88 protein-coding genes and 29 pseudogenes (1 of these 117 running past the window's edge) are annotated in these 114,902 nt (G+C 61.6%); 51 read left to right on the top strand and 66 right to left on the bottom strand.

Going from position 1 to position 114,902, the window contains the following annotated elements:
- From OMK73_RS04660 to OMK73_RS04650, 3 genes are all read right to left on the bottom strand, one after another.
- A protein-coding gene (locus OMK73_RS04660) for an amidohydrolase family protein (protein ID WP_267600981.1) crosses the window boundary here: on the bottom strand, positions 1-136 show its 5' end (the start). The gene continues 1,106 nt to the left of window position 1, outside the view; the window shows 136 of its 1,242 coding nt (coding positions 1-136); its start codon is at positions 134-136; its stop codon lies beyond the left edge, outside the window.
- Positions 137-138: 2 nt separating this feature from the next.
- On the bottom strand, positions 139-1,095 hold the full coding sequence (locus OMK73_RS04655) for a PDR/VanB family oxidoreductase (RefSeq protein WP_267600980.1): 957 nt from the start codon (positions 1,093-1,095) through the stop codon (positions 139-141).
- Positions 1,096-1,356: 261 nt separating this feature from the next.
- Positions 1,357-2,019: a TetR family transcriptional regulator C-terminal domain-containing protein gene (locus tag OMK73_RS04650; protein WP_267600979.1), complete on the bottom strand. Its 663-nt coding sequence runs from the start codon at positions 2,017-2,019 to the stop codon at positions 1,357-1,359.
- A gap of 236 nt (positions 2,020-2,255) precedes the next feature.
- Here OMK73_RS04650 and OMK73_RS04645 point away from each other — a divergent pair, with 236 nt between their 5' ends.
- A complete protein-coding gene (locus OMK73_RS04645; protein WP_420715473.1) occupies positions 2,256-3,209 on the top strand; it encodes a DNA-binding protein in 954 nt (317 codons plus the stop codon).
- Positions 3,206-4,701: pseudogene (locus tag OMK73_RS38785) on the top strand (tyrosine-type recombinase/integrase). The gene OMK73_RS04645 and the pseudogene OMK73_RS38785 overlap by 4 nt, the downstream one beginning before the upstream one ends.
- A 403-nt stretch (positions 4,702-5,104) precedes the next feature.
- Here OMK73_RS38785 and OMK73_RS04635 read toward each other — a convergent pair.
- From OMK73_RS04635 to OMK73_RS04625, 3 genes are all read right to left on the bottom strand, one after another.
- Positions 5,105-5,794: a type 1 glutamine amidotransferase domain-containing protein gene (locus OMK73_RS04635; protein ID WP_267600978.1), complete on the bottom strand. Its 690-nt coding sequence runs from the start codon at positions 5,792-5,794 to the stop codon at positions 5,105-5,107.
- A gap of 204 nt (positions 5,795-5,998) precedes the next feature.
- A complete protein-coding gene (locus OMK73_RS04630; RefSeq protein WP_267600977.1) occupies positions 5,999-6,484 on the bottom strand; it encodes a MerR family transcriptional regulator in 486 nt (161 codons plus the stop codon).
- Positions 6,485-6,599: 115 nt separating this feature from the next.
- Positions 6,600-6,896: a YciI family protein gene (locus OMK73_RS04625; protein ID WP_267600976.1), complete on the bottom strand. Its 297-nt coding sequence runs from the start codon at positions 6,894-6,896 to the stop codon at positions 6,600-6,602.
- Positions 6,897-7,071: 175 nt separating this feature from the next.
- Between OMK73_RS04625 and OMK73_RS04620 the strand changes: the two genes are divergently transcribed.
- Positions 7,072-8,358, top strand: coding sequence for a transposase (locus tag OMK73_RS04620; protein WP_267600424.1), 1,287 nt, complete (start codon positions 7,072-7,074; stop codon positions 8,356-8,358).
- A gap of 364 nt (positions 8,359-8,722) precedes the next feature.
- On the opposite strand, the gene OMK73_RS04615 is transcribed toward OMK73_RS04620, so the two are convergent.
- From OMK73_RS04615 to OMK73_RS04590, 6 genes are all read right to left on the bottom strand, one after another.
- Complete coding sequence (locus OMK73_RS04615; RefSeq protein WP_420715459.1) at positions 8,723-9,796, bottom strand: amidohydrolase family protein; 1,074 nt, start codon at positions 9,794-9,796, stop codon at positions 8,723-8,725.
- 63 nt (positions 9,797-9,859) lie between these two features.
- Positions 9,860-11,167, bottom strand: coding sequence for an MFS transporter (locus OMK73_RS04610; RefSeq protein WP_267600974.1), 1,308 nt, complete (start codon positions 11,165-11,167; stop codon positions 9,860-9,862).
- A gap of 82 nt (positions 11,168-11,249) precedes the next feature.
- Positions 11,250-12,524, bottom strand: a complete 1,275-nt coding sequence (locus OMK73_RS04605; RefSeq protein WP_267600973.1) for a CaiB/BaiF CoA transferase family protein — start codon at positions 12,522-12,524, stop codon at positions 11,250-11,252.
- Positions 12,521-13,498, bottom strand: coding sequence for a hydroxymethylglutaryl-CoA lyase (locus OMK73_RS04600; protein WP_267600972.1), 978 nt, complete (start codon positions 13,496-13,498; stop codon positions 12,521-12,523). The genes OMK73_RS04605 and OMK73_RS04600 overlap by 4 nt, the downstream gene beginning before the upstream one ends.
- A gap of 182 nt (positions 13,499-13,680) precedes the next feature.
- The gene (locus OMK73_RS04595) at positions 13,681-13,980 is read right to left on the bottom strand and encodes a hypothetical protein (protein ID WP_267600971.1); all 300 of its coding nucleotides are present in this window, start codon (positions 13,978-13,980) and stop codon (positions 13,681-13,683) included.
- Between the two features lie 12 nt (positions 13,981-13,992).
- Positions 13,993-15,075, bottom strand: a complete 1,083-nt coding sequence (locus OMK73_RS04590; RefSeq protein WP_267600970.1) for an IS630 family transposase — start codon at positions 15,073-15,075, stop codon at positions 13,993-13,995.
- A 59-nt stretch (positions 15,076-15,134) separates the two neighbouring features.
- Here OMK73_RS04590 and OMK73_RS04585 point away from each other — a divergent pair, with 59 nt between their 5' ends.
- Complete coding sequence (locus tag OMK73_RS04585; protein WP_267600969.1) at positions 15,135-15,950, top strand: IclR family transcriptional regulator; 816 nt, start codon at positions 15,135-15,137, stop codon at positions 15,948-15,950.
- 371 nt (positions 15,951-16,321) lie between these two features.
- Positions 16,322-16,579 carry a hypothetical protein gene (locus tag OMK73_RS04580; protein ID WP_267600968.1) on the top strand — a complete coding sequence of 86 codons (258 nt, stop codon included), beginning with the start codon at positions 16,322-16,324 and terminating at the stop codon, positions 16,577-16,579.
- 214 nt (positions 16,580-16,793) lie between these two features.
- On the opposite strand, the gene OMK73_RS04575 is transcribed toward OMK73_RS04580, so the two are convergent.
- The 4 genes and pseudogenes from OMK73_RS04575 to OMK73_RS04560 form a co-directional block, all read right to left on the bottom strand.
- On the bottom strand, positions 16,794-17,177 hold the full coding sequence (locus tag OMK73_RS04575) for a hypothetical protein (protein WP_267600967.1): 384 nt from the start codon (positions 17,175-17,177) through the stop codon (positions 16,794-16,796).
- Positions 17,147-17,779, bottom strand: a complete 633-nt coding sequence (locus OMK73_RS04570; protein WP_267600966.1) for a hypothetical protein — start codon at positions 17,777-17,779, stop codon at positions 17,147-17,149. Before OMK73_RS04570 ends, OMK73_RS04575 begins: the two co-directional genes overlap by 31 nt.
- Positions 17,780-17,860: 81 nt before the next feature.
- The gene (locus OMK73_RS04565; protein ID WP_267601339.1) at positions 17,861-19,096 is read right to left on the bottom strand and encodes an NADH:flavin oxidoreductase/NADH oxidase family protein; all 1,236 of its coding nucleotides are present in this window, start codon (positions 19,094-19,096) and stop codon (positions 17,861-17,863) included.
- A 317-nt stretch (positions 19,097-19,413) separates the two neighbouring features.
- A pseudogene (locus OMK73_RS04560) lies at positions 19,414-20,242 on the bottom strand (alpha/beta fold hydrolase).
- Positions 20,243-20,459: 217 nt separating this feature from the next.
- Here OMK73_RS04560 and OMK73_RS04555 point away from each other — a divergent pair.
- The 9 genes and pseudogenes from OMK73_RS04555 (at position 20,460) to OMK73_RS04515 (ending at position 28,138) form a co-directional block, all read left to right on the top strand.
- Positions 20,460-20,912, top strand: a complete 453-nt coding sequence (locus OMK73_RS04555; protein WP_267600965.1) for a MerR family transcriptional regulator — start codon at positions 20,460-20,462, stop codon at positions 20,910-20,912.
- Between the two features lie 447 nt (positions 20,913-21,359).
- Positions 21,360-21,494, top strand: a pseudogene (locus OMK73_RS04550) (saccharopine dehydrogenase); the annotation flags it as partial.
- A gap of 83 nt (positions 21,495-21,577) precedes the next feature.
- A pseudogene (locus OMK73_RS04545) lies at positions 21,578-22,644 on the top strand (phosphotransferase family protein).
- A 2-nt stretch (positions 22,645-22,646) separates the two neighbouring features.
- On the top strand, positions 22,647-23,342 hold the full coding sequence (locus OMK73_RS04540) for a histidine phosphatase family protein (RefSeq protein ID WP_267600963.1): 696 nt from the start codon (positions 22,647-22,649) through the stop codon (positions 23,340-23,342).
- A 24-nt stretch (positions 23,343-23,366) separates the two neighbouring features.
- Positions 23,367-24,119 (top strand): SDR family oxidoreductase, encoded by a 753-nt coding sequence (locus tag OMK73_RS04535; RefSeq protein ID WP_267600962.1) that lies wholly within the window; start codon positions 23,367-23,369, stop codon positions 24,117-24,119.
- A gap of 58 nt (positions 24,120-24,177) precedes the next feature.
- Positions 24,178-24,660: a MerR family transcriptional regulator gene (locus OMK73_RS04530; RefSeq protein WP_267601338.1), complete on the top strand. Its 483-nt coding sequence runs from the start codon at positions 24,178-24,180 to the stop codon at positions 24,658-24,660.
- Between the two features lie 92 nt (positions 24,661-24,752).
- A pseudogene (locus OMK73_RS04525) lies at positions 24,753-25,219 on the top strand ((2Fe-2S)-binding protein).
- On the top strand, positions 25,216-27,513 hold the full coding sequence (locus OMK73_RS04520) for a xanthine dehydrogenase family protein molybdopterin-binding subunit (RefSeq protein ID WP_267600961.1): 2,298 nt from the start codon (positions 25,216-25,218) through the stop codon (positions 27,511-27,513). The pseudogene OMK73_RS04525 and the gene OMK73_RS04520 overlap by 4 nt, the downstream one beginning before the upstream one ends.
- Positions 27,514-27,934: 421 nt before the next feature.
- A complete protein-coding gene (locus tag OMK73_RS04515; RefSeq protein ID WP_267600960.1) occupies positions 27,935-28,138 on the top strand; it encodes a hypothetical protein in 204 nt (67 codons plus the stop codon).
- A 41-nt stretch (positions 28,139-28,179) separates the two neighbouring features.
- Here the strand turns inward: OMK73_RS04515 and OMK73_RS04510 are convergent.
- The 9 genes and pseudogenes from OMK73_RS04510 to OMK73_RS04470 all read right to left on the bottom strand — a co-directional run.
- Positions 28,180-29,235 (bottom strand): annotated as a pseudogene (locus OMK73_RS04510) (Tn3 family transposase); the annotation flags it as partial.
- Between the two features lie 5 nt (positions 29,236-29,240).
- Positions 29,241-29,537, bottom strand: a pseudogene (locus OMK73_RS04505) (ATP-binding protein); the annotation flags it as partial.
- A gap of 25 nt (positions 29,538-29,562) precedes the next feature.
- A complete protein-coding gene (locus tag OMK73_RS04500; protein WP_267600959.1) occupies positions 29,563-31,548 on the bottom strand; it encodes a helix-turn-helix domain-containing protein in 1,986 nt (661 codons plus the stop codon).
- Positions 31,529-32,041, bottom strand: a complete 513-nt coding sequence (locus OMK73_RS04495; protein WP_324291655.1) for a hypothetical protein — start codon at positions 32,039-32,041, stop codon at positions 31,529-31,531. Before OMK73_RS04495 ends, OMK73_RS04500 begins: the two co-directional genes overlap by 20 nt.
- 440 nt (positions 32,042-32,481) lie before the next feature.
- Positions 32,482-33,338, bottom strand: a pseudogene (locus tag OMK73_RS04490) (citryl-CoA lyase).
- A pseudogene (locus tag OMK73_RS04485) lies at positions 33,335-34,532 on the bottom strand (CaiB/BaiF CoA transferase family protein). Before OMK73_RS04485 ends, OMK73_RS04490 begins: the two co-directional pseudogenes overlap by 4 nt.
- Positions 34,533-34,592: 60 nt before the next feature.
- Positions 34,593-35,554 (bottom strand): annotated as a pseudogene (locus OMK73_RS04480) (Bug family tripartite tricarboxylate transporter substrate binding protein).
- A 92-nt stretch (positions 35,555-35,646) separates the two neighbouring features.
- Positions 35,647-36,789, bottom strand: coding sequence for an amidohydrolase family protein (locus tag OMK73_RS04475; protein ID WP_267600957.1), 1,143 nt, complete (start codon positions 36,787-36,789; stop codon positions 35,647-35,649).
- Between the two features lies 1 nt (position 36,790).
- Positions 36,791-38,098: an MFS transporter gene (locus OMK73_RS04470; RefSeq protein ID WP_267600956.1), complete on the bottom strand. Its 1,308-nt coding sequence runs from the start codon at positions 38,096-38,098 to the stop codon at positions 36,791-36,793.
- Between the two features lie 254 nt (positions 38,099-38,352).
- Between OMK73_RS04470 and OMK73_RS04465 the strand changes: the two are divergent.
- Positions 38,353-39,149 (top strand): annotated as a pseudogene (locus OMK73_RS04465) (IclR family transcriptional regulator).
- Positions 39,150-39,265: 116 nt separating this feature from the next.
- Here OMK73_RS04465 and OMK73_RS04460 read toward each other — a convergent pair.
- The 4 genes from OMK73_RS04460 to OMK73_RS04445 form a co-directional block, all read right to left on the bottom strand.
- Complete coding sequence (locus OMK73_RS04460) at positions 39,266-40,498, bottom strand: IS110 family transposase (RefSeq protein ID WP_267600955.1); 1,233 nt, start codon at positions 40,496-40,498, stop codon at positions 39,266-39,268.
- A gap of 134 nt (positions 40,499-40,632) precedes the next feature.
- Complete coding sequence (locus OMK73_RS04455; protein ID WP_267600954.1) at positions 40,633-40,797, bottom strand: hypothetical protein; 165 nt, start codon at positions 40,795-40,797, stop codon at positions 40,633-40,635.
- Positions 40,794-41,360, bottom strand: coding sequence for a transposase (locus OMK73_RS04450; RefSeq protein ID WP_267600953.1), 567 nt, complete (start codon positions 41,358-41,360; stop codon positions 40,794-40,796). The genes OMK73_RS04455 and OMK73_RS04450 overlap by 4 nt, the downstream gene beginning before the upstream one ends.
- Positions 41,361-41,859: 499 nt before the next feature.
- On the bottom strand, positions 41,860-42,612 hold the full coding sequence (locus OMK73_RS04445; protein ID WP_267600952.1) for an IclR family transcriptional regulator: 753 nt from the start codon (positions 42,610-42,612) through the stop codon (positions 41,860-41,862).
- Between the two features lie 579 nt (positions 42,613-43,191).
- On the opposite strand from OMK73_RS04445, the gene OMK73_RS04440 reads away from it, so the two are divergent.
- The 4 genes and pseudogenes from OMK73_RS04440 (at position 43,192) to OMK73_RS04425 (ending at position 47,133) form a co-directional block, all read left to right on the top strand.
- On the top strand, positions 43,192-44,313 hold the full coding sequence (locus OMK73_RS04440) for a porin (RefSeq protein ID WP_420715458.1): 1,122 nt from the start codon (positions 43,192-43,194) through the stop codon (positions 44,311-44,313).
- 341 nt (positions 44,314-44,654) lie between these two features.
- Positions 44,655-45,587 carry a transposase gene (locus OMK73_RS04435; protein ID WP_267600951.1) on the top strand — a complete coding sequence of 311 codons (933 nt, stop codon included), beginning with the start codon at positions 44,655-44,657 and terminating at the stop codon, positions 45,585-45,587.
- A gap of 6 nt (positions 45,588-45,593) precedes the next feature.
- Positions 45,594-45,941: a transposase gene (locus OMK73_RS04430; protein ID WP_267600950.1), complete on the top strand. Its 348-nt coding sequence runs from the start codon at positions 45,594-45,596 to the stop codon at positions 45,939-45,941.
- Between the two features lie 141 nt (positions 45,942-46,082).
- A pseudogene (locus OMK73_RS04425) lies at positions 46,083-47,133 on the top strand (IS30 family transposase).
- A 115-nt stretch (positions 47,134-47,248) separates the two neighbouring features.
- Here the strand turns inward: OMK73_RS04425 and OMK73_RS04420 are convergent.
- Both OMK73_RS04420 and OMK73_RS04415 read right to left on the bottom strand, forming a co-directional pair.
- Positions 47,249-48,551: pseudogene (locus OMK73_RS04420) on the bottom strand (2-hydroxycarboxylate transporter family protein); the annotation flags it as partial.
- Positions 48,552-49,438: 887 nt separating this feature from the next.
- A pseudogene (locus OMK73_RS04415) lies at positions 49,439-49,794 on the bottom strand (transposase); the annotation flags it as partial.
- A 295-nt stretch (positions 49,795-50,089) separates the two neighbouring features.
- Between OMK73_RS04415 and OMK73_RS04410 the strand changes: the two are divergent.
- The 4 genes from OMK73_RS04410 (at position 50,090) to OMK73_RS04395 (ending at position 52,683) form a co-directional block, all read left to right on the top strand.
- Complete coding sequence (locus OMK73_RS04410; protein ID WP_267600949.1) at positions 50,090-50,248, top strand: hypothetical protein; 159 nt, start codon at positions 50,090-50,092, stop codon at positions 50,246-50,248.
- Between the two features lie 98 nt (positions 50,249-50,346).
- Positions 50,347-50,490 carry a hypothetical protein gene (locus OMK73_RS04405; protein WP_267600948.1) on the top strand — a complete coding sequence of 48 codons (144 nt, stop codon included), beginning with the start codon at positions 50,347-50,349 and terminating at the stop codon, positions 50,488-50,490.
- A gap of 145 nt (positions 50,491-50,635) precedes the next feature.
- Positions 50,636-51,304, top strand: a complete 669-nt coding sequence (locus tag OMK73_RS04400) for a response regulator (protein ID WP_267600947.1) — start codon at positions 50,636-50,638, stop codon at positions 51,302-51,304.
- Positions 51,301-52,683, top strand: coding sequence for a sensor histidine kinase (locus OMK73_RS04395; RefSeq protein ID WP_267600946.1), 1,383 nt, complete (start codon positions 51,301-51,303; stop codon positions 52,681-52,683). Before OMK73_RS04400 ends, OMK73_RS04395 begins: the two co-directional genes overlap by 4 nt.
- An 87-nt stretch (positions 52,684-52,770) precedes the next feature.
- Here OMK73_RS04395 and OMK73_RS04390 read toward each other — a convergent pair whose 3' ends face one another.
- The 4 genes and pseudogenes from OMK73_RS04390 to OMK73_RS04370 form a co-directional block, all read right to left on the bottom strand.
- Positions 52,771-53,202 (bottom strand): hypothetical protein, encoded by a 432-nt coding sequence (locus tag OMK73_RS04390; protein WP_267600945.1) that lies wholly within the window; start codon positions 53,200-53,202, stop codon positions 52,771-52,773.
- A gap of 1,412 nt (positions 53,203-54,614) precedes the next feature.
- Positions 54,615-55,626 (bottom strand): IS5 family transposase gene (locus OMK73_RS04380; protein ID WP_420715457.1). Its coding sequence is split into 2 segments (ribosomal slippage): positions 54,615-54,911 and positions 54,913-55,626, totalling 1,011 coding nucleotides; the frame shifts between segments, so codons are not numbered across the junction.
- A 198-nt stretch (positions 55,627-55,824) separates the two neighbouring features.
- Positions 55,825-57,124: pseudogene (locus tag OMK73_RS04375) on the bottom strand (IS701 family transposase).
- 72 nt (positions 57,125-57,196) lie between these two features.
- Positions 57,197-57,520 (bottom strand): H-NS histone family protein, encoded by a 324-nt coding sequence (locus OMK73_RS04370; RefSeq protein ID WP_267600944.1) that lies wholly within the window; start codon positions 57,518-57,520, stop codon positions 57,197-57,199.
- Between the two features lie 557 nt (positions 57,521-58,077).
- Between OMK73_RS04370 and OMK73_RS04365 the strand changes: the two genes are divergently transcribed.
- Positions 58,078-58,452, top strand: a complete 375-nt coding sequence (locus tag OMK73_RS04365) for a PHA-granule associated protein 4 (protein ID WP_267601334.1) — start codon at positions 58,078-58,080, stop codon at positions 58,450-58,452.
- A 168-nt stretch (positions 58,453-58,620) separates the two neighbouring features.
- Complete coding sequence (locus OMK73_RS04360) at positions 58,621-59,514, top strand: hypothetical protein (RefSeq protein ID WP_267600943.1); 894 nt, start codon at positions 58,621-58,623, stop codon at positions 59,512-59,514.
- Between the two features lie 129 nt (positions 59,515-59,643).
- Here the strand turns inward: OMK73_RS04360 and phbB are convergent.
- Positions 59,644-60,359 (bottom strand): annotated as a pseudogene (phbB, locus tag OMK73_RS04355) (acetoacetyl-CoA reductase).
- Positions 60,360-60,495: 136 nt separating this feature from the next.
- On the opposite strand from phbB, the pseudogene OMK73_RS04350 reads away from it, so the two are divergent.
- Positions 60,496-60,852, top strand: a pseudogene (locus tag OMK73_RS04350) (IS4 family transposase DNA-binding protein); the annotation flags it as partial.
- 897 nt (positions 60,853-61,749) lie between these two features.
- A pseudogene (locus OMK73_RS04345) lies at positions 61,750-62,745 on the top strand (IS4 family transposase); the annotation flags it as partial.
- A gap of 168 nt (positions 62,746-62,913) precedes the next feature.
- Here OMK73_RS04345 and OMK73_RS04340 read toward each other — a convergent pair.
- The 8 genes and pseudogenes from OMK73_RS04340 to OMK73_RS04300 form a co-directional block, all read right to left on the bottom strand.
- A complete protein-coding gene (locus tag OMK73_RS04340) occupies positions 62,914-63,480 on the bottom strand; it encodes a phasin family protein (RefSeq protein ID WP_267600942.1) in 567 nt (188 codons plus the stop codon).
- A 720-nt stretch (positions 63,481-64,200) separates the two neighbouring features.
- A pseudogene (locus OMK73_RS04330) lies at positions 64,201-66,190 on the bottom strand (Tn3 family transposase); the annotation flags it as partial.
- Positions 66,191-66,627: 437 nt separating this feature from the next.
- Positions 66,628-67,125, bottom strand: a complete 498-nt coding sequence (locus OMK73_RS04325) for a hypothetical protein (RefSeq protein ID WP_267600941.1) — start codon at positions 67,123-67,125, stop codon at positions 66,628-66,630.
- Between the two features lie 345 nt (positions 67,126-67,470).
- A complete protein-coding gene (locus tag OMK73_RS04320; RefSeq protein WP_267600940.1) occupies positions 67,471-68,277 on the bottom strand; it encodes a DUF5677 domain-containing protein in 807 nt (268 codons plus the stop codon).
- Positions 68,278-68,395: 118 nt separating this feature from the next.
- Positions 68,396-69,217, bottom strand: a complete 822-nt coding sequence (locus OMK73_RS04315; RefSeq protein ID WP_267600939.1) for a hypothetical protein — start codon at positions 69,215-69,217, stop codon at positions 68,396-68,398.
- A gap of 139 nt (positions 69,218-69,356) precedes the next feature.
- A complete protein-coding gene (locus OMK73_RS04310) occupies positions 69,357-70,265 on the bottom strand; it encodes a hypothetical protein (protein WP_267600938.1) in 909 nt (302 codons plus the stop codon).
- Between the two features lie 553 nt (positions 70,266-70,818).
- Positions 70,819-71,064 carry an H-NS family nucleoid-associated regulatory protein gene (locus OMK73_RS04305; protein WP_267600937.1) on the bottom strand — a complete coding sequence of 82 codons (246 nt, stop codon included), beginning with the start codon at positions 71,062-71,064 and terminating at the stop codon, positions 70,819-70,821.
- A gap of 116 nt (positions 71,065-71,180) precedes the next feature.
- The gene (locus OMK73_RS04300; protein ID WP_324291654.1) at positions 71,181-72,347 is read right to left on the bottom strand and encodes a DNA-binding protein; all 1,167 of its coding nucleotides are present in this window, start codon (positions 72,345-72,347) and stop codon (positions 71,181-71,183) included.
- Positions 72,348-72,491: 144 nt separating this feature from the next.
- Here OMK73_RS04300 and OMK73_RS04295 point away from each other — a divergent pair.
- Positions 72,492-73,731 (top strand): annotated as a pseudogene (locus OMK73_RS04295) (tyrosine-type recombinase/integrase).
- Between the two features lie 119 nt (positions 73,732-73,850).
- Entirely contained in the window at positions 73,851-74,333 is a 483-nt protein-coding gene (locus tag OMK73_RS04290) for a ProQ/FinO family protein (protein ID WP_267600936.1), read from the top strand.
- A gap of 476 nt (positions 74,334-74,809) precedes the next feature.
- On the opposite strand, the gene OMK73_RS04285 is transcribed toward OMK73_RS04290, so the two are convergent.
- Positions 74,810-76,174 (bottom strand): MFS transporter, encoded by a 1,365-nt coding sequence (locus tag OMK73_RS04285; RefSeq protein WP_267600935.1) that lies wholly within the window; start codon positions 76,172-76,174, stop codon positions 74,810-74,812.
- 307 nt (positions 76,175-76,481) lie between these two features.
- Between OMK73_RS04285 and OMK73_RS04280 the strand changes: the two genes are divergently transcribed.
- Positions 76,482-77,027: a nuclear transport factor 2 family protein gene (locus OMK73_RS04280; protein ID WP_267600934.1), complete on the top strand. Its 546-nt coding sequence runs from the start codon at positions 76,482-76,484 to the stop codon at positions 77,025-77,027.
- A gap of 106 nt (positions 77,028-77,133) precedes the next feature.
- Here OMK73_RS04280 and OMK73_RS04275 read toward each other — a convergent pair whose 3' ends face one another.
- The 7 genes from OMK73_RS04275 to OMK73_RS04245 all read right to left on the bottom strand — a co-directional run bounded on the left by OMK73_RS04275 (position 77,134) and on the right by OMK73_RS04245 (position 85,446).
- Positions 77,134-78,240 carry a porin gene (locus OMK73_RS04275; protein ID WP_267600933.1) on the bottom strand — a complete coding sequence of 369 codons (1,107 nt, stop codon included), beginning with the start codon at positions 78,238-78,240 and terminating at the stop codon, positions 77,134-77,136.
- A gap of 140 nt (positions 78,241-78,380) precedes the next feature.
- Positions 78,381-79,583 carry an SDR family NAD(P)-dependent oxidoreductase gene (locus OMK73_RS04270; protein WP_267600932.1) on the bottom strand — a complete coding sequence of 401 codons (1,203 nt, stop codon included), beginning with the start codon at positions 79,581-79,583 and terminating at the stop codon, positions 78,381-78,383.
- A 2-nt stretch (positions 79,584-79,585) separates the two neighbouring features.
- Entirely contained in the window at positions 79,586-80,350 is a 765-nt protein-coding gene (locus OMK73_RS04265; protein ID WP_267600931.1) for an SDR family NAD(P)-dependent oxidoreductase, read from the bottom strand.
- A 9-nt stretch (positions 80,351-80,359) separates the two neighbouring features.
- Complete coding sequence (locus OMK73_RS04260; protein WP_267600930.1) at positions 80,360-81,319, bottom strand: acyl-CoA dehydrogenase family protein; 960 nt, start codon at positions 81,317-81,319, stop codon at positions 80,360-80,362.
- 1 nt (position 81,320) lies between these two features.
- Complete coding sequence (locus tag OMK73_RS04255) at positions 81,321-82,523, bottom strand: acyl-CoA dehydrogenase family protein (RefSeq protein ID WP_267600929.1); 1,203 nt, start codon at positions 82,521-82,523, stop codon at positions 81,321-81,323.
- A gap of 8 nt (positions 82,524-82,531) precedes the next feature.
- Positions 82,532-84,673 carry an acetate--CoA ligase family protein gene (locus tag OMK73_RS04250; RefSeq protein WP_267600928.1) on the bottom strand — a complete coding sequence of 714 codons (2,142 nt, stop codon included), beginning with the start codon at positions 84,671-84,673 and terminating at the stop codon, positions 82,532-82,534.
- A 2-nt stretch (positions 84,674-84,675) separates the two neighbouring features.
- A complete protein-coding gene (locus OMK73_RS04245) occupies positions 84,676-85,446 on the bottom strand; it encodes an enoyl-CoA hydratase/isomerase family protein (protein ID WP_267600927.1) in 771 nt (256 codons plus the stop codon).
- A gap of 308 nt (positions 85,447-85,754) precedes the next feature.
- Between OMK73_RS04245 and OMK73_RS04240 the strand changes: the two genes are divergently transcribed.
- On the top strand, positions 85,755-86,633 hold the full coding sequence (locus OMK73_RS04240) for an SMP-30/gluconolactonase/LRE family protein (RefSeq protein ID WP_267600926.1): 879 nt from the start codon (positions 85,755-85,757) through the stop codon (positions 86,631-86,633).
- On the opposite strand, the gene OMK73_RS04235 is transcribed toward OMK73_RS04240, so the two are convergent.
- Positions 86,630-87,658, bottom strand: coding sequence for a LysR family transcriptional regulator (locus tag OMK73_RS04235; RefSeq protein ID WP_267600925.1), 1,029 nt, complete (start codon positions 87,656-87,658; stop codon positions 86,630-86,632). The two genes, OMK73_RS04240 and OMK73_RS04235, sit on opposite strands and share 4 nt — an antisense overlap.
- Positions 87,659-87,950: 292 nt before the next feature.
- On the opposite strand from OMK73_RS04235, the pseudogene OMK73_RS04230 reads away from it, so the two are divergent.
- A pseudogene (locus OMK73_RS04230) lies at positions 87,951-88,172 on the top strand (LLM class flavin-dependent oxidoreductase); the annotation flags it as partial.
- 53 nt (positions 88,173-88,225) lie between these two features.
- A pseudogene (locus OMK73_RS04225) lies at positions 88,226-88,381 on the top strand (CoA transferase); the annotation flags it as partial.
- A gap of 234 nt (positions 88,382-88,615) precedes the next feature.
- Here the strand turns inward: OMK73_RS04225 and OMK73_RS04220 are convergent.
- A complete protein-coding gene (locus tag OMK73_RS04220; RefSeq protein WP_267601330.1) occupies positions 88,616-89,452 on the bottom strand; it encodes an SDR family NAD(P)-dependent oxidoreductase in 837 nt (278 codons plus the stop codon).
- 360 nt (positions 89,453-89,812) lie between these two features.
- Between OMK73_RS04220 and OMK73_RS04215 the strand changes: the two genes are divergently transcribed.
- Entirely contained in the window at positions 89,813-90,658 is an 846-nt protein-coding gene (locus OMK73_RS04215) for a tripartite tricarboxylate transporter substrate binding protein (protein ID WP_267600924.1), read from the top strand.
- Positions 90,659-90,924: 266 nt separating this feature from the next.
- Here OMK73_RS04215 and OMK73_RS04210 read toward each other — a convergent pair whose 3' ends face one another.
- From OMK73_RS04210 to OMK73_RS04200, 3 genes and pseudogenes are all read right to left on the bottom strand, one after another.
- Complete coding sequence (locus tag OMK73_RS04210; RefSeq protein ID WP_267601379.1) at positions 90,925-91,086, bottom strand: hypothetical protein; 162 nt, start codon at positions 91,084-91,086, stop codon at positions 90,925-90,927.
- A 113-nt stretch (positions 91,087-91,199) separates the two neighbouring features.
- A pseudogene (locus OMK73_RS04205) lies at positions 91,200-91,505 on the bottom strand (LysR substrate-binding domain-containing protein); the annotation flags it as partial.
- A complete protein-coding gene (locus tag OMK73_RS04200; protein WP_267600923.1) occupies positions 91,505-91,807 on the bottom strand; it encodes a LysR family transcriptional regulator in 303 nt (100 codons plus the stop codon). The gene OMK73_RS04200 and the pseudogene OMK73_RS04205, both read right to left, overlap by 1 nt.
- A 111-nt stretch (positions 91,808-91,918) precedes the next feature.
- Here OMK73_RS04200 and OMK73_RS04195 point away from each other — a divergent pair.
- A pseudogene (locus OMK73_RS04195) lies at positions 91,919-92,982 on the top strand (LLM class flavin-dependent oxidoreductase).
- Here OMK73_RS04195 and OMK73_RS04190 read toward each other — a convergent pair.
- Positions 92,933-93,277, bottom strand: coding sequence for a hypothetical protein (locus OMK73_RS04190; RefSeq protein WP_267600922.1), 345 nt, complete (start codon positions 93,275-93,277; stop codon positions 92,933-92,935). The pseudogene OMK73_RS04195 and the gene OMK73_RS04190 sit on opposite strands and share 50 nt — an antisense overlap.
- Positions 93,274-93,396: a hypothetical protein gene (locus tag OMK73_RS04185; RefSeq protein WP_267600921.1), complete on the bottom strand. Its 123-nt coding sequence runs from the start codon at positions 93,394-93,396 to the stop codon at positions 93,274-93,276. Before OMK73_RS04185 ends, OMK73_RS04190 begins: the two co-directional genes overlap by 4 nt.
- 39 nt (positions 93,397-93,435) lie before the next feature.
- Between OMK73_RS04185 and OMK73_RS04180 the strand changes: the two genes are divergently transcribed.
- On the top strand, positions 93,436-93,789 hold the full coding sequence (locus tag OMK73_RS04180) for a flavin reductase family protein (protein WP_267600920.1): 354 nt from the start codon (positions 93,436-93,438) through the stop codon (positions 93,787-93,789).
- 164 nt (positions 93,790-93,953) lie between these two features.
- Positions 93,954-94,082, top strand: a pseudogene (locus OMK73_RS04175) (CoA transferase); the annotation flags it as partial.
- A gap of 447 nt (positions 94,083-94,529) precedes the next feature.
- On the opposite strand, the pseudogene OMK73_RS04170 reads toward OMK73_RS04175, so the two are convergent.
- Positions 94,530-95,216: pseudogene (locus OMK73_RS04170) on the bottom strand (transposase); the annotation flags it as partial.
- An 882-nt stretch (positions 95,217-96,098) separates the two neighbouring features.
- Between OMK73_RS04170 and OMK73_RS04165 the strand changes: the two are divergent.
- The 9 genes and pseudogenes from OMK73_RS04165 to OMK73_RS38780 all read left to right on the top strand — a co-directional run.
- A complete protein-coding gene (locus tag OMK73_RS04165; protein ID WP_267600919.1) occupies positions 96,099-96,989 on the top strand; it encodes an MBL fold metallo-hydrolase in 891 nt (296 codons plus the stop codon).
- Between the two features lie 12 nt (positions 96,990-97,001).
- Positions 97,002-97,397 carry a LysR family transcriptional regulator gene (locus OMK73_RS04160; protein WP_267600918.1) on the top strand — a complete coding sequence of 132 codons (396 nt, stop codon included), beginning with the start codon at positions 97,002-97,004 and terminating at the stop codon, positions 97,395-97,397.
- Positions 97,370-97,912: a LysR substrate-binding domain-containing protein gene (locus OMK73_RS04155; protein ID WP_267600917.1), complete on the top strand. Its 543-nt coding sequence runs from the start codon at positions 97,370-97,372 to the stop codon at positions 97,910-97,912. Before OMK73_RS04160 ends, OMK73_RS04155 begins: the two co-directional genes overlap by 28 nt.
- 251 nt (positions 97,913-98,163) lie before the next feature.
- Positions 98,164-98,862: a 3-oxoacid CoA-transferase subunit A gene (locus OMK73_RS04150; protein ID WP_267600916.1), complete on the top strand. Its 699-nt coding sequence runs from the start codon at positions 98,164-98,166 to the stop codon at positions 98,860-98,862.
- 5 nt (positions 98,863-98,867) lie between these two features.
- Positions 98,868-99,530 carry a 3-oxoacid CoA-transferase subunit B gene (locus tag OMK73_RS04145; RefSeq protein WP_267600915.1) on the top strand — a complete coding sequence of 221 codons (663 nt, stop codon included), beginning with the start codon at positions 98,868-98,870 and terminating at the stop codon, positions 99,528-99,530.
- Positions 99,531-99,619: 89 nt separating this feature from the next.
- On the top strand, positions 99,620-100,906 hold the full coding sequence (locus OMK73_RS04140; protein WP_267600914.1) for an MFS transporter: 1,287 nt from the start codon (positions 99,620-99,622) through the stop codon (positions 100,904-100,906).
- Between the two features lie 79 nt (positions 100,907-100,985).
- A complete protein-coding gene (locus tag OMK73_RS04135) occupies positions 100,986-101,318 on the top strand; it encodes a 4-methylmuconolactone methylisomerase (protein ID WP_267600913.1) in 333 nt (110 codons plus the stop codon).
- Between the two features lie 92 nt (positions 101,319-101,410).
- Positions 101,411-101,686, top strand: coding sequence for a muconolactone Delta-isomerase (catC, locus tag OMK73_RS04130; RefSeq protein ID WP_267600912.1), 276 nt, complete (start codon positions 101,411-101,413; stop codon positions 101,684-101,686).
- A gap of 97 nt (positions 101,687-101,783) precedes the next feature.
- Positions 101,784-101,882 (top strand): annotated as a pseudogene (locus OMK73_RS38780) (IS6 family transposase); the annotation flags it as partial.
- A 349-nt stretch (positions 101,883-102,231) separates the two neighbouring features.
- On the opposite strand, the gene OMK73_RS04120 reads toward OMK73_RS38780, so the two are convergent.
- A complete protein-coding gene (locus OMK73_RS04120) occupies positions 102,232-103,704 on the bottom strand; it encodes a diguanylate cyclase domain-containing protein (RefSeq protein WP_267600910.1) in 1,473 nt (490 codons plus the stop codon).
- A 771-nt stretch (positions 103,705-104,475) separates the two neighbouring features.
- On the opposite strand from OMK73_RS04120, the pseudogene OMK73_RS04115 reads away from it, so the two are divergent.
- A pseudogene (locus tag OMK73_RS04115) lies at positions 104,476-105,432 on the top strand (IS5 family transposase); the annotation flags it as partial.
- A 142-nt stretch (positions 105,433-105,574) separates the two neighbouring features.
- Here the strand turns inward: OMK73_RS04115 and OMK73_RS04110 are convergent.
- Genes OMK73_RS04110 through OMK73_RS04100 form a run of 3 tightly spaced genes read right to left on the bottom strand, consistent with a single transcriptional unit; the run spans position 105,575 to position 110,386 of the window.
- A complete protein-coding gene (locus tag OMK73_RS04110) occupies positions 105,575-106,672 on the bottom strand; it encodes a response regulator (protein ID WP_267600909.1) in 1,098 nt (365 codons plus the stop codon).
- Entirely contained in the window at positions 106,669-107,067 is a 399-nt protein-coding gene (locus OMK73_RS04105) for a response regulator (protein WP_267600908.1), read from the bottom strand. The genes OMK73_RS04110 and OMK73_RS04105 overlap by 4 nt, the downstream gene beginning before the upstream one ends.
- Position 107,068: 1 nt before the next feature.
- On the bottom strand, positions 107,069-110,386 hold the full coding sequence (locus tag OMK73_RS04100) for a response regulator (RefSeq protein WP_267601328.1): 3,318 nt from the start codon (positions 110,384-110,386) through the stop codon (positions 107,069-107,071).
- On the opposite strand from OMK73_RS04100, the gene OMK73_RS04095 reads away from it, so the two are divergent.
- A complete protein-coding gene (locus tag OMK73_RS04095) occupies positions 110,385-110,573 on the top strand; it encodes a hypothetical protein (protein WP_267600907.1) in 189 nt (62 codons plus the stop codon). The genes OMK73_RS04100 and OMK73_RS04095 overlap by 2 nt on opposite strands.
- A gap of 226 nt (positions 110,574-110,799) precedes the next feature.
- On the opposite strand, the pseudogene OMK73_RS04090 reads toward OMK73_RS04095, so the two are convergent.
- Positions 110,800-111,367, bottom strand: a pseudogene (locus OMK73_RS04090) (IS3 family transposase); the annotation flags it as partial.
- 247 nt (positions 111,368-111,614) lie between these two features.
- On the opposite strand from OMK73_RS04090, the gene OMK73_RS04085 reads away from it, so the two are divergent.
- Positions 111,615-112,331: a UPF0149 family protein gene (locus OMK73_RS04085; protein WP_267600906.1), complete on the top strand. Its 717-nt coding sequence runs from the start codon at positions 111,615-111,617 to the stop codon at positions 112,329-112,331.
- A 48-nt stretch (positions 112,332-112,379) separates the two neighbouring features.
- Here the strand turns inward: OMK73_RS04085 and OMK73_RS04080 are convergent, their stop codons facing one another.
- On the bottom strand, positions 112,380-112,703 hold the full coding sequence (locus OMK73_RS04080) for an H-NS histone family protein (RefSeq protein WP_267600905.1): 324 nt from the start codon (positions 112,701-112,703) through the stop codon (positions 112,380-112,382).
- A gap of 551 nt (positions 112,704-113,254) precedes the next feature.
- On the opposite strand from OMK73_RS04080, the gene OMK73_RS04075 reads away from it, so the two are divergent.
- Entirely contained in the window at positions 113,255-113,629 is a 375-nt protein-coding gene (locus OMK73_RS04075) for a PHA-granule associated protein 4 (protein ID WP_267600904.1), read from the top strand.
- Between the two features lie 179 nt (positions 113,630-113,808).
- On the top strand, positions 113,809-114,681 hold the full coding sequence (locus OMK73_RS04070; protein WP_267600903.1) for a hypothetical protein: 873 nt from the start codon (positions 113,809-113,811) through the stop codon (positions 114,679-114,681).
- The last annotated feature ends 221 nt before the right edge of the window (positions 114,682-114,902 follow it).

Raw genomic sequence — 114,902 nt, 5'->3', positions numbered from 1 at the left:
CATGCGGGCGCACGGCGCGGAAGCGGCCGCCGGACACTTCCAGGTCTGCCAACAGCGGACTGGCGTCGGCTTCTGGCCAAGCCTCCGGCAGCAGGCAGCGCGGCAGGCGCACGGCGCGGATCAGTTGGGTGGCCATGTTCAGAGATCCAGCGTCAGTGTGGGCGATGCGCACGTGGCCGAGCACAGCGCTACGTATTCCAGGCGCTCTTCGGTGCTTAGGCAGGTGTCGCCGTGGATAGGCTGGCCGTCGCGGTAGCCAACCACGCAACTGGCGCACGCGCCTTGCTCGCAGGCACTGTCAACGGCGATGCCGGCGTGGCGCAACGCGTCTAACAGCGTGGCGCCGGCCGGCGCGATGATCTGGCGGTCGCTGCGGTTCAGGAACAGGGTGACGGGCCTGGAGGCTTGGGGCTTTGCGTCGACCGCTGGCAAACTTCCGCCAAAGCTCTCCTGATGCCAGGTCGAATCGGGAATCGTCTTACATGCCTCACGCATCTGACGCATGAAGCCATCCGGGCCGCAGCAGTAAACATGCGTGCCGGTGGGCATAGTGGCAAACTTTGCCGCCAGATCAGCACGCGGCGTATCGTTGAAATACGTGGCGACGCGATCCTTCCACGACCCCGCGTTCAGCAACTCCGCAAACGGCAGCAGCGCCCGGCTGCGGCTGAAAGCAAGCAGCGAGAACGCTTCCCTCCGTCGATGCAGCGCATGCGCCATCGCCACCAGCGGCGTAATGCCGATACCTCCGGCAATCAGCAAGTGATGCGGCGCCTGCCCGGCCAGCGCGAACAGGTTGTGCGGCGCGCCGATGGAGAACGTCATGCCGGCGCAGGCGCGTGCGTGCAGCGCTTGTGAGCCGCCACGCCCCGCGCTCTCGCGCTTGACCGCGATCACATACTCGCCGGTGTCCGCAGGATCGCCACACAGCGAGTAAGCCCGGGTGATGCCGGGGGCCACCGTCACCATGACATGCGCACCAGCCTCGAAGGCAGGCAGTGCCTTCCCGTCCGGGCGGCTCAGGAAAACTTGGATGACCTCCGCGGTCAGGGCGACCGTCCTGGTCACCATCACGTCCATAGTAGGCTCATTCATTGAACAAATGGTTTGACCGAATGGTTTAATTATTTGTTCTAGAGCAAAGAGCATGCCATGGACGCCGATGACGCCCGGACGGGTGATCGGAAACCAGGTGGGGCGGGAGTTTTAGCCGGGAATGGGGGCGGCGGCCACGTATACACGGCGGCCAAGGGCGGGGAAGTAGGCGTGCGCCACGCACTCGGGGGGCACGGCGCACCCTAAAAGAGGGATCAGGTCCGGAAATTGGGTCGGAAACGGGGCGGTAAATTCGCTCTATCAGGAAGCGGGCACAGCAACGGCTGCAAGTTCCAGCCCGCAGCCGGCCAACACAAAGGCGATCAGTTCATTCAGTATCTGCTTCTGCGTCTTGCGCGAACGCAGCGAGGCGCCCATCATCTGCTCGGCCTGGATGGCATAGTCGGCGTAGTATTGCGTCATCGCCCACATATGCATGATCAGCAGGCGGGCATTCAGCGGCCGGATCTGGCCGCTTTCTACCCATCGCTCGATCACTGCCACGCGGCTGTTGGTGCTCTCCACCGCGTCCGGCCACAGGCGCTCCAGCCGGTGCCCGCCGCTGAGCAACTCAGTGGTGAAGATCCGCGACAGTTCGGGGTTCTTCAGCGTGAAGGTGAGCTTCTGGCGTAGATAGTCGGACAGAATTTCGGCAGGCGTGCCGGCCTTCTTGTCGAACTCGAACAGCTTGGCCCAACTGCTCATCAACTCGCTGAGGATCAGCGAGTACAGCGCCTCCTTGTCCTCGATGTAGTAGTGCAGCGCCGACTTGGAAATTCCGGCGCCTTCCGCAATGGCCTGGGTCGACGCTCCGGCGAAGCCGTGCTGACTGAATTCGCGGATTGCGGCGCGGCGGATGGCGTCCATGACCTCGAGGCGGCTTTGTTTGGCGGCGCTTAGCTTGGTCGGCATCGTTGCTTTCATGGTCTCGTCAAGTAGGTGGTTGGCCGAGAGGCTACCAGGGGGATGTTTCAAACTCGACATGATAAAGCCCGCGTGGCCATACGCACGCGGACGGCCACAGTCAACATCGACGTTGCACAAAAAGCGAGACAGCGCCTGCTGACCGCGTACCAATCGGCAAAGAAAGGACGGTGCAGCGCGAAGCGAAGGATCACTAAGTCATTGTTCTGTAACGTTTTTTAAGCCTGACCGTATCAATCTGCTGCAAAAGGACGATTACCCCGACCGACCAGATCCGCGCCACCGTGCTCGCCATGCTGACCGAGGCCGGCGACGCGGCGCCGCCAACCGCCGCGCGCTTTCGCCGCGTGGTCTCGGTGCGCAAGCTGCGCGACCGCCTGGGCGGCGGCGACCCGGCCACGCTGTCGCGCACGCTCAATGCGATCGAGGCCGAAGTGGTGCGCGCGGGCCTGGCAGAGGTCGCCATCCCGGACCTCCCGCCCGAGATCGCCGAACAGATGCGCGCGCTGTGGCAGGCCGCGGTCGCGGTGCAGCTCGACGACGTGGTGCGCCTGAAACGCGAGGCGCAGGCCGCGATCGAGGTGGCCGAGGCCGCGCGCGCCGAGGCCGAACTGCGGGTCGAGCTGCTGCGCCAGGAGTTGACTGAGGTGCGCGGACAGCTGGCTGCGCGCGATACCGAACTGGCCGAGGCGCGCGCCGGCCTGGCGGCCGAACGGACCCGCGCCGAGCAACTCGCCGCGCGCACCGGCGAGCTGGAAGCGGCGCTGGGCGCCGCCCAGGACCGCGTGGCGGCCGGTGAGCGCGCCCAGGCCGAGGCCATCGCCACCGCGCAAGCGCGCTACGAGGCGCTGTCGAAACAGTTGCTCCAGGAGACCGCGCACCAGCGCGACGCGCTGCAGGCCGAGCGCGGCCAGTTCACCTCGCAACTGAAGTTCGCCGAGCGGCGCCTGGCCTCGCTCGAGGACGTGCGTGGGCGCCTCGAGGCGGACCTGGCCAGCGAGCGCGCCGCGCGCCAGACCGCTGCCGGCGAGGCGAGCGCGCTCAAGGCGGTGACCGCCAGCCAGCGCGCGCAACTGGACGAGCTACTGCACGCCACGCTCGCGGCCGCGGCGCCCGCTGCCAAGGCCGCCAGGCCCGGATCGGCCAAATCGGCGCCCAAGGCGAGCGCCAAACGAGGGGCCCAGTCATGAACCCGGCCGACTGGATCGACACGGCCACGATCCCGCCGCGCCCCCTGCCGCCGACGGTGGAGGCAGCACTGGCCTACTTGGCCGAGGTGCTGGGGCACCCGGTCTATGCGCACTGGACGCTGGCGCGCGTCAAGCGCCGCTACGGCTCGCTGGCCGAGGCCGAGGCCGCGCAGCCGGCCGTGCTCAAGCTGCTGCTCGCACACGACGCGGCGGTTGAGTACTGGGAGCGCGGGCGCTTGCGCACTCTACCGGCGGCGCAGGCGCCAAGCCCAAAGGCGGTGCTGGCCCGAGTGTTGCACACCCACCGGCGCCGCTTTCAGCGCGCGGCAGCGCCGACTGCGACGACGCTGAAGGCAACGTCCGCGCCGGCGGCACCGGGCCCGTGGCTCGCGGATCAGGACGCGCGCACCTTGGCGTGGCTGGCCCGCGCCGGGCGCTTCGCCCAGCCGCATGCCGCCACCAACACGCTCGGCGCGACCGATGACGCCCAGGCGCTGGCGCTTTCCTGCGCGACCGGGCCGCCCGCTCAGCCCACACGCGGCGCGCCTATCGCGCAGAGCTGCGTCGGCTGATGGCCTGGTGCGAGGCGCGTCAGCTGGGGCCGCTGTCCGACCTGAGCCGCCAGCACCTGCTCGCCTACCGGCACGCGCTGCAGCACGGTGACGACCGTGGCAATACCGTCGCGCCCGGCAACCGGCCGCTGGCGGAGGCGACCCGCAGCCGCGCGTTGGCGGTGGTGGCGAGCTGCTACCGCTTCTGGTACGACACCGGCTACCTGCACGCGAACCCGGCTGCGGGCCTGTCCGCGGGCAGCCGCGCCCGCGCCGGCTTCACGCCGACGCGGTGGCTGCCGCCGGCACTGATGGCCGCCTGCGATGCGTGGTGCGCGATCCCTGTGCCAGACGGCGCTGACGCGTTGGTCGCTCGGCGCCAGCGCGCCATCTGGGCACTGTTCCGCTATGCCGGCGTGCGCCTGGCGGAACTGGCCTGGTCGGCCGAGGCTGGGCTGCCGCGCCTGGAAGCCGAGACCCTGGGACGCTGGACCTTGTACGTGCGCGGCAAGGGCGACAAGCGGCGCGCCATTCCGCTGCCGGCTGCGTGCGTGGCCATCGTGCGCGCCTACCGGCTCGCGCGGGGCCTACCGGCCGAGCCGCCGGCGCATGAGGCGCTGCCGCTGATCCACGGCAACAAGGGCGAGGCCCTGCAGGCGGCCGGCCTGTACCGGGAACTCAAGACCCTGCTGGCGGCGGTCGCGGCCGGCCTGGCGGATAACGATCCGGCGCAGGCGCTGCTGCTACGCAAGGCCTCGCCGCACTGGCTGCGGCACGCCTACGCGCGCACACTGGTGGTCGACCATCAGGTGCCGCTGCCCGCCGCGTAGGCGTTGCTCGGGCACGCCTCGGTGCAGACCACTGCCGCCTATGCGAAAACCGACCTGAGCCGGCTGCGGGATTTTGTCGATGCCACGTTTACCGAGGATGTGCCGCAGTGATCTGTCGGACTGGCGTATCGCTGGTCTGTCATGGCAGCGCAATCCCGAGCGCGGCATAGAACGTCGCAGCTCGCGCTGGCGGGCCGCGGCCGTGCGCGCCGCAGACGCCTTTTCTCAGTCCAGTAAGGAGACTATGTATTGAGATCGTTGGCTTGTCGCCCCGGCCAGCGGCGGATCAATTGTGCAGGTGACGCGGCGCCTTGTCGGCCCGAATCAAATGGCTCAGAACGACCCACTACGGCCGATAAACTCGCCGGAGGGCAACGACCGCTCATGGAGTCCAGCCGTCATTCGCTCGTTACAGTCCGGCTGAAACTTGCCCGCCAATCAGGTCGCCGGCACACCGGCGATTCCCTTGTGATGCCATTCTAGCTGGATGCGACCGACTCGCTCGGAGACGGATTCAGTTACCAAGAAGTGCTGCAACCCGGCTTGCCGTCGCCTTGGCCGACTGCGGATTCTGACCGGTCACCAGGCGGCCGTCGGTGACCACTTTTGAGACGAATGGCAGCAATGCCTTCTCGTACAATGCGCCGCGGCGCACCATTTCCTGCTCAGCGTTGTACGGCACCTTGCTGGCAACCCCCGCAAGTATTTCTTCGACCCAGGAATAGCCGGTAAGCCGCCGTCCGGCGACCAGTAGCGCGCCGCCGGAGAGCTTCGTGTTCAGCAGACCGCAATAGCCGTGACAGACCGACGAAACGATTCCGCCCCGCTCATAGATGCCGCGCGTGATTCGCTGAAGGCTCTCATCATCCGGAAAGTCCCACATGACGGCGTGGCCACCCGTGAAATAGATCGCATCAAAGTCTGCCGGATCGATCTGATCGGGACGGGCGGTTGCCGAAAGCAGCGCCTGCCGGCGCTTGTCGCTCAGCCATTCCTTCACCGAAGCATCGGCGAGCGGCCATTTGAGGGAGCGCGGTTCCAGCGGCGAAACACCGCCTTTCGGACTGACGATCTGCTGCTCGTATCCCATTTTGCCGAAAACGTGCCAGGCGTGGGTTAGCTCCGATAGCCACAAACCAGTAGGCTCGGTCTGATCGGCATAATTGCCGACGTTAGTGACGACCTGCAGTATGCGTTTTGTCATGTTCAAACGTCCTTTCACTATTCCTGGGCGCACATTGCGGACGCATTGCGGCGTTGCTGCAGTCAGATACACCGGCGCCCACGATACGCTCGACTGGCTCAACGATAACCTTGAAGTAAAGTTCAAGGTCAAGGCCTTTAGGTGCCTAAGTATCGATTAGCGACCGGAAGAAGGATCACGAAGGTAGGTCGGAATGGCCCTGCTCTAGCGGGATGTTTCCGGTCGTGGGCGGCGGGGCTTGCGCAGTGCTTTGACATCGCCGGAGGCCAGCGCAGGGCTTGTCATTTCGCCCCGGCGCATTCGCGACAGCAGTCGCTGGGCATTAGTGGTGCAATCGATCTCTGCTGGCTTGGTTTCGATCTCCGCAATCAGCGAGACGAGATGGGTTTTGCTCTGCGCCAGCCGTGCCTCCAACGCTTCGATGTCCTGCACCTTGAGGCGGAGTGTTTCGAGCACCTTCCCGTGTCGCCACTGCGTCGGATCAAGCGGCAGCAGGGTGCCAATTTCATCGAGGCTGAAGCCGGCCTTTTGCGCAGTCGACACCAGATCCAGCACCAGCAGGGCCTCGGGTGGATAGGTCCGATACCCATTGGGCTGACGATGGACGGTCTTCAGCAACCCAATGCGCTCGTAAAAGCGGATGCGTGAGGGAGTTAGTCCGGTACGCTGCGAGAGTTCCCCGATCTTCATAGGCTCGTTCCGCGGGAGAATGCGTTGAACAAACGATAGCATGTTGGTCTGACCGAAGTCCGATGCCGTTCACCGTCCATAACGTGCACAATTCCACAACTTCTGTCTGGCGGTATTAGCCACGCGCCTTCAAATGAAGCATCGTGTAATGCTCGTAATGGCCGGCACCGTTCTTCACAATGGGATCTTCGGCGGTGAGTGCCGAAATATCCAGGTCATCGGCAATCTCGTAGAGCGAGACACCGTAACCACCCGTTTCGTCCATGACGGGGCCGTGGGCAACGATCAGACCTTTGTCGAGAAGGTCGTTTAAGAAGTCGCCATGCTGCTTCATCCATTTCTGTTCATCAGCCGACATCGTTGCCAGGAAATCCGCGCGCGGCGGGATAAATTTGCACAGGTAGTACTTCATGCTCAACTTTAGACATTCAGGCCCGCTCAACGAGCGGGTTGGAAACGGATTCAAGAAATCGAAAAATGCTTGACATGGGGCAATGATCGTGTGGCCGCCGCGCTGCTTGCGCGGGTTTTAGCGCAAGCAGCGCGGCGGCCAATGAGGATCGTTTTCGGTCCTCTTGCGATTGCCCATGTCTTTGTCCAACCGTGTACGACTGTGTCTGTCCGAATGGATCAACCTTCTGCTTCTGGCCGTGCCAATTCGCTCTCGCGGGAGCTTTGTCGAGCTGCTGTGCGGCTGTATGGTTTCGCCAGAAGGCTGGGTGACGCGCGCTATCAGCGCCATCGCGCGACGCAGGCACTGGACGACCTACTACAAGCTTCTCGGGCGCGGCAGCTTGCGCACCGTGCGTTTGGCCCGCCAATTGTTCTTGCTGGTGCTCACAGTGCTGCCATGCGATGTGCTGACACTGGTCATCGACGATACGCTGGTGCCGCGCTCCTCGGAGCAGGCGCCCGGTTGCGCGTATCGCCACGACCACAGCCGCAAGATCAATCGGCCGCAATTCATACGGGCCCAGTGCTGGGTTACGCTGGGCGTGAGCGCGCTGGGCAACGGCGGGGTCAACCTGGTGCTGCCAATTCTCTCGCGGCTGGTGCCAAACACCGGCAACCGCAACAAGCTGAAAATCGCGCTGGTGCTGGTCCGCTCTCTGGCGGGCGTGGCCAACAAGCCGGTGCGCGTACTGTTCGATTCGTGGTTCATGCGCGCCCGCCTGGTATTGCCTTTGCTGCGCAGACAAATGCACGTGATTGGACAGGCGCGCATCGACACCGCGCTGTTTCTCGTGCCGCCACCGCCAACCACACCCAGACGTGGTCGCAAGCGCATCTATGGCGAGCGCCTGAACGCCGAGGCCATCGAAGCACTGCCCGCGATCGAACTGCGCATGCCGCTCTATGGCAAAGACCAGCAGGTTCGCCTGCGCTCTGCCGAGGCCCGCGCGCGCTTCCTCAAGGGCGCGTTGGTGCGTGCCGTCTGGTGCCAGTTCTTCGATGCGAAGAAACAGGCCTGGACCAAGCCCCGTCTGCTGCTCGCGAGCGAAACGGACTTGAGCGCCCAGGAGATCGTGCAGTTGTACGCGCGCCGCTGGGGCATAGAACCGCTGTTTCACAATCTCAAGCGCTGGTTCGGCGTGAGCAATCTCTGGCAGCAATCGCGCACCGTGCTGGAGTTGTGGATGCAAATTCGCTCGATGGCCTGGACTTTGAACCAACTGCTGAGTCTGGTGCTTGTCGAGACCTTCCCGATGAACGCGGTCGCACCATGGCGCATGAATCAGCCCGTCACGGCCGGTCTGGTCACGCAGTGGCTGCGCATGGAATTTACCGGACTTGCGTTTCGCGACGGCCTGAATCGCAAGTCCCAGAAATTCCAGTGGCCAACGCCACGCAACGACACGCGACCGACCTCGTAGGATTGCCCGCTCGCGCTTCTGACGGCGTCTCATCGCTGTTTCCATTGCCAAATCGCCTCGTTGACGACCACCGTCGCAGCCGGTGAGGCAGCCATTCGCATGTCTAATGTTGAGTACTTCATGGTGAATTCCTAATTATCGAGAGGCTGCTGCTGGAGGGCGCGACGGATGCGATCCGCAGCGGCGAGCAGCCCACGCCCGGAAGAAATGACGAGTCCCGGATGTTCAGCGGAAGCTGACGAATCTCCGTTTCCCCGCTGAAAATCCTCGCCGAGCAAGCTGACCCGCGCTCACCGGCAGATCCAAAAGATTCATGATAGAGCGAGCGTCGGCGTGCCGTCAGATCACGGTTGCCGGAGGTTGCTCACAGCCCCAAGCGGTACACCTTGTTCACTGTGCCTCGAAAGAGGGTCTCTCGTTCAGTCGGACTTGCGTTAGCTGTCAAACGCTTGAAGGCATTCCAGCCGTTGCTATACGGGTAGGAGCCTTTGTCCACAGGGAAGTTGCTTTCGAACATGCAGCGATCTGCACCGAACATTTCAATGCACGATTCCATCCACGGCTTCCACGTTTCGGCGAGTTCGACCGACGACGGCGGTCGAGCTTCCTTTTCAAAGTCAAAGCCATTGATGCGCATGCCTAGTCCGCCGACTTTGACGTAGATATTAGGCAGTTGCGATAGCTCGCGCATCGAGCGAGACCAAGTTTCGAAGACTTCCTTTCGACGATCTTGATAGGAAGCAATACGCAGCACCCCGCCGCAGTGATTGATGATGATCGGCGTGTTGGGGAATGCTTTTGCCAGATCGAGAAGCTCCGGCAGTTGCGGGAAGAACAGCCACGCATCGTAGGACAGGCCTAGCGGCGCCAATTGAGCCACTCCCTCCCGATAGCTCCGGTCGAGTAGCAGCCCGCGAGGAGCCGCAGTCAGTGGATTCGCCAGCGTCGTATCGGCATCCCAAGTCACCAGGTGCCGCACGCCACGAAAGCGTCCGTCTCCAGCTTTGAGCTCAGCTTCGAGGACTTCCCGCACCTCGGCCCCTCGACGAAGATCTACGTATCCGACCATACCACTCGCCACCTTCGGTTTGGCCTTCTGCAGTGATGCGGTAACGGTCGTCACGTAGTCGATTTCGCCTATCGGACGCATGAATTCAGGACCATCCATACGGTACCGTGTGAGCGCCTGCATATACACCGATGCAATGACGTTATGTCCCGACCGGGCGTCTTCGAGGTATTGGTCCAGCATGTATATCCAGCCGGGTCGCTCGTAGAAATGGTGATGCGCGTCGATGATAGGCATGTCGGGCTCGAGTGCCGCCTCGGTGTTGGAGGCAAGCCATTCCGCCCGAACCGGAAGATAGTTGCTGGTTGTACTCATGCTGTGGACTTCCTCTTTTGCAAATACCTTGTGTTGAGCAAGGGCAGGAATCACGATCGATGCTGCGGCCGCACTAAGAAGCTGTCGGCGCCGGGGTGAATGTCTTGATTTCAACTTTTATTTTCCCTTGTTAAAAGCGTAAAGAGACAAAGTCAGCAAGGTTGTGATGGCGAGCACCACCGACAATCCGAGCATTCCGGCCGTGTAGGTACCGAAGCTGTCCTTCAGATAGCCGACGAGGTACGGACCCGCGAAGCCGCCCAACGCACCGATCGAGTTGATGAGCGCGAGGCCACCGGCAGCTGCTTGTCCGGAAAGGAACCGAGCCGGCAATGTGAAAAAGATGGTGCGGCCCGCGATGGTGCCGATCAACGCCAGCGTGATGCCGACCATGGCCGGAACCAATTGGTTGAAGTAGGTCGACACGCCCAGTGCGATCGCACCTATGAACATACATGCGGCCAAGTTCGCAATGTGACCGCCGCGGCGATCAACCCGCTTAGCCCACCAAAGCAGAGCGATGGTGGCGAAGAAGTAAGGTATTGCGGACACCCATCCGGTCTGACTGACGGTCATCCCGTGGCTCTTCAGGATCTGCGGCAGCCAGATTCCGATACCGTAGGAGCCCATCGTGAAGCCGAAGGAAATCATCGCGAGGACGTACACACGCACGTCTTTCAATGCAGCGGCGAAGTCTTTCTTCTTGCCACTCGCTGCACCTTCACGATCAAAGGCGCTTTGCAACGCTTGTCGCTCCTCCGGCGAAAGCCACTTAGCATCGGCAGGCCTGTCAGCAAGAAGCTTCAGTACGAGGACGCCGAGCACGCATGCCGGCAGACCTTCGACGATGAACATCCATTTCCAGCCCGCGAGGCTGAGGAACCCGTCCATCTTGAGCAGCCACGTCGAAAGCGGTCCACCGATAAGCGAGGAGAGCGGCGTCGAAACGGTGAACCATGCGAGCACTCGCGTGCGATAGTTCGCAGGAAACCAGATCGCGAGGAAGAAAATTACGCCGGGAAAGAAGCCGGCTTCGCCTATGCCGAGCAGCAAGCGAATTACATAGAAGCTGGTCGGTCCAACAGCGAGCGCCGTGGCGGCGGCGAAAAAGCCCCAAGTGATCATGATGCGCGCGAGCCAACGCCGTGCGCCGAAGCGATACAGCGCCAGGTTGCTCGGAACTTCGCACAAGCAGTATCCAGCGAACATGATGCCTGCCCCCCAGCCAAACTGAGTCGCAGTCAGTCCAAGGTCGCGGTTCATGGTCAGCGCTGCAAATCCGACGCTGGTCCGATCAAGGTAGTTGAAAAAGTACGCGAGCGCGAGAAGTGGGATGAAGCGCCACGCGGCTTTCCTAACCGCCTGCTGTTCAAGCGTCGAATCGACGGACTTCTCGCCCGCCAGATTGGAGGATATGGATGTCATGGTTTGTCGTCTCCTTCGAATCACTGGCCGAACTGAGCCGTGCAGGCTCGCCCGGCACTGCAATCCGTTAGTGCTCTTGAGGTTAGGCACTCGCCAGTTCGTTGGCCGAGGCGCTTGTCGCGCCCCCTGTCTGTGAGGCTTGGCACCGGACTACGCCTGCCTCGGTCAACTGTCGGAGGTCTTCATGCGAGTAACCGAGCTGCATGAGCAGGGATTGCGTGTCTTGACCCAGTGAAGGCGGTGCGGCGCGCAATCGCAGGCGTTCTCCGCCGAGTGTCAGCGGCAGCAGCGCTGTCTTGGTGGTCACTGGCTGGCCGGCCCCACTCGCGTCGGGCGGCAACGTGACGTCTGCGAGGCCGCCGGTGGAAAGCAGATGCGGGTCGTCGAATAGGTCGTGGGGTTTCGTAATAGGCGCGTACGGAAGCCCGCAGCGCTCGAAAACCGCGCCGATTTCGGCCGCAGTGAAGGCTTCCAAGTGAGCGCGAAGCTGCGGCAGCAACCAGTCCCGTGCCTGCACGCGTTGATTGTTGGTGGCGATGCGCTCGTCGCTCTTCAGTTCCGATAATCCGAAGGCGTCACAGAAGAGTGCCCATTGAGTATCGGAGACAACCGCCAGAAATATCTGCTCGCCATCCTTGACCGAGAATACGTCGTAGACAGCCCACGCCGAGATACGACCCGGCATCGGGGCCGCAGGCTTCCCGGTCACGGCGAACTGCATCATGTGCTGCGCGACGAGGAAAATGTTGTTCTCGAACAAGGCGCTCTGAACCTCCTGCCCGCGTCCAGTGCGTTCACGTTGGGCGAGCGCGGCCATTGCACCAATGGCACCGAACATACCGCCCATAATGTCGTTGACACTCGTCCCGGCTCGCAAGGGGCGGCCTTCAGGGCCGGTCATGTAAGCGAGGCCGCCCATCATCTGCACAACCTCGTCGAGCGCGGTGCGATGATCGTAAGGACCAGGCAAGAAGCCCTTGTGCGAAACGTAGACCAGACGGGGGTTGAACTTCGACAGCGTCGCGTAGCTCAGCCCCAGCTTGTCTACCGTCCCGCTCTTGAAGTTTTCACTGAACACGTCGGCGCCGGCAACCAGCTTGTGCACGATCTCGCAGCCGCGCGGGTCTTTCACATCGACAGCAATGCTCTTTTTGTTGCGATTGAATGTGCTGAAAAAGCCCGCTCCCGAGCCTCGCAGCGATCGTGTGCTGTCACCCGCGATGGGCTCAACTTTGATGACTTCAGCGCCCAGGTCCGCCAACACCATCCCACACGTCGGTCCCATCACCATGTGCGTCATCTCGACGACACGCACGCCGTTGTACGGCAGGCTTTGATTCGCTTGAACTTCGCTCATTGCGCAACTCCCAACAAACAGCCTCCCGGTTGAGGCGCGCTTGGCGCGCGCCCATCTGCATATGTGAAACCCTTAGGCAATCCGGCGTCCTGTACATGCCCGTACAGCGCCTCGCCCGGCAGCGCTTCAGCCAGAATCGCCCGAGCCGCAACGAGCTTGTCGATATCCACGCCCGTGTCGTAGCCCATTGCTTCCAGCAAAAAGGCGAGGTCTTCGGTAACGATGTTGCCCGTCGCTCCAGGTGCGTACGGGCAGCCGCCGAGGCCTGCCTGGCTCGCATCGATTGTTGTCACGCCGGCGTCGAGTGCGGCGACCACGTTCGCCAATCCTTGGCCGCGCGTGTTGTGAAAATGGGCGCCGCCCGCTTTTCGGCCCACTTCGGATTGCAAGCGACGAAACAGCCGACGAACCTGCGCCGGATTGGCGTAGCCGCTCGTATCAGACAGGCCAACCTCGTCCACGCCGCACTCAGCCATCGCCAAGCACATACGCATGGTCTGGTCATCGGTCACCGTGCCGGAGATCGTGCAACCGAACGCGACTGACACTCCTGCTTCGATCTGCACGTTCGGAAAGCGCTCGTTGCGCAGCCCGACCACGTTGCGAACTTCTTCGATCATCTGCGCCGTGGTTTTACGGATGTTGGCGGTGGAATGTTCGTCGGTGACCGAGACCGGCAACGTGACCTTGTGGACGCCCGCTTCGAACGCACCTTGACAGCCACGCAAGTTAGGTGCGAGGACCGCAACGTGAAGGCCGGGGATCGAGAGAGCGTGAGCCACGACCTCGCGTATGTCAGCCATTTGCGGCAGGAGCTTGGGCGGCACGAAGGAGCCGACTTCAATCTCCTTCAAGCCCGCAGCAGCCAGCGCGGAAATCCAAAGCAACTTGGCCTCGGTAGGCATGACGCTCTTGATGCTTTGCAGGCCGTCACGCGGGCCGACCTCGCTAATCAAAATTCTGGGTGTACTCACGATCGCTCCTTCGGTAAGTTCTGTTACACAGATCTTAGCTCTACTAGAAAGAACTATAGAGCCAACCGACGGTCACCGTTAAGAGGGTTAACCCACGATTTTAGAACTTGAGTTCTGTTACGCAGAACTGTACAGTGGAGGCATATCATTTGGAGGACTAGTACAGCATCCCGCAAATAGCTTTAATAATTATCGGGCTGCAAATATGGCTCCAGTAGGGTGACGATCACCTTGGCCATCTCGTCGAGTGTACCGGCGCCTGGCAGAGGTTCCCAACGCCCACTATGGCTACGAAAGGCGGCGCCATAACAATTGCGGCTGAGCTCGGTCAGCCGAGCCACCACCGTCGGCTCCTCGTCGTCCAGACGTTTGATCAGCAGATGACGCCCGTAGGCTTGCGTGACGATCTGCTCGTGGCCGAGCAGGGTGCGTAGTTGCCGCTGCAGTTCGACAGCGTAATGTTTGGCGGGTAAAGCTGACATGTCGATCCTCGATTACGATGCGCCGGTTTGCAGCGGATAGCCCCGGAAAGTCCATTTGAACGGGCGTGCCGTCTGATTGTGCGCGCGGACAAACTGCTCGGTGCGCTCGCGCAGATGCGCGGTGCTGATGTGACTCGCATGGCGCAGCACTCGGCGCGTGTAGCGGGCAAACCAGAGTTCGATCTGATTGACCCAACTCGCGTGCAATGGCGTGAAGTGGAAGTGAAACCGCCCATCGTGCCGCGCGTTGAACGCCTGCCAGACCGCGTGGGCGCGATGCGTGTTCAGGTTGTCCCAGACGACGTGCACCTGTTTGTCTGGGTACGCGCTTGCCACGCGCTCCATGAAGGCCACCAGATCGTCCTGGGTGCGCCGCTCGCGGCATTCTGCCAGCACCTGCCCGGTATGCACGTCTAACGCAGCAATCAACGCCTGGGTGCCGTGACGAATATATTCAAACTCACGACGACGCAGCCGCCCTGGCGCGGGCGCGCGTCCCGGGTACTTGCGCTCGATGGCCTGAATGCCAGTCTTCTCGTCGATACTGAGCACCACCGCGTTTCGAGGCGCCTTACGGTACAGCTTGCAAATTCCGTTGACCTTCTCGCGAAAGGCCGGATCTGGGCTGTGTAGCCATTGCCGGACCCGGTGTGGACGCACGTCGCCGGCCTGCAGAATGCGCTGCACCTGGCTGCGGCTGATCTGCCCGACGACGCCGCGCTCCACGGCGCGCGCCACAATCTCGTCGAGCGTGGGCGTGACCCGTCCCTCAGGTTCCTGCGTTTCACACGCCAGTGCGATGACCTGTAGCCGCTCCTCGTGCGTGATGCGTGGCGGACGGCCACTGCGCTCGCCCTCGCGAATGCCTTGGGCACCTTGCTGGGCAATCCGCTTGCGCCACAGGCAGACCGTTTGCACCGACACACCCAGTTCCCGCGCAATGACCGTATTGGAGTGGCCCTCGTGGGCCCACAACGCGATTCGCGCCCGCATCACATCTCGCTGCGCAGCCGTCTTGCGTTCGATTAGCGATAGCAGTTCCTGTCTTTCTTTCTTCGCCAGCTTCACTGGCGTTGCATGGCGGCCTCGACTCATCCCGCCATGATATCCGAGCCAATTAATTATTCAACCTATTTACGGGATGTTGTACTAGCGTGCCTACCCAAAAAGCCGCAGCGGCCGAGCCGCCTGTTGACGCGCCTGAGTCATCTAGCGGCGTCGCCGTATTGGACCGAGCCTTCTCGATTCTCAACGCCTTCGGACCGACCGACGATCGCCTGACGCTGACCGAGTTGTCGCGGCGGACCGGCTTGTATAAGAGCACGGTACTACGCTTGCTCGGGGCTTTGGAACACGGCGGCTTTATACGTAAGCTAAGCGACGGTCAGTACGCTATCGGTCATCAACCGTTGCGCCTCGCGAGCCTCTATCAGCGATCGTTCCCGGTTGGTCCGGTTGTCGAGCCAATACTGCAGCAACTCAGCCGAGACCTCGGCGAAACTGCGTCCTTCTACGTGAGGCACGGGGATCGACGACTAGTCCTGTTTCGCGTGGAGCCGTCGAGGAGCGTACGCGTATCGATACGAGTCGGCGAGGAGTTCGATATTGGAAAGGGAGCGTCAGGTAAAGTTTTGCTCGCCTTCACCGAACCGCTGGACGAGCGTTGGAGAGAGGTGCGTAACCAACTTTGGGCAGTCTCCTACGGCGAACGCGATCCTGAAACGGCTTCAGCGTCGGTGCCGGTATTCGACGCAGTCGGTGACTTTGTAGGAGCGCTCACTCTGTCCGGACCTAAAGGAAGAATCGATGCTCCGTCCGTGATGGACGTTGCAGTTAAGGCTTTGCTGGATGGAGCCAAACAGGCAACGGCAGGGCTAGGCGGAAGAGGCGCCAGGTACGATGCAAGCATTGCCTCGTTTTCTGAGACGTCCACGGTGAGCCATGATCAGAAAGGTGGGCGTATTAGCTGAGTGAGAGTCGAATGGCCGCTTCGCCATGTCGAACCGCCATGTGTGCACGATCAGGAGCAAGTTCATGAATGACTGCAACTGACCGGGAAGGGACATAGGCTGGTGTTTGCCCGGCGGCTGGCGACCCTTCTCCCCCATTGGATATCGAGTCCGCCGGGATATCGGAGCAATGCGAAAATTGCCCTGGAAATTTCCCGATTCTAGTCAAATCTGGGCTCTGTCCCAGTTGACGAACATCAGAGGGCCGGTGCAGCGCTGCAACCAAGCGAGGCGCCCGGCGGTAGGCGTTCTACAATAGGGAGCGCCGCGTTGCTCAGTCCTTCCGGCAGCGCCTCCACGATTCCGCCTCGAACCCCAACTGGAGCCAATCGATGGCCACTTCGTCATTTGTCTGGCCGAAGGATGTAGCGGTTGAGCGCGAGCTCATGCCAGGAGGCACCTTTGTCTACCATCTGTCGCATGCGGCAATCGGCAAGCTGGGCCGCATCCTCCTGACGCCAGCTCCCGGCGGTGGCGCCCGGCATGACTGCGAGGTCTACAGCGAAAGGCCGGCCAGCATGATTGAGCGTCGTCGCGCGGTGATCGAACCGATGGCACGTGCCGTCTCGGCGAAACTTGGCGGCCGGTAAGGCGTGATAGGCGAGGAAGCCTGGTCCGGGGTTCCAGGCTTGCATTGGCGATGCCTGGCTCGCAGCGGGGAGCCCTGTTGCCGTGAGCGGGGCCACGCTTCACAGCGACCGGCGGGGCCACCGGCACCCACTGCTCGGATGACAAGGATAAAGGCGGTAGCCCCCAGACATGCCTGTGTGGGGCTACCGGCGTCGACGCGACGACAAGAAAGGATCACAGCGGCTTGGGCGAGTAGAGCGCGCTCTGGAATTCGGGCACGTACTCGTACTTGACCATCTTGCCAAGGTTCAGGGACTTGATGAACGTTGATAGACTTCCTTCAGTCAGACTGAGGCTCACCGCCTCCGCACTTGTGCTGGAGGCATGACTGAGCTGACGGGAAGTTGCGTAGCCCGTGGTCAATTGCCCTTGCTGATCGACATTGGTAAAGCTATTGGTCACCATGGAGATCTTGCTCGAAAGGTTGGCCAGCTTCCTGGTTTCCAGGGTGACATCGACTTTGCCCGTCTGGCTGTCAAAGATCTCGACGACAACCGACTTGTCGGTCTCGCGGTAGTTGATGCCCGTCAGCCATTTCGGCAGGTTGTAGCCAACCACACCCGCACCCTGGCGAGCTCGGTATTGACCGGAAGCTTCAGTACGTAGCCCCAGAAGTCGTTCGACATCGCCTGACTCATCAAGGTGAGCGGTCCAAAACTGGAGCTGCCCGGCCGATTCGTGATGACGGAGAGACCAATCTCGTTGTAGCTGTCGTTGTCGCAATAGTCATAGGCGTAGGCGGTGAGCGCGACAAGGCCTCTGCCCGGCCAGACCTGGAGCGGTTGAACCTTCTCCAGGACTTGGGCAGGCATCAATTCCCGAAGCCTGTTCAAGTCGGCGGTGAAGATGACCGTCACCCTGCTGTTCTTGTAGTAGAAGTTCGGCGAATAGGATTCAAAGCCAATATTCACTTTCTCCTTCTTGAGTTCCTTGAACCAACTCAAGTCAACGTCTGGCGCTTCGGACGCAATGACGGAAAGCGGAGGATTGGAGCGATAACGGTCATACAGCCCGCCTTTGACCACAGGGACCTCATGGCCGGCGATGCTGATTGTTGTGCTTTCGGTTTGCCTGGTTTCCGATGTGCCATCGGCCCATGCAGGATTCAAGAGGACGCTCATGATTAACCCTGCTGCAGCAGCAAGATTGCTGATTTTCATTTTGACGATACTTTGGGTGCTTAAGTTGGGCATGGGGTCGGAATGGTCTCGACATCAGCGCTTGCAGCGTTGTCTGGCCGGTCAGGCATGGACGCGCTGAGCCACCCAGCGCCGGTATTGGCGGACGCGGCATGCGTTGGAAACCTGCTGCACGATCAGCGCGCGCAGCGGTGACACCCTGGGATCCGTGGCCTTGCCTCGGCTGAGCTTGCGCAGTTGAAACTTGACTGCCGCCATGTTGGCCAATGAGGCCAGCGGCTTGTTCTTCCAGCTGATCGGCAGCAACGCAGGCGCACTGTCTTTGCCAGCACGCCAGTCGCGCGGCAGATTGGGGTCGATGGCCAGGGCAGTACCGATGCCAACCATGTCCACGCCGCTCCTGACCACTTGCTCGGCCACCGGCCGACGGCGGATGCCGCCTGTGACCATCACTGGCATCTTCGCCACCGCGCGGATGTCGCGGGCGAACTCGACAAAGTAGGCCTCGCGGGCGAGCGTGCTGCCGTCGCGTGCTTCACCCTGCATGGCCGGAGCCTCATAGCTCCCTCCCGACAACTCGACCAGGTCGACGGCAAGCTCGTTGAGCATCTTCACAACCTGGCGGGCGTCATCCGCGCTGAAGCCGCCACGCTGGAAGTCGGCAGAGTTCAGCTTGACGGCAACTGCGAATCCGGGCGAAACCACGGCGCGTACGGCCTTGACGATCTCAAAGAGCAGGCGAGCGCGGTTCTCCAGCGGGCCACCCCACGCATCTGTTCTTTGGTTGCTCAACGGCGAGAGGAATTGGCTCAGCAGGTAGCCGTGCGCCGCGTGAATTTCGACGCCCGTGAAACCTGCCTGTTCCCCCAGTTGCGCCGTACGGGCAAAGCGCTCGATCACGTCCTCGATAACCTCCTGCGTCATCGCCTGCGGCGTGTTGAAGTGCCTGGACATATTGCCCAGGTTCATTGACACAGCGGAGGGAGCCCAGGTGGGCTGCCCCAGATTGGCAGGCATCTGGCGGCCGGGATGGTTGATCTGCAGCCAGAACTGCGCCCCCTTGGATCGGCCGACCCGTGCCCAGCGCCTGAACCGGTCCAGGTGCCTGGCGTCTTCCAGCACGACGCCGCCGGGCCCCGTCATGGCACGGCTGTCCACCATCACATTGCCGGTCATCAGCAGGCCGGCACCCCCTTCTGCCCAGGCCTTGTACAGCCGCATCAGCGCTTCGGAGGGTGCGTGGTCAGCGTCCGCCATGTTCTCTTCCATGGCGGCTTTGGCGATGCGGTTCGGAACGGTTGAACCGTTGCGAAGGATCAACTTGTCGAACATGTTCATGGCGTCACCTCGTTTTGATCGTGGTTCGACTTTAAGGTTAAAGTCAACTTTAATATCAACACCTTTTTTGAGGTGGTGTATGAGCGTCGCGGGGCATGGCTGCGAGGACTGGACGCCGAGCCGCGGACGTGCGGCTACTTCAGGCTGAGGCTCCCGCTTCGCAATGACGGGTACCCACCAAATGAAAAAGCCCGCCACAAAACTCGTGGCGAGCAGAACTGCGTCTTCTCCACTGCAGCACGGTCGAGCGTCCTGAAATGCTTCGCGAAGGGGAGCAGCCAGGTGCCAGAAGGCTATGCTTCTGGCACCCGTCGCTGCTAGCCGCGCACGAACGCGAGCAGATCGGCGTTTATCGTTTCGGCGTTGGAGGTGGGCATTCCATGCGGGAAACCCGGATAGGTTTTCAAGGTACCGTTCTTGAGCAGCTTCGCCGACAGCGGGCCCGAGTCTGCATAAGGGACGATCTGATCGTCGTCGCCATGCATCACCAGAACGGGAATCGTGGCGCTCTTCAGGTCTTCGGTGACGTCGGTCTGCGAGAAGGCAACGATGCCGTCATAGTGGTCCTTGGCGCTCCCCATCATTCCCTGCCGCCACCAATTCCAGATGACGCCTTCCGACGGCTTTGCGTTCGGGCGGTTATAGCCGTAGCAGGGGCCCGCGGGAATGTCATAATAGAATTGCGCACGGTTTGCCGCGAGTTGGGCCTGGAGGTTGTCGAACACCTCCTTGGGCAGGCCGCCTGGGTTCTTCTCGGTCTTCACCATGATCGGCGGAACGGCGCTGATGAGTACTGCCTTGGAGACGCGGTCTTCCCCATGGCGGGCGACGTAGTGGATGACCTCGCCGCCGCCCGTGGAATGGCCGACATGGACAGCCTTCTGCACGCCGAGGTGGTTCACGACCGCCGCCACATCATCCGCATAATGGTCCATGTCATGGCCGTCCCAGACCTGACTGGATCGCCCATGACCGCGGCGATCATGCGCGACGACCCGATAGCCTTGCGCCAGAAAGAAGAGCGTCTGGGCATCCCAGTCGTCAGCGCTGAGCGGCCAACCGTGATGAAAAAATCACCTGTGCGTCACGTGGCCCCCAGTCTTTGTAGAAGATCTCAACGCCATCCTTTGTTGTCACGTATCCCATTTTCGCTTCTGCTGTGTAGTGCATAAGCCTTCAATCGGCGATGTGCGCGCTGATATTTGCTGCGCGGAGGTCGAGTCCTGCTCCTTTCCAGATAGGTAGATGAGGGGGAGGGAATGTGGCCGGGGACACCGCGCTAGCCAGGTCGGCCTTCCTTGCCGGGCCAAGATTCACTGTAGGATTAAAGTGAACCTTAATGTCAATGCTTTCTTAGTGCCGTATGAGAATTGGAGAACTGGCTAAGCTCAGCGGTCTGACGGCCTCCCGCATTCGCTTTTACGAGGCAGCCGGATTAATCCTGGCGGTCGAGCGCCAGGCGAATGGCTATCGCGACTACCCGCCGGAGGCGGTATGGATTCTGGAAATCATCGCCAGCGCGCAGAGTGCGGGGTTCTCGCTCGATCAGATCCGCCATCTGCTACCGCTCGGTTCGGGGAACTGGCAGCACGATGAGTTACTGGATGCCCTCAAGCGGAAAGTCGCCGAAATCGAGGACATGAAAAAACGCCTCAAACAAAACAAGACCCATCTGCTCGCCGCCATCAGGAACATCGAAAACCGGCCTGCGGATATGCCCTGCTCTGACAGGACGAAGTGGGTGCAAGACCGCCTCCGCGAAGAAGGGGCCGTCGTGCCAGCCCGGGGTAAGACCCGTCGCCCCGCAGCGAGCTGATCCCGGAACGTGCCGGAAAGTGCCAGGAACTGCTGGCGCACGTGTCTCTCAATGTGTCGGAACGTCTACTTTGGTTCCGGTCCCTTCAATATCCGCGTTGGGATCCACAAGGTGATCGGAATGAATCCAACCTATCCGCGTCTGGATGCTTGACCTTCAAGTTGAGTTTAACCTTAAAGTGCTGGCTGCCGGCTGTTAATCGGCTTGCCTCGGGCACTGCCTCAGGCACCGCATACAGGGTCAATCATCGAGGAAGCTCAATGAATATGGATAGGCGGTTTGCACAAATCGAATTCGGACCGCTGGAAGGTGAGCTGGAAGGCTTGAATTCCAGCCCCTCCGCTATCAGCGCCGCAAGGAAACGTCCATGACCGCCCCAGGCTATGACGTCGTCGTCTTTGGCGCCACCAGCTTTGTTGGTCAGATCCTGACGCGGTACCTGCCAGTCTGGCACTGGACCACGTCAAGAACGGTAGCAAGATCGGGCGTGGTGGTGGCTTCTGGACACCGGCGACGATATTCGACGAACGCTTTATCGACCGCCTGGCGCGCCATGCTGGTTTGCGCTTCGAGGTGATATGACGAAACACTTAACAGATGCCCGCTCATTCAGCCAGCAAGCCAGGATGGCGCTGGCCTAACGCTGAAATCGGAGAAGCCAAAGCATGACAGCAATAGATCAAGCGGGAGCGGTTCGTCCGGGGAAGAGCTCGACATAGCGGCAGTAGATCGATGGCTCAAAGCGCAGGACCGCAGCCTCTTGGGGCAGCCGACTATCACGCAGTATGCCGGTGGTGCTTCCAATTGGACCTACCGGCTGGAATACCGCAACCGCGATCTCATTCTTCGGCGTCCGCCAGCTGGCACCAAGGCGGCCGGTGCGCACGACATGGCTCGCGAGTACTTCATTCAAAAGCATCTGAAGCCGGCATACCCGATGGTGCCCGACACTGTCGCCCTGTGCCAGGACCCTTCAGTGATCGGGTGCGACTTCTATGTCATGGAGCGTATTGCAGGAATCATCCCCCGCGCGAACCTGTCCCGTGACCTCGATTTCACGGCGCCGCGTGTGCGCGAACTATGCCTGAACGTGCTGGACCAGCTCATCGCTCTGCACCAGACGGATTACCAGGCGTCTGGCCTGGATTCGCTGGGTAAGGGAGCGGGCTACTGCAAGCGTCAGGTCGATGGCTGGGACGCACGCTACGAGAAGAGTCTTACCTGGAACGTGCCACGCTTTCGCAGCGTGCGCGCGTGGCTGCGGACAAACACTCCGGAGGACAGCCGAACCTGCATCATCCATAACGACTGGCGCTTCGACAACGTCGTCCTGTCCGCTCAGGAACCCACGCAGGTGATCGGTGTGCTGGACTGGGAGCTTGCCACGCTGGGCGATCCTCTGATGGACCTTGGCACCATGCTGGCCTATTGGGTGCAAGCCGATGACAACTTCATGATGCGAGCGGCGCGACGTCAACCGACGCACTTGCCGGGCATGCTGAGCCGAAGAGAAGTCGTCGACTACTACTTCGGCAAGACTGGCCTCAAGACCGACAACTGGGTCTTCTACGAGGTCTTTGGACTCTTCCGGCTGGCAGTCATCATTCAGCAGATCTACTACCGCTATCACCACAAGCAAACGAAGAATCCGGCATTCAGGCATTTCTGGCTGATGGTATATGCGCTCCATCGACGCTGTCGGCGTCTGATCCGTCGAAGCGGGAGGGCTTGACCATGACTCGCGTCATTCTCGTACGCCATAGTCAGGCCTCATTCGGAGCGACAGACTATGACTGTCTTTCCGACAAGGGGCACGAGCAGGCGGAGCACCTCGGCAAGGTACTGCGCGAGCGCGGCGAAACTATCGATGCCCTCTGGTCCGGAAGGCTTCAGCGTCACCGGCAAACGGCAAAGGGATTGCTCCAGGGCGCCGACTGGGACCTTGAGCAGCACTGTCTCGCAGGTTTTGACGAATTCGACCACCAACAGGTGATTGTCCGCTATGAGCCTCGCTACAACGACCATGAGGTGATGATGAGCGAGCTCGCCGCCGCGGAGAATCCACGCGATGCATTCTTCGGTATGTTCGGTGCGGCACTGGCGCGCTGGTACGGTGGCACTGCGGATGGGGACTATGACGAGCCCTGGCGCCAGTTCCAGGCGCGCTGCAAGGCTGCACTGGAGCAGGTGCTGAAGCTGGCCGGGCCGGATGAGACGCATCTGGTGGTCACATCGGGTGGGGTGATCGCGGTGATTGTCCAGGCCTTGCTTGGCCTTGGCGATGCAGCCGCGATGCAGGTCAACTGGACACTGGCCAATGCCAGCATGACGTCATTGCAGGTGAGCAGCCAGCGTAAGCGCAGGCTCATGACGTTGAACGAGTACTCACACTTTCACGGCGATCGCAGTTATCTGCTGACCTGGCGCTGAATGATCGGGCAAGACGAGATCGAAATGACAAATCAATCCAGGACCGTCCTGATTACCGGGGCCAGCTCAGGACTAGGCGCTGGAATGGCGCGGCAATTTGCTGCACGCGGCTACAACCTTGCGCTGTGTGCGCGGCGTACCGAACGTCTGCACGAGCTGAAGGGCGAGCTATGCAGAGCATTCGGCGTGCGAGTCGAGGTCAGTGCCCTTGATGTCAATGATCACGAGAAGGTTTTCGCCAAATTTGGCGAGTTTGTGCAGATGTTTGGCCGGCTGGATCGGATCATTGTCAATGCCGGCATTGGCGAAGGACGACGCATTGGTACTGGCCATTTCGCCACCAATCTGCGCACCGCCGAGACCAACTTCATAGCAGCCCTTGCCCAATGCGAAGCGGCTGTGGAGATCTTCCGAAGCCAGAGCGGCGGTCATCTGGTGGTTATCTCGTCCATGAGCGCGAAACGCGGCCTGCCCAGGCACCTGACCGCCTATGCAGCAAGCAAGGCAGCAGTGGCCCATCTGGCTGAAGGCATTCGCGCCGAACTACTGAACACACCGATAAAGGTCAGCACCCTGTTCCCCGGTTATATCCGTACGGAACTCAACGCAGCAGCGAAGAAGTTGCCGTTTGAAATTCCGGAGGAGCTCGGCTGCCAATACATGGTCAGGGCCATCGAGCGCGAGCCAGATGAGGCTTGTGTTCCTGGCTGGCCGTGGGCATTTGTGGGCGTGCTGATGCAAGCCCTGCCGCTAGGTTGGGTAGCGCGTTTTAACTGACGTATAGAGCCAGAGATTCTTGAGGGCAACTTCAAGCTGGTTGAGGAATTTGGCGAGCATGAAGATCGGGGAACTGGCGGAGCGCACTGGCCTTGCCCCGTCGCGCATCCGCTTCTACGAAGGCATTGGCCTGCTGGAGGTCGAGCGTCAGCGGAACGGCTACCGGACCTATCCACCTCAGGCGGTGCTGGTGCTCGACCTGATCGCGACTGCGCAGCAGGCCGGTTTTAGTCTCGACGAAATCCGCAAGCTGCTACCGCCCGACCTGGCGCAGTGGAAGCATGGCTCGTTGATTGAAACGCTCCGCGGCAAGGTGCAGGACATCGAGGCGCTGGAGGCACGGCTTGCGCGGAGCAAGGCGCACCTCGTTGCACTTTTGGCGGAGATCGAGGCGAAACCTGAGGAAATTGACTGCGCCACCAATGCGAGCAGGGTGTTGTCGCGGATACGATCAGGGGAATTGGAAAGCCCAGCCCTGGCGACCGGCGATGTCACTACCCTTCGCAAGGCAAGCCGGCGCCGGTCGGTCCGGACTGGCTAATGGACCGTCGATGGTCTGTGCACAGCGCGGCCAAAGCGCCTGGCATGCGCGACAAGCCGGCATGAATTTCGGTAAGGGCAAGGAGATAACACATGAATCTGGACGTCAACCACCAGCCGGTCAGCGTTGAATGTGACCCAGCCACCCCTTGCTGTGGGTGCTGCGGGACCACCTGAACCTGACCGGCACGAAGTTCGGCTGCGGCGTCGCGGCTTGCGGCGCGTGTACCGTGCATCTGGATGGCGCGGCGGTGCGGTCCTGCGTCCTGCCCGTGGCGGCGGTGGCCGGCAAGCGCATCACCACGATCGAAGGGCTGGCCAACGCGCCGGGCAAGCGCCACGCGCTGCAGCAGGCCTGGATTGACGAACAGGTGCCGCAATGCGGCTACTGCCAGTCGGGCATGCTGATGGCGGCGGCGGACCTGCTGGCCCGGCAGCCAGACCCCAGCGACGCCGACATCGACGCGGCCATCACCAACCTGTGCCGCTGCGGCACCTATCCGCGCGTGCGCACCGCCATCAAGCGTGCAGCGAAGGCGCTGCGGGAGGGCCGCGCATGAACGCCGACGCAATGACTCCGCGCCGCGGACGGCGCCGATTCCTGCTGGGCGCGCTCGGCCTTGGCGGCGCGCTGGTGGTAGGCTGGGGCGTGATGCCCCCGCGCAGCCGGCTTGGCGATCCCGCGGCATTTCCTGAGACGTCCGGCCAGATTGCCCTGAACGGCTGGATCAAGATCACGCCGGAAGGCAACGTCATCCTCGCCATGCCGCGGGTGGAGATGGGGCAGGGCATCCACACCGCGCTGTCGATGCTGGCCGCCGAGGAGCTCGATATTCCGCTGGCAAGGGTGAGCATCGAGTCGTCACCCATCGAACGAATCTATGGCAATGTCGTCACCATGGGCGACAGCTCGCTACCGCTGCATCCGGACGATGCCGACAAGACCTGGGCGCGCGCGCTGCACTGGATCATGGCCAAGAGCGCGCGAGAGATCGGTCTCATCATCACCGGCGCCAGCAGCAGCGTGGCCGACGGCTGGCAGCCAGTGCGCGAGGCCGCCGCTACCGCGCGCGCCACGCTGGTGGAAGCTGCTGCGCGCGAATGGGGCGTGCAGGTGGCACAGGTGACGGTGCGGGAAGGCCAGCTCATTGGCCCGGGCGGCAAGCAGATGCCTTTCTCCGCGGTCGCGCGGAAGGCGCGCGACATTGCGCCGCCCTCGAACGTCACGCTCAAACCGGCTGCGCAATATCAACTGATTGGCAAGCCTGCACCGCGCAACGACATCGCCAGCAAGACGGATGGCAGCGCACGCTTTGCCATCGATGCGCGGCCGCCCGGCATGTTGTATGCGGCGGTCGTCATGTGTCCGGTGTTTGGCGGCAAGCTCAAGACCTTTCAGTCGAAGGCGGCGCTTGGCATGCCCGGCGTGCGCCATGTCGTGCCATTCGAGGGATCGACGGGTGGCGCACCGGGCGTGGCCGTAGTGGCCGACCACTACTGGCAGGCACGCCAGGCCCTGGCGACGCTCGAACCGGTCTGGGACAACGGGCCGCATGCCTCGCTCGATTCCGCGGGCATCCGGCAGCAGCTCGTCGGCGCGCTCGACAGCGACAAGGGCGGTTTCACGTACCGTTCGATGGGCGATGGCCTGCAGGCCTTTGACAAGACGGGTGGCGCAACCCTCGTCGAGGCCGAATACAGTGTGCCGTACCTGGCGCATGCCGCCATGGAGCCGATCAACTGCACGGCGCAGGTGACCAGGGATCGCGTGCAACTCTGGGCGCCGACTCAGGTGGCCACGCTGGCGCAACTGGTCGCCGCGCGCGCGGCAGGTGTGAGCCGGGACCAGGTGTATATCGACATCCCGCTCATTGGCGGCGGATTCGGACGGCGGCTGGAGTCGGATTTCATCGGCCAGGCCGTGTCGATCGCCACCAAGACCGAGGGCCGCCCGGTACAGGTGATCTGGGCGCGCGAAGACGACATCCGCCACGACTTCTATCGCCCGCAGGCCATCGCACGCCTGAAGGCGCGCGTCGAGAATGGCAAGGTGATGGCCATCGCCTCACGCAGTGCCGGGCAGTCGATCCTGGCCGGCGAGCTGGAGCGCCTGTTCGGCGCGCCGTCGCCCGGTATCGACCGCTATGCTGCCGAAGGCCTGTTCGACCTGCCGTATGAGATCGAGCACGAGCATATTGCGCACGTGGTGGTCGATTTGCCGGTGCCGATCGGGTTCTGGCGCAGCGTCGGCCATTCCTACACCGGGTTCTTCCTGGAAGGCTTCCTGAACGACGTGGCGGCCGCTGCCAGGCTCGACCCGCTGGCGATGCGGCGGGACTTGCTCAAGGCGCATCCGCGTGAACTGAAGGTGCTCGACACCGCAGCGCAGGCGGCAGGCTGGACCCGGCCGCTGGCACCCGCCGCGGACGGCGCACCGCGTGCGCGCGGGCTTGCGCTGCACAACTCGTTCGGCTCGGTGGTGGCACAGGTGGCAGAGGTGTCGCTCAAGGATGGCAAGCCGCGTGTGCATCGGGTTGTCTGCGCCGTGGACTGCGGCACGGTGGTCAATCCGGATATCGTTGCGCAGCAGATGGAAAGCGGGATCATCTTCGGGTTGACTGCGGCGCTGTACGGCAAGGTCCAGATCAAGGACGGGCAGGTCGTGCAGGCCAACTTCCCCGACTATCCGATGCTGAAGATGGCGGAGGCACCGGTGATCGAAACCCACCTCGTGCCCAGCACGGCCGAGCCCAGCGGCGTCGGTGAAATTGCCGTGCCGCCGATCGCGCCGGCCGTGGCACATGCCGTCGCCCAGCTTACCGGCAAGCCGGTGCGGCAACTGCCAATGGTGTAAGTCAGCAGGCTCCCGCCAGAGTCGGCTACCGACCTGCTTCGGCCGCCCGACGGCGTAAGGGTGGCTGGCCGAAACTGACCGGGAAGGGACATAGGCTGGTGTTTGCCCGGCGGCTGGCGACCCTTCTCCCCCATTGGATATCGAGTCCGCCGGGATATCGGAGCAATGCGAAAATTTCCCTGGAAATTTCCCGATTCTAGTCAAATCTGGGCTCTGTCCCAGTAGACGAACATCAGAGGGCCGGTGTAGCGCTGCAACCAAGCGAGGCGCCCGGCGGTAGGCGTTCTACAATAGGGAGCGCCGCGTTGCTCAGTCCCTCCGGCAGCGCCTCCACGATTCCGCCTCGAACCCCAACTGGAGCCAATCGATGGCCACTTCGTCATTTGTCTGGCCGTAGGATGTAGCGGTTGAGCGCGAGCTCATGCCAGGAGGCACCTTCGTCTACCATCTGTCGCATGCGGCAATCGGCAAGCTGGGCCGCATCCTCCTGACGCCAGCTCCCGGCGGTGGCGCCCGGCTTGACTGCGAGGTCTACAGCGAAGGGCCGGCCAGCATGATTGAGCGTCGTCGCGCGGTGATCGAACCGCTGGCACGTGCCGTCTCGGCGAAGCTCGACGGCCGGTGAAGCGTGATGGGCCAAGAAGCCTGGTCCCGGTTCCGCTGCCTCTAACTGGCCTGCTGATGCAGGGCTGATTGATCCAGCGCCGTTGCGACGTTCGGCAGGAGGCGATGGGCATAGCGTGCAATCGGAAAGTCGAAGGTGCCGCGCAGGTTGATGCCTTCCAGATGAGTCGGGGCAATTTGGCGCAGGTCTTCGGCGCGCATGGCTTCGCCGCCGATCGCCTCGATGGCATCGAGCGCGCGCTGCATGTGCAGCGTGTTCCAGGCCATCACGGCATTGGAGAGCAAGGTCAGGGCAGATGACACCGCCGCCAGCGACGCATCATGCCGGGTCAGTTCGAGCGGAATCTTTCCGTAGTGGATGGCCCGCTGCACCGTGTGGACCGCCTCGCCTCGGTTCAAGGCATGCTGCATCTCGTGGCGGAACGCAGGAATGGTGAAATAGTCAATCAGGAAGATGGTGCGAAACAGCCGGCCGAGATGCACGCCCGCTTCATAGACAGGCTGGCCCTTCGCCGCCGCGCCAAAGCGCGTGAGCGCCTGGACGGCGGTGCATTGCCCGCTCTGCACCGATGCCGCAATGCGGACCAGTTCGTCCCAGGCGTGCTCGATCAGATCCAGCCGGACATCCGTGTCCGTCACCGAAGCCAATTCGGCCAATATGTCGTGGTCCCTGGGCACATGGAGACGGCGGTCGCGCAGATGCGCAAGCCGTGGACAAAGATCAAAGCCAAGCAGCCGGGAGTGGCTCATGGCGAAATCGGTAAAGCCGTGGGTATCGACAGCCAGTTGCGCCACGTCTTCCGATCCGCTCTGGCGGATGACGCCCTCGATGGCCGCGCCGGCCTGCCGCTCATTGAGCAGGATCGGCTGGTCGTAGAAGATGCCCCAGCGGTCGCGGACATGCGTGTACATGCCTATCGATTTCGTGCGCCGGCGCGGATCGGCCCGTGCCCGCCAGACCGTGCGCGTGGTCTCCAGTGACATCATGTCCGATGATGCCAGATCGGCGCGCCCCCAGTGTTGGGCAATCGGATGCTGGTGCATGAAGACCAGGACAGCATCGGCGGCCTGGCGGAGTTTGCGCTCGTCCGCGATGCGATGCCCGCTTCAAGCAGGTTTGCGAAGAACGGTCCCTCGGCATGCCTCGGTTTGTGTTCGCATCGTGCGTGATAGCTGGTCATGCGTGGATGATTGCGTGCCAACAGCAATCGCACGTACTCGATCGCCCGTGTCTTACCGATGCGCGACGGGCCGTAGATCAGCGCGCCCATCATCCTGTAGCGCAGACATCGAGTGACCAGTTCGTAGAGTTCTTCGATGGCTGGCGTGGCGATGCGATAGTTGCCGGTGACCAGGGGGTGCAGCGATGGATCGATCGGACGCGGTATTTGAATCGACATGATGACTCCCACGCGAATGTCAGGGTTAAAAGACTTGGCCAGTACCGATAGACAGTTTCTTCGGACGTGTTGGTGTTTGCGGCTCGGAGGTCTTGTCTAAGGTCGGCGCTGATGCTGCGTTCGCTGTGGGCTGCGCAGCAGATGCGCCCCGCCCCAGCGCAGTTCGCACCGTCGGCGCAGATGACAGAATTCGCTTTGCCTCCGCCAGTTCGGATGCAGCCTTCCGTGTCTTCTTTGCCTGAGCCAGCTTTCCGTGGACGTATTCCTCGATGGGATTCGCCTCGACTGGCACACGTGACCGCTTCTTGTCTTTCCTCTCCTTATTGATTTGCTGGCGTAGTTTCAGGTTGTGCCGCATCACGCCCCAGCCCCCTTGCGCCTCCAAGAGCCCCAACTCAACGCCGTCAGGTTGGAACGCACGGACACAGCGAAGATCATCGGCATTCAGATAGATAAGCAGGCTCTTTCCGATCAGATCCGTGCTGCAGGCCAGGATGCTGCTTGTGTAGCGCACGCCATACAAGTTGATGTGCGGTCGAACGCCCCGGTCGAGGTATGCGCGCACTGTGCAACGCCTGGCCGATTGCATCAGGCACAGCGTGCGGCGCCGATGTTCGGGCAGCCATGTCACCAACTGTTCCTTGCCCCGAATGAAATACTCCATCGCCTCAAGTGGCGTGACATTGTTCAGGCTTGCATGCGGCGTACCGTTGTAGCTCGCGATCGCGTATTCGACCAACTCCTCCAACTCGTCAAACGACACAAACAAGCGTAGCTCTCCCTTGGGATCGGCCAGCGCGCGCCGCAAATCGCGGGGATGCGAACCCGTATAGCCAGGCAATCTGGAAGACAGTCTGCTCGCAATGGTCCCGAAGAAGCGTTCGATGTAGGGTCGATCATCGGGACTGTACTTCGGCCCTGCGTCTGCACAACAGCCAACGAATTCGCACAAGGCATCCAGTGTCTCCTTGGCGAGGTTCGCCTTCGCATTGTCAAGCTTCATCCACTCCCAGGTTGTGTACGCGAGCTCCGGCAAGCGCTGTGAGGGAAAGCCGTCGTGCGCACCGTAGACCAATCCAGGAATCGTGAAGTCGCGCGGTCGATGCGGTTCCAGGGCCGACTCGATGGTCTTGATGACGTCGTAGCGGCAATACTCGCGACCCAGCGCAAGGTGATAGCCAAGCACCGCACGCGTGCAGACGTCGATGATTGCGAGCAACCAAACGCGTTCGATCTCGAACTCATGTTCAAAGCCCAATGCATCGCGTACTACCACCTTCAGCCGGATATCGAGTCGGTGACCGTCGAACTCCACGACCTGATAGGGGCGCATGGCCGGCCGACTGTCCGACTTGTCGTAGTGCGGAAGCCCCTTCAGGTGCGTGGCGCCTGCTGCCCGTGCCGCCGTGCGGAAATTGCGCAGCAACTCGACTTTAAGCCGCGCGGATAGCGACCGAATGGCACGGCCATCCGTATTGAAGGGGTAGTCCACCGCCGTCAGACCGAGGGACCGGCATTGCCACAGAAACTCCGCGTGCAGTACATGCAGGCCAACCAAGCGTGTCTGTAGTCTTCCATCGGTATGAACCTGTTCGAGCGACACGCGGCGCTGTTTTACTTTTAGGAGCAGCCATCCCGAGAGCGTCGGAAAGAGCTCTAAGAAAAGCGCGAACGCGCCCGCTTTACCACTTCCGTCTACGCTGGGTCGGCCATTGACCGGACTTATGCGGACGTACTCATTGACGCGCACGTGCGCCAACAAGGCGCGGAATCCAAATATGCGTCTGTCAGGATGCGGAGCCAAGCCTCGCTCGAGCCACCGATAGATCTGTCGACGGTTGACGCCGGTTACCTTCTCAATGTCCTTTACACGTTCGCCGCGCGCGTAGCGCTCGACGGCCTCTATTCTTCGCTTCGTGACCTCGCGCGCTGCGACGTCAAGCTCAGTCCACGCGATGCTTGGCCACGCGCTCAAATCGATTGATTGAAACTCAGGCTTGCGGCGAATCATGACCGGCCTCCCCGACTGCAAACTTCGTCATCCACGACAATGGGTCGGTCCGCATTTCCTCAGCATGCACGCGACCGGTATGCAGTAGACTGAAGATGGCGGCGCGCACAAGCACTGGGTCACCTTTCGAGAACTCGCGCTCGATGGCTAGAAGCGGCTTTGGACTGGCGACAAAGCGCTCGACCGCGTCGAGCAGTGACACCGACACGAGACCTCGCGTGGCTACGATACTTGGCAGCATGCGCTGCCAGTTGTCGATCCAGATGCGTGATGCTGCCTGTTCGGCCGCGTCGACCAGCCGGACATTGAGCACATCAGCGCTCAACTCGAGCCCCTCCTTCTTTTCTTCGTCGATAACTGGATTCGGCAGGAGTACCAACTCCTGCCGATCGGAGTGCGAGACCAGGAAGTCTGCAAGGTATCGCCGTCCGCGAAACTGAATGAACCCGGGACGCTCACAAAAGTGGGCGATTGCCGGATCGGATTCGATCAAGACCCATTGGTCGAACGCACAGCGTCGGTAGAAAGTGAGCCGCCGCTTCAGCTTCGGACTGAAGGCTTCGAAGCGGTGCGCGCCGCGCGGGCGGACGAGCGCAACCGGCTCCGCTATGTGCAGAGAATCTTCCATAAGATCAATGCCTTACGAGCGGGATTCGAAGTCTAGGATGCCAATTGACGAAATTAATCCGGACGAATTGACGACTTCGCTTCGCGGGGAGTGCAAGCAATATTGTCAATTCACCGGCCGGACCTCTATATACGGCGCAGCTTCCAGGCAGATTCCGGAGTGACAGAATTGCTTGGTTCTACGGCATACGACCGCAATGACGGCGATGAAACGCATCAACTTCATTGTGTCCTTCATTATGGCTTGGCAATGCGCGTCGCTCTTTTCGAGCGTGGGCGAATCGATCTACGGAGCTATTTGCGCGCTCAGCGGATTGGCGATTCGGGGACATCTCGTTGCGGTGTGCCGTCGTAGGTCCAAAGGAACTGACGGGGGATCGGCCCCTTGTTGCGCCCGCCCTGGCAGGTCTGCTCCCAGGCATGCGCAAGGATGCCTACGGAGCGCGACAAGCAGAACAGACCGCGGGCCAGTGGCGCAGGGAAACCAAGTTCCGCGTATATCACGGCGGTGGCCCCGTCGATATTCATTGGGATCGGCTTGCTGCGCCCGGCAGCGAGCGCGTGTTCGATGGCCCGTGCGATTGTTGCAAAACGCCCGCTGACTACGCCCCTGGCCGCCGCTTGATCCACCAATGCCAGCAGGCGTGGCGCTCGTGGATCAAGCGGATGGAAACGGTGGCCGAACCCGGAGACGAACTTGCCATGATGGTCGCGATAGTGTTGTAACGCTGCTGCGACTGCGTCTTCCATCGTATTCCCGGCATTCATACGTTTGGCGACATCCTCATAGAGCGCCACCGCCTGCTCACCCGCGCCGCCATGCACATCGCCCAGGACGTTGACGGCGGAAGCCATCGCATTATTCAGGCCCACTCCGCAAGGATGGCGATGCTCGGCGCTTGGGGACCGTGGTCGACCGCGGCCATCAGCGCCGCATCCAGGAGCTCGCCCTGGGCGGGTCTGGGCAAATCTCCGCGCAGCATCAGCCAGATCATCTGCGCGAACGACACGCTGCCGATCAATTGTTCGATGGGATAGCCGCGGTACCGGATCTCCCCGGGACGCATGTCGATGATGCTGGTGCGCCACCAGTCCTGCGAGAGGCGCTGGCCGGCGTCCATGCCGGTGTCGCCGGCGTTCTGGGAATGGTCGATGCCACTCATATGGCACGCTCCTCGCAAAGTTGGTTGATATCTGCGTCGCTGTAGCCCAGGCTTTCCAGCACCTCGCGTGTGTGCTGGCCAAGTTCGGGCGGGGGAATCTACTGCGGGCGCCTCGCGGTTGAGCTTGAATCCGGTGCGCACTACCCGGATATTGCGGCCAACGCCCGGCGCATTGGCAAATTCGCCGATCATGCCGCGGTCACGCACCTGGGGATGCGCCAGCGTGTCGGGAACGCTCAGCACCGGACCCGCCGGCACACCGGCGGCATTGAGCATTGGCCACCAGTCGACGGCGGCCTTCTTGGCCAGCTCCACTTCCAGGGCCTCGGTCAGCGCCTTGCGGTTGGCCAGGCGCGCCTGGCGCTGCGCGAAGCGTACGTCGGTGGCCAGTTCGGGCCGGCCCACTACCTGACATACCGCTTCAAACTGTTCCTGCTTGTTTGCGGCAATGTTGAGCAGGCCGTCGCCGGTGCGGAACGTGCCTGACGGGCTGGCCGTCATGTTCTCATTACCCATCGGGGTCGGCCTCCGGCCGGCGATCAGGTGGTTCGACACGACCCACCCCATGGTAGCGAGCGTGGCTTCCAGCATCGACACGTCGATGAAGTAACCCTCGATGCGCTGGTGATCGGCCAGCGATGCCGCCACCGCGAATGCGGCAGTCAGGCCCCCGATGGTGTCGGAGACGGGGTAGCCGACACGGTAAGGCGCCGTCTCGGGATCGCCGGTAATGCTCATCACACCGGACATCCCTTGGATGATCTGGTCGTAGGCAGGCAATTCGGCCAGCGGGCCGTCCTGGCCGAAGCCGGAAATCGCGCAATAGATCAGTCGCGGATGCTCCTGCTTCAGTGTTTCGTAGCCGAGGCCCAGGCGGTCCATGACGCCCGGACGAAAGTTCTCGACCAGGACATCAGCGCTGCGCACCAGCTTGCGGAAGACTTCCTTGCCGCGTGCGTGCTTGAGGTTGATGGTGATGGACTGCTTGCCCGGGTTCTGCGCCAGGAACGAGACGCCCATCAGCGCCTTATTGAGTTCCGGGTCGGCGCCAAGTTGGCGGGCGAGGTCGCCCGTCCCGGGCGATTCCACCTTGATCACTTCCGCGCCCATATGGGCGAGCTGGTGGCAGCAGAACGGCCCGGCCAGCACGTTGGTGAGGTCGAGCACGCGAACATTGCGCAAAGGCTTTTGCATGACTGGCTTCCGATGGCGTGGCGCCACGACGGTGCGGCCGCCGTAGCGCGACTGGATGGTTTATTCGACGCGCGCGCCGGACTGACGCACGATGTCGCCCCAACGGGCGTTCTCGCTCTGGATAAAGGCGTCGAGGCTGTTGGGTGAACCGCCGCGCGGCTCACTGCCTTCTTCTCGCAGCTTGTTGATGGTGTCCGGCTGCGTCAGCGCCTTGTTGACCTCGGCGTTCAGGCGCGCCACGACGTCGGGGGCGTGCCAGCGGGGGCAACTAAGGCTTTCCAGTCCTCCGCCTGAAAGCCAGCATAGCCGGACTCCGCCACCGTAGGGACCGCTGGGAGCAGCGGTAAGCGCTTGGCCGAAGTCACCGCCAGCGCCCGGATCTTGCCAGCCTTGATCATGGGCATGGCAATGGGGGGCGTGGCGAAATAGAAGTCAGTCTGTCCGCCCAGCAAATCCGTCAGTGCAGGCGAGGCACCCTTGTACGGCACATGCAGCGTCTTGATGCCAACGCGTCGGGCAAACATTTCTCCTGTCAGGTGTCCCACCGTGCCGGTGCCAGCGGACGCCATCGACAACTGCTTCAACTTGGCCGCGGCCACCAGGTCGGCAACCGTCTTGTAGGGTGTGTCGGCGCGCACAATGAGCACGACTGGCTGTGCCGCCACCAACGCCACCGGTGTGAAATCCTTCTGCGCGTTGTACGGCATCTTGGGATACAGGGTGGGATTGATCGCTAGGTTGGCGGTTTGTCCCATGCCGAGCGTATAGCCATCCGGCTTCGCCTTAGCCACCGAATCCAGACCGATATTGCCGCCGGCGCCCGCTCGGTTTTCCACGACCACGTTCCAGCGCGTGGCCATGCCGATCTTGTTGAAGACCAGTCTCGACAACACGTCCGTGCCGCCGGCTGGCGGGAACGGGACGATTAGTCGAATCGGCTGGTTTGGATATGCATCGGCTGCCCTGGCTTCGGTGGTGCCAGCGGTGAACAGCGTCCCCAGCAGTAGCAAGCCTGCCACCATACCGGCTTGCGTGAGCGAGGAAATACGGCGAACTTGCGGCGTAGCTGAAAGAACGGGGCGAACTGCGTGGGTCATGTTGTCTCCGTGATGTGTCATCGTTGAGGGTCCAGCCTGTAGACTTTGCTTGCCGTGCCGCGGAACAGGGCGTCTCGCTCACTGGCGCTGGCCTGTGCAGTTAGGCGCTTGAATGCATTCCAGCCGTTGCCAAGCGGGTACGAACCCTTGTCCACAGGGAAATTGCTCTCAAACATGCATCGCTGCGCGCCGAAGGCCTCGATGCAGGTCATCATCCACGGCTTCCATGTGTCGGCGAGTTGGAGCGATGACGAGGCCTGCGGAGCCTTTTCGAAATCGAAGCCGTTGATGCGCATACCCAGGCCGCCGACCTTGACATACACGTTCGGCAGGCGCGCCAGTTCGCGCATCGAGCGGGACCAGCGCTCGAACACCTCCGGCCGCTTGTCGGCATAGCTGGCGATCCGCACCACGCCGCCGCAATGGTTGACGATGATCTTCGTATCGGGATTCGCCTTGGCAAGGTCAAGCAACTGGGGCAGTTGGGGAAAGAAGAGCCATGCGTCGTACGACAGGCCGAGCGGTGCCAGTTGTGCCACACCCGCGCGGTAGGCCGGGGCGAGCAATAGCCCTTGCGGCGCGGCGCTAAGCGGATTTACCAGTGTCGAGTCGGCGTCCCAGGTCGTCAGGTGACGGACGCCGCGAAAGCGTCCGTCACCTGCTGCCAGATGGGCTTCGAGCACCTCGCGCACCTCGGCGCCGCGGCGAAGATCGACGTGACCTATGATGCCTTTAGCAACCTGGGGCTGGCCGGGTGTCGGATGCGCGGTAACAGCGGCAACGTATTCGGTCTCTCCGACCGGGCGCGTGAAAACCGAACCCTTCGTGTGGTAGCGGGTCAGCGCCTGCATGTAGACCGATGCCTCGAAATTGTGACCCGAGGCACGCACGTCGGCCAGATAATCGTCTAGCAGGTAGAGCCAGCCCGGACGCTCGTAGAAGTGATGGTGAGCGTCAATGATCGGCAGATCCGGCTCCAGCGCTGTTTCGGCGCCTGCGGCGAGCCATTCCGGACGGACCGGGAGATAGTTGCTGCTGGTAGTCATATGGGAACCTTCCTTGCCGGCTGTAAGTGGGGCATCGGCAAGCACGGGGCTTGCGAGCGAGGCGGCGGCCGCACCGAGCAGCAGCCGGCGTTTGGGATTGAATGCAGCTTTCATGTCATTCGTCCCGAATGAGGGCGAACAGCGAGAGCGTGAGTAGCGTCGTGATGGCCAGCACGATGGCAAGGCCGAGCATGCCCGCAGTGAAGGTGCCGAAGCTGTCCTTCAAGTAGCCCACCAGATAGGGGCCGGCGAAGCCGCCCAGGGCGCCGATCGAGTTGATCAGCGCGAGTCCGCCTGCCGCAGCCTGGCCTGAAAGGAAGCGCGCCGGCAGCGTGAAGAAAATGGTGCGCGCGGAGATCGTGCCGATCAGTGCCAGGGTAATGCCGACCATGGCAGGCGTCAGTGTCTTGAAGTAGGTCGAGACGCCCAGCGCGATCGCGCCAATCGCCAACGCCACGGCAAGATTGGCGACGCGACGCCCATTGCGGTCAACATGCTTGGCCCACCAGAGCAGTCCGATGGTGGCGAAGAAGTACGGCAGTGCGGCAAGCCAGCCGGTTTCCATCACGCTCATGCCGTGAGCCTTGAGCATCTGCGGCAGCCAGATCCCGATGCCGTAGGAGCCCATGGTGAAGCCAAACGAAATCATGGCAAGGAGATAGACTCGCGGATCTTTGAGGGCGACGCGGAAATCCTTCTTCTTGCCGCTGGCAGCTCCCTCGCGCTCGAACGCCTTCTGCAGCGCACCCCGCTCCTCCGGCAATAGCCATTTGGCGTCGGCTGGCGTGTCGGCGAGCATACGCAGCACCAGGAAGCCGAGCACGCAGGCCGGCAGCCCTTCGATGATGAACATCCACTTCCAGCCCGCCAAGCCCAGTACGCCATCCATCCGCAGCAGCCACGTCGAAAGCGGTCCACCAACAAGGGAGGACAGCGGCGTGGAGACGGTGAACCAGGCCAGGACCCGCGTGCGGTAGCGCGCCGGGAACCAGACGGCTAGGAAGAAGATCACGCCCGGAAAGAAGCCTGCTTCTCCGATCCCGAGAAGGAGCCGGATGATGTAGAAGCTGGTTGGCCCGGTGGCCAACGCGGTGGCGGCCGCCATCAGCCCCCATGTGATCATGATGCGCGCAATCCACCGGCGCGCCCCGAAGCGGTAGAGGGCCAGGTTGCTCGGTACCTCGAAAACGCAATACCCGGCGAACATGATCCCCGCCCCCCAGCCGAATTGCGTGGCGGTCAGGCCCAAGTCCTGGTTCATGGTCAGGGAGGCGAAGCCGACGCTGGTGCGGTCGAGGTAGTTGAAGAAATAGGCAAGCGCCAGCAGCGGAATAAAGCGCCAGGCGGCCTTCTTCACTGCGCGCGCTTCGATATGCGAGTCGATCGCAATCTCGCTGCCGGTCGTTGCGGATGTTGGTGTCATCGATGTCTCCATGCGGTCGGGTCTCGCCTTGTGGGAACTCGCGTTCAGGAGGGAGCCGCCAGAGTGGTTACGAGGCGTTGGCGCCTCTTTGTTGTTTCACTCAAAAGAACGTAGTTCTCTCACAAGGAACTTTAACCATGACAAGAGACCAAAATAATAAGGGTATACCCTCGCCTTCCATCTTTTCTGAACCTGTGTTCTACTAGATGGAACTTTTCGCCGCCAACGAGCGGCTTTCGCAAAAGGAAGAGAACATGCCCGCACCCGACACCGATTCCGCTGAGGGCTCCAGCGGCGTAGCTGTCCTGGATCGCGCGTTTGCGATTCTTGGCGCCTTCGGCCCCACCGATGAGCGGCTGACCCTCACCGAGTTGTCGCGTCGGACCAGTCTGTACAAGAGCACCGTCCTCCGCCTGCTGACGGCGCTCGAGCATGGCGGATTCATTCGCAAGCTGGAGGACGGCCAGTACGCGATCGGCCCGCAGCCATTGCGGCTGGCGGCCATCTACCAGAGAACGTATCGTGTGGGCCCCGTCATGGAGCATCTGCTGGAGCAACTCAGCCGGGAACTCGGGGAGACGTCATCGTTCTATGTCCGCCAGGGCGACCACCGGTTGGTGCTCTATCGTGCCGAGCCGGCGCGCGCTGTGCGGGTGTCGATCGGGGTTGGGGAAGAGTTCCCGATCGATCGGGGCGCATCCGGCAAGGTGCTGCGGGCATTCACCGAAATGCACGACCAGCGATGGGACGATGTGCGCGACCGTTTATGGGCCGTGTCATATGGCGAACGCGATCCGGAGACCGCGTCGGCCTCCGTTCCGGTGTTCGGCGCCGGGGGCGATTTTATCGGGGCAATGACCCTGTCGGGCCCCTGTCGAGGCTGGCCGTAGTGCCGCCCATGTTTGCGGCAGTGGCGACACTGCTCAGTGCGGCCAAGCGAGCGACCGTATCGCTAGGCGGGAATGGTGCGCGATTTGATTCCGCTATCTCAAGGCTCAGCCTGGAACAGATTGCGCCCAGCGGCGCTCAGCCTGTTCTTGAGGCCTCCTGAGAAACAATTGGGGCCGCAGGGTTTTTTAAGCCAGTGGAACGGCTTGGGTGATCTGGAAACCGAGGGCAGTCGCGCGGCGCCGGAGCGCGGCGACGGCGCGTTGGCGCTGCTGCTCTTCATAGTGCTGCTGGCCCTGATCGACGAAGGCTTCGCCGCGGGTCAGCATGAAGTAGACCATCCGCGCCAGCTTGTGGGCGACGGCGGTATTGGCGCGCGGCTTGTCCATGCGCGCGCACAGCCGCCGGTAGAAGGCGCCGAGCGCGGAGTCGTTGCGTGACAGGCTCATCGCCGCCAGCTTCAGCCGCTTGGCGCACCCGGTTGGTGGAGCGCCGGGTGCGCGCGCTGAGCACCTTACCGCCGCTGACCTTGGTGCCGGGACACAGCCCCAGCCACGAGCAGAAGTGCTTGACGTTGGCAAAGCGTCCCAGATCGGGACCGATCTCCGAGAGAATCGTCATCACTGTGGTGACCGCCAGGCCGTTGATGCGGGTCAGGTCGACCCCAGCCCAGCGCGCCAAGGCGGTACGTGCATCAAACTCCGGGGTGTTCTTGCCGCGCCGCTTGCCCGGCCCGCCGAGTTCGACCTCGTGACGGCCCAGCGGCGCCAACAACGCCTCGATCTTCGCCTCGCACTCGAGCACCCGCTGCGCCAGACTGTCGACCATCGCCAAGGCCTGCCCGAGCACGAACAGGTGCTCCTCGCGCCAGTTGCCGCTCAGCGCCCGCTCGATGTCGTGTTCGCTGGCTTTGACGCGCCCATGGCGATGCCGCGCCAGCGTTTTGGCGTCACGCTCGCCCGCACGATGGCCTGCCCAGTCATGCCCATCACGTCGGTGAGCACCTCGCTGAGTTGCAGGTTCATCTGCACCAGCGCCTTCTGCATGCGCTGCACCCAGTTGGCCTGCTCGGTGAGCAACACTTCGCGCTGACGGACCACGGCGCGCAACGCACACCTCGTCGCCCGGACGCCAGGCCGCCCGCAGCAGCCCCAGGCTCATCAGCTTCTGCAACCACTGGCAGTCCTGCACGTCGCTCTTGCGGCCGGGCACATACTTCATCTGCCGCGCATCGACCAGCCAGACCGTCAGGCCGCGCCGCTCCAACACCTCGTACACCGGGATCCAGTACACCCCGGTGGACTCCAGCGCCACCGTGTCCACCCCGCACGCCAGCAGCCAGTCGGCCATGGCGTTGAGGTCGTCGGTCATCGGCCCGAATTCGCGCACCGGCTCGCAGCCGGCCCGCTCGGCCAGATGCCGCGGCACCGCCACCCAGTGGCTGGACCCGCCCACATCGATCCCCGCCGCGTTCGGAAACACCTCGTCGTCGTCTCGCTTGCGCATCGCCATGGCTTGCTCCAAACTGGTTAATGGACGGCAGCGCCATGGGAAGCGTCGAAGTTGACTCGATCTCCTGAACGGGATGCGCATCGCTGCGCTCACCACTGTCGCCGACGAATCCCGGACCATGCTCTCACGCGGGCTCACTCATCGGCGTGCATGCCGTGAGTGCGCACCATTGGTCTGTCGGTCATCGCGGCGCTGCCGTTCACCGGTATAGCCAATTTCTGTTTCTCTGCCAACGCTGAGCCCGCCGCGGAGGGATTGGAAGGCTCTTGAGAAACAGAAGTGAAGGTGGCTGTGTTCATGCGGCCACCTCTACTGGATTGACCTGAAACCCGAGGGCCTTGGCACGGCGTTTGAGGGCGGCAATACTGCGCTGACGCTGCTGCTCTTCATAGTGGTGCTGGCCTTGGTCGACGAAGGCTTCGCCGCGCGTGAGCATGAAGTACACCATCCGCGCGAGTTTATGGGCGACAGCGGTATTGGCGCGCGGTTTGTCCATGCGGGCGCACAGCCGGCGATAGAACGCGCCGAGCGCCGAGTCGCTGTGCGACAGACTCATGGCGGCCATCTTCAATGCCTGGCGTGCCCGGTTTGCCGAGCGCTTGGTGCCCGAGGCCAGCACCTTGCCACCGCTGATCTTGGTGCCGGGGCACAGGCCTAGCCACGAACAGAAGAGCGCCACCGCGTCGACGCCACACGCAATCAGCCAGTCGGCCATGGCGTTGAGGTCGTCAGTCATCGCGCCGAATTCGCGCACCGGGTCGTCAGTCGCATGGCGGGGCACGGCGACCCAGTGGCTCGATGCGCCGACATCGATCCCCGCCGCGTTGGGAAATACCCCGTCTTCTCGCTTGCGCATGGCCATGGCTTGCTCCAAGATCGTCAGTGAACGGCAGCGCCATGGGAAGCGTCGATTTCGACTCGATCTCTCAAACGGGATGCGCATCGCTGCGCTCACCACTGTCGCCGACGATTCCCGGACCAGGCTCGTTAACGGGCTCACCCAGCAGCGAGGCCTATCGCCGCGAGCTCGCACCAATGGCTTGTCGGTCATCGCAGCGCTGCCGTTCCCTTTATAGTCGTTTCTTCGCGAACGCCCGGCACAGGCATGGGCTTGGGAAGCTCGTGAGTAAGCGGCCGATAGGACGACCGCCGCTTTTTAGGCCAACACCACTTCAGGGAGTACTACGCCAAAGTGAGATGATATGAGTTTGGAATCGCCTGCGACGGCAAGCTGCCACGGCCGTACAGAGAAACCAATAGTTTGAGCCATAGCCAGAATGTGTCTTCTGGGGCAGGCCTTGTTTGCGGGACGATGGTTGGCATGCAGGCAACAGTGCCTCCAATGCTGCGTGGCGAGATATCTAGATGAGCCGCTCGAGGCCCCGCGAGAATAGTGCCGGATTGCCGCCAAGCGCAGCGCTGGCGCGCGAAGCGGCGGCAAGCAATATTCGACACGCAACTCTCACACGTTCGGGCGTGAAACGCTCGCGGGGACCAGAGAGGGTAAGAGCGCCCTTTAATTCCTGACAATTGCCGAAGGCGGGAGCCGACGCGGACGCGGTAGCGGCATCGCGCTCACCGAAGGAAACGGAGTACAAGTTCTCGCGTACCTCTTCCAGGCCCTCATTTTGCGGAGTCGCGAAGGCCATCAGCACCTTCCCGGAAGCGCCGCATTCTACCGGGAGCCGCTCGCCTTCATGCACCGCGCGTCGCGCCGCACGCGCCGACTCAACCCTGTACAGGACAACTCGACTATTGCCCTCCCGCACGTAGAACGACGATGCCTCACCACTATCCCTGCACAAATCCTGGAGGATCGGCTGGATGATGTGCCGGATACGGTATGAGTCCTGATAGATATGTGCAAGCCGTAGCGGTTCCGGACCAATCGTGTAGCGTCCATCCGATAGGCGCCTGGTGAATCCTCCATGCTCCAGCGAAATCAAAAGACGCAGTATGGTGCTTTTATACAGACCGGTGCGCCTGGCAAGTTCGGCAAGCGTAAGAATCTCATCCTCCGTGACAAACGACGAGAGAATGCCAAACGCTCGGTCGAGTGCGGCAACACCTCCGCTTGCGACGGCGCATTTAATGTCGAAGCTATCTTTTTTCATAACCTGATACTCACTCCGCGACAACGTGCACTCAACGTGAAGGCGAGCTGCGCGATTCAACGCAGCCCTGCTGCGATTGGTCCTTCCGCAATCACAATCTCGGCCACGTCATCGCTCGCAACAACTCGTCCTCGAGTGTTCCATCTAATAGAACTACGTTCTAATTTAGTGTAGGGCGTCGCTGCCAATAGGTCAATCTTGGGACTAACCCCTACTTTGCCGTTGCCGCCTACGCATTCGTTCTGCTAGGCAGACCAACCCGCCTCGGCAGTTGGCGCCGCCAAGCACTCTGACACTCCTGACGGTGTTTCTGCAAAGCAACAGCTATGCCGCGCACACATCACAACCCTGCTGGAAGCCGATCGATCTTGTCGCCAATTTCGACAAACGTGTTGCGCTTCAAGTGGCGTCCCCCTTGGAAGCCCATCAAGGCTCCCACGTCGTCAATCCGCCAATACCCGAGTTGTAATCGCAAATGGCTGCTCGCTAGGCTGGAAATGTATAGATAGAACTGCATTCTACTGTACAGAACACAGATTAAGGCCTGTGGATTCAATCAACTTGGAGGAGAGCCAATCAATGCAACGCAAAGTCTTGCTTACCGCTATGGCCATCGCTAGCGCGGCCTGCTGCAACACAGTTCATGCGCAGTCCAGCGTGCACCTGTACGGGCTGATCGATACGACGATTAGCTATACCAACCACGCAGACAGCCAAGGACACAATCTTGTGCAATTCGCGACGCCGTGGTTCAGCGGCAGCCGCTGGGGCCTGACCGGAGCAGAAGACATCGGCGGCGGCACCAAAGCCATCTTCAAGCTGGAGAGCGAGTTTCTGACCAGCACCGGTGAAATGGACACACCGGGTGTCATTTTTAATCGTGACGCGTGGATCGGTGTGCAAAACGAAACCCTCGGCAAGCTCACATTTGGCCGGCAAAACGCACTGGCTCGCGACGTATCCGGGATCTATAGCGACCCATACACCAGCGCCTCGTTGTCGACAGAAGAAACCGGCTATACCAACAACAATAACTTCAAGCAGCTAATCTTCTACGCGTCGAGTGCCACCGGTACGCGAATGGACAATGGCGCGGTCTGGAAGAAGCTCTGGGACAATGGCCTATTTGCCGGCATTGGTTTCCAGTTTGGTAATGTGCCAGGCTCGTTCTCGACCAACACGACATACACCGGCGCGCTCGGCTACAACGGGCAGAACTTCCACGTGTCGGCGTTCTACGATCAGGCCAAAGTCAACCAGTTCACCGACAAGTCGTTCTCGATCGGCGGAAACTACATCTTCGACATACTGCGATTGAACGCCGGCTACTTCCACTACTCTGGCGAACAGGGCGCTCTCGGCCAACGCACGGATAACGCGTACACGATGTCGGTAAAGGTCGCACCGCGGGGCGCCTTCGACTATGAGCTTGGCTATCAGATCATGCACGCGTCAAACGCCGCCTACAGCGCAAGCACGGGTGCGACACTTCAGGGCTATAACCCAATTGGCCTCGCAACCACGACCGGCTCCGGCCGCAAAAACACTTTGTACGCATCGGTCTTCTATCACTTTTCGAAGCGCACAGAGGTATATCTTGCCGCCGATTACATGAAGCTGTATCAGGGATATCGGGTCGCGACTGCACCGAACGCAAACAACCAGTTTGAATTCGCAGTAGGCATGCGTACGCGCTTCTGACGCGCTACGCAGACATGCGCTTGAACTGAATGCTCCACTTTGGGCAGCGGCCGCTTTCCTCGGTTGCTGCCTCCTTTTTTGTATGTGTACTGTTGTGGGACACACGCAGCGGTCGTTTATGGCGTCGGTGGTCAACGGCCGCATCTCAGTGCCGTATAGGTCGCTCGTCTCAATCCAGACATTCAGGCCCGCTCAACGAGCGGGTTGGAAACGGATTCAAGAAATCGAAAAATGCTTGACATGGGGCAATGATCGTGTGGCCGCCGCGCTGCTTGCGCGGGTTTTAGCGCAAGCAGCGCGGCGGCCAATGAGGATCGTTTTCGGTCCTCTTGCGATTGCCCATGTCTTTGTCCAACCGTGTACAACTGTGTCTGTCCGAATGGGTCAACTTCCTGCTTCTGGCCGTGCCGATTCGCTCTCGCGCGAGCTTTGTCGAACTGCTGTGCGGTTGCATGGTTTCGCCAGAAGGCTGGGTGACGCGCGCTATCAGCACAATCGCGCGACGCAGGCACTGGACGACCTACTACAAGCTTCTCGGGCGCGGCAGCTTGCGCACCGTGCGTTTGGCCCGCAGATCGTTCATGCTGGTGCTTGCAGTGCTGCCATGCGATGTGCTGACACTGGTCATCGACGATACGCTGGTGCCGCGCTCCTCGGAGAAGGCCCCCGGTTGCGCGTTTCGCCACGACCACAGCCGCAAGATCAATCGGCCGCAATTCATGCGGGCCCAGTGCTGGGTCACCCTGGGCGTGAGCGCGCTGGGCAACGGTGGGGTCAACCTGGTGCTGCCGATTCTCTCGCGGCTGGTGCCAAACACTGGCAACCGCAACAAGCTGAAGATCGCCCTGGCGCTGGTCCGCGCTCTCGCGGGCGTGTCCAACAAGCCGGTGCGCGTACTGTTCGATTCGTGGTTCATGCGCGCCCGTCTGGTCTTGCCGTTGCTGCGCAGACAAATGCACGTGATTGGTCAGTCGCGCATCGATAATGCACTGTTTCTCATGCCGCTGCTGCCAACCACACCCAGACGCGGTCGCAAGCGCATCTATGGCGAGCGCCTGAGTGCCGAGGTCATCGAGGCACTGCCTGCGAGCGAACTGAGCATGCGGCTCTATGGCAAAGAGCAGCGGGTTCGCCTGCGCTCTGCCGAGGCCAGAGCGGGCTTCCTCAAGGGCGCGTTGGTGCGTGCCGTCTGGTGCCAGTTCTTCGATGCGAAGAAACAGGTCTGGACCAAGCCCCGTCTGCTGCTGGCGAGCGAAACGGACTTGAGCGCCTAGGAGATCGTGCAGTTGTACGCGCGCCGCTGGGGCATAGAACCGCTGTTTCACAATCTCAAGCGCTGGTTTGGCATGAGCAATCTCTGGCAGCAGTCGCGCACCGTGCTGGAGTTGTGGATGCAGATCCGCTCGATGGCCTGGACCTTGACCCAACTGCTGAGTCTGGTGCTCGCCGAGACCTTCCCGATGGACTCGGTCGCACCATGGCGCATGAATCAGCCCGTCACGGCCGGCCTGGTCACGCAGTGGCTGCGCATGGAATTTACCGGACTTGCGTTTCGCGATGGCCTGAACCGCAAGTCCCAGAAATTCCAGTGGCCGACGCCACGCAACGATACCCGACCGACCTCGTAGTGTCGCCCGCGCACGTCTTAGACAGCCTGTCATCGCTGTTTCGTTCGCCATATTGCCTTGTCAATGGCCTCCATCGCGCTTCGCGAGGAGGGGCGGCCTCAAATCTGAAGTGCAACACCTTGCTTCGGGTAAGGTGCTCAGATGCAAAGCAGAACTTCGTACCAACAACTTCAGCCTGAGGAGCGCATGACGATTGCGAGCATGAGCCAGAGCGGTTCGAGTGTGCGGGCCATGGCCCGCACACTCGGGCGCTCGGCGGGCACCGTCAGCCGTGAACTGAGGCGAAACAGTTGTGCGCTGCGTGGCTACGCGAGCCTGCCGGCGCAGGCCATGAGGCAGGCGCGGCGGGTTCAGGCGCGCCCGGTAGCGAAGCTCGATCCGCAACACGCTCGGTGGGGCGCAGTGCTGACTTTGTTGGATTGGAAGTGGTCGCCGCAACAGATCGCCGGTATCCTTAAGCGAGTGTGGCCCGAGGACCCCAGCATGCATGTGTCTCACGAGACGATCTACACGGCCATTTACGCGCAGCCCAGGGGCGAGTTGCGCCGCCAGCTCATCGCCTGCCTGCGCCATGGTCGCAGCACACGCATGCCACGCAAGCGCGGGGTTGATCGACGCGGGCAGATTCCTGAGATGGTCAGCATCCATGTGCGCCCGCCCGAGGTCGAGGACCGCGTCATGCCGGGCCACTGGGAGGGTGACTTCATCAAGGGCGCGGGCAACAAGTCTTCGGTGGGCGTGCTGGTCGAACGCAGCAGTCGTCTGGTGCTGTTGGCCAAGATGGATGACGCTACTGCGGCCTCGGCGCTGGCCGGCTTTTCTGCCAAGCTCAATTCGATTGCCGGGCCGCTGCGCCAGAGCCTGACGTACGACCAGGGAAAGGAGATGACGCGCCACAGTGAGCTCAGCGCCAACACTGGCGTCAAGGTCTACTTCTGCGATCCGCACAGCCCCTGGCAGCGTGGCACTTGTGAGAACACCAACGGGCTGCTGCGCCAGTACCTGCCCAAGGGCACCGGACTTGTCCGTGCACACACAAGAAGAACTCGACGCAATTGCCGACAGCTTGAACAAACGACCCCGCGCTACGCACGCGTTCCACTCCCCACTGGAGGTGTTCGCTCGTATGCTCAAACAAGTTTCTCACCCCCAACTTCAATTCACTGACGCGGGTGTTGCACTTTGGACTTGAAACCGCCAGGCCATTCGTATGTCTAAAGTTGAGTAATAAAATACACCGGACAATATGATTGAGCTAGATGGCGGAAACCCTGAATTCAATCATCTTAAAATCTTTCTTCAGGCACTTATTTCAACTGAGCCATGGCAATCAGGGTGAGTGTTACGGTAATCGCGCCGCCAATGCGTGTCGCTATCTGTGCAAACGGCATCATTTGCATACGATTCGCTGCCGTCAGGATCGCTACATCGCCCGTCCCTCCCTGGCCGCTGTGGCAGGCATTTAAAATTGCCGTTTCAATCGGATACAGATTCAGCCATCGACCGACCATGAAGCCTGTCGCCATCAACGTCGCAACAGTCGATACGATAGTAATGAGATTGAGGACATTGAATGCGGACACCAGTTTGTCCCAGGGCGTCATGGATACACCGATGGCAAACAGCAACGGATAAGTTACAGCCGTGGAAAAGAATTTGTAGACAACTAAAGAGCCTTGCTGCAATTGCGGCGACACTGCGCGTGACAGCTTGAGAATCACGGCAATAAACAGCATGGCGACCGGCGCCGGAAAGTCAAACAGCTTGTAACACATCAATCCAAACATATACAGCGAGATCGCCGTAATGCCTGCGGCCGCAATATGACCGATATCCGTATTACCGGCCCCTTCTTCCTCCGCCGGATGCATTTCGTCATGTTCGCCCGGCTGCAGTCGGCCCTCGCCAGTGAGGTGCGGGTATTTCTTACCCACAAAATTCAGCACACCGGCCAGCATGATTGCGGTCAGGCTGCCGAGCATTACAGGGGCAAGACCTGCGCAAAGACGTCTCCTTGCGCCTGATGCAATATTCCGGAATAGCCAATCGATAATGGAATGGCGCCCTCGCCAACACCGCCGGCCATGATCGGAACGACGATGTAAAAAAGGTATGGTAAGCGCCCAAGCCAAGTAGAGTGCCGACGGCCGTGCCGACAACAGCGGCCGCGACAGAACCGGCGGCAAGCGGCACAAAGATCTTGATGAAGCCTTTGATGAGAACCGTTCTATCCATGCTCAAGATACTGCCGACAATTATCGAAGCAATGAATAAATAAAGAAAATTGGTAGACTTGGTGAAGTCGACCACGTTCTTTAAGACCATGCCAGGTAATAGATGCTTGAATGCCAGGTAAGAAGGAATGAAGGTCGCAAAAATTGCCGCTGCACCTATGTTGCGCATAATAGGAAGTCGCTTGCCCAATTCTGCGCAAGAAAAACCACCCACCGCAAGCAACGCAATCGATACTGAAATATCGGACGGCACTTTGCCGGTGGCGATAAATCCGGTTATCAATGCCAGCAACAGGAAGTACACCGGCGACGGTATAATGCCAACTCGCATTTCCATCAACCTCCACCATCCATTCGGCCAGAATTTTTCTGTTGTTTTTTCTCAATCGGCAATATATATTCGGAAGGTATTGATTTCATTTGCTTCTCCTTTGACTCTAATTTGAAATTGCGCACAGCATGCCTGCCAGTATTGCAATTTAGCCGTAATTACATGGTCGCATTCGCTCATGAAATTTGGCATTTAAATGCGCCTTGTCGCGGTATTTGCGCAGAACCTGGCTTTTTGGTGTTCAGCCAAGCGCGTCGAACATGCAGATGGAGGCTGAGTGCAGATCACTGAGTGTCTTTATCGCACCCTCGATCGTGCGGACATCGATCCCCGCTGCTCCGCCAGATCCAGTTATTTCTCTGTGAAATAACCAAACCGGCCAGTCTGATTTTAGGAAAAATTAATTATCTCGGCGATGCCGCAGTTGAAGGTGATTTTTTTGATGAGTCGGCAGCCATGACTTGAGCCGACGCGATGAGGACGGTACTCGTTGGTTTCGCCGGCATTACGGCCGAATTCATTGAACACAAAGAATTATGCATTGATTTTTGTCTCCATCATTTTATGATTGTGATCTACCACCAAGCATATGGCGGCTGCGACCTTCTTCAATTATTTATATGAACGCGCAGGTTTGACAGGTAAAAATCACGTAATGTTCGACTAGGGCTGGTTGCAGACTTACATCCGGCCTAGTGCAGGTCAAGCCTGCGGCCCCGATGGAATTCGCCAAGAACGTCCCTCGTCCTTTCGGCGTGCTCAGGGCACTAGTAATCGACAGGGTGTCGCTCTTGCGGTCCAACCTGTCTTGCCATCACTGTCACATTTACCCGTGCAACCTTCTGGTCGAATTCAATAATCTTGTTCGCAAGGCGCAGCCGGGCTAGCGCGGAACCCGCCATTTGCCTGGCCCTCTCGGCTTTCCTCAACTCGTGGTTCCTTTTATACGGCTCATTGCCCATCAGTGCGGTCCACGCGATTCGTGCCGCTTTGTTGGCCAACGCCACCACCGTCACGTTGGTTGGGCCTCGGCGCGCCAGCTGTTCGCACCGCACCCCTTGTCCTTGGCCCGGAACAGGACCGCCATGGCGCCGTGGATCAGCAGCATGCGCAGATAGCAGTCGCCGCGCTTGCTGATGGCGCCCAGTCGCACCTTGCCCCCAGTGCCGCGCTTACGCGGCACCAGGCCGAGGTAGGCCGACAGTTGCCGCCCCAATTGGAAGGCCTGCGCATCGCCGATCGTCGCTAGCAGTGCCGCGGCCGTGAGCATGCCGATCCCCGGGATTGCATTCTAGAGCGGCATAGCTTTCATCCAGCTGTCAATTTGCGTTATTTAATTTGCTGTCCGAGGAGTGGCCCCAGAAAGCGGACAATGTTGCACGCTAAGCTTTCGGGAACCCCGCCAGGAGCTGGCTTCCGGGCAGCAAAGGCCTGATCTATCTGGCGTGCTCGCTTGACTTCATCACTTTGGAGATAGATCTATGTGGTGGCCACCGACGCATGGCGGCAGGCGCGAGTACAGCGCCGAATTCAAGACGACGGTACTCGAACAGATCCGCCAGGAGGGTGCATAGGTGGCTGGAGTGGCACTCAGCCAAGGCCTGAACCCGAACATGGTGCACCAATGGATGCGCGAAGGCCGTCAGCGCCAGATGCTGGCAACGCTGGAGAACGGCAACGCGTTTGTACCACTGCATGTGCTGCCCTCGCCCGCAGCCGGGGAACCTGCTGACGCAGACTGATGCGAGACGCCAGCGCCGGCCACGCCCGAGGTAATACACATTGAGATTCAACGCGCAGCCACGCTGATCGTGCACTGGCCACTGTCGGCGGCGCAGCAATGTGCCCATTTGCTAGGGAACTGGCTGCGATCGAGTTGTGGCAAGCCGTCGAGCCCATCGACATGCGTGCCGGGACCGAGCGGCTGCTCGCGCGTGTGGTGCAAGTCTTCGGCGCGCCCCATTCTCACCACGCTCGCGTCTGAAACGCAGGGGGCTCATTCCAAGCAGCGAAAACCTTCACGCAGCTTTCGCCACTCAGGGAATATCCCGATACGGCACGGCGCCCCCTCCGGGCGGGCAGTGGTAAAAGGAAGCTCCGGTAACAGCAGGTCCTCAGCAGAGCGGTCCATGAAGGTATTGCTGATCGAAGACAACGCTTCGCTCATCCACTGGCTCGCCAGGCTGCTGAAGGATGAGCGCTTCATGGTCGACACCGCGCTGGACGGCGAGTACGCCGATCAGCTGCTGCAGACGCAGAACTATGACGTGGTGCTGCTCGACCTGCAGATCCCGCGGCTGGCCGGCAAGAGCGTGTTGCGCCGGCTGCGCTCGCGCCGCAACAACGTGCCCGTGCTGGTGGTGACCGCAAGCGCATCGGTCGACGAGAAGGTGGAGTGCCTGGGCCTTGGCGCCGACGACTACCTCGTCAAGCCTTTCGAAGTGCGGGAACTGGTCGCGCGCATCAAAGCCCTGGCCCGGCGGCAGACCGGAGAGAAGCAAGCCGAACTGGCTTGCGGCGACCTCACCTACAACACCGACACGCGGCAGTTCTACGTTGCAGGAGAGCTGCTTTCGTTGCGGCTGAAAGAGCACATCGCACTGGAAATCCTGATGATGCGGCGGGGCAAGACCGTGTCCAAGGCAAGCCTCATGTCGGGCGTGTACTCGCTCGACGAGGAGGCCAGCGAGGATGCCATCGAAATATATATCCACCGCATCCGCAAGAAACTCGAGGGCTACCAGGCCACCATCATGACGCTGCGCGGCCTCGGTTACCTGCTGCAGCAAAGGCAATGATCCACAGCCTGCGGGTACGGCTGCTGATGTGGCTGCTGGTGCCGCTGACGGTATTTATCGGCATCAGCAGCTACGCGTCTTACCTGAGCGCGGCCGATACCGCCAACCGCTTGCAGGATCGCGCGCTGCAGGCCTCGGCCGACGCCATCGCGGGCCAAATCGGCTGGGCGGACGGCCGCCTCACGGTGCAGGTGCCGCCGTCGGCTCTGTCCTCGTTCGATTCGGCCTACACCGACCACGTCTACTACAACGTGGTTGACGACCGCGGCCGCATCCTCGCCGGCAATCCCGGTTTCGATCAGCATCTGATGACTGGCGCCTCCAATCCGGTGTTCTACGTTTCGCAGTTCCAGGCGCAGCGGGTGCGGGTGGTGCAAACTTCGCGCACCATGTTCGATTCTGGACAGGCGCGCAAGGTCACCGTCACCGTCGGGCAGACGCTGATCGGCAACCACGAGCTGGTACGCACCTTGCGCATGCCGGCGCTGCTGCGCGAAGTGGTGATGCTGGTGCTTGCGGTCGCGCTGGTGGTGGTAGGCCTCACGGTGGAACTGCGCCCGCTGCTGCGCGTGAAGGACGAGGTGGCAGGACGCGACCCGATGGATCTGGTGCCGGTGACGGTATCCGACCTGCCGCAGGAACTGCGGCCCATCGTCGAAGCCATCAACCAATGCATCCGCCGCCTGAACGAATATGTGCGCCAGCAAAAACGCTTTATCGCCGATGCAGCGCACCAAATCCGCACCCCGCTCGCGGTGCTGGGCGCGCAGCTACAGTTCGCCGCCCGGATGGACGACGCCACCAGGCTGGGCGAGATCCTTGGCTCGATGGAGACCAGCACGCAGGCCCTGACCAACCTGGCCAACAAGCTGCTGCTGCTGTCGCAGGCCGAGGCTGCGGCTGCGAACAGCTCAGGCGCGGCACAACCGGTCGCTGACCTGGTGCCGGTGGTGACCGCCGCGCTGGAGGATATGGTGGTGCTGGCCCAGCGCAAGGGCATCGACCTGGGCGCCGAGCTGGCGGCCGACAGCGTCACGGTGGGGGTCAATGAGTGGATGATGGCCGCGGTGGTATCCAACCTGGTGGACAACGCGATCCGCTACACGCCCGAGCATGGCCAGGTCACCGTGGCGCTGGCGCGCGAAGCGGGCTGCGCCATCCTCGCAGTGAGCGACAACGGGCCCGGTATTCCCGCCGAAGCGCGGCCCAAGGTGTTCGACCGTTTCTATCGCAATGCGCTGCCGAACCAGGAAGGCAGCGGCCTGGGGCTTGCCATCGTCAAGGAGATCGTGCTGGCCGCCCAAGGCCAGGTGGGCCTGAGCGCGGGCATCGGCGGACGCGGCGTGACCCTGACGGTGCGCCTGCCACTGGCCCCCTGAACCCTGGTGGGCCAGGCCAGCCGCACATAGCTAGCCCCCACAGCGCACGCCATTCGCAAGACATGCCAGTATGACGCTGCCCCACATTCAGTACAGCAGGATATCTTCAATTTTCAGGCTGAACGGAGAATGTGAAGAAAGGTCTTCCGGGTGGAACCTTGCAATGACATCGCGCCCGCAAAGACGCCAGATCGGGCGTATTGATACCGAGTTCCGTGCCGAGATGGCGAAGCAGTACTGGTGGCAGGATCCTGAACGCGTCCCATGCACGATGATCAGTCGATGCTGATACAGCCACTGGCGGGCATACGATAGCAGTCGCTCCCGATCGGCGCAATGCAGCACTTCGTCGCGTAACGCCCGCGCGAGGGCCCCACGCTGATGTATCGTCATCCAACGAAACCCAGGCGTCTGGCAGACCAGCAGTTGATGGTCGGACAGGGTTCGCCCACGCGCATAGACCAATAGGCAGCCGCTCATGCGGATAAAGCCGATGTGCCGCACCAGGTGCAGCTTCATCGTTGGGCCGCGCCGTCGCCCGATCAGTTCGTGCTCGGCCCGGCTGTGTGTGAAAGCTCCCCCGATATTCACTGCATGGCGGGAGCGAAAGCAGAGAGAGCGCGCCATCAGAAGCCTTGTCGCTGCCTGGCTGGCCCGCTACGCCGATACGCCCGCCATCTTGCAAACCTATCGGCGCGAGGTGGAGCGGCTGCTATTGCGGGCCGTGATGCAGCACGGCAAGCCGCTGTCGTCGCTCTGCTGCTGTACGAGAGCTTCCTAGCCGATCCGCAGCCGGCCTGGCGCTGGGTGTGGCGTCGCGCAAGAACTGGCGCGCGGCGCGCCCGAGTGGCGGCCGTTTGCGGGGCCGCTCTCCCCGGTGAGCGCGTGCCGCACCAGGGTGATCCTCAATGGCTTGCATTTGCCCCCATCGCCTTAGATCACCGCGCCCCTCCCTGCGCCGCCTGACTTGTGCAGCGCAAAAGAAACAGCCCTCAGCCGGGTAGGCAAAGGGCCGAACGTCCAATGAAGAAATCGGGCAGCCATCGCGGACTACCCGACTTTGAGTATCCTCCCCTTTGCCGCAGCAGACAACCTTGGCATGTGCCCGGACTACGGCGTGGCTGTAGCCAATCTCTGGGTACAACATGGCGCTGGACACGTGAAAAAGGGCACGGCGCGGCGCTCCCCCAAAGGAAGAAGGCTCTCGGTAGTTCGCCCCAAGCCGGATCCAGCGCAGACAGGCTACAGATCGATCTCCACCACGCTACGGCGACCCACCCGTGACGGCAACAGCAACGGATAGTTGATGTGACACTTCGCGTGGCGCCGGTTTCGGGCGCCCATGAGAAGAAAGCCATGAACACAAGCGCTCGCGAGACTGGACTGGTGGTGGATGAATCGGTCCCCAGCGCCCGCTGCGTTCTCAGTCACTGCAGCCCGTCCGCCGAGCGTCGGACTTGGGGTCCTGATATTCAGAGGCAAAGCCGAGCTGACTTCGAAGCCGGCCCCGCTTTGCGCGTGGTGCTTGGCAACGTGGTGGTCCTGCCAATCTAATCTGCACGCTTCTCATCATTTCCGGCATCTCCTCGTGTCGTACGCGAGCTGAACGCAGAAAACGTTTAGCAATTCGATTCCTAAAGATTGCGGCTTCTAGGTTAACACTTCCGCCAAGCTAGTGGATAGCGGGAAAACCCAGATACGTCTGGGTGATGCCCATCGATGCCGAAAGACAGCTTTGGCAACCACACCGTAGACCAAGGAATCCCTGCTTGGCAATCGGATGCTAGGGAATTGCTGATCAATAGCAGCGGCGCTGGGGATCGACGGCTGTTTGGTGCCTGATTTTCACCATGCGGAAAAACAGAGAGATCTGAGCCCGATTTCGCGCCGCATGCCCCCATCTCGTGCCCTTTCGGGCTCGATTTGCATCTTCAAGACGGATTGCTCCCCTGAAACGCCAACAACGGCTTTTTGGCGATCACCAGATTTGCGAGACCGAACAGGCTGAACATCTGTGCCGTGTTCTTGGCCAAGCCCTTGTAGCGGGTCTTCTTGTGACCAAACAAGTTCTTCACCACGTGAAAGGGATGTTCTACCCGCGCCCGAATCTGGGCCTTCTTTCGCTCCACTGCCTTCGTCAGGTCCTTCCACCGACCTTCCGGCATCTTTTCAACCTTGCTGCGCTTTGCTGCTACGTGCCAGCTTATGTCAGCGCGGATCGTCCCTTGCCCTGTGGGCTTGTTTGATCTCATCCCTGCGCTCCACACCCGTGTAACCCGCATCAAGATGCACTTGGCTTTCCTCGCCATGCAGCAGGTGATGGGTGTGAGCGATATCGCTTTCGTTCGCCGCCGTCGTGTGCAAGCTGTGCACCAGTCCCGAGTCGGCGTCGGCGCCGACGTGTGTCTTCATCCCAAAATGCCATTCGTTTCCCTTCTTCGTCTGGTGCATCTCCGGATCGCGCGACTTGCTCTTATTCTTGGTCGAACTCGGTGCCCCGATCAGGGTGGCATCGACCATCGTGCCCTCTCGCATCAGCAGCCCCCGCTCACTGAGCACGGCCTTGACCTCATCGAACATCGCGGCAGTCAACTTGTGCTTCTCGAGCAACCGGCGAAACTTGAGCAGCGTAGTCGCATCCGGCGCCGACTCTTGCGACAGATCCACACCCACGAATTGACGCAACGCCTGGCTGTCGTAGAGGGCGTCTTCCACGGCTTCGTCACTGAGACTGAACCACTGTTGCAGACAGTACATCCGCAACATCCTCTCCACGCCAATCGGCTGGCGCCCAACGCGGCCGCTCGTCGGATACAGCGGCTCAATCAACGCGGTCCACCGTGCCCACGGCACGATCCGATCCATCTCCCCGAGAAACTTCTCGCGCCGAGTCACGCGCTTCTTCTTCGCGAACTCAACTTCGGCAAAGCTCGTTTGTTTCATCCTTGTCTTTGTCTTCCATGCCTTCACCTTCAACGCGCCACGCTTTCCGCCAGATGACCCGTGGCTGAATTGATCAGCATTTCCCTAGTCTTACTGTGTCATAAGAGAAACCGTTGGTTCGGCTTCCGACAGCACGGACACATAGCGAGTCTACCGATCAATAGAATGCTGAGTTGATGGCGGATCGTGGTGATTGAATCAGCCACGTGTCGTTGGGCGCGCTGGGCTGCCCCGTGGGATGTAATCTGCGGGAAGCGCAGGCGTTTGGCGTGCGATGAAGTTTTTTGGCGCCGACTGAACCACCGGTGGTAATTCGTTCAGAGACCAGGAATCCATAGGCGGCGATGCTCAGTGCGGCATGGTGGTGAAAGCCCCGCCACCCTCGGCCTTCGTAATGCCCGAGCCCCAACTCCTGCTTCAAATCCTGATAGTCGCGCTCAATGCGCCAACGCATGTGCGCCTGGGCGACCAGTTCATCCAGCGCAATATCGGCCGGGAGGGTCGATAGGAAGTACTTCAATGGGTCAGCGTCCCCAGCAGGCCACTCAATTAGCAGCCACTGCTCTGGGCGCAGACGCGCTTTGCCGCTATTACCACCGGCGTGACGCACGCGTACGGCGGCAAAGCGCCCACTGAGCGTTTCGTTTGAGCCTTCGCGCCAGCTAATCGTCTGGAATGCGGTAGGCGGCAGGGAATGCGCCAGCTCCTTGACGCTTATCGGCTGTCGATTGCGAGTGCGCCGCGGCATCACCGGCGGGCGGCCGATGCCGCTATATGGCTTCGGCGGCAACGGTTCCAACCCCGGTGGCCAGACCACGACCGCCGACGTGATACCCACCACATACGGCATGCCCAGATCACTCAGACGCTGGCGAAATGCGTTGTCCACCCCGTAGCCGGCATCCGCCAACACGCAATACTTTGGCGCGCCGGCGGCCAACAGCGATTCGAGCTGTTGCAGAGCAATCTCCGTCTTCGTTGTGAACCTTACCTCGTCTGGAATTCCCGCCTTCTCACGCCGCTCTGTATCTTCCGCCCATTCCCGCGGTAGATAGAGCTGGTAGGCTACAGGCACACTCGCCTGCTCACAGGCCAAAGACACACTGACCGCGACCTGGCAGTTGTCCTGCTTGCCCAGCACCCCACAATACTGGCGCGCGACCCCAACCGAATGTTTGCCCTTCTTCGGGAATCCTGTGTCGTCAATGATCCAGAAGCCGCCAGTCGAGAGATCCATCTTGGGCACTACCCACTGAGAGATCCTGCGCAGCATCTCCTCATCGGACCAGTCGGCCTTGGCCACAAAGTGGTGCAGTGCCTGGTGCCGAGCGCTTGCGTGAAGCGGATCGACTCCTGCCGCCATCGGCTCCACACTCTTTCGCGTGAGCGGCAGCATCAGCCCTGTGCAGTAGCCCTTGAGTCCTGCATGACGGTCCACATGCCCCAGTCCCGCCGCCAAATGCTCCATGTATTGCTCAAATCGCTCGCTCGCGCTCATCGCTTTTCATGAACTGTGCCAAGAAGTTTATAGTATGGCACATTTGTGACACAGTAAGACTAGCGCTCCCGCTCACGCCTCTGGAATCAGAAACTTGTCGCGATTCTTCCCCAGCCACGCCGGTGCCCGACCACGGCCGGTCCAGGTGGCCCCAGTCTTGGGTTCCATGTACTTTGGCGGCAGCGAGGTCTTCTCTTTCGCCGCAGCCTTAGGCTTATCAGTAGCCGCCGGGCGTCCACGGCGTCGTTTCGGCGCCAAGTCATCGACGGTGAGTTCGTACTCTGCCATCAAAGCCTGGATTTTCTCAATGACGCCGGCGACCTCGCTTTGACGAACCTCGGCCAGCTGCGTTTCCAGCTTTTCCTTTTCTGCCAGCAATTGTTTGTAGGTAGCCATCTCGGTCTCCGTCTATAGATAACGGTTCAATTATCCTTATCCTACAGCACTTCGCCATATTTTCACTAACTCTGTGAATCTAGCCCGCCCGGATGATCTTAGCCGGAACAGAGATATCTTCTCCCTCCCGGCCTATTCTTCCCCCGTCAGGAAAGGCGCGATAGCAGCTGAATGGGTGAAATGAATGCGAGTTACCAAGTGCAGAATGAGGTGCACACAAACAAGTTCTTCGGCGATGCTTGGCGGCCCCAAGCTGAATTTGCCGAACTCGAAGCCTACAATGGCTCCGGCTATGACCGCGGCACCGGTGGCATATCCCCAATGCCATTGCCATGGCTGGCATCCCTCAAGCTGAATCGAGTGTGTTCTGACAGAGCGGCGACATCGCAGTTCTCTCCCCTCCTCGTGTCCCACCTGGCCTGCCCCCACATTCCACGGGCCCTGCGGATGTCAATCGCCGGAAAGGGCTATCGGGCTTGAGGCGCCGCCGGCGATTACAATACTGTGGGAGCACAGGGTATTGCCCAAATGCGCCAAGAATGTGAGTGGAGAAGTCAATGGCGACAGCACGAGCTGGCACCAAAGGGGAGGCACTAAGACTCCTGGGCACGGAAGGCGTGACCGTGGTGGAACTGGACTATGAGGCTGGCTGGCAGGACGCGATTGAACTTGGTCGGCTCGGCCAGAAGGCAGGGATCCGTGTGGAATATCGCGGGCAAGAGAACATCGCAATCAAATCGCCGACGGCATTGGTCGCTGGCCTGATGCGGCCAAAAACGACCTTTCGACAGCGAAACCTCTATTGTCAATTTGATCTGTCCGAGCTGCCTGCAGGTGAGCTGGAGAGCCTCGAGGCAAAGGCATCCAAGCTGGGCGACTATATTCTCGCCGGGCGCTTGATGCGGGAAGTGGATTCGGTATGGACAGAGTAGAGGCATCCCATTGGCTACTCCAGCGCGTATCCCCCATCGGCCGCGCTGGCAAGGTTTCCGCCTGGTCGCCGCGGATGCGGCCACTCCCCATCTGCTCCTGAGCAGCCAGATGGATTAGAATCCCTCCTCATGCCTTGAACGATCACATTATTCTGGGTGTTGAAGTCGATGCAACTCGATATCTTTGCTGACAGCCGCGATGTGATGCTACGCAATGATGTTGCCGACGCCCTGCAGCGCCGCAATGCAGTTGCGGCGCGTGGTGCGTTGCAGCTATTGCTCAGCGAACATCCTTCCGACGATCTTCTTCCCGCTCTTGGTACGCTGACTCGGGCTCTTGGGGAACAAAGGCCAGAGCGCTTTGGCGACCACGATGCGCTGCAAAATGCGCGTGGCGAGATAACCCGCGAGGTCATGCCGGCTGCTGCCCGCGTGTTTGGTGACACTGCCGGCAGTGCATGGCTCGCGCCGTTTTGGCGAGCGCTTGCGCCGTTTTGGCGAGCGCTTGCGCACGCAGCTGCGCACTTGCCGTTGTGCCGCAACGAGCACGATGCCCATGCAGTGCCGTTGTGGCTCAAGGTCGAGGATTGGGTCGCGGCACAAGAAGCCGTCGCACGTATTGCATCGTGGCGCCGCATTCCCACTACGCTGTGCTGGATGGCAGAGGCGCAATATCACCAGCACGGACTGGAAGCCATCTGGCCGCTGTTAGCCGAGCTCGCGTGGCTTTCGGCAAGCCGACTTGACGGACTGATGCACCGCCTAAAGGACTCCTCTCTGACTACGCTGCGCAAGGCGTTCGACTCTCGCTTCGAGGGCGATGGTGCCGTCGAGGATCTAGCGTGGTTTCCCGCCTGGGCGTTGATCGAGAAACCGGGCCTAGCGAACCTACTGCGTCAGACACAGCAGTCGACTCAAAGCTCGCCTGAGCGTGCGACGCGCTTGCTGCTCGAACTGCTGAACTTGGAGCGGCACGGTCGCCACCATGAGCTAGTTGAACGGCGCAAGGAATTGCGCGGTTTGCAGCCGGCCCTGTTTGCCGCATACATGAGCACCCGATAGGGTTGTGTCGCAGAATTCCCTCGCGCAACCAGGGCGCGGAGCAATCGGCCTAGCGCGATAGCAACCTAAGCAGCGGTCAGCGCGGTGTTGCAATGATGCCCGGCCCTGTTTGGGCCCGGGCAAACCAGCTTACTGGAGATGCTGCCCACCGTTGATGGCAATGTTTGCGCCGGTCAAGAAGGCTGCTTCGCGGGAGCACAAATACACGACCAACGCAGCGACCTCCTCGGGCTCACCCAGACGGCCAACTGGGATGTGTGGAATAACTTTGGTGTCCAGAATCTCCTGGGGTACAGCCATCACCATCTTGGTGGCGATGAATCCGGGCGAAACGGTGTTGACGGTCACACCATTCTTGGCGACTTCGAGCGCCAACGACTTCGTGAAGCCATGCATGCCAGCCTTGGCTGCAGCGTAGTTGGTTTGGCCAAAACCGCCCTTCGAGCCGATGATGGATGACACATTGATGATGCGCCCCCAGCCACGCTTGACCATCTCATCGCACACCGGCTTTGTCATATTGAACACCGAATCGAGATTGGTCCGCATGACCGCATCCCAATCGACTTTCTCCATCTTTTGAAACTCGCGTCTCGCGTAATCCCTGCATTGTTAATCAGAATATCGATTGGACCTATCTCCTCTCGAATCTTTCCGACACATTCCTGACACGACTCATGGTCCGCAACGTCAACTGGATAGGCATGGAATCGGCGCTCTTCCGCCGCCATCCGCTTCAGCCAGCTTGCGACGCCGGGGTTGCTAGGGGAATGGGTCACAACCACCGTACAACCTGCGTCCTGTAGTTTGGTACTGATAGCCTCGCCCAGCCCACCCATGCCCATGCGGTTTTACACATCTTTGACACTCCCAAGCGACCGAAGCGCCTACGAAAAACGTTTACTTTCAACGACTTGAAGCGGCACTTGTAAACTCTCTAAGTCTCGCGTTTACTGTCGCATTTTGGGTGACGCGTTGACGATTGAATCGACACACTGGGCAGCGACTGAGTTTGCCCACCTGGATCTCGGTGATGCGCGCCTCGACAAGCGAGCGAGGATGTTGATGGAGCGATTTGCGGCCGATCCGATGGCCAGCGTACCGAAGGCGTGCCACGGCTGGAGCGAGACCATGGGAGCGTATCGCTTCTTTGGCAACGACAGCGTTGACTGGCGCGATATTCTGACGCCGCACTGGCAGCAGACTCAGCAGAGAATGGGGGCTGAACCAGTCGTGCTGTGCTTGCAGGATACAACGGAACTTGATTTTAACGGTCAAGGGGCGACCGGACTGGGGCCGCTTAGCTATGAGGCGCAGCGGGGTATGTATCTCCATCCGGTGCGACACGTTCTGCTGCCCGCGGCGTGTCGAGCGTCAAGCAGTAAAAGGGCAGCAAAGCTCGTTTTTGTCTTGTCGCAGTTTGAGCGTTGAAGAGGCGGTCGAAGCTGCGACCTGCTATGCGACTAGCAGTTGCCTACCCGGACATGCGTGATTGGTAACGATCGGGTATGAAGCTCCGGGAACAATGTACTCCTCGAAAGAAGGCCCGCGTTGGTGACAACGAGGTCGACGCTGCCAGCACGAAGGCGGTGTGGAGGCTAGGCAAATTCCGTACGCGCAACATAAGTGAACTGTTGTTTGAACCCTCGTAAGATACGATGAGCCAAAGGTGCTGACAGGCTCAAACCAAAAGGTAAATGGCCGGTTGCGTTCCTTCGGATGTGGACGTACGTCGCCAGAGTGCCATCGTGGGATAGACAGGCGCTAACCGGATAGGCTCAAGGTTGTTGTTGGGCCGGCAGGAACGGGAACGTGGTAAGCCCGTCTCTCCGCCACGGACTCAGACTATCGGATCTGTGGCAGGTGCCCCGCAAGGGAAGCTGATGGGGAAGCGGGTAAGAGAACGCGGAGAAAGCGAACGGCGGGCTGTAATGGCCCGCATAGGGGTTCAAACTTTGCCCCGGCCCGAAAGGGCGCAGACTTCCGCGAGGTGTGGCTGTCGCAGGCCAATATCTCCGGTTCGTTGCAGGGATAGCTTGGAAGAGGCTGCCTCGCGGTAGTTCAGCGCCCTGCTCTCAGTAATGGGATGAAACCACGATATGACGTCTGCGAAGGACTTGTGCTGTTCGGCAAGGCCGGCATCGATTTAACGGTGCTTTAGCCGTGCGCGAGCCGTATGCGGTGAAAGTCGCTTGTACGGTTCTTTGGGGAGGGAGCAGCGGTGACGCTGCTCTCTTACCCGCTACCTACGCCGTCACGCCGCAACGCGAACCACTTGGTGTGCTGGACGCATGGATGTGGGCGCGCGAGAAGCGGGATAAATTCGGCAAACGCGGCGGCCCAAAGGAAAGCTTGCGTTGGATTGAAGGTTACGAGCGCATTGCTGAAATGGCCGTGGAGCTGCCCAGCACACGCTTGGTCTACGTCGCTGATCGTGAAGCAGATTTGATGGCGTTGATGCTGCGTACCCAAGAACTCGGTACGCCCGCTGACTGGCTTATTCGTGCTACCCACAATCGCTGCCTGCCGGATGGCGAGAAGCTGTGGCAACGCACGGTCAGCGGCAAGCCCATTGGCGAGATCGCTTTCACAATGGGATCGCGCCATGGCATCAAAGCCCGCACCGTGCGCCAGCAACTCTGGGTGCAACGGGTTGATCTGCCTGCAGGTAAGGGCAAGACGGTCGCAGCGACGAGCATCATTGCACGTGAGTTTGATGCGCCTGCCGGCGTCAAGCCAATCGAGTGGCGCCTCCTGACAAATCGCAGTGCAGCCGGTCTGGACGATGCGAGAGAGCTTATTGACTGGTACCGCGCGCGCCGGGAGATAGAGACGCTGTTCAACATCCTGAAGAACGCCTGTCGCGTTGAAGCGCTCCAGTTGTCGGCAATAGAACGTCTTGAGCGCGCTTTGGCGTTGTTCATGGTCGTCGCTTGGCGCATAGCGCATCTGATGCGACTCGGACGCACTTGTCCGGATCTGGACGCTGACTTGTTCTTCGACCCGGATGAAATACGAGGCGCCTACCTGCTGACCCGAGTCAAACAGCCTGCCAAGCCAACGCTGAATGAGGTGCTTCGCCTGATTGCACGACTTGGCGGCTTCCTCGGCCGCAAGAGCGATGGCGAGCCCGGCGTGAAGACGATTTGGCTTGGCCTGAAAGAAGTTCATGTCGCTGCGAAGACTTTGCGAGGGTTACGATCCGTCGATGATGGAGACAGTTGTGTATAACCGCATGACCCATGCCTCCCGTTACCACGGCAATCCTCTTAGTCATCTCCATCCCTCTATGCGCTTGCGCCGTTGCCCCCAGCGTGCGGCCAGCCAACAGCATGTCTCAAGTCTCTTATTTTTCCGCAGCACCGTAGTGATATACGGAACTGCGGATTCCATAGCTAGTTACGCCTTAGCTGCCCGGGATGTCTGCGCCGTACGATGCTGCACGGCCTTGGCCGCCGCATCTGCAGCGGTATCGAAACTGTTCTCAGCAACCTGCACCGCTTGCTTGGTCGTCGACTGCACGGTTTCGTACAACGTATTGGTTGCATTGATAGCGGTTTGCACGGCAGCGAACACCGCCTCGGAGCCCGCGGGCCCGGCGCTTCCAACGCTTTCCACTAGGCTCTGGACTCCACGCTTGTTGGCCTCGTAGTGGGCTTCGGCGACCTTGTCGAACTCGGCCCTTGTAGACGCCGCGATCTCGAGAAAATGGCGGCGGTACGACAAGGACTTTTCGGCCACGGGTTGCAGTAGCTCGATTTGCAATGCCATCAACTCCTGTGGATCTTTGACCGACAAGGCCCGCTTCATGCCTTCCCGTGTCTCTGCTAACGCGGACCTCATGGTTTGGAGATTCAGCTCAAGCAATCTCTCAAAGCCATCGAAGGCCTTGCTCGTCAGACCAACCAAGGTTTCGAGACTTGCCTTTTGCGCTTCCACGATTTTCTCTGAGGAAAACTGATTCATCTTTCATCTCCTTAGTGCGACCCCAGCCCTGCGCCATCCGACGACAGCACATTTGAGACCGAGTTCGGTAAAAACGACCGCTGCATGGTAGGCGGTCTTGTGATGCATCTCGACTGCCTAAATCTTGAGAGCGCGACCGTTTCGGCAGGCACCTCCGACGAGCGCCGCGTCAGGTCTCATCGTAAGCCAGGAACTGGTTGACAACTTCTTCCGCGGGAACGCCCGAAGGCCTTGAGGACAACATACCCTTGGAGGGTAACTTGCGGCCGTCTGCAGCTTGGCCCAAGGTTCTCGAGGGTGACGAGCCGATTTTCCAGCAGCGCCGCCACGTCTTCGACATCCAGGTCGACCTGGTCGGGGGTCTCGTTTACCAGTACGAGTGTGGCGAACTCATGGGGACTCAGCATCATCGTCTCCTAGACTAACGTCTATGTTTCCTGGGGACTACGACTGCAGTCTGTGGCAGCAAGCCTAGCTTGTGCTCCGACTCTCTTATCTCGCGAACGCGAGTTCTGGCTGGTGCGCGCTTGTCATCGCGCGTCGAAGGGCAATCCTACCTGTACACCACATGAGGTTCAATATACTTAGAAATCACATATGAAAATACCTCCGGTAGATTCTCGTCCATCTGCCCGCCGAACTTCTACTACTAGGCATATCACTATTGCGACAACGACAGCTACAACGAGATTGGTCTCTCCGTCATCACGAATCGGCCGGCCGGGAGTGGCTCATGGCGAAATCGGTAAAGCCGTGGGTATCGACAGCCAGTTGCGCCACGTCTTCCGATCCGCTCTGGCGGATGACGCCCTCGATGGCCGCGCCGGCCTGCCGCTCATTGAGCAGGATCGGCTGGTCGTAGAAGATGCCCCAGCGGTCGCGGACATGCGTGTACATGCCTATCGATTTCGTGCGCCGGCGCGGATCGGCCCGTGCCCGCCAGACCGTGCGCGTGGTCTCCAGTGACATCATGTCCGATGATGCCAGATCGGCGCGCCCCCAGTGTTGGGCAATCGGATGCTGGTGCATGAAGCACCAGGACAGCATCGGCGGCCTGGCGGAGTTTGCGCTCGTCCGCGATGCGATGCATCATTTGTCGGATCGCGCTGGGCGACAACTCCGGCACCATGCGTGCGAGGTCTGCCGCCGACATCGAGGTGCCGTGCGCCAGTACCGCGGCGTAGACCATCAGCAGCTCGCTGCGCGAATGCGGTTCCCGGCCCAGCAGGAGCCAACTGAAGTGGGTGCTGCTATCAATCTCCAGCAGGATTTCCGGCAATTGCCCACCGGGGTGCCGCTCGAACAGCGCGCGCCGCAACGCCTCCACGGAGGCTTCCGGCCTCGTTGCCGTGAGCGGATCGATATGGATCGCGCTATCAATCTTCAGTTCGCCGCGCAAGGCCGCGTCTCGCAACTTGGCGAGCCCCGCATCCAAATGTGCCACCACGGGCTCCAGAAAAGCCTTGGCGTCCTGCGGCAGCTTGAGATGACCGTAGAAATGGTTACGCCGGGCCTGCCAATCCTCGTTGGAAATCAGCAGTGCCGCCTGGCTACGAAATGCGAAGCTGTGGTCCAGGAAAACCGAGCCATTACGCAGCGCCACCCGTAGGGCAAACAGCGTCCCCCATTCGAAGGCGGCCAGCGCCCGTTTGCGATCCTGGCCCTCTAATGCTGGCTGCCAGGCGCGTCCCAATCGAGCCGTCACTCGATCAGGGAGCCAGTCGGCCCTCCGCGCATAGAGCTTGCGAAGCACCTCCATGGCCTCGATCACCGGGTGGGCCGACTGGGCGGCGAATGGCAGGCAAACCAGCCTGCCCAGCATGGCCTTGGCTTGCCGGTGTCGGGACAGGAGTTGTGCGCGGAACAGGCTGGCTCGGCTTGGCAGATTCTGGGAGGTCGCCGCGTCGGCCAGGGCGCCCAATTGCTGGCAAAGGGCTTCTCGTGTCTGCGTCTCATCGGCAACCAGCGCCTTGACGGCGGCAGCGAATTCCCGGAGCTTAACGCCAGGGTCCGGCCGGCCGGCGTCGATCAGGCGTCCCGCATCGTTGACGGACTTGCGAATCCAGTGGCGCAGCATGGATGACAGGTGATCCGTGGCCGCACACAAGGCATAGCGCAAGAAGCATGCGGCTTCCAGGCGGCGGGACTGTTGCGCAACCCGCTTGCTGACTGACGCTGGGCGATTCGCACAACGCCGCGCATAGTGGCGAACCACTGCCTCATTGCAGACCGCCGGCCAGCCTTGGTGGACGCCCAGCTGGTACAGCCGGTCGATCTTGTCAAACAGCTCGCCCATCTGATGCGTGGAGTTGCGCAGCGGAACCGCCCACAGCCATTGCTGGAGGCTCGCGCGGTCGCCTTCGGGCCGCGGGAGCAACGTCCCCCACGCGTCGAGGGAAGCTTCGCCATAGGCTTGCACCAGCGCTTCAGCCAGCGCGGCCTCGCAGGCGTCCACGGCCTGGTTGATCAGCCGCTTCAGCGCCCGGTCATGCGGGATCAGGATGCGATGCTCGTACAGCCAGCGTTTCAAGTCATGCAGCAAGTCACTGCTGCTCGGTTGGCCTGCCAGCCGCTCCTTGAGCCAGCGCGTCACGTAACGCCGCTGATGCTCGGCCATCGGGCCGAAACCGAGGGCCTGGTAGGCCAGCATCTGGTGGTCCACCAAGGTATCGGTGCGCCCGTCATAGAGCGCCCCGAGCGTGCCCATATCTCAGTTCTTCCAAACGAGCGTGTGAGCGGGCCGTGGGGGCACGAGATAGAGGTCGGCCGGAACCGGTTGGTGTCAGTGTGATACCTGAGCACGTCGATGCTGCACAGGTCAATCGCGTCGAGCCTTGCTACCGACTCAAAGAATATCCCCTCACCCCGTACGAAACGCGAGCGCGCTGTTGGTGCCATGCCTTCGGTTGTCAGAGTGCGCCAAGCCACCGCCCGGCGGGATGCCCAGAGAGGTGGATTGCTTAGCCAACGGCGCCACCATGACCAATGGCTCGAGCGCGATACCCATTCCGGAAGCGATGAAATATCACTCGCTTCGCCTGTGCTCCTGTCGGACTGCATCAAATGTTCCTCGCCACATGGGCCTCACCGTCCAAGCGCCGGCGCCGCGCCTGTTGCGCAGCGCCGTGGCTTGACGATGGGGCTAGCCTACTTCGCCATGACGGTCACGGAAATGTTCGCATCCTGCCGACCGTCCGTCGCGGAGAACAACAGTTCTGGCGTTCCAGGCGTCAGTTTCCCCATCATCTTGGTTGTGAACTCCCGCACGTTTGGGCAATCGGCACGCTCTCCGTTCGACGAAACCAACATTTTGCGCGACTCCGCAGCCTTGCGTGCCTTGAGCTCCGCGCTCACCAGCCTGTTGTTGCCGTCCAAGCGCATTGCTGTCACCTGTAGCTGGACCACCGTCGGCACACCACCGTCGGCATCGACCAGGCCAAGACTGACGCAGCGCTTGTCGAAGGCCGGCGTCGCTGCTGCTTGGAAGGTGATGGTCTGCGGCACGTTGTCCTCTAGCTCGATGGTCTTCACCCCCGAAACAAAACTGGGCGATTCAACTTTCACTTCGACCTGGGTTGTTGCCGCGTGGGCGATGGACGATGCTGCCAGCATTGAAAGCGCGCAGAGTGCTACCGTGTTCTTCATAAATATCCCTTTTAGCGTAGCCCCCAATAGGAGCTACCCACATGGTTATCGGCTGAAACATGCGCGCATTGAAGGTTGGCGCCGAGCCGAGCGGCCCAGCCAGGCCGCACAGATAGTCTGGACTAGACGTGCGTGGGATTCGACAGGGAAAAACTACGACTTGCGGGGCTTATTTGGATCTGAATTGGCTAGGCAGGCTCCGGTTCGTTCGAGGAGCGCTCGTCAACCGGGGCCGCCCCTGACCTGTCAGTCTGAGGCTGGGGTGACTTGGTTCACACCAACGCCGATGTTTGCCACCAGAATTTAGTTCCGTCGTTTGGCTTCCAGCCCATTCGTCTGTACGAGTTAGTCGGCAGCCTCAAGTTCGTGCTTCACGACAGTCCAGTGCAGAAGCAATTCGCGGGACTCGGCCTCATAGCCGTTCAACCCCATGAAGTCGACGGCCAATCCGATCAAATGGATCATGGCCGCGTTTGCGCTGAGCAGCGTCGAGCGCATGTCGGACGCGTCGGGGCTGAAAACATATTGGTCCAGGTGTCCGTCTTTACCGGGTGCCATATGACGTTGAAACGCTCCAATGGTCGCATGCGCGCCATTGCCTGAAAGGAGTCGGTAGGAAAGTTCGTAAAGCATTTCCAGCCCGGCTTGCTGTGCGAGGGGCCAGAGCTTCAGCGGTCTGGGCTCACCGAACTCGGCCACTATCTCGGCTTTCTCGTTCTCAAAGCGGGCCAACAACTCGGCATTGCCGCTCTTGGCATTGATAGCCAGCATACGGTTGCACACGCCCAGCTTGTGCTTGGCCGCGTCCTCGTGCAGCTTCTCCAACGTACCCTCAACCTTCAGAAGCCCGGCGGTGACGATTACCGATTCAGCGCAGAGTCTCGCTAGTGCGCGGGCCTCAGCCAAAGCCCCGCGCTCCGCAAGGAGGACGGTTGTCTGGAACGATTCAATAGCCCTTGCATACCCGGCAACGGCCCAAACCTGTGGCTCGGTGACATTCTCAGCAGGCAGTTCCCACAGTATCCGCATACCCATGTTGTTCATGCGATGGGCGATCGCGAAGGCATCAGGGAAGGCCTGACGCACATTTTCGCGCCACTGCGTAAGGTCGTCCGCCAAAAAACCGACTGCGTTGAAGTCAGTCACGTCCATTACCCTTTTGCTGTGCTGCAAGTTTCCACTTAATTGAGAGAGACTGCCCGCTGCAACCGGTAGGGCATAGCGAGCTCGTCGCGAGGGTGATGCATCGCAGCCAAGCCGCCACGCTCAACTAGCTTGCCCCAGCCTGGAGGGCATCCAGCCGTCTCCGCATTTCGCCCGCTCGGTTCCGCAACTCCGCCATCTCCGGTTGCAGCAGCTTCTCCAGCGGGGTCAACCCGTCCTGTCCCCGGCTGCCAAGGTGTCGCGCCACGAACTCGATCGCGGCCTCGGTCTGCGCCAGGCGGCGGCCATAGACCGGCTCGTGGTGGGCGATGCGGTTCCGGGTCTGGTAGATCGATTCGAGATGGCTGGCCACGGCCGCGCGCGAGATTGATTTGTCCGGGAAGACGCGCTTGAGCGCCGGCTTCCACAGCGCGTGGTCGTAGTCGCCCGAGAAGAGACGTTTCCAGAAATACATGGTGAGCTGCGCCACCACCTGCCCCATCGGGACCGGGATCGCGGCCTGCCTGACCCTGGACAGCTGCTCATGGGGAATGCCCGCGGGAGCCGTCCCGCCCCGGTTGCGGAAGGCCGCCGCGTCAAGTTGGCGCTTTTGCTCCTGGGTGAGCTTGGCGTAGGCGGCCTTCTGCGCGCTTTTCTCGGCTTGGATGATCTTGTCCCGTTCTTCCGCGCCCCAGTTGAAGGGGCCGGTCGGGCCGCGCAGCCAGTCGGCGACGCCGAAATGATCGGTCAACCTGTCGCAGACCGCATTGCGCAGCGCGATCTCCACCACTGCCGTGACCGTCATCAGCGAGGCGGCAAGCCGCAACATCTCCTGGTGCAAGGCAATGGCGCCGCGGTTGGAGCCCGCCAGCCGCTCGAAGGTGCTTAATCGCTCACTTGATAGCAGCGCCGCTACGGCGGCCAGTTCCTCGTCGGAAAGGTGGTCCATTGACTTAAAGGTGGAAATCTTGGACAATTGCAAGTGAAAAGTTGGGATCAGTGTCGGCAGCTACCTTCGGGTGGGCGGACCCCCAACTTCCTGCTTTGGGGGCGCTCTGCGGAGCGCCCTTTTCTATTTTGGCCTGGCGTTACGACACACCCAGATAGGCGCCGATCGCCTTTGCTACGCCACCCGCCAACGCCTCCACGCCGACCCCGGCGGCGCCTTCGATGGCCTTGCCCGCCAGCTTGCCCATCCACGACTGCGGCTTGCCTTCCAGTCCGCTCCCCTTCGCCCTCGCCTCGTCCAGGTCGGCTTTCAACCCGGCGAGATCCGCTTCCTTGAGCCCCAGCGACAAAAGCTGCTGGCGCAGCGCGTCCCAGTCGCCCGTGCCCGCGGTCACCTGGGCGGTCTGCGAAAACCCGCTACCGCCGTTGGCCACGTTGCCGACGCTGCCGGCGATGTTGGTATTGAAGATCTGAGTCAATCGTTCCTCACTGATGGGTTTTGCGCCCATAGGCAGTTCACCTGCGTCCGGGCTGGCTCTCTCCAAGTCGATCGCATAGCCGAGCACTGCATTCTTGATCGCATCGAGCAGCCGGTCGATCGCGCCAATCGGTATCTGTTGCCACGCCGCTATGCACTGCATATTGGGTGTCAGCTTGGACGCGTACTTGATCGCCAGTGCGACATTCCAGGGCAACTGCACGGACGCCGGTTTCGCGCCTTGCACCAGGCCTTCATAGTAGCTGATGGCGTGGCCGAGCCGCGCGACGCGGTAATGATCCTGCAGGGCTTCCGGGAGGATCTCCACTGGAATCTGCAGATCTGTGGCTGTTGAGAACGGACCCGCAAAGTTTCCATAGGAATATGCGCGGGTGACCCGGTATGCGGGGAGGTCGGCGTCGTCGGGGTAGCCGTTCAGTTCCTGCTCCACCCACTGCGCGAGCTGGGCGTGGTCGAGGCGGGCGGCGAGCAGCTTGCACTTGCGCAGCAGTGACGACACGCTGGTGGCGGCTTCGATGGCCTCGGCCTGGATGCTGCGAATCAGGGACATGAACGGCGCGGCCTCCGCAAGAATGGACGACCCGCCGCCGACGAAAAGCGCGGCCGACGGGGATAGGTGCCGATTTTATCACGCCGCCCCCGCCCTCCCGGCGTAAAAACCACTTTTCGCACTACATGATAACCGTACCTATCATTTACTGTAAAAATGCACAAACAGGAACCTTAAAAAGTGAAAATCGCCCTCCAGGGCCTCGCCAGCGCTGTCGATTTCCTCTGCGCCGAGATGTCTCAATATTAAAATCGAGCTGATATAAACCCAAAATCTAAATCAATGTTTGGTTATATTTCAGGGTCAAAAACAATAAATCGCATGGCGATACGGCTGAATTGCCCGATTTGCCTCAGCGAGGAACAAAACGACTTTCCCACGCTGGGAACACAGATTTTTCGCGATCATCCAGCTGATAGCGGAGATCAATGGTCAATTTAACTGGTATCTGATAGCTATCCGATACTTCTTATATGGGTGCGCTCACGGACATCCAAGTGGCTGTGAATCGTCCGGTGCGGCTCAGCGCTAGGAAATCCCGGCCATCCCTTCACTAGACCCGGAAATGTTCCACGGTCTGCCCGGCATTAATTGCCCGCAGCAGCCAGTCCGGCATGGCGCCGCGGCCATCCCAGCCCTGCCCCTGCGCGTTGCGGTAGCGCACCGCCCCAGGCGGTGGTGCCGGCGGCGGCTCGGCAAAGCAGCCCGCGGCCTGCAGGTGGGACAGGGTCAGGCCTTGCTGGGCCATCTGGCTGCGGATCCAGGTGATCGCTTGCGCGCGCTCGATTTCGATTGACATGGTGAAGGTGAAGAGATTTGGGGCGGCGCCGGATCCTGCGTGGTGCCGTCTTGTGGCAGCGTTCCGGCGGAATTCCGCGCCGGCGGGAGGACGTGGTCGCCCTCGCTGCTTAAATTTTATTCAACTCCGCTGACGCCGTCGGCCCTCAGCCTGCGAGCGGCTTGTCCACAGTCTTGTCCCCTCGCGCAGCGGATAAATTCCATCCAACATCTCCAGCGCCCCTCAGGCCGGCCGGGGCCTGAACTTGGTGCGCGTCGCCGGCGCCCGGCGCCTGGGCGACACCAGGCGGCGCATCGCAGTGGTCTCCACTTCAGCGCGCTCGGCCCGCCGCAGCGCCGCTGCCAGTTCGGCTCGCAGGCCTGCCTGTGCCGCCTCGCCATGCTCAAGCGCCTGCCCCTCTGCGCCGACAGGCGGCCGAGCGTGTCGCGCTCGGCCTGCAAGCGCGCCCGTTCCTCGGCACCGGTCACGGCCACGTCCTGCGCCCTCGCCTGCACCGCCGCCAGCTCAGCGCGCAATTCTGCCACCGCCTGCTCGGCCTTCTGGCGCAGCGTGCGCTCCTGGTCGATCTCGCGCAGCGCGCGGCGCTCGGTGGCGCTGGCCCGATCCTGCGCCACCGCCACCTGCTCGCGGGTACGTTCCAGGTCCGCCGAGAACTGCGTATGCATCTCGCCCAGTTGCCGCTCGAGCGCCTCGATCTGGCGCCGGCCTTCCTCCTGACGCGCCTGCGCGGCCGCGTGGGCCTGGCGCTCGGCCTCCAGTTCCCCCTGCAGCGCCGCACGCGCTTGCTGGGCCGCGTCGAGTTCAGCCTGCGCTGCCGCCGTCTTCTGCTCGGCCACCACCACCGCGGCGCGCGCCTGGTCGCGCTGGGCCTCCGCCTCGCTCGCCTGCCACCGCGCTTCGGCCCGCAGCGCGGCCAGTTCGCCGGCGGCGGCCTCGTTGGCGGCCTGCCAGATCGATTGCACGGCATTGGCGGCGATCGCCTTGAGCGCGTCCGGCAGCCCGGGGTGGTCGATGGTCACGCGCATCTTGCCGCGCAGGTCCTGCCAGAACTGCGCCAACACCTCGGTGGGCGTGCCCATGCTGCCCTTGCGCACCAGGCCGTAGAGCTTGTTGGCGGTGGGGGTGATGCCGTAGCGGAAGAACAGCAAGGCGCAGACCTCGCGGTAGAGCGCGCGGGTCTCGGGGAACTGCGCGCGGAGCTGGGCCACATCGGTGGCCACGTCGGCGGCGAGCGTGGCCTGCAGGGCGGCGTCGGACGACGCGTATTCGGGGCTGGCAGTCATGTTTGGGCGGCGGACAAGATCACTTTCGATAGATATTACTACGTAATACGTTAACAATTTGAGTAAATTTCTAAATCTTTAGACATAAGTGTCATTCTGTCTATAATTATGTCTCACCTTGAGAAAAAGACACCCGCCGCACCGATGGAATCCAGCCAGCTGTCCCACACGGCCTTCACCGCCTTGCCGGCCACCCCGATCGAGCGCCTGCACCTGCCCGCCGCGCTGTCCGGCGCCGCCGGCAGCAACCGGGCCCGCGGCGGCACCCCGCAGATCTCGGCCGCCGACGATCTGGCCGCCGTGACGGCCTGGCTGGCCCGGTACGCCGAGACACCCCCGCCACCCTGCAAAGCTATCGGCGCGAGGCCGAGCGGCTGCTGCTGTGGGCCATGCTGCAGCACGCGTAGACCAAAGGAAACCGCTGTCGTCGCTCACGCATGAGGATTTGCTGTGGTACGAGCGCTTCCTGGCCGATCCGCAGCCGGCCTCGCGCTGGGTGATGGCGTCGCGCAAGAAGCTCGCGCGTGGCGCGCCAGGGTGGCGGCCGTTTGCCGGGCCGCTCTCCCCGGTCAGCACGCGCCACACCATGGTGATCCTCAATGGCTTGTTCGCCTGGCTGGTCGACGCCGGCTACCTGGCCGGCAACCCGCTCTCGCTGGCCCGCAGCCGGCGCAGCCCATCCAAGCCGCGCATCACCCGCTACCTGAGCCACGACATGTGGCAAGCGGTCAAGGACGCCATCGACGCCATGCCGGGGACGCGCGACGCTGCGACCGAGCGCGAGCGGCTGCACGCGGCGCGCTGCCGCTGGCTGCTCACCGTGCTGTATCTCGGCGGCTTGCGGGCAACGGAAGTGGCCAGCACGCGCATGGGGGCATTTTTCTGCCGCCGTGACAGCCACGGCCTGGAGCGCTGGTGGATGGAGGTAACGGGCAAGGGCGACAAGACGCGGCTGGTGCCGGCCACCGATGAGCTGATGGTGGAGCTGGCGCGCTATCGGGGCGCCCACGGCCTGGCGCCGAGACCATTGCCAGGCGAGGATCGCCCGATCCTGCTACCGATCATCGGCAAGGAAAAGCCCTTGTCGCGTGGCGCGCTGCATCTGGTGCTCAAGGAAATCTTCGCGCTGGCCGCCGAGCGGCTGCGCGCGCGCGGACCCGATTGGGAAAGCCGGGCCGAAGTGCTGGCCGGCGCCTCGGCGCACTGGCTGCGCCATACCGCGGGCTCGCATATGACCGACCAGCAGGTCGACCTGCGCTTCGTGAGGGACAATTTCGGGCACGCATCCATCGCCACGACCAGCGCTTATTTGCATACCGAAGACGACGCGCGGCATGAAGCCACGCAGGAACGGCACCGGATCGGGTGGAAGCGCGAAGGGTGAAGGGGGTGCCCGCCCTGGCCAGGACGCCTGCTTTGGCCAAGGCCACGCCACCGCGTCAGCGGCAACACGAATCACAAGGGGTTGCTACAATCTCAGCTCGTTTTTAATGGCTGGGCACGATGGGCTTCGAACAACTGGCGGCATTGAAGGAACAACTGGCAAAGCAAGCCAAGGCCGCGCCACGGGCCAAGACGCGTCGCGCACCGCCGAAGGCTTCGGCCCGCCCAGCGAAGCCCGTTAATGAGCCCGCTAAGCCCGTCGATCCGGTGCTGCAGGCCATCGCGAAGCTGCAAAAGCGCTTCCCGCAAACCTTTCCGAAGAATCCTGCGCCCAAGGTACCGCTCAAGATCGGCATCTTCCAGGACCTCGTCCCGCACGCGCAGGAAATTGGCCTGACGGAGTCGGTGTTGCGCGACGCAATCCGGACCTGGTGCCGCGGCACCCGCTACTGGACCTGCCTGGTGGAAGGTGCCCCGCGCGTGGATCTGGCGGGGCAGGCGGCGGGACACGTTTCCCAGGCCGATGCGAACCGGGCGCAGCAACTGCAAGCCCATCGTGCGCGAGCGTTATCTCGACCCGCGACTGCGCCGAAACCCAACTGACCTGCGATTGGGGGTGCCGCGCCGAGGAAGCGCGACTCGGCATCGCATGCCTACGCTCGCAAGCGTCGGCACTACGATGAACCCTCGCGGAGCGCCCCGATTCGACGCCAGGCAGTCGCCGACCAGAGCATCGCCAATTCTCGGCTGGACGCCTGCCCCCGCGGAGCCACCACGCACGGCGGGATGCGGTTCGGTTGGACCTTGATGCCGACACCCCCCGGGGAAACATTCACGTTCGTGAAAGAATCCGCTTCCCCCTACGCTCCGGCCATCGCGACGGTTCAGTTCTGCTAGCGGACAGACGCGGGATGGTATGGATTTCGGCGCCACTCGCCAATTTGCATAGCGAGGAGCATGCGCGGCAATAAGTCACGCGGGCGCGCCAATAGATGGATGGGCGTGCCGCCGTTGGGCAAGGCGTTCCGTTTCTGCACTCATTCCGTGGCGCTCCTCTGGTAGGAGGCCGTGCCGTCAGGTCAGTGCTCGGCCACTGGCGATCCCACGCATTCTTTCTGCTCTTGCTGCGCTTCATTGCGGCCCAGCACCAGCAGCGACAGCGCGGCGATGACCGCGGGAATGGCCAGCAGGCTAAAGATCGCGCCGAAGTCCCAGCCGATGCCCAGAAGCATGGCGCCGCCCAGGGTGCCGGCCACGCCGCCGAAGCGGCCCATGCCCAGCATCCAAGCCACGCCGGTGACGCGACTGGTGGTCGGGTAGTAGTGCGCGGCCAGCGGCGACATGGACGCCGAAGCGCCGGACACTGCCACGCCCATGATGATGATCAGCACGGTCAGCCCGCTGCCTTGCGACACGTGATGGTCTATCACCAGCGCGATGCCGGCGGCCACCAGGAAGTACGCGGCCACGACGCGGGTGGGCGGGAACCGATCGGTCAGTAGGCCGGCCAGTAGGATGCCGGCGCAGCCACCGATGTGGAACAGCGTGGCGGTAATCGTCGAATCATGGAGCGAGAAGCCTGACACCGTGAACAGGGTGGGAAGCCAGTTGTTCACGAGGTACAGGATCATCATGCACATGAAGTAGCAGAGCCACAGCATCGACGTGCCAACGGCATAGCGCTTGCCGAAGAGCTCCGAAATCGGCGACTTGCGGCCGTGGGCGAGGTCTTCCTCGCAGACGAGCGCCACATCGTCGAGTTTGGCGGCTGGCGCGATGCGGCGGAGGATACCTACGGCTTCCTGGCGTCCACGCTGGTTGGCCACGAGAAATTTCACCGACTCCGGCAGCCTCCGGATCAGGATCAGGCTCAGCAAGACGGGCAACACACCGCCAACGATCAATACCGAGCGCCAGCCAAAGTGTGGAATCAGCCATGCGGTCATCAGGCCGCCCATGGCATTGCCAAGCGCAAAGCCCATTAGCATGGAATTGACCACGGTGCCGCGGATGCGGGTCGGCACGTACTCCGCCATCAGCGTCACGGTGTTGGGCACTGCGGCGCCAAGGCCAATGCCGGTCAGGAAGCGCATGACCATCAGCATTTCCAGCGACGTGGTAAAAGCCGCTGCCACCGTGAATGCACCGAACACGAAGACCGAGCCGATCAATACGCGCTTGCGGCCAATGCGGTCCGCCACCGGGCTGACCAGCATGGCGCCGATACCGATGCCGACCAGCGTGGCGCTCAGCACAGGCCCCAGCGCGGCGCGCGACACGTCCCAGTCCTTGATCAGCGACGGCACCAGATAGCCCATCGCGCCGGTGTCCAGGCCATCCAGGCTGATGATCAGAAAGCAGAGCAGGAACAGCCGGATGTGAAATCCCGAAAACCGCTGCTCGTCGATGAAGGCTTGAACTTCCAGCTTGCGTTGCGGGATCATCGCGCACCTCCGCGGGTGCGGCAGCGATCCGAGGGGCGCTGGAATGCCGGGTGGCGCGTGCCGCCGGTATGACTTGGCATGTGTTTGTCTCCTTCTATGTCGTTCTTTTGCAAGCGCACGCGACAAACGCGGTCTTGAATGGCCGCTTATTGTAGGGTGCGGCTCTTGTCCCAAGTATCTTAGGGGCCTTGCAAGGCGCCGAATATGCCTTCGCCATGCAGAACACAATCAACCAAACCACCTGCAATCGGGGCTGCGGCGTGCGGGAAAATCGGGCTGAAACCGAGTCCACGTCCAAGGAGACCAGATGACGACACCCGATCTCGACGCCCTATCCGCAACAATCCGGCAACTGCTTGATCGCGAAGCCATCCGCGAATGCCTGTATCGCTACTGCCGGGGTATCGACCGCTGTGATGAGGCGGCATTGCGCAGCGCGTACTGGGAAGACGGCACCGACTCGCACGGCCCCTACTCTGGCAGCGCCGCCGGCTTCATCGAGTGGGTGCTTGACCGGCTGAAGACCAGCGAGCGGTCGATCCATTTCATCTCCAACTTGTCGATCACGCTGCATGGCAACTGGGCGGCGGTGGAGTCATATTTCCAGGCACTGCAGCGCAAAACCGATGAAACGATGGTATCGCGCGAAGTGTTCCTGGCCGGGCGCTATGTCGACCGCTTCGAGAAGCGTGGCGGCGAATGGCGCATCGCGCGGCGCGTGGTGGTCTATGACTGGATCCGCCCGCTCGGTGCACCGCAAGGGCCGGAAGCCAAGCAATTCGGCCCGCGCCAGCCCATTGGCGCGCGCTATCCAGAGGATCCGGTCTATGCATTGCTGCGCGGTGATGAATAAGGCGCGACGAACAATCAGCGGCGAATAATACGCGGAGAGCGGATCGAAGGAAAACCGGCCGAAAGGTACCGGCCGATTCAACGCTGCAACGGCGACTTCCCGCGTGTCAGAACACGTGTCTGATCCCGACCACCGCGCCGAGCTGATTGGTGCCCGGCGGGGTATAGCCGAAGCCACCCACGCCGGAGCTGAGACCCAGATTGGCGCTACCCTTGTTCCTGGTGTAGCCCACGCTCAGGTACGCATTGGTGCGCTTCGAGAACGCGTATCTGGCATTGCCGGCAAAGAGCCAGGGATCATTGCCGGTATTGCGGAAATCCTGATAGTACGCGGCCGCGCTCAGGGCAATGGCCGGCGATGCCTGCCAAATCAACCCCGTCCACCACAGGTTCGACCCCTGATTGCCCGCGCCGGCGATGGCGCCTGGCAGCAAGGCACCGTCGTACGCCCGGGCCCAGCGATAGCCGACGAACGCCTTGACCGGATTGAAATCGTAGGTGCCGGCCAGCACGGCGCGGCGCGTCCTAGCGTCGGGATTGGTCGTGGTCGTGCCGGTATTGACCTCGTCGTACGCGGCGCCGATGCCGATTGGACCGCTGCTGTAGCTCAGGCGAAAGCCATACTCGCGACCAAGCTTCGCGTTGCCAGGCACTTCGCTGCCGTTGACCGTACTGCTCTCCGCGCCAAAGCTGTACATGGCCGAGGCCGTCAACCCGCCGAACGTTCCTGTGTATTTGACGGTATTGTCCGCGCGCGACACGAACGCAATGTCTTGATTGAGGATCGAGTACCTGGGCGCGAGCAGCATCGGATCAAATGCGCCGATGAAGTCGAACAGTTCGTTCTGCTGCCGCCCTAGCAACAGGCTGCCCCATCGTCCCTGCATGCCCACGTATGCCATCCGGCCGAACAGCCGGCCACCTTGCGAGGATTTTCCGGTATCGGTGTCATAACCGCTTTCGAGTACGAACACGGCCTGTTGCCCGTTGCCCAGATCCTCCACGCCGCGCAAGCCCCAGCGCGATCCCGCGGTGTTGCCCGAAGAAATCCGGGCGATGGAATTGCCACCGTCCACCTGATGATTGGCATATTCGATGCCGGTATCGACCACCCCGTAGAGCATGACACTGCTTTGCGCGCTGGCTGGCAATGCGCACACCAGCGACAGCAAACCAGGCACAGCCACCTTGTACTTCATATTCATCGTCTCCATTTTTATGATGTGGGACCTCACTTCGTGACCGGAATGGTCGTGAAATGGGCGTGAGATACCCTGCCCACTTCCTGTGAGGCATCCCGTCCTTGCTGCAAAAAAACAACGAATCGATCTCTATCGCTGCGATCACGGCACCATCACGGCGCATCCATGGGCGGCAGCGGTAGTACCTGCCCAGTCAGGTACTGCGCGCCCGCGCCCGTCATGAAGCGCAACAGCGGCGCCAGCGTGCGTGTATCGGGCCGCGCGATCTGCAGCGCATTCACGCGCAGTGCTCGTGCACCCCATTCGCACGCCAGCGTGGCCACCAGCATGCGTGCCGCCGCCGCGTCACCCGCGGCGCGCCAGTCGTCCTGATCTTCGGGCGGCAACAGCAGCGTCAGGCTGGCCTGCCGCGCGTACATTTGCGCGAATCGGCGCGCGGCCCCGTGTACCGTCCGTAACCATTCACCGGGCGCGGCAGCTAGCGGCGAGACATCGAGCACCGCCGGATAGCCAGGACCGATCTCCCCGACCGAAGCCCAGTCTCCGGCCGGTGCGCCCACCACTTGCAAGTTGGTTGGCGCATCGAGTGGCGCTGGGGCAATCTCCGCTGGCGCGAAGGCCAGGCTGCCGCCGAACACCGAAGAGCCGCCATCGACGGACAGCGTCAACCCCGACAACGGCGCCGCGCCAAGGCCCGCCAGAAAAAACAGCGCCTCCGCCATCTCGGCGGGATGGGCCATACGGCCCAGCGGAATCTTGGCCACGGCGTGTTCCGAATTCGGGTGGCCGGTCTCGATAAGACGGTCGACCAGTTCCGTACGCACGAAGCCCGGACACAGCGTGGTCACGGACAGGTCGCGGCGTTGACGCGCCAACGCGCGCGACAACGCAATCAGCCCTGCCTTGCTGGGGCTATACGCGCCACGCCAGGGGATGGCACGCAACCCGGCCCCGGACGCTACGCTGACGATGCGCGCGCTGGGCGCCAGCCGACACGAGAGCGCCTCGACCAGACGCGCCGGTGCATCGAGATTGAGCGCCAGCAGCGCGCACCACGCGTCGCCGTCCTGCTCCACCACGGGGCGATTGCCACGGTCCGACATGCCCGCGTTGTTGATCAGCGCGTCCAGCGTGCCCGTATGCTCCGCCAGCGTATCGATGCTTTGCGCATCAGTCAGATTGACCTCCAGTGCCCGGTGGTCGCCCTGCGGACAGGCGACCAAACCGGCCATGGTGGTGGCCAGCCCCTGCGCATCGCGATCGACCAGCACGCATCGCCAGCCGTCACGCGCGAAGCGCTGCGCGGCGGCGCGGCCAATGCCCGACGCGGCGCCGGTGATGAGAACCGTGGGCACGATCAGAGATTGGTGAAAGTGATGCCGCCGTCCACCACCAATGCCTGCGCGTTGATGAAGCGCGCTTCGTCGCTGGCGAGAAAGCAGATACCCATGGCCACGTCATCCACATTGCCCAGGCGACCCATCGGCGTGCGTGCTACACGGCGGGCGTCGCGCTCGGCGTTGCGGTTGCGCTGCGTGCCCTCGGTCGGCACCGCGGACGGGCAGACCGCATTGACACGGATACCGCGCGCGCCCAGTTCAGCGGCGGCAGCGCGCGTGATACCCAGAATGCCGGACTTGATGCCCGAGTACGCGACCGAATTCGGCGCCGAAGACAGCGCGGCCGTGGAAGCCACGTTGACGATCACGCCGCCGCATTCCGGATCCATCGCCTCGGTAGCCGCCTGAATGCCCCAGATCACCGCCTTGAAGCCGATGTCGAGCATGCGGTCGAGCGTTTCTGGCATGATCTCGAGCACCGCCTGGTAGCGCACCCATGCGGCATTGTTGACCAGAATATCGAAGCGTTCGCGGTACGCCGCAGCTACGCGCACGGCCTCGGTGATACCTTCGCGGGTCGATACGTTCTGCACCACGGGGACGGCCTCGCCGCCGGCGCGGCGGATGTCCTCCACGGCGTCGTTGACCAGTTCCTCCTTGAGGTCATTGACGGCGACGATCGCGCCCCGCGCGGCGAGAAGGCGCGCCGTGGCGCGTCCGATGCCGGCACCCGCGCCGGTGACCAGCGCCACGCGGCCAGCCAGATCCTGTTGCATGCTCATGCTCACTCCTCAAACACTCTGAATGAATTCCTGTCCCACCGCGCGCGCCAGCACGCCTGCGCCGAACGCCGCGTCCAACTTGCGCACCTCCCGCAGGGAGTAGTGCAGCGGTACTTCCCAGGTGAATCCCATCCCGCCATGCAGGTGGATCGCTTTCTCGATCACGAACGCGGCATTGGTGATGGCGCCGGCCAGCGCCGGGCGGGCACTGCGCGCCTGCCCGAATTCGTTGCGCGCCATGGCGCGGCGCACCGAGACACTTGACGCTTCCTGCAGCAGCTTCATGCGCGCCAGCAGATGACGCACGGCCTGTTTGGCCGACAGCGGCCGGCCGAATTGCACACGCGTGGCCATATAGCCCGCGGTCAGCTCCAGCGCGCCGTCGGCCGCGCCATTGGCCAGTTCCGCCATCAACAGGCACGACGCATGCTCCAGCGTCTTGCGTGCAGCGGCATCGAGTCGCGCAACCACGGTGGCGCCTTCCAGCTCCAGCCAGCTCTGCGGGCTGTCCGGATCCAGCGCGCCATCTTCCAGCACTTTCACGCTGGCTACTTCCAGCAGTGCCGCGCCATCGCCATCGTTGACCAGCACCCAGTCGCAGCGCGCGACATGACGCGCATGGCTAGCCACGCCGTCATGCAGATCGCCTTGCCACGCGATGGTGGCCAGCTTCGCGCCCGTGGCAAGCTCGGCGGCGGCCGGCGTGCCAGCCAGCGCGCGCGCCAGCAGGATCTGTTCGGGCAGCGGCGTGCGCAACTGGAGCTTGCCCGCCGCATGGACGATGGGCAGCGCAAAGTTGATCGGCAAGCCCAGCCCGCCATCGTCCTCGGCAGCACACACACCGAACAGGCCCGCCTCGGCCAACACGCGGACTGCCTCGCCCGCATCGCGCGCCAGCGCATCGCAAATGGCTTCGCACGCAGCCTGGGCGAATTCCTCGGGCCGCAGATCATCGTCTCGGGTCGTCATGTCAAAGATCCTTGGGCAGATTCAGAATGCGCTGCGCGATGACGTCGAGCTGCACTTCGGATGCGCCCGCGTAAATCGTCTCGGCGCGCGAGAAAAGATAGGCCTGGTTAAAGGCCTTGCGAGCGCGCTGCGCATGGGCGCTGGAGCGGGGGTTCACATGCGACATCAGCGACAAGGCAAGCCCGGCGAACGCCTGGTGGCACTCCGACCAGTACAGCTTGGTGAGCGATCCGCGCGCGCCGATCGATTCGCCGGACATCATGCGTTCCACCGTGCTTTCGACCAGACCCTTTAGCGCGTCGATCTCGCAGGCCACATCGCCAAGGCGGCGCTGCGTGTAGCCATCGTCGAGCAGCCGCGCCATTTGCGCATCGGACTTGCACGCCGCCACCAGATGGCGCAGCTCGCATTCGAAACGCCACGGGCGGTACATGCGATTGGTGGCGCGCTCGATCGACAGCACGCGGATTGCCGCATGCCAGCCTTCGTCGGGCGCACCCATGCGGGCGCTGTCCGGCACCACCACATCGTCGAAGAACACCTCGGCGAACGACTGCTTGCCGTCGATCGACTTGATCGGCACCACGCGAATTCCTGGCGTGTTCATCGGCACCGCAAACATTAGCAGGCCGCGATGCTTGTCGGCCACGGTGCCCGTGCGGGTCAACAGGAGGCAATAGTGGGCCTTGGCCGCACCGCTGGTCCAGATTTTCTGGCCGTTGATGCGCCACCGGTCACCCTCCTGCACGGCCTTCGTGCGCAGCCGCGCCAGATCGGAGCCGGCGTCGGGCTCGGAGAAGCCCTGGCACCAGTAATCGCGCATGGCAAGGATGGCGGGCAGGAATGCCTGCTTCTGCTCTTCCGTGCCCACGGTCATGATGATCGGGCCAGCCAGTTCCTTGCCGATCGAGCTTACGCTCTCGGGCATCGGCAGCGCGCCGATCTCCTTGTTGACGGCCAGGTGCTCGCGCAACGTCAGGCCGTGGCCACCGTAGGCCTTGGGCCAGGTCATGCCAGCCAGGCCGGCCTGGTACATGGCCGCTTCCCAGTCGCGCGACTCTTCCAGCGTGGGCGTGCGATAGGCCGGGTTATCAGCACGCATGAAGTCGGGCAGATTGCCGCGCAACCAGTTGCGGGCGTGTTGACGGTAAACCTCGGGGCCAGCGGCCGGATCGGGGACCGCTACGCGTTTGTCGATATGCATGACAGTTCTCAGTGTGCGTGCGCGGCGCGCGTGGTGGGAATGATCAAGGCGTCGAGCACAACCACGCCTGCGCCCTGAGGCCGAACCAGAATCGGATTCATGTCGATTTCGGCCACTTCACCGGCATGACGGCACGCGAATTCCGAAAGCCGCGCCACACTGCGGGCAGCGGCGGCGACATCGGCCCTGGCCTGGCCGCGCGCACCATCGAGCAGCGGGAACATGCGCAGCGAACGGATCATGGCCAGCGCTTCGTCCTCGCTCACTGGCGCGGCCTGCACGGCCACATCCTTGAGCACTTCGGCATAGATGCCGCCCATGCCGACCATCACCACGGGACCGAACACCGGATCGCGCGAGATGCCCGCGATCATCTCCACGCCGCCCTTGATCATCGGAGCTACCAGCACACCGTCGACCCTGGCATGCGGCGCATGGCGCACGGCATTGGCGATCACCGTGTCATAGGCTTCGCGCACGGCACTGGCGGTAGCGAGGTTCAGTGCCACGCCACCGATCTCGGTCTTGTGAGCGATGTCTTCCGACACGATCTTGAGCACGACGGGAAAGCCTGTGGCTTCGGCCGCGCGCACCGCTTCATCAGCCGATTGCGCGATCGCTTCGCGCGGCACGTCGATACCGGCGGCCGCCAGCGCAAGCTTGGCGTGATATTCGTTGCGGAACACGCTGGGATCGACTGGCTCCTGTCGCACGCTGACCGCCGGTTGCGCCGGCGCACTGGCCTGACGCACCAAGCGCACCAGGCCGGCCAGACCGTTGGCCGCATCGTTGATGCTACCGAACACGGGAATGCCAAGCGCGTTGATCTGCGCGACCGCGTCGGGCGGGCCCTGGCTGATGATAATGAACGTGCGTTCGGGATGGCTGGCACGCACCTGTGCCAGCGCATCGAGGTACACGCCGCGCAGACGCGAGCTGTACAGAGAGAGCGACATGAACATCACCAGCGTGCTGCCCGAGGCATCGTCCAGCAGCGCGGCCAGGAGCTTGAGCAGGATATCGGGTCGGCTGGACATCTGCGCCGTGGCGTCCACCGGGTTGCCGGTGCCCGCCATGGGCAGCGCTTCACGAATGCGCGCACGGGTTTCTTCGGCCAGCGCGGGCAGTTGCAGGCCGGCCTGGCTCATTGCATCGGCCATCATGATGCCGAAACCGCCCGAGGCCGCCAGCAGCGTCACCGCGTCGTTGCGCGGCAGACGCCCCGGCATCAGCATCGCGGCGGCGTGGCCGATCTCGATCAGCTCTTCCACCGAACGCACACGCAGCGCGCCATGGCGACGGAAGACCGCATCGATGACGGCGTCGGACCCCATCATTGCGCCGGTGTGCGAGGCCGCGGCGGCCTGACCCGATTCGGTGGCGCCCATTTTCAGCACGATCACGGGCTTGCCCTGGGCACGCGCCAGCTCCAGAGCCTCGATCAGGCGTCCTGCGTGGCGACAGGTTTCCATGCAGCACAGGATGATGCGCGTGGCGGTGTCCTGCGCCAGTGCGGCGATGCCATCGGCCACATCGACGTCGGCTTCGTTGCCGGTGGCCATGAAACGGCTCACACCCAGGCCGCGACGCGCCACGGCCGCCATGGTGTGGCTACCGACATTGCCCGATTGCGACACGATGCCCACCGTGCCCGGCGGCGGCAAGTATTCTTCCAGGCTGATCGAGAACGACCCGATCACGCGATCCACCACATTGACGGTGCCCAGACAGTTGGGGCCCAGCATGCGCATGCCGTACTGGCGTGCGATGTCGACGAGTTCGGCCTGCAGCGCGGCACCTTCGGCGCCCAGCTCGGCAAACCCCGAAGACAGCACGATGGCGCACTTCACACCGCGCTCGCCGCAGGCGCGCAGCGCAGCCGGGGTGGCGCCGGCCGGCACAGCGAGGATAGCGAGCTCGGGCGCGGTGGGCGTCTCGCGCACCGACTTAGAGGCCGTCAGCCCCTGGACGATGCCGCCCTTCGGGTTGATGGGATAGACCACACCGGCATAGGCATGCTTGAGCAGCATGTGTACCGGGCGTCCGCCAATCTTGGTGATATCGTCCGAGGCACCCACCACGGCAATGCTGCGCGCATGGAAGAAACCGTCGAGCCCCCAACCCGGGGAGCGTTCAGTGTGCTGAGACATGATCAACGCCCCTTGAACTGCGGCTGACGCTTTTCCAGGAACGCCATGCGCGCCTCGCGAGCATCTTCCGTGCGCGACAGCGTCATCGTGAATTCCTGCTCGAAGCGGTACGCATCGCGTTGCGGCATCACGTCTACCATGTTGCACGAGCGCTTGGCGTATATGATTGCCAGTGGCGCCTTGGCGGCGATTTCGCGCGCCAGGGCCATCGTCACGGGCAGCAGTTCCTCGGCGGGAAGCACGTCTTCCAACACGTTGCGGCGCAGCAGCTCATGGGCCGTCAGGCGCTGGCCCGTGAAGAACATGCGGCGCACGGTGGAGCGACCAAACAGCGTACGCAGCATCGACGCACCGCCGGCCAGACCGACGTTGATCTCGGGCATGCCGAAAGTGGCTTCCTCGGAGGCATAGAGGACATCGCAGGCGGCCATCAGGCCCATGCCCGCGCCCAGCGCCACGCCGTTGACGGCGGCGATCACGGGCTTGGCGCACTCCTTGATGGCGTTGCCGGTTTCGCGCGTCAGGCGATTGTGTTCCAGAAAATCGCCGGCGATATCGGCGTCAGGCCGGTCTTTCAGATCGGCGCCGGCGCAGAACACCTTGCCCGCGCCGGTCAGCACGGCGCAGCGGATATCATCGCGCTCGGAGATTTCGTCGAAGGTCGCCACGATCTGGCGGCGCATGTCACGGTTAAGCGCGTTGACGGGTGCGCGATTCAGTGTCACCAGCGCCACGCCGTCGGCGACCTCCATCAGAACCAGTTTCTCGCTCATGCTCCGACTCCCGAAAGGTCCGCGGCGCGAGTGCCATGCATCGGGCTGTGCGCGCGCCGCAGCGCGCTGTGTATGTGCTTCATGGGAGTCTCCTTGTCGAATGAATAGCCGTCTTTCGTTGCTGACAACCGGCTTGATCCGATTATATGGACGGATATTGCCCTCAATTTCTGCCAATCTCGTTGGTTGTGTTCTGCGGGAAATCGGCATATTCCTAGCCCGCTGAAGTCGATAGCATGTCCGCGGCAAGCCTCCCGCACAGGGGCGCGCCGGCGCCGTCCGGCCATCACAAGAAAGGATTGGAGACCATGCAAATCGAGCACCTCGGCACCCTTAGGACCGATCTCGGGGAATGCCCCGTCTGGGACGCGGACAGTCAAATGTTATGGATGCTCGATTGCCGCAACGGACGCATTTATACGGTCGATCCGCAAACGGGCCATGACCGGTTCTGCGAACTTCCCGCGCCGCTCGGCTCGTTCGCGCTAAATGGCAAAGACAGCCTGGTGGTCGCGCTGAAGGAGGACGTGTCGATCTATACGCCCTCTACCGGCAAGCTCAGGCGCGTGGCGCGCATCGACGATCGCCATCCCAACCTGCGCCTGAACGATGGCGCGGCCATGCCGGACGGCAGCTTCGTGGTAGGCACCATGCATATATTCCGCAACCCCGGCGAGGCACCGCTGGGCGGGTTGTACCGTCTGGACCCAGCCGGCGGCTTTACGCGCCTGGACCGCGGCCTGGGCGTGGTCAACGGCCCCGTGCCACACCCGTCGCGCGCCGAGTTCTATGTCTGCGACAGCGCCGCGCGCAGCATCTATCGCTATCGCATCGACAGCGCCGGCGCATGGTCCGTGCGGGAGCGATTTGTCGATACCGAGCCATATGGATCGGCCCCGGACGGTTGCTGCTTCGATAGTGAAGGCGGCTTGTGGACGGCGCTGGTCTACGTCGGCGCCATTGCACGGTTCGATGCCGAGGGCAGGCTGACGCATCGCATCGACCTGCCCGTCGCCCACCCCGCCTCGCTGTGCTTCGGCGGACCGGCGCTCGACGATATCTACGTCACCACGATCCGCGACAGCGGGCGGCTCTCGGCGCAGGGGCCGCTCGACGGGGCCCTGCTGCGGGTGCGCGGCGCGGGCTTGCGCGGCGCGGCCCGCCCGCATTGCCGCGTGCGGGCCTAAGGGTTGGGGGTGGCGCTGTCGCTGATGGCGCTCGATTTGCCATACGCGGAGAACCGCAGCGCCTCGCCGGAGACCTGCGAGGCCACGAAGTCGAGAAACAGCCGGATCTTGGCCGGGATCATCGCGGTGTCCAGGATTGTCGCGAACATCCCTTCTTCGAACGTGGTGTTGGTCACACGGTAGTCGGAAAATAGCCGCACCAGCGTGCCGTTCGAGATGTCGTGGTGGACCGTATAATCGTCGAGCAGCGCAATGCCCTCGCCCAGCCGCGCCAGTTCCAGCAAGGCGACACCGTTGTTGGTGACATGCCGCGGCTTGAAACTCACCTCTTCGATGGCGTCATCGCGCTTGAAATGCCAGTTGTGATGGCCGCCTGGCAGCAGATACGCCATGCAATCGTGTTCAAGGATATCGGTCGGTTGCACAGGTGCCGTCCTGCGCTCCAGATAGGCTGGCGACGCCACCATATAGCGCTCGCTCCGGAACAGGATGCGCCGTTTCAGTCCGGCCTCCACGGGCGGTGAAATCCGGAAATCGATGTCGAAGTTGTTGCGCCGCAGGTCTGCCTTCGATTCGGACAGCACTAGTTCGATATGAATGTCCGGGTACTTGCGACGGAAGGCCGCCATCAGTGGCGGCAGCACACCCAGACCGAACATCATGCGCGAATGCACGCGTAGCGTACCCTTGGGCGCGGCGCGGATCTCGGTGATGTTGCGGTGCGCCTGATTGATGTTCCACAGGATCCCTTCCAGCTCCCGCGCGTATTCCTGACCCGCCTCCGTCAGCACCACCTGGCGCGTGGAGCGCATCAGTAGCTTGACGTTCAGCGCACTCTCGAAGTCGGTGATCATACGCGAAACGGATGTGGCCGACACCCCGAACCGCCGCGCTGTCTCGGAGAAGCTCTCCGTCTTCGATATCGATAGAAAAAGCTCCATGGCGCGAAGCCTGTCCATCATTCCTCCAATTTTTGCAGTACAGAACGCCGCCTTTGCCCTATTCCGGCCGGCAACATCCGGCACCTAGAAGTTCCTGAAACCTTCACAGGTGTTTTCAGGAGACATCATGAAATACGGCGTACTTATCTTGGTCCAGCAGCGAGGTTATCACCAGACCCCGGGAAGTCATCAGCAACTCCATCGAACAGACCGTGATGGCGGAACAGGCAGGTATCAACACCGCCTGGTACGCCGAGCACCGTTTCAACAACTACTCGCTCTCCACCCTCCTCGCTGATGATGGTGGCCCACGCCGCCGCCAAGACCCAACGCATCCGCATGGGCACCGCAGTGTGTATCCTGCCTGTATCACCCGGTGCGTTTCCTGGCCGAAGTGGGCTTCGTGGATACGGGATCGAACGGCCGCCTGGACCTGGGCGTGAGTTCGGGCTACCAGCAGGTCGAGTTCGAGCGCTTTGACTTGGACATCACTGAATCTGGCGCCATCTTCAATGAATTCCTTGACGTCATTCCCAAGGGCCTGACGCAGAAGATCTTCGAGCACGACGGCCAGTTCCTGAAAATTCCGCCCAGTTCGATCGCCGTGCGGTACGTGCAGGAACCGATGCCGCCGCTGTGGATCACCTCGGGCAACATCCGCACACAGCTCACCGCGGCATGGTGGTGGAAATGGCGGATGCCTATCGCGGGCTGGGCGCACCGGTCAAGCTAACACGCACGCCGGCCACGTACCGGTTTGCACCGCTGATGCCGGGGGACGGGTTTCTGGCGGAGAGAACGCAGTAACTGCCGGTAGCGGCCGACCTGCGTCTCGCTGTTCGGAAAAATACAGCAGACGCGGATCCTGGTAGGGCGACGGATGGATACCGAGCTAGCCCTGACCTGGAATCTTGTCAGCAATGCTCGTTGTAGGCGAGGTGCCGGGCACCGCCCCAAATGGAGGCATAGGGAAAGATTGCCAGTGGTGGAACAAATGTGTCAGGAGGCGCCAAGGACGGGGATCCTGGCCCCCGACTACCGTCACATGATCTCGCCGCCGTTCGGACTCAGCACCTGGCCCGTCATGTAGTCGGCGTCCGAAGACGCCAGAAAGGCGACCACGCAAGCGATCTCCTCTGGCAACGCCCTGCGCCCCAGCGGCACGCGACGCCGCACCTCCTCCTCGTACGACGGGTTCGTGCTCAGACCCGCGCTCATCGGCGTCTGCACACGCCCCGGCGCGACGGCATTGACGTGGATATTCCACTCGGCAAACTCCCGAGCCCATGCGCGCGTCAGGCTGATGATGGCGCCTTTCGCCGCCGCATAGACACTGCCCCGCCGATGCGATCCGAATGCGGTAATCGACGACGTATTGATGATCTTGCCACGCCCGCGCTGTTTCATGCCTGGCAGCACGGCCCGGGTGCAAAGCATGGCACCCTTCACCGTCACGTTGAACATGCGGTCGATCGCGGCTACGTCAATGTCCTCGAACGCAGGCATGCCGCTGGCGATGCCCGCGTTGTTCACGAGAATATCCACCGTTCCCAGTTCCTTCTGCGCTGCCGTGAACGCCTGCTCCACGCTAACCGCGTCCGAAACATCGGCGATGCACGCCACCGCCACGCCACCGGCCTGCTGAATCAGCGCTACGGTCGCTTCGGCGCCGGTGACGTTAAGGTCGTTCACGATGATGGCTGCGCCACGCGCGGCCATGACGACACTGTTGGCCCGGCCAATGCCAGAGCCAGCGCCGGTGACCAACGCCACCTTACCTTTCAATGCCTGCATTGCTGTTCCTGATCCGATGGGGGAGGCGCGGCCATGGTAGCAGCAGGTGGCCTTGATCCACTCCCCACGTTTTGTGCAGAACACATTCAAGGTTATTGCAGGAATGTTCCTGAATCATCCTCGCTAGAATCTCTGCACGCTCCTTGCAGAGGGCTTCAGAACACCGCGCCAGATTCAACGCGGCGCGTTGGCCGTGCGCGCGGCACGGCATTGAGAGCGCAGGCGTATGCCAGCCTCTCGTACCGGGATGGATCGCCCACCCGGTCAAATCGATAAAAAGACACTGGAGACAAAGCCATGAATCACTCGCCCACGCGCCGACGCACCTGCCTTGGCGGCGCCGCCCTCTTTGCCTTGCAATCGTGGCCCAATCTCGGCGTAGCGGCGACCGGCTGGCCGAATCGTCCCATCCGGCTGGTGGTACCCGGGCCGGCGGGGGCCGGCATGGACATCTTCGCGCGGCTGATCGCGGCGAACCTGAATGGAGCGCTGCGCCAGCCAGTGGTGGTGGACAACAGGCCCGGGGCCAACAGCCTCATCGGCATCGATATGGTGGCCAAGAGCCCGGCAGACGGCTACACCCTGCTGATCACGCCCTCATCGGCCATCGCGATCAATCCCATCATTCAGCCCAAGATGCCTTATGACGCGTTAAGAGATCTGGCGCCAGTGGCGCAGGTTGGCGCTGCCGGCATCCTGCTGGTCGCGCATCCGTCCACCGGTTTCAAGAACCTCGCCGATCTGGTGCGCTATGCCAAGGCCAATCCCGACAAGCTGGCCTACGGCTCCTGGGGTAATGGCTCGACGGGCCACCTTGTGATGGAAGCCATCAAGACACACTACGGCCTGTCGATGCAGCACATCCCCTTCAAAGGCAGCGCCCAGCTTGTGACCGATCTGCTGTCGAAAAACATACTCGTCGGCTTCACCGATATCGCCTCGCCAGTGCCACACATTCGCTCGGGGAAACTGGTCGCACTCGGCTGCACCGGATCGGCGCGAGGGCCGGCCCTGCCAGATGTGCCCACGCTGACCGAACAAGGCTATCGCTTCAATAAAGATGGCTGGTACGGCGTCTTTGCCCCGGCCCGCACGCCGCCGGAAATCGTGCAACGGCTGAATCTTGAGATCAACCGTATTCTGGCCACCGAGGAAGTGGTGCAAAAATTCGCGCAGCAAAACATGCCGCGCCCAGTGACAAGAACCGTCAGCCAGTTCACAGCAACGGTGCGGGACGACATTGATGCCTGGCAAAGCCTTGCGAAGGTAGCCAAGCTGGGGATCGATTGAGTGGGCGATTAGCGGGACGGAGCGGCCAGGCGACTTCCCTTTGGCATCAGTCTGGCAAGGGCCTGACTCTGCCAACTCGTCGTTTTGAATGACGACCGATAGCGTGGTGCCCGGCGGTACCCTTACCGTTTCACTTGGGGGCGAGGACGAGGCAGTTGATGAGTATCAGGGCAATTCCTCTTCGCGTGCGAAATGGAGGCTGGCGATCGCTCAACTTCCGAGGCGGCCTATCGGCTTGCCATCCTGAAGGTCGGCCGGCATACGGCTTATGCGCTGCAGGGCATAATTACGATCTTGGCCGGGATCATGGTCGTGTTCAGGATCGTCGCATAGATCCCTTCCTCGAAGGTGGTGTTGGTGACGCGGAACTCCGGCAGGAGCCGCACCATCGTGCCGCGCGAGATATCGGTTCTGGATCGTGTAGCCATCGAGCAGTGCAATGCCCTCGCCCAGCCGCGCCAGTTTCAGCAGCGCGACACCGCTGTTGTGTGACATGCTGGGGCTTGAAGTTCACTCCCTCGACGGCCTCGCCGCGCTTGAAGTGCCAGCTGTAGTGACTCCCCGGCAAGAGATGCGCCATGCAATCGTGATGGAGGATGTCGCCCGGCTGCGCGGGTGCCGGCTGGCGTTCCAGGTAAGCCGGCGAGGCCACCAGGTAGCGCTCGCTCCGGTACAGGATGCGCCGCTTGAGCCCGGCCTCTACCGCCGGTGAAATCCGGAAATCGATGTCGAAGTTGTTGCGCCGCAGAGCCGTCTTGGCCTTGGAAAGCACCAGTTCGATATGAATGTCCGGGTACTGTTGGCGGAAGGCGGCCACCAGCGGCGGCAGCACTCCAAGCCCCAACATCATGCGCGAGTGCACGCGCAGTGTGCCCTTGGGGGCGCAGCGCGGATCTCGGTGATGTTGCGGTGCGCCTGGTTGATGTTCCAGAGGATGCCTTCCAGTTCCCGCGCATATTCCTCTCCCGCCTCGATCAGTACCACGTGGCGCGTGGAGCGCATCAGCAGCTTCACATTCAGCTCGTTCTCGAAATCGGTGATCATGCGCGACACGGATGTGGCCGACACGCCGAACTGCCGCGCCGTCTCGGCGAAACGCACCGTCTTCGAGATCGACAGAGAAAGCTCCACGGCGCGAAGCCCGTCCATCATTCCTCCAATTCTTGCAGTACAGAACGCCGCCTTTCCCCTATTCCGGCCACCTCCACCCGGCACCTAAAATTTCCTTACAAATTCATCGAGTATTCTTTAGGAGACACCATGGAATTCGGCGTATTCATCTTGGCCCAGCAGCGAGGCTATCACCAGACTTCCCGGGAAGTCATCGGCAACTCCATCGAGCAGACCGTGATGGCGGAACAGGCAGGTTTCAACACTGCGTGGTACGCCGAGCACCATTTCAACAACTACTCGCTCTCCCCTCCCCGCTGATGATGGTGGCCCATGCCGCTGCCAAGACGCACCGCATCCGCCTGGGCACGGCGGTATGTATCCTGCCGCTGTATCACCCGGCGCGTTTCCTGGCCGAGGTGGGCTTCGTGGATACGGTGTCGAACGGCCGCCTGGATCTTGGCGTGGGTTCGGGCTACCAGCAGTTCGAGTTCGAGCGCTTTGGCGTGGACATCACTGAATCTGGCGCCATCTTCAATGAATTCCTTGATGTTATTCCCAAGGGCCTGACGCAGAAGATCTTCGAGCATGACGGCAAGTTCCTGAACATTCCGCCCAGCTCGATCGCCGTGCGCTGCTTGCAGGAACCGATGCCGCCGCTGTGGATCACCTCGGGCAACCCGGTCACGCTGGCGCGCGGCGTGCGCGAGAACCACAACCTCTTCGTGACGGCGCTGCTTAACGGCAACGACGCCATCGCCGGCCTGCGCAGCCGCCTCGAGAAGGTTGCCGAGGACAACGGCAAGGACCTCGACCGCGACGTGAAGTTCGGCTTCCTGCGCTGCGGCTACGCCTCCGACAACAATGCCGAGATCGACGCCTACTTGGATTGCGCTCGCTTCCAGCGCCGCATTTCCGAGAGCCTCAAATTCCGCCGCGCCCAGAGCGACGACGGCTACATGGTCAAGGAAGTACCGTCCGAAACCGACCCGACCTTCGATCAGCTGCGCAAGAACCTACCGGTAGGTTCGGTCAACGAAGTCATTGACAAGCTGCTGGAGGAAATCAGCATCCTGCGTCCCAAGCACATCGCGCTGCAGACCCAGCTCGGCGACTTCGACCAGAAGACGATGCTGAAGCAGATCGAGCTTTGGGGCGACCGCATCATCCCGGCCATCCGCAAGGAGGTTGGCGGCCTCCGTATCGCAGCCTGAGGACGATGCCATGCGTATTCACCTGACCAATGCCGGCGCCATTACGCTGCGCGAACCGGCAGAATTCAAGCGACTGGACGTACTGGTCGATCCGCAGCCACACGAGCGGCTGGAGCGCGCCATAGCCCGCATCGGGCGGCGCGAGGATGAGCGCCACCTGCGCCTGGCGCCGTCCGTGCTGCGCTTCCTGTCCGGCCACGCCGGCGATCCGGCGTGGGAGTCCGGCTTTTCGGCCATGGTGGGCTACGCGGCCCGCCACGGCTGGGTGGACGAGCGCGGCGAAATCCGTGCTCACGTCACCGTCAACGAAAACGACGAGGTCGTGTCGGTCGACGAGTTCAAGGCCGCCATGCGCGCGCTGCCTGCGGGCATCAGTGCCGTCACCACCGGCAGCGGCGAGGATGTAGCCGGCATCATCGTCTCCAGTCTGACTTCGGTGTCAGCCTCCCTCCCATGGTCGGCTTCTTCGTGCAGCAGGCCGCCTCGGCACACGGTGCCCTGCTGCGCACCGGACGCTTCGTGGCGAACGTGCTGGGCGAAGAGCACCACGCGGTCATCGACGACTTTCTCAAGGCTCCGCAAGGGCCTGCGCGATTCGCCACCGGCCAGTGGCGCGAAGGCGACCACGGTCTGCCCGTGCTGACGGATGCGCTGGCCAGCATCGAATGCGACATCGTCTGCACCGAAGTCCTCGGCACGCACGACCTGATCGTCGGGAAGATCCGCAAGACCACCTGTAACCAGGCCAACCCGATCATCAACTTCAACGCGAGCACCCACCGCATCGCGCCGGCACGGCTGCAGTAGAATCAACTCAACCCGCATCCCGGCCCCGACGTCGGGAGAAGACATTGGCGCTCGCCGAGCCTGACGGCTACACAATGACGTTCGGCTCGGCGCTGCTGCCTGTCATCAACATGTGTCCCGACCGTCAAGTCCACGCCGACGCGCAGTTCCACTGAAGGCATACCATGTCACGAACAGGCAAAACTTCCGGCGCAATCGCCGGCATCCGCGTGGTAGACCTCGGCGGCTCCTACTGCGGACAGATCCTTGGCGACCACGGCGCCGACGTGCTGAAGATCGAGCCGCCGCAGGGCGGGCTAAGGCAGGCTAAGGCCGGTTGAAGATTGGGGCAAGTTTTGGCGATTAATTGCATTTTAGCAATCAGGCAGACGCTCGCAACACTTGGTGTTGCAGATCGCTTCTATGATGAGAATTGAGTCAAGGTTTTTCGCTAAAAATGGTCCTCACTAAACTTTGCTCAAGGGCGACACGCGTCGTGTTGCTGTCAGTTTCAAGTTCCGGGTCATCATTGCGTGAGGCCCCTGATCGCCATCACAAACTTCTATCCGCCGGATGTTTCCGGCATAGTCCTGCATGCGCGTAGCGCGTAGAAGACACGGATGCGACAAGCCCCATCTATTAGTGTCGGTCGCTTAGCAACCAGCGATCTGCGCGGGCCTGTCTGCTTTTAACTTTGCTACGTAACGACGAATGGAGCAATTTAATCCCTACCCTGTCACCAATTGTTGAACTGTCTGTCTCTACCCTCCGGTTCTTGCGTGCTTCAGTACCGCGCCCTCGGGTATGACCCCGTGCTCAAGGTAGCGCCACAACGCGATGACGAGCCGCCGCGCCACCGCGACGATGGCAATACGTTTGCTCCGCTTGTTCTGCGGATTGCCCAAGGTACGCTGCGTGAACCACCGCGCGATCGCGCTGTCGGGCTGATAGCGCAGCCAGAGCCACGCCATCTCGATCAGCAAGGAGCGCACTCGCCGGTTGCCCTGCTTACTGATTCCCTGGTCAACCCGGCTCTCACCGCTGTCGTAGGGCTGAGGCACCAGACCGACACAGGACCCCACTTGGCGCCGGTTATCAAAGTGTCGCCAGAAGAGCTCGAGTACGAGTCGGGTAGCCCCCACTGGACCGACCGCCCTGAGTCGTTGGAGGTCGGCGATGCGTTTCTGTACGGGTTCCGGCAATTGTTCGATCAATTCTTTTTCGAGGTCGGCAAATTGCTGCTCAGCCAGGGCCAGGCGCCGGCACTCCCTGGTTAGTCGCGCGTGCAGCTCTGGCGGCAAGGGCGCGCCATCATGGCAGCAAAACTCTCCCATCGCGAGACGCGTTGCGACGTCGCCATTGACGTCCTGCCAGCAGCCCACCGTGCGCAGCAATTTGCGTATCCGGTCGCGGTGCTGCATCGCTTCCTTTTGTAGCTCGCCCCGGCGAGTGCTTTCAATGGTGATCTCCCTGGCGCGAAGATCGTGGCGTGAACGCGGATCGCCAGAATACCCCCAATTTTTCCGACCTTTTGCACGGTCATACGCATGGCTCCACCGAAATATCACCCTCCCCGTCCGCCCTGCCCGGCCAGCAATAGAATTTCGCCGACACCGGCTCGGCGTAGCCCGCGTTAGCTGAATTAATGATCCGCCGCGCCGCATTAGCGGAATCGTTGGACATGGACAGAAAGTGGCGTTGCTCTTGCACAACGGCAAAAAACGCCACTGAACGGCCGTTTCGCCGTATAGATCAAAGGTTTACAGCCATGTGATCGCTAGCGGATATAGCGGTCACCGCTAGCGGAATTAACGATCTGCAACAACAGCTCCAGCCGTCGCGACGGTTCAGCCCTGCTAGCAGACAGACGCGGAGGGTATGGGTTTCGGTGCGTGGCGATCTGGACTCACCGCGATTCATCAACGGGATCGGTCGAATGAAGTGGATACGCCACACTCACTTCTGGGTGGTAGCCTGCTCGTGCAATACCCTGCAGGTATGGGTTGAGACAATATGGGTCTTGGACGTCGGAAATGTTGCGACCCATACTCCGACGAATGTCCGAACGTGTCCAGCGGTATGAATGCGGCGACGCGGTGAAGCGGTACGCATCCATCGGGTCCCATCCTTGTCGAACCTCTGATCATGATCATTCGGCCGCCCCGGCACTTTTCCAACGAGGCACCGCACGCGCCGTTGTCGGGCATCTGTCCCCTGGCATGACGACGCCTGAAAGCCCTCTTTTGAAATGCGAAATTGGCGCGGCGATGGAGATCGCGGATGCTTGACCCCTGCCAAAGCCGCCTACAAGAACCAAGGAGACAACGCACATGATGCAATCGCGCACCGTCGGCGACCTGAAGATCACCCGCATCCTCGAGTACATGGGCCCAACGCATGATCCGGCCTTCCTTTTCCCCGACATCGACCGTGCCGTGCTCGACGCGAATGCGGACCTAATGGCGCCGCACCACTGGATCCCGCACATGAACAGGCTGATTGTGACCATCCAGTTCTGGGTCGTACACGCCGGTGACAACATCATCGTGGTCGATACCGGCGTGGGCAACTTCAAGCCGCGCGCCGGAATCGCGCGCATGAACATGCTCAACACCCTCGTGTGCGAATGGATGATCGCGGCCGGCGCTCCACCGGAGAAGGTCACCCATGTGGTGATGACGCACTTGCACGCGGATCACGTCGGCTGGAATACCACCTGGCACGATAACCGCTGGGTACCGACCTTCCCCAATGCACGCTACTACATCCCCAAGGATGACTTCGTTTTCTGCGACGAGGGCCGCAACAAGGAGCCCGGCGTGGTGGACGTGTTCGGCGAGTCATTCTTCGACAGCGTGATGCCGGTGGTCAGCGAAGGCCTCGCCGAGATGATAGTGCCCGGACAGGAGGTCGCCGGCTGCCTGCAGGTGGAGCCGGCAGCGGGCCACAGCCCTGGCCAAGTGGTGTTCCGCGTTCGTTCCCAGGGCGAGGAAGCGATCTTCTGCGGCGACATCCTGCACAGCCCGCTGCAGATCGTGCGCCCGGACGTGAACTCCGGCTACTGCATCCGTCCCGACCTAGCGCGCGCCACACGCCTGGCCTTCCTCAACCGGGCGGCTGACCGCGAGGCGCTGATCCTGCCGGTGCATTTCGGCGATCCCTACTGCGGCTACGTCAGGCGCCAAGGCCAGGGCTTCCGCTTCGAGCCGGCAAGCTGGTAGCGGCTGGGCAGCATGGCCGTTCCCTTCGACATCACGGATTTCCGCCTCTTCGTCAACGTGGCGGAAACACGCAGCCTGACCCGCGGTGCGGAGCGCTCCTTCCTTTCCTTGCCGGCGGTCAGCAACCGCATCAAGAACCTCGAAGACACGCTGGGGGTCCGCCTGCTGGAGCGCTCGCCCCAGGGCGTGACGCTGACGGCCGCCGGCGAAGTCTATCTGCAGCATGCCCGCGTGGTGCTTGCCGAGCTGGAGCGGCTCACGGGGAACCTCCAGCCTTTCACGGCGGGCCTTTCCGGGCAGCTCAAACTGGTGGCCAACACCACGGCCATCACCGAGTACCTTCCCCGGTCATCGGCGACTACCTCGCCACCCACCCTGATGTGCGCATCGACGTGCGCGAACGCCTGAGCGACGACATCGTCCGCCTGGTGCGCGAAGGCGGCGCGGACCTCGGTATCATCTCCGGAAATGTGCCCACCGCGGGCCTGCAGGCAGTGCCTTTCGTCAAGAGCGCGCTGATCCTGGTGGCGCCGCTCGGGCATCCTTTGCTGGCAGAGGGTGACGTCTGGTTCGAGCAGTCGCTGGACTACGCCTTTGTCGCGCTGCTCGAGGGCAGCGCCTTCCAGGTGTTCATGACACGCGCTGCCGGCGCGTTGCACAAGCCCATGACCATTCGCGTCCATGTGGCCAGCTACGATGCCATCTGTCGCATGGTGGCCGCCAACGCAGGCATCGCCATCATGCCCAAGGCCGCGTTCGCGCGCCTCAAGGGCGACCAGCGCATTGGCGCCTGCAACCTGCGTGATGACTGGGCGGTTCGCACATTCCAGGTCTGCGCACGCGATCTGGATGGCCTGTCCAGCTTTTCCCGCAAGTTTGCCAACCAGCTGATCGCCCGGTACGCGCCGGGCCGCAACGGCTGATCGCGGAAAGCGGATCCTCCGCGCCCTTCCCTTCTTGCCTTCCGCCCATCCGCTGGCGCCCGCTCGCGCAGCTTTGCCGTTCTGCAGTCGACGAGCGCCCCGGGACGCAAATCGCATCACCTCATGGAAAACACTTGCCTGCGCTCGCCCCACGCCTTAACCCAGCGCTAAGGGCGCTTGCAAAAGCTGAAATTGTGCGCGCTCGGGTCGCGTGGCAACCTAGATTCAACAGACAACATGCGAAGCGAGACATGATCAACAAACTCTATGGAACGGCGCGCGAGGCCGTGAATGACGTCCCCGACGGCGCCACGATCGCGATCGGAGGATTCGGCGGCGCCGGCATGCCCGACGAACTGATCGACGCTCTGATCAAGCAGGGCGCCAGGGAACTGACAGTGGTCAGCAACAACGCCGGCAACGGCGACACCGGACTGGCGGCTCTGCTCAAGACCCGCCGCGTGCGCAAGCTGGTGTGCTCCTTCCCGCGCCAACGCGATGCGTACGTATTTGAAGAACTGTACCGCGCCGGCCAGATCGAGCTCGAAGTCGTGCCGCAAGGCACGCTGGCCGAGCGCCTGCGCGCCGCCGGAAGCGGCATCGGCGCCTTCTACACCCCCACCGGTTACGGCACGCTGCTGGCTGAGGGCAAGGAGACACGCCAGATCGACGGTCGCGGCTACGTGCTCGAGCACCCTCTCCATGTCGATGTCGCGCTGATCAACGCCGCGGCGGCCGACCGCTGGGGCAACCTCATCTATAACAAGACCGCGCGCAACTTCGCGCCCGTCATGGCGATGGCGGCAAGCCAGACGATCGCGGCCGTGGCTCGCGTCTGCGAACTGGGCGAGTTGGACCCCGAGGACGTCGTGACGCCCGGGATTTTCGTTAGCCGCGTGGTACTGCGCGACGCCGCAGTCGCGCGAGCTGAAGTCATGCAGGCAGGGTGAGAGCGATGGACCAAGTGGCAAGACACCTACTGGCCGCGCGCGTGGCACGGGACATTCCCAACGGATCCTATGTCAACCTCGGAATCGGCCTGCCCACACTGGTAGCCAACCACCTGCCCCGGCACCGCGAGGTCATCCTGCATAGCGAAAACGGCGTGCTTGGGCAGTGGTCGGCATCCGAGCCGGGCCAGGAGGACTGGGACCTGATCAACGCCGGCAAGGAGGCGATCCGCCTGGAGAAAGGCGCGGCATTTTTTCACCATGCCGACGCCTTCGGCATGATGCGCGGCGGCCATCTCGACATCTGCGTGCTCGGTGCATTTCAGGTATCGGTGCGAGGTGACCTGGCCAACTGGCATACCGGCGCGCCTGGTGCCATCCCCGCCGTGGGCGGCGCGATGGACCTGGCCATTGGGGCCAAGCGCGTGTTCGTCATGATGGACCATCTAACCAAGGACGGCACCAGCAAGCTGCGCCGCCAGTGCAGCTATCCGTTGACAGGGGTCGCCTGCGTGAGCCGCGTGTACACCGAACTCGGCACGTTTTCCATCGGTCCCCTTGGCGTGTCGGTCATCGAGATCATCGGCGACATGTCACCGCAGACGCTCCAGTCGGTTACCGACGTGGAACTCGATTTCACCACCATGGTAAGAGCCGAGTACGCCTAGCATTGGGCACGAAAGCCGGCGCCTGGCGGCTACCCGCGCACAAGCGTCGGCGAATCATAGAGAAAGACAGAAAGAAACAGGAGACAACCATGCTAACTTGGTACAAGACTGGGACACCCCAGCAAAAGAAGACGTTCTGGGCTTGCTATTCGGGCTGGGCGCTGGATTCCTTCGACATGCAGATGTTCAGCTTCCTGCTGCCCGCCCTGACGCTCGCGTGGGGCCTGACCAAGGCGGAAGTTGGCGTGCTCGGCACCGTGGCGCTGATCGTTACCGCCATCGGCGGCTGGGGTGCTGGCATCCTCAGCGACCGCTACGGCCGCGCGCGCATCCTGGTGCTGGCGATCATCTGGTTCACACTGTTCGGCGTACTCGCCGGCTTCGCCCAGACCTATCACCAGCTCGTGGTCGCCCGCACGCTGCAGGGCCTGGGCTTTGGCGGTGAATGGGCGGTCGGCGCGGCACTGATGGCAGAAGTGATCGACCCCAAGCACCGCGGCAAGGCCATGGGCTATGTGCAATCGGGTTTCGCTCTGGGCTGGGCGTTGGCGGTCGTCCTGGCCACGCTGCTGCTGGCCTGGCTTCCGCAGGAGATTGCGTGGCGAGTGGCATTCTGGAGCGGCATCATCCCGGCGTCGATCGTGCTGTTCATCCGGCGCCATATCAAGGACGCGCCGATGTTCGAGCGCGCACGGCAGAGCCGCACACGGCCTGCTTCGCTGGCCTCGGTGTTTAACCGCAAATACGGGCGTTCACTCATCCTGTCGAGCGTGCTGGTGATCGGCCTACAGGCTGGCTGCTATGCCATCCTGGTCTGGCTGCCGTCTCTGCTCAACCAGCGGGGAGTCGCCGCCACATCGATGATCGTCACTGTCTTCATCATGGCCTTCGGCTCGTTCTGCGGCTTCGCGGTGGCGGCCGATCTTTGCGATCGAATCGGGCGGCGCCCCACGTTGATCCTGCTGTCGATCTGCGCGTGGGTCGTCACCGTCAGCTATATGCTGCTGCCGCTGAACACCACGCTCACCGCGATCCTGGGTTTCTTGGTCGGTTTCTCGGCAATCGGCATGTTCGCCGCCCTCGGGCCTTTCCTCAGCGAACTATTTCCCACCAATGTGCGTACAACGTGCATGGGCTTCGCTTACAACGTGGGCAAGTCGGTAGGCGCTGGCTCCGTCGTCGGCGTCGGTGTGCTGTCCAGCCATATCGGCCTGGCCAATGCTATGGGCACATTCTGTCTCGTGGCCTATGCCTTCGCCGTGTTCGGCATACTGCTGCTGCCCGAAACGCGCGGCATCGCCATCGAGAACATCGGCGAAGAGGACGATAACTATGAGGTAGGGCCACTGGCCGACTCAGCGCGGGCGCATACCTGATGAGCGGTGCGATCCCGGCAGGGAGCGCAGAACCTAGAATCGAGCCAATTCAGAACCAAGAGGAGTCAACATGATTCGCATGCTGTACCTGCTGGTCAAGCCAGAAGGCATGTCCAACGAAGCTTTCCGCGCGGAATGCCTGCGCCACTACGAGATGTCGCACGATGTGCCGGGCCTGCACAAGTATGAGGTCCGCCTCGTCGCCGAGCAGCCAACCGACACCCACGTACCCTTTTTCGACATCGGCCGCGTCGACGCCATCGGCGAATGCTGGTTTGAGAACGAAGCTGCCTACGCGATCTATATGGCATCCGACATCCGCAAGGCGTGGTTTGAGCACGGCAAAACCTTCATCGGCCAACTCAAGCCCTTCCGTACCGCGCCGGTCACCGGCAATGACACCGCTGGCTGAGCGCCCATCCGCCGGAAACACCACAAGCAGCAGAGCCGCGCCGATACGCGGCCGGCCTCGCCCGCCCTACATTCAACAGACAAGGAGACATCATGCTTTACTGCGTTCAGATGGACGTGAAATTCCCAGACTCACTTCCGGCAGACCGCGCCGACGCCATCAAGGCTGCCGAAAAGGCCCGTGCTATCGAAATTCAGGAGGCTGGCAAATGGCCGCACCTTTGGCGTGTGGTGGGCCGCTATTCCAACGTCAGCATCTTCGATGTGGAAAGCAACGATGAATTGCACGAGCTGCTGTCATCGCTGCCGCTGTTTCCCTATATGGCCATCCAGGTTACGCCGCTAGCTCGCCATCCGTCGGCGATCTGAAGACTCGGCGGTCGCTTCATGCACGGGCGGCGTCGCCGCGTCACTGAGCGGCCGCCAACTGGCGAGCGCCAAGCACGACTTCGTCAAAGCCAATGCTCGAGTAAATAACCGGGCCGAAAACAGCCATCAGCCCACGCGTGAACGCGAGCGAAGGATGCGTGGTCTCCGGATTCCTGAATGCACGCAAGCGTTCCTGCCGAACTTCGGTCGGCACTGTCAACTTATCGATAATGACGTCGAAAGGTTGCGTTGGCAATTGAGTGTGATGACAAGGCAGGTCGGACCGGGACTCGCTAAACCTGAAGAATGGTTAGAGCGTTCAGCTCGCGCGACAAATTAGGAGCGAGTCAGCGGATTTCATCGTGGCCCGCAGCGTATGCTGCAGAAAGGCCGCATATAAAGCTGCAACCTATCCTGTCAAATCAGAACACAAGAAAACGTGGCGCATCGGGGGCGTTCATATAAACCATTCTGAAGGGGGAACATAGGTCAGGCACCCTTGCAATGTTAGGGGCAAACAGGGCGGGTACTTCGACACCTGCCGACTAAACGGCGCCGGAGACTGCGTGCCTACCTTTGCCGCCATGCTTTGCGCTATAGAGCGCCGTATCCGCCCTCAGGAACAGTTTGCCAGGCGCCTGGCCATCTTCCGGACGGCGGAGCGCTAGCCCAACGCTCACGGTGGAAACTAGGCTGTGACCGTCAATCCGATAGGGCTCAGAAGCAAGGTTCACTATCGCGTTGGCCACGCGTTCTGCGTCTACCGGCTGCGCAACATTTCCCAGGATGACGGCAAACTCATCACCCCCAATGCGCGCTTTCACGTCGTATTCCTGCAGACATGAAGAGAGCCGTTTGGCGAAGAGTTGCAATAGCTTATCGCCGATCGTGTGCCCGTATGTGTCGTTCACAAGCTTGAAGTCGTCAAGGTCGACGAGAACCAAAGCAACTACGTGACCGTTCGTATCGGCCTCCGCCAACGCCAGGGAAAAATTCCGGTCAAAACCTTTGCGGTTAAGCAATCCTGTCAAGTGGTCCGACAGCACCTGTTTTTCGAGAAATTTTACCCTCAGCCGTTCAACGGTGACGTCCCTGGCAAAAATGTGCAGGCCCATGATGGTGTCTTTGGCATCATTCCATGCTGGTTGGTAGCTTACTTCAAGGCACTTGTACTCACCTTGTTCCTGAAAATCCCTATCAAAGGTCGTGAGTGATCCTGCGAAGGCCATCTTGAGATAGGGCTTCTCGTCAGCGTAGACCTGTGCGCCCCAGAGTTCCCGAATGGAAAGACCGACAATTTTCGTCGCAGGAAGTCCGAATCGTTGCTCGTAAGCTTCATTGACAAAAACATAGCGTTCGTCGACATCAACGTAGGAGACAAGGCCAGGCAAGCGATTGGAAATGGCTCGGGAGCGCTCTTCGCTTTCCCTGGCGCGGGCCTCGGCATTCTGCAAGGCGGCCTCCCGGTGGACAAGTTGCCGCATGACGATCGAGAACGTCGCGGCTAGCTCGCCGATTTCATCCTTGGCTCTGGTAGTGGGCTGCAATAGATGGACCGAAGGATCCATCGCGCTTTTCTGAACCATTCGATGCAATCGCTCGAGCGGTACCAGCATGCGCCGGACCACGATCCACGTCAAAATTACCGCGCCGACCAGTGCAATTCCGGAGGCGAGGAGGACCTTTGGTCGTGTGTCGGTTAGGGGTGAAAACGCCTCTTTCGCGGGGAGGGTGGCGACAAGTTGCCAACCATTGGTTCGAAGCAGATAACGCGCAACAATGGGCTGTCTCGGTTGAATGAAATCCCATGCCGTAAGGGGCTCGTCGGTGTCGCAAGGCCGATCAGTCCCCTTTGTCGGCGCGAGCAATCTCGCCGCATCAGGATGCACGACATATCGGGGGTGGTCTCCCGCAGAGACGAGACAGTAGACTCCTGTGGTCCCGATTCGATTGCGCGCAAGCTCTGTCACGAAGTTCTTTCCGACGAGCGTTAATTCACCCGCGACAACGGCACGCAATTGCCCTCCCAATGAGCGGATCGGAACGGCTATAATAATACTGGGTGCGCCATGCGTTGGGCCTAAGAAGGGTTCGGCGACGGAAAGTGACGCTCCTCGCAGGAGCTGGTCAAAGTAGTGTCGGTCAACCAATTGGACTCGCGAGCCCAGTGGTGTGGCGGTACTGAAGGCTAGGTCACCGTTTGGCCAGATGAGGGAAACGGAATTGAATGCGTCCGATAAGGATAAGGCCTGAGAAGCAAAGCTCCTCAGTTCTGCTGGACTCCGGTTCAGCATCGGAGCCAGTTGTCGTCCAAGCCGGCGGAGAACTGTAGCACGTTCGTCAAATTTTCCGTCGAGCTGCTCCGCCAATGTCTTAACCTGCGAATCCTCTTGCGATTGCAGTAGGGTCCTTAGGCTTGCAAATGCACATTGCCGGGCAATCAAAAAAAGCACTAGGATAATAAGTGCTACCACGGCGGCAGTAGCTAACGCTGCGCGAGATTTTAAAGACCACCGCACCACCTTTATCCCCTGCTTAAGTAGCCCACGGCTGAGTCCACGATATCGGCGATTGACTAATTTCCATTTTCTTGACTGTTCCAAAATGATAGTCAATCGCGAGCGTATCGGCTATGTTTCCCGCTGTAGTCGCCATATCGCCCCCCTGCGGCATGGCGTTAATGCATAAATCCGGCCGCCGCACGCGCTGACGTCTATGCGCAACAGCTTGAGTGACACTTCTGTTAACTCTTCGCGGACTTGCGTAGATTCTCGATTTTTCCCGAGAAGATGCGCACTGACGAACACAAGCGAAGCGAACCTAAAGTCGTCTATCGCGTCAGGAACTGGGTGCAGTACAACGCTGGCTTGATTGCCAGAGGCGATGTGACGATGTGGATTGACCAGAGCGTACTGAACACGGCGCCCAAGGACGGAGCGCCCACGCGGGGGCGGCAGCACGTCTACCCGGGCACAGCGATTCAGATGCTGCTCGGGCTCAAGCAAGTCTTTCATCTGCCTCTGCGGGCACTTCAGGCCTTCGCGCGTAGCCTGCGCGAGCTTGCATTCCCGACCTGCCGGTACGCAACTACGCGCCGTTGAGCGGCCGTGCACAGGAGCTCGCGGTGAAGTTGCCCGCCATGCAGACCGACGAGCCGATGCACCTGCCGGTGGACAGCACCGGCGTGAAGCGGTACGGCGAAGGCGAGCGGAAGGTGCGCAAACACGGCTATTCGAAGCGGCGCACCTGGCGCAAAGTGCGCCTGGCTCTGGACGCGAAGACCGGCCAGGTATGCGCAGCACTGATGACGCATCAAGACGTCGCCGATGCCGACGTGTTGTCCAATCTGCTTGATCAGGTCCCCGCAGACGTGCCAATCGAAACCATCGGTGGTGACTGCGCTTACGGCATAGAGGCAATGCCATGCTCAAATCGAAGCCCGCGGCGCCCAACTGTCGATCCCGCCGAGCGAAGGGGCTATGCCTTGGCCTGAGACCACGCGCGGCGCCAATTGGTGCAACGAGGCCATCGATGCCATTGCGCGAAATGGCCGAGGAGAATAGAAGAGGCACTGCGGCTACCACGGCCGTTCGATTGTCGGGAACCTGATGTATCAGCTCACGACGCTCACTGGCAAACGCCTGTGGGCGCGCTGCATCGGCTCGCCAGCAACCGAGGTAACGATCCGCGTGGGCGTGATCAACCGCATGGCGGCTCTCGCACGCACGCAGTCCGTCCGCATCGCCCGACCTTCGAATCACGGGATCCCCTTTGTTCTCAAATTCGACTTGCAACGCCATGCGACGACAAGGAATTCCGGCTTGGGACTTTGTATTCCGCGAGCATATCTGGGTTTCCCTGATATCAATTGGCCGACGGAAGCGTGCGCTAACGTGGCAACGCCTCGTCACCGTTTTCCTGATCGCCGTATTCCTGGTAGATTTCGGCGAACCGTCCGAGCGATCGTTTGAACGCACTCAGCACCTCCGGATCGAAATGCGTGGGTACGGTGCGCCCGTCGCCCTCGGTGATGATCCGGACAGCCGTCTCATGGTCAAGCGCGTCCTTGTAGGGGCGTCTGGAGCGTAACGCATCGTAGACGTCACAGATGGCCGTGATTCGGCCAGACAGCGGGATCTGCGTGCCGCACAGGCCGTGTGGATAGCCGGTGCCGTCCCAGCGCTCATGGTGACTTAGCGCGATTTCCGCCGCCATATGCAGATATGGTGAGTCGCTGTCCCCCAGGATCTGCGCGCCTATTTGACAATGGCTCTTCATGATCGCGCGTTCTTCCGCCGAATGGGGGCCAGGCTTGAATAGAATGTGATCCGGAATACCGATCTTGCCGATGTCGTGCATCGGGCTGGCATGGAAGATCGCATCGATAAACGCGCTGTCCATCTCCAGCACTTCCGCCAAATGCCGGCAATAGAAGCTGATGCGCTGCACGTGATTCCCGGTCTCTTCGTCCTTGTGCTTCGACGCGCGGATCAGCGCATTAATGGTTTCGGCATAGCTTTCGCGCAACTTCGCAGTGCGCGCCTGCACCGCGATTTCGAGCTGGCGATTATGGTCGTGCAGAAAATCGGCATATTCCTTCAGGCGCAGCAGATTGCGCACGCGCACCCACAATTCCGCGCGATCGACCGGCTTGCTGAGGAAATCTTCCGCGCCCGCGTTCAATCCCGCCAGTCTGCTCTCGCGATCAAGCAACGCCGTCACCATGATGATCGGAATCGCTTGGGTCGCCGGATCCGCCTTCAGCAGCCGCGCGACCTCGAGTCCGCCGAGGCCCGACATCAGTACGTCGAGCAGAATCAGGTCAGGTCGCTCCTGTGCCACAAGTGCGAGCGCTTCCGCGCCGCTGGCGGCGGTCCGTGTCAGGTAACCTTCTGGCTTCAGCATCGCCGCGATCAGCCTCCTGTTTTCGGGTTCGTCATCGACGATCAGGATGTTCGCGCACCGATTGTCAGTATTGGCGTTCATGTTAGTTCGTTGTGTGGCGGGGGCGGATCACACCGGTTCAGGAGTGCGGTGATCGAATCCCAAAGTTGTTGGTAGCGCAACGGTTTGGTCAGGTAGCCATCGCAGCCGACCGCGCGCATGCGTTCCTCATCGCCCTTCATTGCCAGCGCCGTGACTGCGATCACGGGAATCGGCCGGGTCGCGGGGTTCTGTTTCAGCAGGCGCGTGGCGTCCAGGCCGCTGATGCCGGGCAGTTGGATGTCCATCAGAATCAGGTCGGGCGGCTCCGTACGCACCAGCGCCAGCCCGTCCTCGGCCGTCTGGGCGCTCGTCACCGTGTGGCCCGCCTTGTTCAGCATCAGCGTTGCGAGCTTGAGGTTGGCGGGGTTGTCCTCTATCACCAGTATGCGTGGCATCTCAGGCCCGGTCCTTGCTGGCAACCAGAACTCGCTGCACCTCGTTCAGGAAGCGACCATGATTGAATTCCGATTTCTCGACGATGCTGCTCACATGGTCGTTCAGTCTCGCGCGTTCGTCAGCGGTGATATGTTTGGCGGTGACGATGAGAACCGGAATCTTGGCGGTGTGGGGATGGCTCTTGAGAACCTCGACCACGTTAAATCCGCTCACTTCCGGCATCATCAGGTCGAGCACGATCATGTCCGGTATGTGCCGCTGCGCGGCCTCGATCCCTTCGCGCCCGCCATACGCGCGCAGCACGCGGAATTTCGGCTCGGGCAAGCTAGCGGCGATGATTTCGACCGATTTCGGATCATCATCGACAACCAGCGTCAGCAGCGCACGGTCGTCGCCGGTGTCGAAGCCGAGATTGGCGATCGCGCCGTGCAACTGCTGATGACTGACCGGTTTCTGCAGTATGGCCGACGCGCCGAGCGAGATGCCTCTGTTGGTGTCCGCGACGATCGAAATAATGACTACGGGCACATGTGCAAGCGCAGGGATTTGCTTGATGCGGCTGAGCAATTCCCAGCCATCCATTCCTGGCAACATGATGTCGATGGTGACCAACGCGAACGGGTGCTCGGTGGCGATCTCAAGTGCAGCCTCAGCGCTGGCCGCCCGCCGAACTTTGAGCCCATCGGATTCGAGCTGACGGCGGATGAGCTCGGCGGCAGCGTCGTCGTCCTCGACGACCAGCACCCAGCGTGATTCGGCGGTCGCCGGCCATTTTCGCTCCGTCGGTGCGGGCACCGCGGCCGCGTCGGCGGAGCGCTGAGCGGGCCGCCACGGCAGCCATACGACGAAGCAGGATCCGTGATTCTCCGCGCTTTCCACCCCCACTGTGCCGCCATGCAGCACTGCCAACCGATGTACCATCGCCAGTCCGAGGCCTGTGCCCTCGAAGCGCCGCGCGAGGCCGCCGTCGATCTGGGTGAACGGCAGGAACAGACGTTCCAGTCCCTTCGGCGCAATGCCAATGCCTTCGTCGGTGACGCGTATCTCGAGGAATTCCTGATCGTCGCTCTCTGGGAGTGCGAGCGTTCGTCCGGGCCGATCGTAGTTGCGATGGCCGACTTCGGCGCGCGCCACGCGCCGTGCGCATAGCGTGACCTGGCCACCGTCCGGGCTGAATTTTACGGCGTTGGACAACAGGTTATAGAGCATCTGCTTGAGCTTGCGAGCATCGGCTTGAATCATTTGCGCGCCGGCGGCGACCTCCAGTTTCAGGCCGATACGCCGCGCGAAGGCGGTCTCCTTGACGATCCTGAGGCTATTCGACAGCAGCTCGGAGACGTCGACCGGCTCGAGTTCGAGCACCATTTTGCCCGCTTCCACCTTGGACAGGTCGAGAATGTCGTTGATTAGCGCCAACAGATGCTGGCCGCTGCCGAAGATGTCACCGATGTATTCCCTCTGCTGGGGGGACAGTTCGCCGGCCAGTCCGTCTTTTAGCACTTCGGAGAATCCGATGATCGCGTTAAGCGGCGTGCGGAGCTCATGCGACATGTTGGCCACGAACTCCGACTTCATCCGGCTTGCTTCTTCCAGTTGGTCGTTCTTGCGCACGATTTCTTCGCTGCGCATGCGCAACTGGTCTGCCAGGAGCCGCGTGTCCGCGTACAGCGTTAGATTGTGCAGCGCGATACCGAGCTGCACGCACAGGCTCTCGATAAACGTGTTTTCGTGTTCGTCGAGCACGCGCGTCGCCGCCAGCGCGAGCACCGCGAGACGCCGTTCCTGGTATATGACCGGCACCATCAAAACTTGCGCCGGGCGGCAGTCCAGCACGCCGGTCTGTATGATCAAGTCAGGCATCTGCGCGGCCACGTCGAAAACGACGGTGCGACCGATCTGCGCTGCCTGACCCAGTAGTCCATCGCCAAACGCGAAGTCGCGCGCTATGCCGCCGGGTAGTCCCCGTGCGGATTCGCACACGAACTTGCCAAGCCACTCGTCGTGCCGGTACAGCGCCGACACTGGGAAAGGATGTCTGTCTGCCAGCAGCGCCAGCAGGCCATCGGCGATCTTCTGGCGGTCGAAGCTCGCATTGAACAACGCCAGCGCCCGGCTACGGGAATCATCGAAGTGCGCGGCCGTACGCAGCAGCTGCTCCGTTTGCTTGAGCGCGGTCACATCCTGGCACACGGTGACCCCGCCGATGATCGTCTGCTGATCGTCCCACAGCGGCACCGCGGATAGTAGCGCAAATCTCCGGCTCTGGTCAGCGCCTTTGATTTCAACTTCCTCGTTCAGGAACGTCTCGCCCTGCAATACGGCCCTCGCCAGCGCGCACTCATGTGGGGCGAGCTCGTGGGCGTTGCCGCTGCGCTCTCCTTGTTTCACGTGGTCACGCCCGGTGTCGACGGGGGTGATGCTGGCCGACAGGGTGCGTGCGGCGGGGTTGGACAGCGTTAGCTGGCCGCTTGCATCGGCGACCGATACGGCGATCGGCAGCACGTCCAGGATTTGCTTGAGCAACGCTTCATTTGAACGGATCGTTGCGTCAGCCCGATCGCGCAGTCGTATGTCGACGCGAAGGCGCCAGAACAGCATGAATACGGCGGCCAACAGCATCGCAATCAGCACGATGAAGCTGACGCGCGTCACGTGCAGTCTCGACGCTTCGCTTTGCCTTCGCACGCCGAGCAGATGATTCTCCTCGTCAACCATCTGCGTAATGATAGTACGCATGCTGCCTATCAATGGCGACACACCGGTGACCAATGCAGGCGCGGCGGTCAGACCTTCGCGCTCGCGGAGTTTCTCGTTGACGTGGTAAAGATGCGCACGCTCGGCGATGAGCACCTGCAATTGCCGAAGTCGAATCTGTTGGCCGGCGTTGTCGGTGATCAACCGGTCGACTGTTTCGGCGGCGCGGCCGAGCGCACTTAATGCATCATCGCGCACCCGAATGTGATCCGGGTTGCCAGTGAGTAAGTAGCCTCGCTGAGCGATCTCGGCCTCGGACAGCGTTGATGTGATTCGGTCCAGTGTCGCGCGCACTTGATAGGTGTGTTCAACCCATTGGGACGCGTCCGTCGATTTGGATGCGTTTACCCATGTCATCACCGCCAGCAGGCTAAAGACCAGCAATACTGTGACGAAGGCTACGGTCAGAAATCGGGGGGCGACCAATTTTTCATGCCTGCCTGAGCTAAAGTCGAAAGTCGTGTACGGGCTGGGATTTGAGGTGTGGCATTGAAGGCGGTGGAGATTTTCGCTGACAATCTGATTGTCGAGATCGGAAACCAGCGCAAGGAAACGCTCCACCATGAACAAGGATAAACGTAAAGAAGAGATCGGTCTATCGGGACTCGGACTGAGTCTCGAGGAGCTGATCAGGCAAGGGGCACGGCGGGTCAACCAGGAGATCATCAACGTGGAGCCTGCAGAGCTGTTTGAGGCGTTCAGTAATGTCAAGACATTCAGCGGACAACGTACCGTGGTCCGCAATGGCTAGTAACCTTTTAGAAAGTGTTGTTATGTGAGGCAATGTTTGCATGAAATGCAAACGAAACTAGGATGCTTGGTCGATTGAACACCAATCGGAACGCGTCAATGACTTTGCGTCACCTGGCTTCATGAATTTACTGTGCCGGGCCGTGGTGTGTTTGGGGTAATGGCCTCCGATGGCGGCGGGTTGATTCAGACTGCCGTGGGCAGCCGCATCGGTTCAGGGCGACGCCTTGAAATAGGTGACTGCAGTACTGACTACCCCGGTCGCTATGCATAATGACGCCGGTCGCTGGTCCTCGCCGGAACCAGACCATGCGCAGTGCGTCCGTGACCAGTTCGGCCTTCATGTGCGGTTGCATCGACCAACCGACCACCTGCCGGCTGAACGGGTCGATGATGACCGCCAGGTACGGCCAGCCTTCGGCCGTCGCCACGTACGTGATGTCGCTCGTCCAGACTTGATTCGGAGCCACAGGGCTAAGTTGCGCTCCAGCAAATTGGCAGCCACCGGCAAGTTGTGGTTCGAGTTGGTCGTCGCGATGTACTTGCGCTTGTGCCGGGCACGAATGCCGCGCTGCGCCATCGGCTTGCGAACACGCTCCTTGCCCACCCGCACGCCGCGTGCCAGCAGTTCTTTCCACATGCGCGGCCAGCCGTATTCCCCTTGACCTCGGCGTGTATCGCCTTGATGTGGGCCAGCAGGGCATCGTCACTGAGCCGGCCTCCGTGCGGCCTGTCGCTCGTTGCGCGTTGCTTGCGTTGGTGATAGCCGGGACTGACATCCAGCAGCTCACACAGCGCTCGAGTTCCTTGATATGGCGCCGATCCTGCTTGCTGATGGTGGTGGAATTACAGCAATGGTATCAGGAGCAGGCGGCGCTACAGCAGATAGCCGACGTAGCCCCACCCGCGGCGCCATAGGCGGGCGTGGCTAACGAGATACGCCAGCAGGCAACCCCATCCGCTGACGTCGGCAGCGTAAAATGCACCCGTTTTACCCCGCCAAATACGTATCATGCCGACCTCGCTCTCGGACACCCTCCGAATGATGGCTCCCCTGTCCGACGAGGAACTGGACAAGCTCGACCAGTTCCTCATCTCCGATGCGCCGTCGGATACCACACTGATGCTCGCGGGGCTAGATGGATATTTGACCGCCACCGCCATAGGGCCGACGACCCTGCTGCCAAGCCAGGTGCTGCCGGGCATATGGGGGCCGGAAAAGGAAGATGCGTCGCATTTCAAGACGAAGGATCAGGCACAGCGCATCTCTGACTTGATCCTACGGCATTTCAACGGCATCGTCTGGTCTCTGGAGAACGATCCGGACGTTTTCGAACCGATGTTCGATACCATGACCTGCCCGGACGATACACAAGAGCACATTGACGGTGAATCGTGGGCACACGACTTTATGCAGGGCATTGCGCTGCGCAAACAGGACTGGCAGCAGCTATTCGACGATGCCCGCGGGCAGGAATGGCTGCGCCCGCTGTACTTGCTCGGCGCGGACGAGGTCACGCCCGAGGAGGAGGCGCTGACTCGCTGGCCGGATCAACGTGAAGAGCTGGCGAAACAGATCCCAACGAGCACTGCCGCCATCTATCGCTACTGGCTCCCATACCGGAAGGCCGTTCATGAACGGCAGCTCGCGACCATGATTCAACGCTCGTCGCCGAAAATCGGTCGCAACAACCCGTGCCCCTGCGGTAGCGGCATGAAGTTCAAAAAGTGTTGCGGGGCCGCGGCGGCGTTTCATTGAACCTCAGGAACGGCGCGCAACACCATCTTGGGGCTGCGCTAGAACGGCTCATGCCTCTGGAATCAGAAACTTGTCGCGATTCTTGCCCAGCCACGCCGGTGCCCGACCACGGCCTGTCCAGGTGGCCCCAGTCTTGGGGTCCATGTACTTTGGCGGCAGCGAGGTCTTCTCCTTCGCCGCAGCTTTAGGCTTGTCACTAGCCGCCGGGCGTCCACGACGTCGTTTCGGCGCCAAGTCATCGACCGTGAGTTCGTACTCTGCCATCATCGCCTGGATTTTCTCAATGACGCCAGCGACCTCGCTTTGACGAACCTCGGCAAGCTGGGCCTCCAGCTTTTCCTTATTTGCTAGCAATTGTTTGTAGGTAGCCATCTCGGTCTCCGTCTATAGATAACAGTTCAATTATCCTACAGCATTTCGCCATATTTTCACTAACTCTGTGAATCTAGCCCGCCCGGATGATCTTGGCCGGAGCAGAGCTTCTGTGAATACAACCCTCCCGACCTATTCTTCCTCCGTCGGAAAAGGGGCGATAGCAACTGAGTGGTGAATTCAATGCGCGTTACCAGTGCAGAATGAGGTAAGCACGAAGAAGTACTCGCCGATGCTTGGCTGCCCCGAGCTGAATTTGCCGAACTCGAAGCCTACAAGGGCTCCGGCTATGACCGTGGCACCGGGGGAATTGCCCAATGCCATGCCATGGCTGGCATCCCACAAGCTGAATAAAGTGTGTTCTGAAAGAGGGGCGACATCGCAGCTCCCTCCCCTCCCCTTGCCCACCTGGTCTGCCCCCACATTCCACAGCCCCCGCGGATGTCAATCGCCGGAAAGGGCTATCGGCCTCGGGGCTCCGCAGGCGATTACAATACTGTGGGAGCACAGGGTGTTGCCCAAATGCGCCAAGAATGTGAGTGGAGAAGTCAATGGCGACAGCACGAGCTGGCACCAAAGGGGAGGCACTAAGACTCCTGGGGACGGAAGGCGTGACCGTGGTGGAACTGGACTATGAGGCTGGCTGGCAGGACGCGATTGAACTGGGTCGGCTCGGCCAGAAGGCAGGGATCCGCGTGGAATATCGCGGGCAAGAGAACATCGCAGTCAAATCGCCAACGGCACTGGTCGCCGGCCTGATGCGGCCAAAAACGACCTTCCGACAACGAAACCTCTATTGTCAATTTGATCTGTCCGAGCTGCCTGAAGCTGAGTTGGAGAGCCTCGAGGCAAAGGCATCCAAGCTGGGCGACTATATTCTCGCCGGGCGCTTGATGCGGGAAGTGGATTCGGTATGGACAGAGTAAACACTTCCCCTGGCATCCCATTGCCTACTCCAGCCCGTATCCACCCATCGGCCGCGCCGGCGCGGTTTCCGCCTGGTCGCCGCTGATGCAGCCACTCCCCACCTGCTCCTGAGCTGCCAGATGGATTAGAATCCCTCCTCATGCCTTGGACGGTCACATTATTCTGGGTGTTGAAGTCGATGCAACTCGATATCTTTGCTCACAGCCGCGACGTGATGCTACGCAATGATGTTGCCGACGCCCTGCAGCGCCGCGATGCGGTTGCTGCGCGGGGTGCGTTGCAGCTATTGCTCAGCGAGTGTCCTTCCGACGATCTTCTCCCTGCCCTTAGTACGCTGACTCGAGCCCTCGAGGAACCAAGGCCGGAGCGTTTTAGCGACCACGATGCACTACGACGTGCGCATGGCGAGATAACCTGCGAGGTTGTACCGGCTGCTGCCCGCGTGTTTGGTGACACTGCCGCCAATGCATGGCTCGCGCCGTTTTGGCGAGCGCTCGCGCACGCAGCTGAGCACTTGCCGTTGTGCCGCAACGAGCACGATGCCCATGCAGCACCCTTGTGGATCAAGGTCGGGGACTGGGTCGCGGCACAAGAAGCCATCGCACGTATTGCATCGTGGCGCCGCATTCCAACGACGCTTTGCTGGATGGCAGAGGCGCAATATCACCAGCACGGACTGGAAGCCATCTGGCCGCTGTTGGCCGAGCTCGCGTGGCTTTCGGCAAGCCGTCTTGACGGACTGATTCACCGCCTAAAGGACTCCTGTCTGACTACGCTGCGCAAGACATTCGACTCTCGCTTCGAGGGCGATGGTGCCGTCGAGGATCTGGTCTGGTTTCCCGCCTGGGCGTTGATCGAGAAACCGGGCCTAGCGAACCTACTGCGTCAGACACAGCAGTCGACTCAAAGCTCGCCTGAGCGTGCGATGCGCTTGCTGCTCGAACTGCTGAACTTGGAGCGGCACGGTCGCCACCATGAGCTAGTTGAACGGCGCAAGGAATTGCGCGGTTTGCAGCCGGCGCTGTTTGCCGCATATATGAGCACCCGATAGGGTTGTGTCGCAGAAAGGGAGAGTTACAGCCGAAGTTGGCAATGGCCGTATTGGTTACGCTGCTAGGGGTAAAATTGCTGCGCCTGGCCAGCCAGGCACGCCCCGCAACGGCTGGAGGCCTACCACCGAGAGCAATCCCATGCGAGGCATGCGTGCGGTTTCGTGGGTCCCTGGTGCCGGCAATCCCGGGCAATATACACGTGTGTGAATGCGTCCGCTGC

This window comes from Cupriavidus sp. D39, assembly GCF_026627925.1.
Classification (GTDB): Bacteria; Pseudomonadota; Gammaproteobacteria; order Burkholderiales; family Burkholderiaceae; genus Cupriavidus; species Cupriavidus ulmosensis.
Note: the sequence above shows the minus strand (reverse complement) of the source record. Positions and strands in the feature narration are given on the sequence as shown.

Excerpts from the sequence above, each read along its gene's own strand:
- OMK73_RS04655 (WP_267600980.1), bottom strand. The coding sequence starts at position 1,095 with ATGAATGAGCCTACTATGGACGTGATGGTGACCAGGACGGTCGCCCTG.
- OMK73_RS04650 (WP_267600979.1), bottom strand. The coding sequence starts at position 2,019 with ATGAAAGCAACGATGCCGACCAAGCTAAGCGCCGCCAAACAAAGCCGC.
- OMK73_RS04635 (WP_267600978.1), bottom strand. The coding sequence starts at position 5,794 with ATGACAAAACGCATACTGCAGGTCGTCACTAACGTCGGCAATTATGCC.
- OMK73_RS04630 (WP_267600977.1), bottom strand. The coding sequence starts at position 6,484 with ATGAAGATCGGGGAACTCTCGCAGCGTACCGGACTAACTCCCTCACGC.
- OMK73_RS04625 (WP_267600976.1), bottom strand. The coding sequence starts at position 6,896 with ATGAAGTACTACCTGTGCAAATTTATCCCGCCGCGCGCGGATTTCCTG.
- OMK73_RS04620 (WP_267600424.1), top strand. The coding sequence starts at position 7,072 with ATGTCTTTGTCCAACCGTGTACGACTGTGTCTGTCCGAATGGATCAAC.
- OMK73_RS04610 (WP_267600974.1), bottom strand. The coding sequence starts at position 11,167 with ATGACATCCATATCCTCCAATCTGGCGGGCGAGAAGTCCGTCGATTCG.
- OMK73_RS04605 (WP_267600973.1), bottom strand. The coding sequence starts at position 12,524 with ATGAGCGAAGTTCAAGCGAATCAAAGCCTGCCGTACAACGGCGTGCGT.
- OMK73_RS04595 (WP_267600971.1), bottom strand. The coding sequence starts at position 13,980 with ATGTCAGCTTTACCCGCCAAACATTACGCTGTCGAACTGCAGCGGCAA.
- OMK73_RS04590 (WP_267600970.1), bottom strand. The coding sequence starts at position 15,075 with ATGAGTCGAGGCCGCCATGCAACGCCAGTGAAGCTGGCGAAGAAAGAA.
- OMK73_RS04580 (WP_267600968.1), top strand. The coding sequence starts at position 16,322 with ATGGCCACTTCGTCATTTGTCTGGCCGAAGGATGTAGCGGTTGAGCGC.
- OMK73_RS04570 (WP_267600966.1), bottom strand. The coding sequence starts at position 17,779 with ATGAAAATCAGCAATCTTGCTGCTGCAGCAGGGTTAATCATGAGCGTC.
- OMK73_RS04565 (WP_267601339.1), bottom strand. The coding sequence starts at position 19,096 with ATGAACATGTTCGACAAGTTGATCCTTCGCAACGGTTCAACCGTTCCG.
- OMK73_RS04555 (WP_267600965.1), top strand. The coding sequence starts at position 20,460 with ATGAGAATTGGAGAACTGGCTAAGCTCAGCGGTCTGACGGCCTCCCGC.
- OMK73_RS04540 (WP_267600963.1), top strand. The coding sequence starts at position 22,647 with ATGACTCGCGTCATTCTCGTACGCCATAGTCAGGCCTCATTCGGAGCG.
- OMK73_RS04535 (WP_267600962.1), top strand. The coding sequence starts at position 23,367 with ATGACAAATCAATCCAGGACCGTCCTGATTACCGGGGCCAGCTCAGGA.
- OMK73_RS04530 (WP_267601338.1), top strand. The coding sequence starts at position 24,178 with ATGAAGATCGGGGAACTGGCGGAGCGCACTGGCCTTGCCCCGTCGCGC.
- OMK73_RS04520 (WP_267600961.1), top strand. The coding sequence starts at position 25,216 with ATGAACGCCGACGCAATGACTCCGCGCCGCGGACGGCGCCGATTCCTG.
- OMK73_RS04515 (WP_267600960.1), top strand. The coding sequence starts at position 27,935 with ATGCCAGGAGGCACCTTCGTCTACCATCTGTCGCATGCGGCAATCGGC.
- OMK73_RS04500 (WP_267600959.1), bottom strand. The coding sequence starts at position 31,548 with ATGATTCGCCGCAAGCCTGAGTTTCAATCAATCGATTTGAGCGCGTGG.
- OMK73_RS04475 (WP_267600957.1), bottom strand. The coding sequence starts at position 36,789 with ATGAAAGCTGCATTCAATCCCAAACGCCGGCTGCTGCTCGGTGCGGCC.
- OMK73_RS04470 (WP_267600956.1), bottom strand. The coding sequence starts at position 38,098 with ATGACACCAACATCCGCAACGACCGGCAGCGAGATTGCGATCGACTCG.
- OMK73_RS04460 (WP_267600955.1), bottom strand. The coding sequence starts at position 40,498 with ATGGCGATGCGCAAGCGAGACGACGACGAGGTGTTTCCGAACGCGGCG.
- OMK73_RS04455 (WP_267600954.1), bottom strand. The coding sequence starts at position 40,797 with ATGAACACAGCCACCTTCACTTCTGTTTCTCAAGAGCCTTCCAATCCC.
- OMK73_RS04450 (WP_267600953.1), bottom strand. The coding sequence starts at position 41,360 with ATGGCCATGCGCAAGCGAGAAGACGGGGTATTTCCCAACGCGGCGGGG.
- OMK73_RS04445 (WP_267600952.1), bottom strand. The coding sequence starts at position 42,612 with ATGAAAAAAGATAGCTTCGACATTAAATGCGCCGTCGCAAGCGGAGGT.
- OMK73_RS04440 (WP_420715458.1), top strand. The coding sequence starts at position 43,192 with ATGCAACGCAAAGTCTTGCTTACCGCTATGGCCATCGCTAGCGCGGCC.
- OMK73_RS04435 (WP_267600951.1), top strand. The coding sequence starts at position 44,655 with ATGTCTTTGTCCAACCGTGTACAACTGTGTCTGTCCGAATGGGTCAAC.
- OMK73_RS04405 (WP_267600948.1), top strand. The coding sequence starts at position 50,347 with ATGTGCCCATTTGCTAGGGAACTGGCTGCGATCGAGTTGTGGCAAGCC.
- OMK73_RS04400 (WP_267600947.1), top strand. The coding sequence starts at position 50,636 with ATGAAGGTATTGCTGATCGAAGACAACGCTTCGCTCATCCACTGGCTC.
- OMK73_RS04395 (WP_267600946.1), top strand. The coding sequence starts at position 51,301 with ATGATCCACAGCCTGCGGGTACGGCTGCTGATGTGGCTGCTGGTGCCG.
- OMK73_RS04390 (WP_267600945.1), bottom strand. The coding sequence starts at position 53,202 with ATGAAGCTGCACCTGGTGCGGCACATCGGCTTTATCCGCATGAGCGGC.
- OMK73_RS04370 (WP_267600944.1), bottom strand. The coding sequence starts at position 57,520 with ATGGCTACCTACAAACAATTGCTGGCAGAAAAGGAAAAGCTGGAAACG.
- OMK73_RS04365 (WP_267601334.1), top strand. The coding sequence starts at position 58,078 with ATGGCGACAGCACGAGCTGGCACCAAAGGGGAGGCACTAAGACTCCTG.
- OMK73_RS04360 (WP_267600943.1), top strand. The coding sequence starts at position 58,621 with ATGCAACTCGATATCTTTGCTGACAGCCGCGATGTGATGCTACGCAAT.
- OMK73_RS04340 (WP_267600942.1), bottom strand. The coding sequence starts at position 63,480 with ATGAATCAGTTTTCCTCAGAGAAAATCGTGGAAGCGCAAAAGGCAAGT.
- OMK73_RS04325 (WP_267600941.1), bottom strand. The coding sequence starts at position 67,125 with ATGAAGAACACGGTAGCACTCTGCGCGCTTTCAATGCTGGCAGCATCG.
- OMK73_RS04320 (WP_267600940.1), bottom strand. The coding sequence starts at position 68,277 with ATGGACGTGACTGACTTCAACGCAGTCGGTTTTTTGGCGGACGACCTT.
- OMK73_RS04315 (WP_267600939.1), bottom strand. The coding sequence starts at position 69,217 with ATGGACCACCTTTCCGACGAGGAACTGGCCGCCGTAGCGGCGCTGCTA.
- OMK73_RS04310 (WP_267600938.1), bottom strand. The coding sequence starts at position 70,265 with ATGTCCCTGATTCGCAGCATCCAGGCCGAGGCCATCGAAGCCGCCACC.
- OMK73_RS04305 (WP_267600937.1), bottom strand. The coding sequence starts at position 71,064 with ATGTCAATCGAAATCGAGCGCGCGCAAGCGATCACCTGGATCCGCAGC.
- OMK73_RS04300 (WP_324291654.1), bottom strand. The coding sequence starts at position 72,347 with ATGACTGCCAGCCCCGAATACGCGTCGTCCGACGCCGCCCTGCAGGCC.
- OMK73_RS04290 (WP_267600936.1), top strand. The coding sequence starts at position 73,851 with ATGGGCTTCGAACAACTGGCGGCATTGAAGGAACAACTGGCAAAGCAA.
- OMK73_RS04285 (WP_267600935.1), bottom strand. The coding sequence starts at position 76,174 with ATGATCCCGCAACGCAAGCTGGAAGTTCAAGCCTTCATCGACGAGCAG.
- OMK73_RS04280 (WP_267600934.1), top strand. The coding sequence starts at position 76,482 with ATGACGACACCCGATCTCGACGCCCTATCCGCAACAATCCGGCAACTG.
- OMK73_RS04275 (WP_267600933.1), bottom strand. The coding sequence starts at position 78,240 with ATGGAGACGATGAATATGAAGTACAAGGTGGCTGTGCCTGGTTTGCTG.
- OMK73_RS04265 (WP_267600931.1), bottom strand. The coding sequence starts at position 80,350 with ATGAGCATGCAACAGGATCTGGCTGGCCGCGTGGCGCTGGTCACCGGC.
- OMK73_RS04260 (WP_267600930.1), bottom strand. The coding sequence starts at position 81,319 with ATGACGACCCGAGACGATGATCTGCGGCCCGAGGAATTCGCCCAGGCT.
- OMK73_RS04255 (WP_267600929.1), bottom strand. The coding sequence starts at position 82,523 with ATGCATATCGACAAACGCGTAGCGGTCCCCGATCCGGCCGCTGGCCCC.
- OMK73_RS04250 (WP_267600928.1), bottom strand. The coding sequence starts at position 84,673 with ATGTCTCAGCACACTGAACGCTCCCCGGGTTGGGGGCTCGACGGTTTC.
- OMK73_RS04245 (WP_267600927.1), bottom strand. The coding sequence starts at position 85,446 with ATGAGCGAGAAACTGGTTCTGATGGAGGTCGCCGACGGCGTGGCGCTG.
- OMK73_RS04240 (WP_267600926.1), top strand. The coding sequence starts at position 85,755 with ATGCAAATCGAGCACCTCGGCACCCTTAGGACCGATCTCGGGGAATGC.
- OMK73_RS04215 (WP_267600924.1), top strand. The coding sequence starts at position 89,813 with ATGGACATCTTCGCGCGGCTGATCGCGGCGAACCTGAATGGAGCGCTG.
- OMK73_RS04210 (WP_267601379.1), bottom strand. The coding sequence starts at position 91,086 with ATGGCTACACGATCCAGAACCGATATCTCGCGCGGCACGATGGTGCGG.
- OMK73_RS04200 (WP_267600923.1), bottom strand. The coding sequence starts at position 91,807 with ATGGACGGGCTTCGCGCCGTGGAGCTTTCTCTGTCGATCTCGAAGACG.
- OMK73_RS04185 (WP_267600921.1), bottom strand. The coding sequence starts at position 93,396 with ATGCCGGCTACATCCTCGCCGCTGCCGGTGGTGACGGCACTGATGCCC.
- OMK73_RS04180 (WP_267600920.1), top strand. The coding sequence starts at position 93,436 with ATGGTCGGCTTCTTCGTGCAGCAGGCCGCCTCGGCACACGGTGCCCTG.
- OMK73_RS04165 (WP_267600919.1), top strand. The coding sequence starts at position 96,099 with ATGATGCAATCGCGCACCGTCGGCGACCTGAAGATCACCCGCATCCTC.
- OMK73_RS04160 (WP_267600918.1), top strand. The coding sequence starts at position 97,002 with ATGGCCGTTCCCTTCGACATCACGGATTTCCGCCTCTTCGTCAACGTG.
- OMK73_RS04150 (WP_267600916.1), top strand. The coding sequence starts at position 98,164 with ATGATCAACAAACTCTATGGAACGGCGCGCGAGGCCGTGAATGACGTC.
- OMK73_RS04145 (WP_267600915.1), top strand. The coding sequence starts at position 98,868 with ATGGACCAAGTGGCAAGACACCTACTGGCCGCGCGCGTGGCACGGGAC.
- OMK73_RS04140 (WP_267600914.1), top strand. The coding sequence starts at position 99,620 with ATGCTAACTTGGTACAAGACTGGGACACCCCAGCAAAAGAAGACGTTC.
- OMK73_RS04135 (WP_267600913.1), top strand. The coding sequence starts at position 100,986 with ATGCTGTACCTGCTGGTCAAGCCAGAAGGCATGTCCAACGAAGCTTTC.
- catC (WP_267600912.1), top strand. The coding sequence starts at position 101,411 with ATGCTTTACTGCGTTCAGATGGACGTGAAATTCCCAGACTCACTTCCG.
- OMK73_RS04110 (WP_267600909.1), bottom strand. The coding sequence starts at position 106,672 with ATGAACGCCAATACTGACAATCGGTGCGCGAACATCCTGATCGTCGAT.
- OMK73_RS04105 (WP_267600908.1), bottom strand. The coding sequence starts at position 107,067 with ATGCCACGCATACTGGTGATAGAGGACAACCCCGCCAACCTCAAGCTC.
- OMK73_RS04095 (WP_267600907.1), top strand. The coding sequence starts at position 110,385 with ATGAACAAGGATAAACGTAAAGAAGAGATCGGTCTATCGGGACTCGGA.
- OMK73_RS04100 (WP_267601328.1), bottom strand. The coding sequence starts at position 110,386 with ATGGTGGAGCGTTTCCTTGCGCTGGTTTCCGATCTCGACAATCAGATT.
- OMK73_RS04085 (WP_267600906.1), top strand. The coding sequence starts at position 111,615 with ATGATGGCTCCCCTGTCCGACGAGGAACTGGACAAGCTCGACCAGTTC.
- OMK73_RS04080 (WP_267600905.1), bottom strand. The coding sequence starts at position 112,703 with ATGGCTACCTACAAACAATTGCTAGCAAATAAGGAAAAGCTGGAGGCC.
- OMK73_RS04075 (WP_267600904.1), top strand. The coding sequence starts at position 113,255 with ATGGCGACAGCACGAGCTGGCACCAAAGGGGAGGCACTAAGACTCCTG.
- OMK73_RS04070 (WP_267600903.1), top strand. The coding sequence starts at position 113,809 with ATGCAACTCGATATCTTTGCTCACAGCCGCGACGTGATGCTACGCAAT.